The organism is Paenibacillus sp. J31R109, from assembly GCF_059692055.1.
The window spans coordinates 57,672-173,014 of record NZ_JCAUAR010000015.1; the positions used below are offsets into that span (position 1 = coordinate 57,672).

Consider the following 115,343-nt stretch of genomic DNA (forward strand, 5'->3'; position numbering starts at 1 on the left):
CATTCCGCTAATATTGGCTGCGTGGCTCTACGTGGACTATAACTATCAAGGAGATCCGATTCAGTACAAAGAACAGCTTGATTGGATCAAAGTCCCATTAAATCACGAGGGTATTCAGCAAATTACCCAATTCTTCTTCGAGTTTAAATATTCGTTGGCGGTCGATGGCATTTCGTTGCCACTCGTCTTTCTAACGGCGTTAATCTCGTCCATGGCCGCGTTAGCGTCCGTTTATATCAAGAAACGTTGGAAAACGTATTTCATTCTATTCCTTTTGCTTGAAGTAGGTATGTTCGGTGTATTCATGGCACAGGATCTCTTCTTGTTCTTCCTGTTCTTCGAAATTACACTCGTGCCGATGTTCTTCTTGATCGGAATTTGGGGGTACATGAACCGGGAGCAAGCAGCTAATCGCTTCTTGTTATATAACGGACTTGGCTCAGCCATCATGCTGATTGCCTTCCTTATCCTGGTTACGACAGCCGGATTTAGTCAAGATCCTTCGCAGACTGAGGCGATCATTTACTACAGTGGCGATATCCATACCATTGCACATAATTTGCTGCAAGATCCTGCCGCTTATGTGAATCAGGAAGGTACGCCATTCTTTATGAGTCAAGCCATGAAATGGACCGTGTTTATTATGCTATTGGTCGCATTCGGGATCAAGTTGCCGATCTTCCCGTTCCATACGTGGATGCTGAAAGTACATACAGAGGCTCCGCCTGCTGTTGTTATGATTCACTCCGGTATTTTGCTCAAAATGGGGGCCTACGGCCTTATCCGTTTCGGGATTCTGTTCTTCCCGGCGGAAGCCCAGCAATGGGCGTGGGTGCTCGCGCTCCTCGGTGTCATTAACATCGTGTACGGTGCGCTTCTCGCGATGGTTCAAAAAGATTTCAAACTCGTATTGGCCTACTCGAGTATTAGTCACATGGGCATCGTCCTGCTGGGACTTGCTGCTTTCAACATTGCAGGTCTGCAGGGTGCCGTGTTCCAACTGATCTCACACGGGTTGATCTCAGCCCTGATGTTCTTGCTCGTCGGCAGCATCTACGAGCGAACCGAAACTACGCAGCTCGATCGCTTGGGCGGTCTCGCTAAGAATATCCCTTTCATCAGCGGTATTTTGCTGATTGCAGGGATGGCCTCGCTCGGATTGCCAGGCTTATCCGGCTTTATCAGTGAGTTCCTCGCGTTCGTCGGACTCTTTGAAACACACCGCGTGTACGCGATTGTCGGTACACTGGGTATCATCTTCGCAGCGGTTTACGTGCTGCGCGGGGTACTGAACATCACGTTCGGCCCTCAGCAGCCGAGCTTACTGCAACAAGGGATGCGTGATGCGCGTCTCATCGAGGCTGTGCCGATGATTACGTTGGTCGCGTTCATTCTCTTGTTGGGCGTGTACCCAAGCGTGCTAAGTCAGCCGCTTCAACAAACCATTGGCAGCTTGGATCAGTTGATCCATAGCGTAGCCGGGAAGATAGGAGGTTAGTCCAGTGGAACAGATTAGACTCCATGCTGCTGATTTGATGCATCTGCTCCCTGAGCTTGCGCTGGTTGCTACCGCGATCATCCTATCTCTCTTGGATTTGGTTCTGCCGAACCGATTCAGCCGTTCCATTATTGGATGGTTAACCTTGGTTGGACTTGCGGTTTCTGCGGTTTTCGTCGTATTGCAGCTGAATCCGGAAGAAGCGATTCAACTCTTGAATCAAAGTTATCGTGTCGACGACTTCTCGAACTTACTTAAATTATGTACGCTTGTCGGTACGGGATTGATCGTCTTCATGAGTCTAGGCTATGTGAAAGAGGATAGCATCCCACATGTCGGGGAGTATTATTACTTTTATTTACCTGCTGCGTTAGGCGCTATGATTATGTCATCTTCGGGTGATTTAATTACGCTATACGTTGGCTTGGAGCTGCTCAGCATCACTTCTTACATCATGGTTGCCATGAAGAAGAAAGATAACAAATCCAATGAAGGATCGTTCAAGTACTTGGTGATGGGCGGTATCTCGTCCGCAATCATTCTGTATGGAATGTCTTTCCTATATGGAATGGTAGGCTCAGCGAATCTGCAAGAGATTGGCACAGCCCTTCCGACACTAATAACTTCTTACGAGCCACTACTTTATGTAGCCTTCTTCCTACTACTAGCAGGCTTCGGTTTCAAGATTGCTGCTGCACCTTTCCACAGTTGGGCACCCGATGTGTATGAAGGAGCGCCAACACCAGTTACAGCCTTTCTGGCTGTCGTGTCCAAAGCTGCTGGTTTTGCGATTTTGTTCCGTGTCTTCTATGTCTTGTTCGGATTTACAGCCTTTGAAGGCAGCCAACTGCAGTCCGATGTGTTCTTAGCGATATCCGTGATGGCGGCTATTGCGATGGTTGTGGGGAATTTCATTGCACTGAAGCAGACGAATATGAAAAGGCTACTCGCCTACTCGGGGATAGCGAATGCTGGTTATCTGCTCGTTCCGATTGGAACGTACTTTTCGGCCACGCATTATGCCAATTTCTCGGAATTCATTTTCTACTTAATTGCTTACATGTTTATGAACATCGGTGCATTCGCCGTGTTGATGATTATTGAACAGGCAGAGGGACATACAGAGGGTAAGGGGTTTGCGGGACTGTACTACCGTGCTCCTTTAACAGCTGTTGCCATGGTGTTGCTCGTATTGTCTTTAGCAGGTATTCCTATATCTGGCGGATTCTTCGGTAAGCTCTATATCATCTTAGGAACGATGCAGACACAGCAATACTGGTTAGGTGCTTTAATGATCGCAACCAGCGTAGTCTCACTCTACTATTATTTCAGCATCGTACGTCAAATGTTCATGCGTAGTGACTATGAGCCGGCAGCTATTCGAGTGTCCGTACCATTAGGCATAACGGTATGGTTATGTGCTCTAGTTAGCGTGGCACTAGGCGCTGTACCGCATCTGGTTCTGAAAGCTATTGAGAGCATCTTTACGTTGACGAAGGATTTCATCATTATGTAAAATACAAAAAAAGATAAAGCTCTTCCTACTCCAAATGTAGGAAGGGCTTTTCTACATTTCGCAAACGAACTTACATCCCCATTCCCCCTATTTCCCCGGAAATAAAGGACCTCAGGCAGGACAACCCCCAGTAACATTTTCAAAAAAATATTTCCCGAGATCTGAACTTTTTGCGAAGATAAACCGTTATAGGTATCGAGAAGATGTTTAATATGGTATAGATAGATGAGAAAACTTTTATTGAGGCCCCTCGAAGATGAGCGACGGCTATAGCTTAATCGGAAAATAAGAAAGTAAATGACTAATGAGATTCAATTTTGGGTAAAGGACCTGGTGTGATGATATATTTTCGACACGTAGGGCTCACGGTACTTATGCTGCTCGTCCTAGGACTAACAGGGTTTGTGAGCAACGTAGAGGCAGCTTATGCACTGTCTTCGGATCCCATGAGAGTGAAACAAACCTATCTGGATATGATTCGCGTTGATCAGGCGTGGGCGGCAGCGGAAGATGCTCGTACGCCGATCGTAGTCGCCGTAGTCGATACAGGCGTAGACCTTGGACATCCAGATTTAATTGGCAATTTAGTCAATGGTGTGAACTTACTTCAGGCTTCGAAGAAGCCTTTTGATGATAATGGACATGGAACGAACGTAGCCGGCTTGATTGCCGCTGCGATTAATAATGATAAAGGTATTGCGGGTATCGCCCCTAATGCCAAGATTATGCCGATTAAGGCGTTGGAAGCTGATGGAACAGGCGGTGAAGCCAAGCTGGGTGAAGGCATTAAATACGCAGTCGATCACGGGGCGAAAATCGTTGTCCTTTCTTTGGGATTGAACAAATACTCGGACTATCTCGCAGGTATTGTTCAATACGCTGAGGATCATAACGTGTTGCTTGTCGCTGCAGTTGGGAATGAGAGCACGAGTGTCAAATACCCTGCGGCTTATCCAACCGTGCTTTCTGTTGGTGGTGTTAGTCCCGATAAACAGGCAGATCCACGTTCGAATTACGGTCCAGAGCTAGATATCATGGCGCCATGGGATGTATATACGACTGCTCTAGGCGGGGGTTATCAGTACCAAGATGGCAGCTCGATGGCAGCGCCTCAAGTGGCGGCCGCTGCCGCATTGGTCTGGGGCAAATACCCGGCGATGACGGCCTATCAAGTGCGATCACAGATTGAACAAACGGCACAGGATCTGATGACCAAAGGGTGGGACGCTAAGACGGGTTACGGCTTATTGAATATCGAGAAAGCACTGACGGAGCCTTATAAACAAGATCGTTTCGAGCCGAATGATCTAGCCAGTCAGGCCGCTTCGCTGCCTAATCATACAGTGGTTAAAGCGAATCTTAGCTCGGGGCAGGATCAGGACTGGTATGTCATTGATGCTGCATATGACGGGTATATTCAAATCGGTGTGCAACCGGAAGATGGTGCAGGTATCCGGGTGAATTTTGATTCGGGACAAAGTTTTGTGGCTGGTAATGGCGCTGCGGATGGCAATCAGCCTTTTAAGGTAGCTGTGACGAAAGGTCGTACCTATGTCCAGCTAGAAAATGTGGATCGTGCCCGGAAGACCACACTAAACTATACGTTACAGACAGATTATGTGATATATACAGATCCTTTTGAAGATAATGATAAGCAATATAAAGCATTTACGCTGCCAGAACGCAGCCAAACCTTGAAGGGGACTTTTCATGACAAAGGAGATCTGGATTGGTTTGCGCTAACACTTGAACACTCCGGTACCATGCGTTTACGGCTATCGACCGATACGGGTCGTATTGATCCGATGCTTCTTTTTCAGAAAGAAGGAGAGAAGGCAACGACGGTTGATCAAGCTGGTGATGGTGGCTTAGAGGTTAGTTCCCTGATGGAAGTGCTTCCTGGGCAATATTACATTCGTGTTAGCAACGTGAAGGATTATGCTGGCCCTATTACAGGGGAGTATACGTTAGAGATCGAGTACACGCCGCAATTAATTGACGCGAACGAGCCGAATGACAGATCTTATCAAGCAACGTTTGCTGCGATGAATGCCGGATATGAAGGTGTTTTTAATCGAAATGACGACGTCGATTGGTTCGAATTCCGATTGACTTCCGATAGCTTGGCCCAAGTGAGATTAACGAATATTCCGACTTCACGGACGTTATTTGCGACTCTATATAATAGTTCCCTGAAGGAGCAAGGCACCTACCGCAGTGAGTCAGGTTCAAGTCAGCTCAATTTCGAGAAGCCGCTGCCTGAAGGTACGTATTATATTAAGCTGCAGGCCAATCAGTGGTTCATGAGTCAAATGTATCGCTTGCAGTTGAATAGTTATGGGCTTGTTAGCGGGTATGTTGATATTGCGGGACATTGGGCACAAGATGCGATTACTCAGCTTACGCAGCAAGGCATGATTAGTGGCTACGGGAACTATCGTTTTGCTCCTAATCAATCGATTACCAGAGCAGAAGCGGCTACCGTGCTGTCTCGTGCTTTGCGTTTAACGAAACGTAAGGATTTACGGTTTAGTGATTTAGCAACATCACATTGGGCTTACGCAGATATAGCCAAAACCGTTCAGGCATCTATCGTAGACGGTTACCCGAATGGTACCTTTGATCCTGATGGCAAATTGACTCGTATGGAAATGACACAGATGCTTGCACGCAGTATGAATATGACAGGGAAATTAAGAGGGAATATCCCTTTTACCGATGTGAATGAATCTTACTGGGGTGTGGGTATTCTCAAACAGATGGCGGCGGATGGTTGGATCAGCGGATTTCCCGACGGCACCTTCCACCCGGAAGATCAAGCAACACGGGCTGAATTTGTGACTTTGCTGGCCAAAGTCGTTAATCGGTAAAATCGAAAAGGAGTGACCTATGGGCGAGACGGACAAATGGAGTGAAGTGGCGCAATATGCGTCGTGGATGAATGTGGCTAGTATAACAGTCTATATTCTTTGCATTGGTTTAGCTTGGTGGTCGCTGCAGGCGTTCCGCTTTGATGTTTTGTTGAGAAGGCCCAAAGGTGCGCAAGCCATCATGCTGCAAATATTACTTTCGATCGGACTTGGACAGCTGGTTGCGGGCTTTTTCATACAGTATTTAGGTCTCTCCATGAGCTTCAGTCGGATGTTTTAATGCGATTTTCCGAATAATGAACAACTTTGTTGTCAACAATGGATAATAGAACGGAATGAAAATCACATTAAGCTTCGAACTCTATGTAGGGCATCTCTGACTGCCAAAAGAACACAGTTGTATCTATGCGGCTCCAAATGATAAACTTAGGAAATGTGCGAAACCTGTCTTATAAAATAAGTGCGCGGAGGGACCATGATGAGCAAAATTATCGTCCGCGGTGGCCGAAAGCTAGCTGGCAATGTAAAAATCAACGGAGCAAAGAATGCGGTACTGCCGATTATTGCGGCTTCCATTTTGGGATCGGAAGGTGAAAGCGTCATCCATGATGCGCCTCCCCTTGACGATGTACTAGTCATTAATAAAGTATTACAAAGCTTAGGAATTGAAGTCGAATATAACCGTCAGGTGATTCGAGTCCGAGCTGGGCAGATTAATACCTGTGAAGCTTCCTATGATCTAGTCCGTAAAATGAGAGCCTCTTTCCTCGTTATGGGTCCTTTGTTAGCTAGGTTGGGTCAAGCGAGAATTTCGCTTCCAGGCGGTTGTGCGATTGGCACAAGACCGATTGACCAGCATCTCAAAGGCTTTGAAGCGATGGGTGCCGATATTGAACTGGGTCAAGGCTATATCGAAGCGAAAGTGAAAGGGCGCCTGAAGGGTGCCAAAATTTATTTGGATGTCGCCAGTGTAGGCGCAACCGAGAACATTATGATGGCCGCAACGCTTGCGGAAGGTACAACAACGATTGAAAATGCGGCAAAAGAGCCGGAAATTGTTGATTTGGCCAATTATCTGAATGCAATGGGCGCTGTGATCCGCGGTGCGGGAACAGGTGTTATCCGCATTGAGGGTGTAGAGAAGCTTCGCGGCGTCGTACATACGGTGATTCCAGATCGCGTAGAAGCCGGAACGTACATGATTGCTGCTGCTATTACGGGCAGTGAGCTGTACATGGAGGGCGCGATTGGTGACCACCTTCGTCCTGTCATTTCCAAATTGCAGGAAATGGGTGTGTCAGTCGAAGAAGATGAGAATGGTATTCGTGTACGGTCTACAGGTCCGCTGCGCGCGGTTGACGTGAAAACGTTACCGTATCCGGGCTTTCCAACCGATATGCAGTCGCAAATGATGGCGCTGCTGATGGTGGCTGACGGAACTAGTCTTGTCACAGAGACTGTGTTCGAGAACCGTTTTATGCACGTGGATGAATTCGCAAATATGAACGCTAACATTAAAGTAGACGGACGGACAGCAATCGTCAGTGGTAACTCGAAGCTTCGCGGTGCCAAGGTTTGTGCAACAGACCTGCGTGCAGGCGCGGCACTTATCCTCGCGGCATTAGCAGCTGAGGGCGAGACTGAGATTACTGGTGTTCACCACATTGATCGTGGCTATGTCGACATCACGGACGTTTTGCGTGAACTTGGTGCTGATATTTATCGCTCAGTTCCACAAGAAATCGAGCAGGAAGTTGCGGAGCTTGGATTCTTTAATATCCAGCCAACGCTAGCGTAAGAGAAAGGGACCATCAGGAATTATCCTGGTGGTTCTTTTTTGTTGTCTTGGTTCCGGCCCGACCCAAACTATTAGCTCAGACTTAGTAGCCTTCCCATGCATTTATCCGCACATTCGTGCAAGGCCAAGTGGCCTACTACGCACCTATTTTTCATCTACCTCGACTTCTCTCAAACTCCAAATCCCCTCAGTCTCTTTCGAGTTCTATTCTAGCAACCCCTCTCATAAGCTAAGACATACTAAACTTGCTGCTAGTAAACGCGCTTATGGAGGCTGCTCAGACATATGTTCAAAAAGAAACGCGTGATCAGAAAAGGAGTCATCCTGTGGATGGCTGTTTGCTTATCTTCTATGTTGTGTGTCACTATCATCGTGCCTGGATTGCTAGTCAAGAAGATTCCGAATGGTGAAGTTTGGCCCCCTGCCCCTATCGAAGGCACAGAAACACAAGTAACAAACGCTGATCAAGGGTTGATGATTCCTGTGTATTTAACGAAACAGGCGACCGTGCAAACCGTTCCACTAGAGCAATATGTAAGAGGAGTGCTAGCGGCCGAAATGCCAGTTGATTTCGAGCTGGAGGCACTTAAGGCGCAAGCGATGGCAGCGAGAACCTATGTCGTGCGCAGAGTCATAGAGAAGGACTATAGTAATATGCCAGTCGATGATGCACTTGTGACGGATACGGTTGCCCATCAAGCCTATCTGACAGATCAAGAGCTTCGAGAGAAGTGGGACAAGTCTAAGTATGAAGCGAATATAGCCAAAATTGATAGAGCAGTCAGCGAAACGAAGGATAAAATACTGACATATGGACATGAACCGATCAACGCGACGTTTTTCTCAACAAGTAATGGATATACCGAGAATTCGGAGGAATATTGGCCTTTCAAAACTCCCTATCTACGCAGTGTGCCTAGCCCATGGGATATCAATCTCTCTTCACGCTATAAAGAGAGTGTTACGATTAACTACAAGACTATGCTTCAGAAGTTAGGTGTGCCTAGTATTTCCACCACAGATACGAGCGCGAAGGGTATGAAGGTGCTAGCTTGGTCTACTGGTCATCGGATAAAAAGTATAACGATAGGCGGCAAGGTTTTCACAGGACGCGAGGTGAGAGAGAAGCTAGGTCTAGCATCCTCTCAATTTGCTTGGAAATGGGCAGGCTCTCAAATTACCTTCACCACGTACGGATATGGCCACGGTGTAGGCCTCAGTCAGTGGGGGGCCAACGGGATGGCCAAGGAAGGGAAGACGGCGGAAGAGATCGTAACCTACTATTACACGGGCATCTCTATCGAAAATGCGGCTACGATTCTCCATAAATCTTAAACTTTTATCGTTTCTATAAAAATATCTTTCTGGAAGTATAAAACCTTGGAATGTGTCAAGAATGGTTGATGAGGTGATAACCATGAGTGATAATAACAAAGGTTTTCAGAAAGAAGAAGCTCCTAAAACTGTTCAAGGAGCACAAGGTTCAACATCTGCATGGAAGAAATTGCTTGCTAAAAAATGGGTATTCCCAGCGACGTATGTGGCAGCAGCAGCAATTATCTTAACCTTAATGTGGGTGTACCAGGGAGCAGGAACGAAAACAGTCAGCCAAGATGAACTGGGTATTGAGGTTAGCAGCAATGAACAAACCGATAATCCAAAAGCACCACATGATGGGGCTGTCGCGGTTAACGGGACTACGGAAGCGATGCAATGGCCTGTAAAAGACAGAGCAGCTGTCGAAGTAGCAATTCCTTACTACGACACGAATGCATCCAATGAAGTGAAAACAGCGGCTATGATCGAATACCTCGATCAACTTACACCGCACACGGCAATTGACTTGAAAGCGAAAGATGGCGCAGCATTTGATGTGCTAGCGGCACTTGGCGGTAAAGTTACGGCTGTTGAGCAAAGCCCTGTTGTAGGTAAGCTGGTTGAAATCACACACAGCAACGGTTTGATCAGTATTTACCAAAGTTTATCCGATGTGAAGGTAACGAAGGGTGCAGAAGTGAAAAAAGGCGATATCATCGCCAAAGCTGGCAGCAACGATTTCGAGAAGGAAGATGGCGTACACTTACACTTTGAAGTGCGTCAAGTTAGCGACAATGCAGCCGTTAACCCAGAAACCCTCTTGAACGTAAAACAGTAAGCCGAACTTCGAGCATATCGATAAAGAGGCTAAGGCCTACATAAGTGAAAGGCAGCGGGAAATTCCTGCTGCTTTTTCATATTTTTCTTGGACATTTGGCCTATTTGGGCACCTAAAGCTGATTTTCTTTAATTATTTTGAAAATAAATATGGGAAATGAGCTTGTCAGGCTTGGTTACGTAGAATATCTAGTCATGCCCCTCATATACTTTACCAAACTATCTCGAGTAGGGAGGCGAGGGGAGTGCACGATTACATCAAAGAGCGAACCATTAAGATTGGTACCTGTATCGTCGAGACCAAGAATACGGTTCGCACCATTGCTAAGGAATTCGGTGTTTCCAAAAGCACGGTGCATAAGGATTTGACGGAAAGATTACCGGAAATCAACCCAGACCTGGCCAATCAGGTGAAACACATCTTGGAGTATCATAAGTCCATCCGGCACCTTAGGGGAGGAGAAGCGACGAAAATTAAGTATCGGAAGACCCGTAATCCTAAACTTTCCGAAGTCCTTGTTACGGTTAAGTCCTAAGATACCCTTCATCCCGAGATGTTTCCTGTGTTTCCTTTAACTGGGCGTGTCGAAATTTCACGGAAAAAGAGGAAAACATGCATTTATAGCGAATTTAGCTTATAATTAGAACTGTATATCAGAGCGCCGATTCTTCACGGGATGGACGGTAGGTTTAGGGAGGATTAATTAGAAATGTTCAGCAAGGATATTGGAATAGATCTCGGCACGGCAAATGTGCTTATTCATGTCAAAGGTCGCGGAGTTGTGCTTGATGAGCCATCCGTAGTTGCGATTGAAAGCGATACGAAACGCGTGTTGGCTGTTGGAGAAGAAGCCTTCCGCATGGTAGGTAGAACACCTGGTAACATTATTGCGATTCGTCCTCTTAAGGATGGTGTTATCGCGGATTTTGATATTACGGAAATGATGTTGAAGCACTTTATTGCAAAAATCGGGGGCAAGAATTGGTATTCTCATCCGAGAATACTGATCTGCGCCCCTACCAACATTACCTCAGTTGAGCAGAAAGCAATTCGCGAAGCGGCTGAGCGCAGCGGTGCCCGAGAGGTATTCATGGAAGAAGAACCGAAGGCAGCAGCAATTGGTGCCGGCATGGACATCTTCCAGCCTAGCGGTAACATGGTTGTTGATATTGGTGGAGGGACGACGGATGTTGCCGTATTATCCATGGGTGACATCGTCACCTCCTCTTCTATTAAGATCGCTGGCGACAAGTTCGATATCGCGATCATGAAGTATATCAAAAATAAGTACAAGCTGTTGATCGGTGAACGGACAAGCGAAGACATTAAGCTGAAAATTGGAACGGTATATCCACATGGGCGAGATCAAGAGATGGATATTCGCGGAAGAGATATGGTTTCTGGACTTCCATTGACGATTACGATCCACTCCAGCGAGGTACAGGAAGCACTATGGGATCCGGTTTCCTCGATTGTCACAGCAGCGAAGAGCGTTCTTGAGCGGACACCGCCAGAGTTATCTGCCGATATTATTGACCGTGGCGTTATTCTGACAGGTGGCGGTGCCTTGTTGCATGGACTTGATCAATTGCTTGCAGATGAATTGAAAGTGCCTGTACTTATCGCAGAGGATCCAATGTCTTGTGTTGTTAAAGGCACGGGGATTATGCTCGATAATTTAGATAAAGTAACGAAACGAAAATTTTAATCAATTACACTACCCAAGAGGTGACTAAATGTTAAGAGGACTTTATACCGCGGCGGCAGGAATGATTTCTGAACAACGCAGACATGATACAGTAACGAACAATATTGCGAACTTGAACTCCCCAGGCTTTAAGCAGGGGAATGCTTTGTCGCGTTCGTTTCCAGAAATGCTTATTTCTACGATTCGCGGTGGACAAGGTGCCTCTCCAGCGCCGCTTGGAAAGATGAGTTTAGGTGTGTTTTCTGAGGAGAGTATCTCCGTTCATACGCAAGGTGATCTACAGGAAACACGCAATCCGTACGACTTTGCGCTTGTATCGAACATTCAATTGCCTGGCGTGACCTTTGATGCCACAGGGAAGTACGTGAATGAGGATGGGGAGCGTACGTTTCAACCTCAAGCCTTATTTACGGTGCTGAACGGGAATGGTGAACAACGTTACTCGTTAAATGGGAAGTTCACTGTCGATACAGCAGGTCAACTTATTAATGCCAATGGTGAACAAGTGCTGGGCAGAGATGGACAACCCTTAGTCTTGTTGGATGGCACTGGGCAACCGATTGTCAATTTCAAGGTAACAGCTAAGGGTGAGTTCATGGACAGCGACGGTCGTCCAATACTGGATGCCGCCGGCGCACCGGTTGGTTTAATGCTTTCACGTGCAGAGAATCCGAATCTCTTGCTCCGCGAGGGGAACGGGTTGCTACGTATTAATCCAGGGGATGAAGCGACGATCACACAAGTTGCCTTAGGCGACCAAGTTGAAGTGCGTCAAGGTTATATCGAGCGTTCGAACGTGGATTCTGCGCAATCGATGGTGGATATGATGGCAGCGTTGCGCGCTTATGAAGCAAATCAGAAGGTTATCCAATCGTATGACAAAAGTATGGACAAAGCTGCAAACGAAGTAGGACGTGTCTAAATCTAGCTTGAGAAGGGGCCAACCATGAACAATTCCATGATCAACTCATCGGTATCCATGCATAGCTTACAACAAAAGCTGGATATTCTCTCCAATAACATAGCGAATGTAAATACGAATGGCTTTAAGAAGAAAGAAGCTTCCTTTGAGGATGTGTTGACGAACGTTCAAGCTCAGCCTGAGGGGTTCCGCCAACAAGGCCGCTTCTCACCCCTTGGTTTTAACCAAGGATGGGGATCAAGGCTCGTGCAAATTCAGACGAATTTGGCACAAGGACCGATCCAGTCGACGAGTCTTCCAACGGATTTCGCCATTCAAGGCGATGGCTTGTTTGAAATTGCTGTTAGTAAAGTGGACGAGAACGGCAATCAAGTGTTTCAACCGGCTTGGACACGTAACGGGGCATTCAGCTTAACGCCAGATGGTCAGGGTGGGACGGTCCTTACGACGAAAGAGGGCCATTATGTCGCAGATACCAATGGCAACCCGATTAATGTACCATCAGGTATACGACCTGTTGTTGACAAAGATGGCACAATTCAAGGCTACAATGAACAGGATCCAACAGCAGCTCCTGTGACAATAGGTCAAATCAAGCTTGTACGTGTTGTAAGACCGCAGCTCCTTCAAGATGTAGGAGATAATCTATACACGCTTCCAGCAGGTATTACAGCGGCTGAGAAGGCTAATATCCTGCAAGATGTGAATGGCGTGGCAGCAACAGAGGCGACTCGTGTTAGCTTGTTGCAGGGCTTCCTAGAGCAATCCAATGTGACACTCTCGGATGAAATGACAGACTTGGTTGTCGTACAACGCGCGTTGCAGCTGAATTCCCGGGCCATCACATCCTCTGATCAGATGATGAACATGGCTAACAATTTACGCGCTTGATCGTAGAAAGGAAGGGATAGGCTCGATGACAGATAAGCCTGCTCCAGTTAAGAAGAAGCCAAGGCCGAAATGGCAGAAGATCCTATGGCTTATTTTCAAAATCATACGCGTTCCCGTTCTGGCTCTTCTAGCGATCTATATTGGTTTATGGGTCGGCTACACGAAGCTGGGACAACAACCTTCATCAGAAATTTTACATATCAGCACTTGGCGGCATTTATACGATCTCGTTTTTGCTAATTAATCGAACTCCCGCTTGGGAGTTTTCTTTTCACTTATGTTGAAATAAACCCATCCGTCCAAGAAGGGCGGGTTATGGTTTATTTTGTGTGCGAGCAGCGGTATAATGAGTACAGACTTCATCAGACTTGATCTGCCAAATATTGAAAATTCGGATCGGATACTTAGCGCAGGAGGAGTACCTTGAATATACCGAACATGCTCACGATCAGCAGGTTTGTACTAATCCCCGTGTACCTCATGCTTTTTTTTAATGACTACATCCGAACCTCCTTCATCATTCTACTTGTAGCTGGATTAACGGATATTCTAGATGGTTACATAGCTAGAACACGCAAGATGATCACTCCGATGGGTGTCATGTTAGACCCGTTAGCAGATAAGTGCATGATGATTGCAGTCATCCTCTCACTCCTCATCTCCGAGATGATTCCTTGGCAGGCAGCCCTGGCCATGTTCATCCGTGACGCAGGTATGATTATAGGCTCCGCCTTCTTTCATTTCAGAGGCAAACTGACCGTTCCAGCGAACGTTATGGGGAAGCTGACGACGGTGCTCTACTATTTCGCCATCCTCTTTATTGTGTTCGAATTCACCTTCGCCATCACGTATTTATGGTATGTCATTGGGGTCTCTTTTTTAACATCCTTTATCTATATTTTCCAGTTCCTTCTATTGAATCGAGGCGAACGAGCGAAATAACGTACGGTTAAATGAAAAAAGAGCCTATGTAGGGGTCTGTTATACAGACCGTTACATAAGCTCCCCTTATATGAACCTTCACTTCTGCAGGATATGAAGGGACCTCCCTATTGTAAGTAATTCCCTTGTATTTTATACAAGAATTTGAAAGGAGCACGAACGCAAGATGCTAGATATTAATCAAATTCAAGAGATCATACCCCACCGTCCGCCTTTTCTACTGGTTGACCGTATTTTGGAAGTAGAAGAAGGAGTTAGAGCTGTAGGTATCAAGAATGTGACAATTAATGAACCTTTTTTCGCAGGACACTTTCCTGGTTATCCGGTGATGCCTGGGGTTTTGATTGTTGAGGCTTTAGCACAAGTTGGTGCTGTAGCGGTATTGTCCATGCCTGAATACAAAGGGAAAATCGGCCTGTTCGCAGGTGCAGACGGGATTCGTTGGCGTCAACAGGTTGTCCCAGGCGATACACTAACATTAGAAATGACAATCACTCGAGTAAAAGGAACCATTGTAAAAGGTCAAGCTGTGGCTAAAGTTGGTGACAAAGTGGTAGTCGAAGGTGAGCTTATGTTCGCCCTTGCTAATAAATAGCCCATACATATAAAGGAGATGAACCTACTACGATGACGCGTGTACAAACAGAGTATCAATTATGGCTCCAAGACCCTGCTGTTGATGAGCAAACGAAGAAAGAACTTCAAGCTATCCAAGATGATGAGAGAGAAATTGAGGATCGCTTTTATAAAGATCTTGAATTTGGGACAGGCGGTCTGCGTGGGGTCATTGGCGCTGGTACGAATCGTATCAACGTATACACCGTGGGTCGTGCTAGTCAAGGCCTCGCGCAATATGTAAACGGAACAGGCACGGCTAATCCGGCTATCGTTCTAGCGTATGATTCTCGCCATATGTCACCTGAGTTTGCATTGGAATCCGCACTTGTTTTTGCAGGTAACGGGATCAAGGCTTATTTGTTCCAGACGTTGCACGCGACACCGCAGCTATCTTTTGCTGTTAGATACTTAGGTGCGACAGCGGGTGTTGTGGTCACAGCGAGTCACAATCCGCCTGAATACAATGGGTATAAAGTATACGGTGCAGACGGCGGGCAGTTGGTGCCTGAATTTGCTGAGCAAGTTATTGCTCACGTACAGAGCATTGATTCCTTTGATAAAGTAAAGAAATTAACTCAACAAGAAGCCGAAGCGCAAGGGTTGCTAGCTTGGTTAGGTGAAGATGTTGATCAAGCCTATATCCAGGCTGTAACAGCTGTTAGTCAAAATCCGGACGTCATTAAGGAAATCAGCGATGATTTCCGTGTCATTTTCACACCACTGCACGGAGCAGGAAATGTACCTGTTCGTGAGGTCTTGAAAGCTGTAGGATTCGAGCAAGTGCGTGTAGTTGCTGAGCAAGAACTACCAGATGCACAGTTCTCTACGGTAAAATCGCCGAATCCAGAAGAGCGCGAAGCATTCACGTTAGCGATTGCTCAAGCGAAGGATTGGAATGCTGATATCATCATCGGAACCGATCCAGATGCTGACCGTATGGGGGCAGTTGTGAAGGATACCAACGGTGAATATGTCGTCCTAACAGGTAATCAATCTGGTGCGATTATTGTGAACTATCTTTTGGGAAGCATGAAAGAGCGTGGAACACTCCCTGCGAACGGCGTTGTGATCAAGACGATTGTAACTAGCGAAATGGGTGCGGTTATTGCTAACCATTACGGCATTCCAACCCTAAATACCTTAACAGGCTTTAAATATATTGGTGAAAAAATGTCGCAATTCGAACAAACGGGGGAGTATACGTACCTGTTTGGCTATGAAGAGAGCTACGGCTACCTAGCTGGCAGCTACGCAAGAGACAAGGATGCGGTCATCGCAGCCATGTTAATCGCGGAAGCAGCGGCTTATTATAAGAAGCAAGGCAAGACCCTTTATGAGGTGCTGCAAGAGCTATACGAATCCTTTGGTTTCTTTTTGGAAAAACTGGAATCAAGAACACTCAAAGGCAAAGACGGCGTGGAACAAATTGGACGTATGGTGGAAGCTTGGAGAACCAATCCGCCGTCTGAGATCAGCGGCACACGTGTCATTGCTGTAGAGGACTATGCACAAGGAATTCAGGGCTTACCTCGCGAGAATGTACTGAAGTTCAAACTAGAAGATGGTTCGTGGTTCTGTTTGCGTCCGTCCGGTACAGAGCCGAAGATTAAATTCTATTTCGCAGTTCAAGGAGCAACAGGGCCTGAGGCTGCACAGCAGCTAGAGGGTATTATTCAATACGTACTTAATCGTGTAGACGGTTAGTGCAATAGGTGTACAAAACCTCTTCAGAACCTAAATGAGGGATAGATCGTCTAATGGATGGCTGGATGTGAATTCTACCATGTATTGGGCGGTTTTCCCGTGCTTGGGGGCGGAGAGGTTTTCGAATGTATACGGGATTGGAAAGTAACTAAAAAAGTACATGCTCTAAGGAGTGGACGAACTGGTGAACTTGTATCAAACCTGGAATAACCCGTTAAGAAATATTTTGTGGTGGATTGTGATTTTGGGCATGCTGTGTTCTTTGCCGTTAGCTTATACACGTCACCAAACGGAAACGTCGGCGAATCAAGTGGAATTCGTTTTTGACTATCGTGATTTATTGGATATCTCCGATGTTCAGACGAACCCGCAGAACTTTGTGAACACGGAATTGAAGAATATGAAAGCCGCGGGCATAAGCTCGATGGCTGTTTACGAAAGTACATTAGGTGAATTCAAGGAGAGCCGTCGCATTGAGATGTACAGCTCCCGTGACGCGGCCATGCTGACTCAAACACTAGGCAACCCTAGTGAGAACTATACGTATGTGTTATTTGCGGATAGCCAGACGCAGCAGAAGCTTGAGCCGCTAATTCAAAAAACATTCGCAGACCTTAAGGTAGGTGTGAAGCCGTGGAGCTTCAAAAACCGTAATGGTCTCATCATTCAGATGAGCTTAGATGATGCCTCCATCAAGGCGATGGATCCAGACCCGATCACGCTGCAAATGCTGAAGGATCAAGGGTTCCAAATCGTCGTACGGTTAGCGAATCGTAGACCATTCAACACGAATGAAATGGATGTCATGTTGAAGAATTTTCATGATTTTGGTGTGAAGCGAATCATCGTAGACGGGAATGAAGTCCCTGGATACACGGAAGAGAATACGGAAGTGAATCTGAATAAAATGGCGGATTTGCTCAATAAGAACGGGATTGGACTCGCAGCGATTGAGTTGTTGAAGGAGCCTCAAAAAGGTTTCAGTACGCTGGCTAAACAAACGAATTATAATGTTGTGCGCCTACACTCCTTTACAGAGAAAGATGGCGAGAAACTGACAGAACCATTAAAGAAATCCGAGCTTGCTGATCGTGTGCAAGGGGTTTCAGATCGACTTGTTTTGGCTGTAAAAGACCGAAATATCCGCATGGTGTTTCTGAATGCCAAACCAGTGAAAAGTTTAGATAAAGGGAAGCTAGTTGACCCGCTTTCTTCCTATTATGCAGCTTTGCAGGGGCCAGATGGCGCGATCCCTCGTATCCAAGAGGTAGGTTTTACTTTAGGACAAGCTGAGGCATTCGATGTACATACAACAGGTTGGCAGAAAATTGCTCGTTTCTTCTTGCTACTAGGTGGACTAAGCTTGATTGTATGGATGATTTCATTCTTTTTACCTGAATTGACGATTGTTTTCTTCGTTCTTGGTTTGCTTGGTCTTGTAGCTCTACATACGCTTTCGGCGAATTTATATGCACAAGGACTCGCGTTAGCGACAGCTATTAGTGCGCCTAGTGTTGCTGTCATGTTGGCGATCAGGTCGGTACGATCAGGAGCTGCTGCAAAGTGGAAATCAGGATTAGTCTATGGATTATGGCAACTGCTGCGAACTTCGCTCGTTTCCTGTATCGGTATTGTTTATGTTGTAGCATTGCTTAATCATGTCACATACTCCTTGGTGCTGCAGCAGTTCAGAGGGGTTGGGATGCTGCATTTGCTACCAATTGCCATAGTTGGTCTGTATCTCTTATTCTTTAGTGAGAATAATACGTATAAGGAAAAGGTCGCGAATATTCGCAAATTACTTTCTTCCTATATAAGTGTATTGTGGATTGTTATTGCAGGCGTAGGCCTTGCTGCTGTTTTCTATTACCTATCTCGTACGGGGAATGAAGGACAAGCTTCTTCTATCGAGAAGTTATTCCGTTCTTTCTTGGAAAATACATTAGGCGTACGCCCGCGGACGAAAGAATTCTTAGTGGCTCATCCGATCTTCGTATTGGGTGCTTACTTGTCCGTTCGGTATCGTCATGCGGTGTACTTACTCTTCATCGGTGTCGTTGGTCAGCTTTCCTTGGTGGATACCTTTGCTCACTTGCACACACCGCTGCACATTTCCTTGATCCGTATCTTTTACGGACTTGTGCTAGGTGCAATCATCGGGCTAGTACTCATTGCAGTTTGGGAAATTCTATCAAGGAGTTGGAAACGATGGGCACAGCCCCAATTGTCAAAATAGCGTTATCCGGCTACTACGGTTTCGATAATAGCGGGGATGAGGCTGTGCTGCAATCGATTTTGTTCGCTTTGCAGGAGCAAGGTCAGGCGCAGGGCATTCAGATTGAGCCTATCGTGCTTTCGGCTAATCCAGAGAAAACTTCGCAAATGTACGGAGTAAAAGCATATCATCGAATGAAGCCAGGTTCATTACTGAAGGCACTGCGCGAATCAGACGGCTTAATCAGCGGGGGCGGTAGTCTCCTGCAGGATGCAACAAGCTCGAAGACGATTCCGTATTATTTAGCGGTATTGAAAATAGCGCAGTGGCTCGGGAAGCCAACGTTTGTTTATTCGCAAGGCATCGGGCCGGTGAGCCGGCCGATGTTCTTCGGCTGGATCCGCAGCGTGTTCAAGCGCTGCGCGTTGGTGACGGTCCGCGACACGGAGTCCGCGGACCTGTTGGGCCGGATGCGCCTCCCGCGGGAGGGCATCACGGTTGTGCCTGACCCGGTGATGGGCTTGCCACTCCGGGATGGTGGGGGCGCGCCGGATGCTGACGCACTCGGCGGCCCTAGTGCGGTGCGGACGATCGGCGTGTCCGTCCGCTTCTGGAACGAGGACCGCTCCGAGCTGGAAGCTCTCGCGCGGTCCCTGCAAGAGCTGCTCGCAGCCCGCACGGATGTGCAGCTGCGGTTCTTGCCCTTCCACCTTCCTTCGGATGAGGTGGCGTCGCAGTTCGTGATCGATCGCTTGGGCGATCACGGTGGTCGTGCGGAGATGGTGCGTGGCATCACGCATCCGCAGGACATGCTTGCGCAGGTCGCGGCGTGCGACCTACTGATTGGGATGAGGCTGCATTCTTTGATTTATGCAGCCTCGCAGTTCGTGCCTATGGTGGGGATCTCGTACGATCCGAAGATCGACCAGTTCCTCCATAGGCTTGGTATGAAAGCTGCCGCATCGACAACTCGTTTCGATGCGCAGGGGTTTACGGAGGAGGCGCTTGGCCTCCTCGATGGTCGAGAGCAGTGGGCGGCTGCTTCGCGTGCCGCCATTGAGCAGCTGAAGGCGCAAGCGCAGCTGCCCGCGCAGCGGATTATTTCCTTTTACAAAAGGAAATAACTAGCTTTCTACATACGGTTCATCAGCCACATTCCACCAACTAGCAACCAAATTGCAACCTATAACGTCAATAATAAGGAAGAGATATCATGAGCTCGACTTCTGTTACAAATCAGCCAGCAGCGCTGGCTTCATTACAGGCCGTACCGAAAGTGCGAATCTACGGTGTGCCTATTTCTAAAATGAGCATGAAACAAACCGTAGATTACTTATCGAAGGTTATAGAGGTAAAGCAGCCGCATCAGGTCATTACCGCTAATCCAATTATGGTTATGGCCGCACAGGATGACCCTTCCTATTTGAAGATGATGCAACAAGCAGAGCTAATCGTTCCGGATGGAACGGGTGTCGTGTGGGCTGCCGCTCGCGTCGGCCAACCTGTTGCGGAAAGAGTGCCCGGCTATGATCTGATTCATGAACTCATGAAGGTTGGAGAAAAGAAGGATTGGAAGGTTTACCTTCTTGGTGCTTCTAATGAAGTGATTCAAGCAGCTGCGGACAAAATTCGCTCGACATACCCGAAGGTCAACCTTGTTGGCGTCCGTGATGGGTACTTCGGTGATGCCGAGGATGCTCAAGTGATCCAAGCTATTAAAGATGCTGCGCCAGATCTGCTTTTGGTAGGTAGAGCTGCTGCTAATCAAGAGCCATGGATCGGGAAATACAAACAACAACTGGGTGTGCCGGTGATGATGGGAGTCGGCGGAAGTTTCGATGTGCTTTCGGGCAAGCTAAAACGAGCACCCGTAATTTTTCAAAAATTACGTTTAGAATGGTTCTACCGCCTGCTACAGGAGCCTTGGCGCTATAAGAGAATGCTTCTACTCCCGAAATTCGCAGTGAAAGTGATGCGCGACAAAGAGAACGTCACAAAATGATGAAAATATCTTTGAAAATTGGCTGAAAACGGTCATTTCAGATGAATTTAGCAGTAGTATTTGTGACGGAATGGGAGTATAATTCATTTCGGCGGACACCAGCCTGCCACCCATGACAAGAGGAGCTGTGAAGAAGACATGTATGGATTATATGCGATAGGGTTTATTGCTGCGTGCGTTATGGCGTTGTTGCTGACACCCCTGGTCAAAAAATTTGCCTTCTGGGTAGGAGCTGTTGATGCCCCCAACCATCGGAAGGTTCATACGCGAATTATGCCGCGTCTAGGAGGATTAGCGATATTCCTTGCGTTCGTCGGAGCTTATTTCGTCGTCTCTCCAGCACTTGATGCCGTGAACTCGGATGCTGCTTTTGGACTTTTGCTCGGAGGCTTTGTGATTGTTGTCACAGGTGCTCTCGATGATCGCTTTCAACTATCACCGAAATGGAAGCTTTTAGGACAGCTTATCGCTGCCTGTATCGTTGTTTCCTTTGGTCTTAAGATAGATTTGGTTAACATTCCTTTCGGAGAAACGAATTTGCCTATCGGCTGGTTGAGTATCCCGATTACAATATTATGGATTGTCGGTGTATCGAACGCGATTAACTTGATCGATGGTCTTGATGGCTTATCAGCAGGTGTTTCTGGTATCGCCACAACAACGATTCTCATTCTTGCCCTTATGATGGGTAATGTGACTGTAATTTTGCTTTGTGTGATTTTGCTAGGAAGTATTTCAGGCTTCATGTTCTTTAACTTCCATCCGGCCAAAATTTTTATGGGCGACTCCGGCGCCTTATTCCTGGGCTTCGCCCTTGCAACACTTTCAATTCTCGGCTTTAAGCAAGCGGCTGTTGTTTCACTATTAATTCCGATTATGATTCTAGGTGTGCCCTTATCTGATACATTCTTCGCGATGCTTCGTCGTTATGTGAATAAACTGCCGATATCGGCGCCAGACAAAAGCCACTTGCATCACTGCTTATTGCAAATGGGCTTCAGCCATCGTACAAGCGTTCTGATCATCTATGGAATTGCTGCTATATTCGGTGGTAGTGCGGTTGTATGCTCGGTATTCATTTCCCAAGATTCCACGTGGGGATTGATCATGATTATTGTAGCGCTTTTCCTCGTAATGCTTGTAGGAGCAGAAGCAATCGGTATCATTAGCAAAAGCCGTAAGCCTGTGATCAACTTCCTGCAAAAGTTAGTTGGTAAACAAGTGCAGAGTGATCGCGTAGGTAAATAAGTACTATCGGATATTATAAAACCCAGTCCTAGCGACTGGGTTTTTCTTGTTATTCAGGAAAAATTTATCAGTTGTTATTCTTACTCTAAACATTTGGGCTAAATCTACCGATAAGTAATGTACAGTAACTTTTGTCGGTCAGCCGCGTCTATTTTTGTGGAATGATAGAAGAATATGGGAGGGATTGTCGAAAGCTAGTAGTACATAGAGTTATAAGGATAGGCCTAACTGATGATAACAACATTTTTATAACATAAGGAGGAACTTGTTTTGAAAAAAATGTATACCAAAATGGCAAGCATTTTGCTAATAATGACGTTAATGATTAGTTTGATGCCTGTAATGGCGGCAAGCGCAGCATCTACGCTTGTTATTAAGGAGTTGTATAATGATACGACGAATGCTGGCCAATCGACGGCACGGCCAACGGATACCAATTTAGTCACACGGATTACGCAATTACCTTTTAAACTTAAAGTAGAGACAACGAATGTAACAGATTCACAAATCTCTTCCATTTATTTTGAAATTACGAATATCAATTCCGGTGCCGTGGTTACGGAGAAGAACAACAAAGCTGTAACCATTGGACCGAATCTTGTGCAATTCGATAATATTCAATTAACTGAAGGTTTGAATAAAGTTGTTGTTTATTTAGGAGAGAGCAATACACTTGCTTCTGCACCAGGTTGGTTATATTACGCTCCTACAACGAATTTATCTGACATTACGGTCAATAATGCTCCATTCGAAGAAGGAAAGATCTATCCGATTGACCGTGGTTCCCTGAAAGCAGGATCAACTGGGATTCAAATTAAAACGAAAGCATCAAATGCCCAGAGTGTTACGGCTACATTAACTGGAGATAGCTTGCCTAAGCTAGGTTTCAAAAGTAATGATGGCTATTTCTATTTCACCGGGGATGACAAGAACAAAGCATCATCGACATGTGCTTCACCTACTAGCTTCTGTTTTAATCCAGGAGATAACATTATTACCTTCTTAGCAGGCAATGATACGAATAAATATCAAGTTGTTAAAAAGCTTTGGTATGATAACGGACAGCCATTTGCTTTTAACGGGAAGATTCAAGAGACAGATGATCCCTTGGATACAATCACCCCTGCACCTCCAAAAGACTTAATTACAATCCCTTCATTTGAAACGGATAAATTAACCTTTACGGCAAGTGTGAAAAGTGATTTAAGTACATCGAACTCTTTGCGTTTCACTTATGTAGATATCGCTATAAACGACAACTCGATCGGTACTATTGATTTAAGATTAGCCAGTATGAGCGGAACTTCACCTTCAGTGTCGAATGCTACGTATTCATCAACTGCTTCTAACTTATCTCGCAGTAATGAGTACATAGTTAAGGATATCAAATTAACGGTTCCTTCTATTCCTAATACTGCCGCTAATGAGCAAAGGCTTACTTTTACATTCCATGATGGTCTTTCCTCGACTGGGATTGTTCCTGTAAGTACAGAATACAAATTTAAATATGTGAATCCTTCTCAGCCATTTATTTATAAAACAACACTAAGCAATGGATCTATTGAAAATGATCTTAGTTTATTGGATGCTAATTATGTAAATGAACTGCCTGCAAATATTCATGTTTATGCAAATGTTAAAACAGTGGCTATTAAAACGAAACTAGATGGTGCCTATTTTCCTGATAGCAATCCAATCTTAGGTACTCAGGTTGGAACTACGGGTGAGTATAAATTTGACCTTGCACTGCAAGGGATTACGGATGGTAATAAAAAGTTAAGTGTGGAGTTGTATAACGCTGCAAGTACAACGATTCCTTATAGTACAACAGATTACAATTTAGTTATTAGCAATGCACCATATGCTCTAGTTAATAATATCTCCAATAGTATGACGATCAAGAATATTACGAATTTAAAGTGTGGGGCTATAGACGCTTGTATTTCGGGTAGACTTGTTAATTTCTATCAAGATATAGCAGCAGTCCCTGTTAATAAAGTAGAAGTATCCATGAACGATAGTATCTTTATTTTAGATTCTCGTACACCAGAGGTAGCTTCAGGTCCAAATGAACCAACATTGGGTAAATCTCTTGGAGATATGACAACGACACCTCCAACACCAGCAACATTGAACAACTTCACCATTCCACTTGCCAAATTTGGAAGTACGCCTATGGTTGAAGGAAAGAACACGTTGAAATTTAAGATTTACGTAAATAATGTCTTTATTACAGAGCAATCCTATGATATTTATTTATTCTCAACAGATGCACCGCAATTTACTTCGATTAAACCAATCGAAAGTGGTACACAAGGAACGCAATACTTGCCAGGTGCAAACCCTGACCAGTACACAACGACAAAACGTACCGTCTCTTTTGATGGCATATTCTCAAGCCTCGATGCGGCAGGGTACCCCGCTGCAATAAAGGCACTTACCCTCCTTGTACACACCAAGGATGCTAAGGGAGATGCACTTATTTATCAGCAAACGATTCAAAATTCAGTTACTCCAGTAGACTCAACAGTTGGTTCGGAGGTTGTAACTGCTTTAGGTACGGCTGGTACGACATATTTTAGTTCTCTTGTTGGTCAAACGTTTAAAACGACTGAGTTTAAGTTGCTCGAGGATTCAGACGTAATCTTTGAATTTAGAATTACCAATAATTCAAATATTACAGCTACTCGTTCTATTACAATTACAAGACAAAATGTTCCGTACACAGTTGTGCAACCCTTATTAGTTAAGAATACAAAAGGTGAAATGCAATCAAACATCAATAGTGATTTCTATAACATCATTATTGAAGCTGAGAATGCGGATAGTGTTTTCTTCGACAAGAAAGAAGCAACGAAACGTACTGTTGCATCAGTGGATCAATACTTATATCAAGTGACGGGGCTGAAGCCAGGTGCTAACCAGATTAAATTTACGATTAATCGTAATGGCGCCAAGGTGAATGGCAGCTTTATTCTATTCAATACGAATACGAACGTGCAGGGCGCACAGACATTACAGGATATGGAATCAAAGTATAAGCTATTTAACGGAGGTTTGCAGCTATCTTTCCCGCGTGATACCAAGCTGATGAGAAATGTACCGGATAGTAAGAATAATCAGTTCATTACTTCTGAACGCAAAATATTATTTGGTATTGCAGATTCTGAAGATGGCCGAGTAGATAAAACACTCTTCCCTGCTGTTGGTTACTACAAAGCAAAAATCAGTGTAAAAGTTCCTGAAGATACCTTCCATCCTGCAAGTAATCTGTACTATATGGATGCTGGTTACATTCCAGAGCCAACATTTACAGAAACAACAGAGGAGAATTTAGCTAGAGGTCTTAGAGGAACAGGAACGGATCCTTACGATACAACCAATGTAGGAAGTAGACCATACTTTAACCGATTAAATACGGAACTCGTTGTGCCTACACAAGAGGGTTCACTGACCATGCAGTTTGATCCTGCAATTCGTCAAGACTCTGGAAGATACATTACAGTGTTCTTCTACGATATCTATGCCAACTACGCAAACACGACAGACTATGGCTGGAAGAACCTTGGCGGCGTTGTAGACACCAAAAATAACACCATAACCGTACCATTCCGTAAGTTTGGTTACTATCAAGTTATGTACATGGATCGTACCTTTGACGATATGACAGGGCACTCATTCGCAAGAAATGAGCTCGAAACATTGTACTCTAAAGGTTTAATGAAAGCGAAAACTACGTTCTCATTTGGCCCAAATGATTACATTACACGCGGCGAATTTGCTCAAATATTGGTTAAGATCTTTAAGCTTCCATTGAACTACGCGGGTAGCTCGACATTCTCGGATGTTCTCAAGATTGATAACGCTATAGGCATGCTTTACGACTATAAATATGTAGAGACAGCCGCGAGAGCGGGTATCATTCGTGGACAAGCGAGCAACAGGTTTAACCCAGGCGGATCTATTACGCGTCAAGACGCTGCTGTCATGATTGCTAGGGCTGCCGAAATGAAAATGAGCACAGATCTCAATAAATCCCTACTCACATTGCAAAAAGCATTTACAGATGGCGATAGAATCGAGTCCTATTCCAGACCTGCTGTTGAGGCTGTGTCTAAAGCGGGACTGATCGAGGGTATCCCGAATGCCTTGCTCCCTGGAGAAAAGAAAGAAACAGTACGTTTCGATCCAACTGAGTTGCTTACACGTGCACAAGCGTCCATAATCGGATACCGTGTGATGAAGCAGCAGAAGATGGTTCCTTAAATAAGTAGTTTCGCTATGCTCTTAATTCTCAGAGTTTAATGTGTAGATTAATGAAAAAGAGACTTAGTGCCGATAAGGTAATGAGTCTCTTTTTCACTTTAAGGAGCTTCAACGGCTTAATTCAGCAACCTTTAAGCTGATCTTAAGTTTCAAAATGGTTATAGCACATATATTTTTTACAAATATAAATTAATCTTGATAGGTATCACCTACAACAAGTAAGATACAGAGCTAGTTACACATCTGGAAAATACTTAACAATGAAATGTTGTATAGAGTATCGTATACTAAGTTTGTAGCCGAGGTGATAGACGCGAAGCTACACAAGAGATGAAGAGTTATAAGTCTTAAATGGTTTTTACAACAGAATACTTTGAACTAGGAGGAATCATTGTTGTAAAAGTAAAAAAATGATGAATTTAAATTTTTTTAAAAGTATATCGCAACTTTTTTGAAACTTCTGCGTTTAATACTTTGAAACACCCAATGAAAGAAAAGTTATACATTGGATAATTCATCGAAAATAGTTCTTTACGATCCAGAGTGATCAATGTATAATGTAAATTGGTCTAGGTTCCTATTTATTTCATTACAGTTTACTAGTTTCAAATGCAGTCTGAGAGCTGCAAGCGAACCTTAGTTATATTATGCTCTAACTCTGGAGAGGGGGTGAACAATAAGATGAGTAAATCGAGCTGGAATAAAGAACAAACAAACTTAAAAAATAAAACTCACGATATTCAAGGAGGAGAAAAAAAGGTTATGAAAAAAAGTTTAAAAGTAATCGCAACAGCAACACTAGCATTCTCCATGTTTGCATCGGTAGCAATGGCTGCTGAAACAACTCCAACGGCTGTAACTACACAAGCAGCAGTTAAAACTTCCAAAGACTTTAAAGACCTTGAAGGTAAAGATGCAGCGTTGCTTGCTAAAATCGATGCATTGCTTGCAAAAGGTTTCATGGATGGTAAATCCGATACTGCATTCGACATCGAAGGTAACATGACTCGTGCAGAAGCTGCTAAGCTTGTTGCAAAAATCTTCAACCTAACAGTTGGTACTGAAACAACTTCTTCTTTCAAAGATGTTGACGGAACTGATGCTTCCCAAGCATGGGCAATTCCTTTTATCGAAGCAGCTAAAAAAGCTGGTATCATCGATGGTATGACAGATACAACTTTCGCACCAAAAGATAACGTAACATTGGGTCAACTTGCTACATTGCTTGTTAAAGGCTTTGGTAAAGCAGCTGATGTTAAAACTACAACTCCTTGGTACCAAGGTTACCTAGATACTGCTAAAGCTAACGGTGTTGACTTGGGTACTGATGGTGCTAAAGCTGCAACTCGTGCTGATCTTGTTGTAGGTTCATACGCAGCTGACCAAGCTGTTCAATCACAAACTAAAGCTTCTGTAACAGAAGCTAAAGCTACTGGTGCTCAAAAAGTAACTGTAAACTTTAACAAAGCGGTTGACACTACTAAAGCTACATTGAGCTTGAAAAAGGGTTCAGTTGATGTAGGCGTTACTACAGTATTTGCTGATGATAAAAAGTCCGCAGTGTTGACGTTAAAAGATAATGCAAAAATTGGTGACGCTGAATACACAGTAACATTAGCAGGTTTGGACGCTGCTTCCGTTGGTACTGCGACAGCTAAATTTACGGGTACAGCTGAAGTTGTAAAAACAATTGGCTTTGGCGATGCTAATGATACAATTGCTCAATCCAAAAAAGCTAGAGTGAAAGTTACTGCTAAAAACCAATACGATGAGATTGTTACGCTTTCAGCTAGTAACTTCACAGTTACAACATCTGGTTTTGACAGCAGTATTACAAAAGACAACACTGGAGCATTGGTTGTAACTATTGACACTACAACTACTACTGGCGTAGGCGCTGTAGCAACTACTCCAGGTTTAACTATGATTCCTATTTACGTATACGAAAACGATTCCCGTGTATCTGCACAAAAAACATTTAAATTAGGTACACAACCTTTCGTATCTAAAGTTGAATTTGGAACTATTAAATATGCTGATGGTAAAACAGCAATTGCTTCCACAGGTGATGTAGCTACAATTCCTGTAACGCAATTCGACCAATACGGCAATCCTGTTGCAGAAGATTCAGCTGCAATCTCGAATGTAAACTTGATCGTTTCTCCATATTCTGACAAAATTAAAGCAGAGTATGACGATTTTGATAATGATAACTTTGGTGAGGTTCGTGTATCGTTGGCTGGTCGTGTTGAGAAATCAGACGATTACAACATCACAATCTATGCTGGTTCTTCAACTGCTACAACAAAAGTAGCTGTTAAATCGTCTAAACTTGCAGTAAAAGTTGGATTTGCTGACTTCGCTAAAACATTAGCTGAAGGCGATCTAATCGATCAATACGTACCAATTGAAGCATTTGATGCTGATGGCAACAAATTGACAGCAGATGAAATCGTTGATGCACAAAACAGTCAACAAATCAAAGTATCAGGAACTAACGTATCCCTAGTTAAAGGTGGCGTTGAAGGACCTGTTGAAATTCAAACAACTGGTGAACACAAAGGTAAAATTCACCTAAACAAAGTAATCGGTAATGCTGGTAGCCAAGCGTACTTCACTGCTTACATTGCAACTGCTGGTGCTAATAGCTATGCTAATAAATCAATTAAAATTGAGAAGGTTCGTACTCCGGACGGTTTCAAAGTTGATACAGCAGCAAACACTAAAGGTGTGTTGAATACTGGTGATGATTTCAAAATTTTCATTATCGACCAATATGGCGAAAAAATGACTACTAACCCAACTTATACAGAAAATGGAGTTCCAGTAACTTACTCTGTATATGTTCAAGCTACAGAATCTCTAACGCTTAACACAAGTGTAGGTGCGGCTCCTAATAGTTACTGGCCATCTAACCTAAAAATTACTGGTCAAACAGGTAATACAGGTGTCCTTGGTCTTGCTGGAATTGCTGGAGGAGCAAATGTAACTTATAATCAATCACAGTTTGGTCAATTTAACTCCGGATTTAACTTTGCAACAACTGTAGTAGATACTCACGGTGGTCACGGTGGTAAAATTGAATTTAAAGCAGTTCTTCAAAAGAATGTAAATGGTGAAACTTATGTTCCATCAGTTGGTGCAGCACCAGTTACTAAATGGAGAGATGTTAACTCAATTAGCAGATCTTACATCAATGCTGATGCATCTACAGAAGAATTGACTTATTCCTTGAATACAATTGGCGATCTTTTCGCAGCTAAAGATAGCGGCATTCTGGATGCTAGTCAAAAAGTAACTGAAACTGGCGGAGTAGCTAAGAAAGTTGCTGTTACAGCGAAAGATGCTTCTGGCGCTGTTGTTTCCTTGCCGAATGATCGTATCGTGTCTGTAACTAGCTCTAGCTATGATGTTGCAGTAGCTAACGTTGGATCTGGTACAAACCCAGCAACAACTGGTTGGGTACTTGGTAACAAAGCAGGAACAGCTAAAATCAATGTTATCTACAAAACGGTTAAAGATGAGCAAAAACAAGCAACACTTGACGTAAATGTTAAAACTGATGCTGTAACTGTGGCTACTTTGACTGCTGATGCAAACAAAACAAGTACAGTTGCTGGTGCTACAAGCCTTCAAGCTGCTACTTTAATGAATCTTAAAGCAGTTGACAACTATGGCATTGAGTACAAAGATGCTAAAGTTGGAAACTACTACAACTTGATTGGTGTTGCGTTTATTCTTGAAGATCCAAGCGCTGCAGGAATTTCTGTTGACACAAAAACAGGCGTAGTTACTGGTGCTGTAGCTGGTAATACTTTCACTTTGAAAGCATACGCTGCTAATGGCAAAACCGTAACAACTTTCGTAACATTGAACTAATTTATCAGTTACAAAAAGATGACCCGAAAGGGTCTCTTTTTGTTTTATAAAAACTTAAAATGAGGTGAATAAATTGAAATATAAAATGTTTGCAGTACTAATAGCAATAATAACAATTTTCATAAATATATTTCCTACATCCCAAGCCGAAGCACCAACTGCAGGCGGTACCGACCCACTCATCACCCAAAGCTACTTCGAACAAAACACCTTAAGTGAAACAAAGGTGAAAGAGATCGTTGCAGCTGCGCTAGCGGCCAATGGCCAAACGAGCGCTGGTGGTACTACCCCGGCGGCAGCAGCGAACATGAAGGTTGTCCAATTGGAAAATGGACAAACATTGTACGCAGGCGCTGGCGCGGAGTTTATCGTGCGAACCGGCAGAGTGCTAGCGGTGAGCAACGATGAGAACGGCATCCCGGATGTAACGGGAGGCAAAGACCTTATAGCGGGGACGGAAGTCGCGCTGAATCATCTTTTGATTTTCCCGACAGAGGGCCGAGGTATAAAGTCATCGCCGAAGAATACGGCGGACATTTTTGTCATGGTGCGCGGGAGCTATTTGATTTTGAATGCAGATGGTAGTAAGGTTTCGCAATAAATGTCTACTCCATAATTTTACCCAAAATGACAACTTCTTATGCGTGTTGGCTTTGGGATTCTAGCCATACTAATCATTGTACTCAGTTGAGAAAAGCGACGACTTACCGCGTGCATGATCACACTTAAACTCTGAGGAGGCGTTTGGTTATGGCTAGAAGTAAAGTGGTACCTGAATCGAAAAAGGCATTAGATATTCTAAAGTATGAGATTGCAGCTGAACTAGGCTTGCCAGTAGGCAACCATATGTCATCGCTTAATGCAGATACGGAGTTTGCGTCAGAATTAGGCTCTATTCAAGCAGCTCCCATGAGAAAAGAATCCTGGGGACATATCACATCTCGAGATAACGGAGCCGTAGGCGGACGGATTACGCAGCGTCTGATCCAACGAGCCGAAGAAACGTTGTTCACTCTCTAGAGAAATACGCATTTATTTCCTTTATAAAGATTGCTGTGATGAATTGACACTAGACGACAAATGAAGTAAGATAATTTATTGAAGGTCAATCTTTCATTTAACCTTTTCCAATCGGAAAAGGTTCATTTTTTTTGCGGAATTCAATTATCTTTACAGCGCATGAGCGCAAAAGAGGGATTCCGTTTGGCGTGAAAAGCTGCCGCTAAAGCCGGGCCCGATTTTTTTATTATAGAGGCATCGAGTAGAAGCTTTTCAAACATACTAAATGTACTGTAGGAGGATGAATAATATGGCTCAAGTTCGTGGACGTCGTTTATTTACATCCGAATCCGTAACAGAAGGTCATCCAGATAAAATTTGTGACCAAATTTCTGACTCGGTTTTGGATGCATTTCTTGCTAATGATCCGAATGCTCGTGTAGCATGTGAGGTTTCTGTAGCAACTGGTTTGGTTTTGGTAATTGGTGAAATCACTTCAAAGTCTGAATATGTAGATATTCAAGCAATTGCTAGACAAACAATCAAAGAGATTGGTTACACACGTGCGAAGTACGGCTTCGACTCCCAAACATGTGCGGTTCTCGTTTCTTTGAACGAGCAATCTCCTGATATTGCACAAGGTGTAGATAGAGCCCTTGAAGCAAGAGAAGGTTCCATGTCCGATGAAGAAATCGAAGCAATTGGTGCTGGTGACCAAGGTTTGATGTTCGGTTTTGCAGTAAATGAAACACCTGAACTTATGCCTCTTCCGATATCGATTTCTCACCAACTAGCTCGTCGTTTGACTGAAGTTCGTAAGAATGGTACTCTTCCATACCTGCGTCCAGATGGTAAAACACAAGTTACTGTTGAGTACATCGACGATAAACCTGTTCGTGTTGATGCGATCGTTGTATCCACACAGCACGATGAGAATACTACTTTGGAGCAAATCCAAAAAGATATTAAAGAGCACGTTATCCTTCCAATCGTTCCAGCGCACTTGTTGGATGAGAAGACAAACTACTTCATTAACCCAACTGGCCGTTTCGTAATCGGTGGACCTCAAGGGGATGCTGGTTTGACTGGTCGTAAAATTATTGTTGATACGTACGGTGGTTACGCTCGTCATGGTGGCGGCGCATTCTCCGGTAAAGATCCAACGAAAGTTGACCGTTCCGGTGCGTACGCGGCGCGTTATGTTGCGAAAAACATCGTAGCTGCTGGCCTTGCTGAGAAATGTGAAGTTCAATTGGCTTACGCAATTGGTGTTGCTCGTCCGGTTTCCATCGCGGTGGATACGTTCGGTACAGCTAAAGTAAGTGAAGAGAAGCTTGTTGAGCTAATTCACGCTAACTTTGACCTTCGCCCAGCGGGTATCATTAAAGAGCTTGATCTTCGTCGTCCGATCTATCGTCAAACGGCGGCTTACGGCCACTTTGGTCGTAACGATCTAGACGTTCCTTGGGAGCGTACAGATAAAGCAGAGACTTTGAAAGCACAAGCGTTAGAGCTTAAGCATTAATATACGGAAGCCGTCCTTCGGGGCGGTTTTTAATTTATATATTTATTTACAAAAGTAAATAATAAATTTACACATGTGATCATGTGTGGTAGTATATGTATATGTCATCTGATGCTAATTCATAGGGAATTATGTTATGATAACTAGTAGATAAGTTCTGTTTTACGAGAAGAAGGGAGAGCGATATGTTAGATAACGATTTGAAAGACGCACTTACCGCTATACTTAGGGCAGAATTATCACCAGTTCTTGTGAGGTTAGATGGAATTGACACTCGTCTTGATAAACTCGAATTCGAACAATCTCAAATCAAACAAGCTGTCCTAGAAACCAATGAGATCGTGAAACGATTGGAAAATGTTCAAGAACAACAACATAGAATTATTGAACTACTCTCGGCGCGTTCGATTGAACAAGAGGCTAAGCTTAAAAAGATTATATAAAAATTATTATATAGCATCTCAAGCAGAGAGCAGACCCGAAAGGGTGGTGCTCTTTTTTAGTCATTATTTCCTTATATTGGCTTATTTGAGTGCGTTTCCTGACATATGAATACAACATGGAGAATATCGTAACTTTTTCCATAGTTTAAGAGTCTATATAGGTATCGTTTAATTGATAGACATGGAAGAAATAGATTGAAAGAGGAGTGGAATGGCAACGTGAAGGTACAGAGGCAAGTAGGAATAGCTGCATTGGCTTGCGCTATGATGTGGCAGCTGGTTGCGGGAACTACGGTGAACGCGGCGGGCACGAAGCTGACATTGAGCTCGCAGGACACGATTACATCAGGCGCAATTATGAAGAATTACGTATGGACGACAACACGAAGTAATAAAGAAGTATCGGTGAATGCTAATGTGATTGAGGTTGATTTGACGAACCCGAACGTAAAGATAGACGCAATGGCAGGCACGAAAAATCAGTTCACAAAAAATCAGAGTGTTCTTGGCATGGTAAAGGATACGGGAGCAGTAGCTGGGGTAAATGGTGATTTCTACAATACACAAGCAGAGGGAGTACCGGAAGGCGCGCAGATTACAAATGGACAAGTCATGGCGACGCCAGCGAAGATTTCGGGACTGTATTCTTTTGCTATTACGAAGACGAATCAGCCAATTATTGATATTTTTGATTTTCAGGGTAAGGTTACGGCAAAGGATGGTACATCCTTCGAACTTGGTGGCGTGAATAAGACGTTCTACTGGGATGATAACGATGTACCGTTGATTGCAGATGGCCTATTCCTTTATACCAGCGCTTGGGCGATGACACAGCGTGCTGTGGACGGTACACATGTACCTACCGAAGCCCTGATCCAGAATGATATCGTCAAGGAGATTCAGATTGATACGAATGTGAAAATGGTTGCGCCTGTGGATGGTTATATCCTAAGAGGCTCGGGATTGGCTAGAGAGTTTATTGTGAATCATCTCAAAGTTGGAGATAAAGTTACGACGAAATATGACATGGTTCCACACGATGCGTCCAAGACGTATGATTGGAAAAACTTTAAAATGCTCATCGGCGGCAGTACATTGCTAGTAGATGAGGCGAAACCGAGTTATTTTACGAGGAATATCAATGATTTTAACGGATATAGTCCAGTTTCACGTACAGCTGTGGGTTACTCAAAGGATTTGAAGAAGGCCTATATTATAACGGCGGATCGTAGCGGTAATAGTGCGGGAATGACACTTCCAGAATTACAGCAATTCATGATTGATGCAGGTGTTTGGAGGGGGATGGTGCTTGACGGCGGAGGTTCGACACAGATGGTATCTAGGCCGTTAGGCGACGTGGATCCGAAGCTAGTGAACAAAACGCAAAATGGCAATCAACGTGCTGTAGCCAATGGGTTAGGTGTGTACTCGACAGCACCGAAGGGTGAGTTGAAAGGTCTTATTTTACAAGGGCAATCGCTATTATTCATGAATGAATCCAGCACTTATCAATTTAAAGCTTATGATGATTATTATAATCCAATTGCCGTTACGGGCATCATTCCTCAGTGGAGCAGTACGGTTGCGAATGGTTCTTTTAAAGATAATGTCTATACACCAACAGTACCAGGGAAAACGCAAATTGTCGCTAAATCGGGAAAAGGATCGGCGACCATGGATGTCGAGGTTGTCGGGCGTGACCAGATCACATCAATGGCGTTCAGCTCAGGGGCGTTCTCTTTGACAGAGGGGGGCGATTTCAAGCTGCCGATAACCGTTACAACACGAAGTGGAGCAACACGAGACTTACCCGCGGCATCAGCTACTTGGGAGCTTAGCGGAGTCAAGGGTACGATTACCAACGGTATTTTGCATGTAGATAGTACAGCTGGGGCACAAACGGCTCAAGTTATCGCGAAATACGATGGGTATAGCACAATGGTTACTTTGCCAGTCGGGCAGGAGAAGGTTTGGTATGACCTAGATAAGTTCGCGGTAATGACGACAGGTGATAAATATCCGGCAGAGGTTGTTTCTACGGTGAATATTACACAAAACAATGGGAACAAGAACTTGGAAATCGCTTATGATTTCTCAAAAGGACAAGGTACAAAAGCAGCCTACGCGAAGTTTAATAACGGAAATGGTGCGCCTATCGAGGGTCAACCAGAATTTATTACGGCGAAAGTCCTGGGTGATGGCAGTTTCAATTGGGTTCGTGCTGAAGTCATAGATGCGGACGGTAAATTGAACTATGTGAGTTTTACGGAGAACATGAACTGGACAGGCTGGCGTAAGGTGACAGCAGATGTGTCAGATCTTAAAGCTCCCCTATCCGTTAAAAGTATTTATGTGGCAAATCCAGCCAATGGGCAGGATGAAAGAGCTGCTAAAGGGAAAATTAATATTGATGATATTTCTTTTATTTATAAAGGACAACTACCAGCTCTTCCGAAGAATGCAATTAAACTTACAGTAAACAAAAAGCAAGCAACACTAAATAGTAAACCAATGACGTTGGAGCAAGCGCCGACAATTGTAAAAGATAATACCTTGGTTCCCCTTCGTTTCGTTACTGAGGCTTTGGGTGGTACGGTGAAGTGGGATGACAAGGAACGTAAGGTAACCGTCATACGTGGAGATAAACTAATTGACCTATGGATTGATCAAGCTGATCTCATTGTCAATGGCGGTCGAATCACGGCTGAGGTGGCACCGGCAATCATGAATAACGTGACTATGGTCCCATTACGACTGATTTCGGAGCGATTAGGCTTCAAAGTAGGCTGGGATCCCCAGAATTATGGAATTTCTATTGAATAAATAGTACTAGAAGTACACGGCAAAAAGGAAAAACTATGCTACAATATGGGGTAGACAACTTACTACTATATCGTTTTTTAAAAGGAGCTCGTTTCATGTGCAACCAGACGCTATAGACCAGGTCATAACCAACGCCATTAACGTCATGGAAAGCAGCAAGTATCAATTATTTGAAATTGCTGAGTCATCACGCTTAGAGAAAGAGTCGCTTGCTCGTGAGCTGAATGACATAAAGCATGAGACGGGTGTCACGATTGATCTCGTGGATATGTTAGAAAAAGAATACAAGAGGTCGCGGATCCGGCTCACGGAAGTTAGCCGTGATTTCAACAAGTATCGAGAAGAAGATATCAAGATTGCTTATGAGGCCGCTATCGCTTTTCAATTACAGTTAACTGTTGCACGGGAAAAAGAGAATAATCTTAAGGACCGACGCAATGACCTGCAGGTTCGCATGAAGAATGTGGACAAGCAGGTAGAACGCGCTGAGACAATCGTCTCACAGATGAATGTGGCATTAGAATATTTATCAGGAGATCTCAATCAGTTAACACGAATAATTGAGTCTGCTAAGAATCGACAACTACTTGGGCTGAAGATTATTTTGGCTCAGGAGGAAGAACGCAAACGAATTGCACGAGAAATTCATGATGGCATGGCCCAAACGTTGGCGAATGTCGTGCTTAGGACTGAAATTGCCCATCGCATGCTTTTGAAAGAAGATATGTCGGCAGTTAAGGACGAGTTAGTCGATTTGAAGGGACAAGTCAGAAATGGCCTTGAGGAGGTTCGGAAGATTATTTTCAACCTCCGGCCAATGGCGCTCGATGATTTAGGGATTGTACCTACATTACGGAAATATGTGCAGGATTTCGAGGATAAATACCGAATCCACACACAATTCAACTTGGTTGGGAAAGAGGCACGTATACCATCAGGGTTAGAAGTTGCTATTTTCCGATTGGTGCAGGAAGCTTTATCGAATGTATATAAACATGCCAAAGCAACCTTCTTGTCTGTTGAACTCACATTAGAGCCAGATCAAGTACAAATCTACGTTGTTGATAACGGGGTTGGTTTTGATGTGAAGCTAACAGAAATAAGAATAGCCAAGGGAAATAACTTCGGGTTACTGGGAATGCGAGAGCGTGTAGAGCTACTTGAAGGTACGATGGTGCTTGAGTCTGAGAAAGATTCAGGAACAAAAATTACGATGCTCATCCCTATCGGCGGCGTTGGAGAGAACAAGGAGGATAATCAGAATGGACAACACGGGGAGTCATAAACGCAATGTGCATATTGTCATTGCAGACGATCATCAGCTATTTCGTGAAGGTGTAAAAAGAATTATTAATATGGAAGATGATATGGAAGTTATCGGTGAGTGTGGCGACGGCATCCAGGTCATTGAACTGTGTAATCAAATCACGCCAGATATTGTGCTCATGGACATTAATATGCCCCTTGAGAACGGTGTGATCGCTACAGAACGCTTGAAACTGATTTTTCCTGATATTAAGGTTATTATTCTCTCTATTCATGATGATGAGAGTTATGTGTTTGAAACGCTGCGCAAAGGGGCTTCAGGTTACTTACTCAAGGATATGGAAGCGGAGTCACTCATCAACGCGATTCGTTCGGTTGTTGCAGGGCATGCCTACATTCATCCTAAGGTAACAGGCAAGCTTATTAATCAACTTAGACGCATGACATACTTGGATGACGCTGGTGTGGTAGGAACAGGCACTGGAGTGAAGGATTCCGCACTGAAATACATACATAATACGAATAGCCCATTAACCAAAAGGGAAGCAGAAGTGCTTCGTCTAATGGCTGAAGGTAAAAGTAATAAATTGATTGGCGAGTTTTTGTACATTAGTGAGAAAACAGTGAAAAACCACGTAAGTAGTATTCTTCAGAAAATGGAAGTAGATGACCGTACGCAAGCGGTAATTATTGCTATTAAAAACGGTTGGGTAACGCTGTAATTTCCCGGCAGTTTCATTTCTGTGCCTACAGGAACCCCCCTTTGCTCTGCCGCATACACTGCAGGTAAGGGAGGGACCCGCTATGTGGATTGGATTGCTTTGTATCTTCGGTTGCTATGGCTTCAGCATTTTGGTACTTCATCTCTTATTGGGTACCCGTAAAGGGACGAAGAAGAAACCGGCTACTATTTTACTTGTTACCAAAAATAATCAGAATCAGATTGAGTGGGTAATACGCTCGTTATTTTTCTTTTCGCGTGTAAAAGGCAACCAAGTCAAAGCAACGATTATTGACGAAGGTTCGTCGGATGATACGAGAGAGATCGTTGAGCGTTTATCCCAAACGTATGCGTTAGATCTGCGTTTTCAGACTGAGTATGATGCGGTTGATCGTTTTTTAAGTCAGCATGACGAAGATCCAGTTGTACTCGTTCATCTCAGTAATAGGGAGGAACTTATTAAAATACCTGTGGTCTAAGGGTAAACGCTTTCAAATTTAGATGCTAAGAAGAGAGTGCGGTGAGGTATGAAGGTTCAGCTCTATGCCGTTCGCAAAGATCAGGTATGGGAATGGCAATGTACGATACACGCCCAAACAGATATTCAATATTGGTTCGAGCATTACGCAGCCGACGCCGGCCTCGTATTGTTCGAACCTTTTGTTTCGTTAGGGCAAGGTGTGCGGCTGCTCGAAGGATTGAGGAAGAGGTCAATTGGAGTGGCTTCTAAGACTGTTAGTGAGGATCAGTTACTCGCCATGGTTAGGCGGGAAGCAGCGACGATTGGCATAGATAACAGGAAGTACATTTTGAAAATGATAGACTACGCGTCATGGCGTGAGGGACATATGCCGAGAGTTAAATTGCTTCCAGATGTTTATGTAACACTCGTTGAAGCTTGCAGAGGGCGTTCTCTGCTAGTTGATGAAGTTCAGCAGTTAATTGAGGCATCTGGTTCTGAGTTAACAGGGTTAGACACGACATGGCCAGCCTATTTGCAACTCGCTTACCTCAACGGGGATGCGGCGCTCACGAATGGTTTACTTAATCAAGAAAAACGTGATTGGCGAAGGTGGCTTAAGAAAGCTTCGCATTACACCTGTAAGCGCTGTGGTAGCGGTGAATCACGGATGTTCTGGTCGTCTTGCTTAGAGTGCGGGCAAGCTTGTCCCTATTGTGAGGAGTGTCTCACGATGGGCAGGGTTCGTCATTGCTCTCTGCTTGTTCTTGGAGGCTCAGGTGATGCAGCAGCTATTGCCAAGGCTGGCGAAGATCTACAAACCTACATAACGCCTTGGGGACTCAGCGATGCCCAAACCCATGCTTCCCTTGAGGGATTGAGCTACATCCAAGGGAAGCAACCTGATGGCCCAGGTAAGTTCCTCATCTGGGCCGTTACGGGAGCCGGGAAGACCGAAATGATCTTCCCGTTCATACACTACACCGCCGCACGTGGCGGGCGAGTGCTTATTGCTACACCACGCAAAGACGTGGTGTTAGAGCTACAACCGCGCATCCAGCGGGCGTTCGCCGATTACAGCGTGGTCACGCTGTATGGTGGCAGCGAGCAGCGCTGGGAGCAAGGGCAAATCACGATCGCAACCACGCATCAGTTGTTGCGGTTTCATCAAGCTTTTGACCTCGTTATCATCGATGAAATTGATGCTTTCCCCTACCACAATAACCCCATGCTTAGTTATGCAGCTGACAAAGTATGTAAGCCTAGCGGAACCAATATCCTGCTATCAGCAACACCGCCGACCAGTGTTCGGCAAGCGGCCGAACGGGGATGTCTCCCTCATGTACGGGTGCCTGTCCGTTTTCATAAACATCCTCTGCCAGTACCGCTGTTAATAACGACCCCTCCCCTTAGAAAGTCCATTGCTGCACAAACCATTCCACTATCCATTCAATCCCGATTAGAAAGTTCTATTGAACGTGGTGCGCAGGTTTTTGTCTTCGTCCCAAATATTCAGCTCGTAGAGCCGATGGTTGCGTTATTAAGAACGAAGTTAAAAGGTGATGTAGCTGTTCGCGTGGAGGGCACTTCCTCCAAAGATCTATCGCGTACGGAGAAGGTACAGCTTTTCCGCAATCGGGAGATTCGTATACTGGTCACGACAACCATTCTTGAACGAGGGGTGACCGTGCCCAAGTCTGACGTTTTCATTTTAGATGCAGACTCGAAGTTGTTCGATGAAGCAGCTCTTGTTCAAATGGCAGGTCGCGCAGGAAGGTCGAAGGACGACCCGCATGGCAAGGTGTATTTGGCAGCTGCAGAAATAACCGCATCACAGAAGGAAGCAGTGAGGCAGATTAAAACGATGAATCGAATTGCACGCAAACAGGGTTTTCTACAAGGAGGCAAAGGATGAACCTAAGGTGGAGCCGGCTAGGTAGCGTGTTATTTTCGCTATTAGGCCCTAAGCGGGAAGAGTGTTTATTATGCAAACAGAAGACCAATCTAGAAAGAGATGAGTTAGGGTTGTGTCACGCTTGTTACGCCCGAATCCCGTGGATTCGAAAGGTTGTTTGTTCAACTTGTGGCAGGGGAGAGTTCTGTCCGGATTGTCGTCGGGGCCCGCACACGCAATTTAAAAGAAGCCGAAGTGCAGTTAGATATGATGAAACAATGAAAGAGCTTCTGGCTAGATATAAGTACCGAGGAGACGAGCGTTTGAAGTCTGTTTTTGGTCATATGTTGGTCCATTCGTTTCAGTTGATTCAGCTGGAAAGAGGAGAAGTTGGACAGGTGCGGGAATTCATTACCTATGTTCCAGTTAGTGAACGCCGAATGCAAGAACGTGGTTTCAATCAGGCGGAGCAGATGGCAAGCGAGTTAGGGCGACGAGTAGGAATCCCAGTCATTAGCTTACTCAATCGTTCTAAGCATACGGATAAGCAAAGCTTTAAGAACCGCAGTGAGCGAATTGACGATCTTGCGGATGTTTTTGAAGTGGATGCCAAGGGGCACTGTGAAATTGGAGAACAGGGCGAGGCCATAATCATATATATCGTGGACGATGTGTATACGACAGGAAGTACGATGAATCAGTGCGCGAAGACGTTGAGGGAGGTTGTGACGATCCCTGTCGAAATTTATGGAATTACTTGGGCAAGGTGATGCGGGAAGGTATTGTTTATTATGAAAATAGTATTAGGCAAAAGCTGTCGAATTGCGGTAAACTGGAATTAAAAAGTGGGAATTGGGAATACTAAAGGAGGGCGCACGATGGGTATGAATGTGGTGAATTGTTCGCGTTGTGGAAAGATATTTGTGAAAGGCTTTGCAGAGCTTTGTCCGAACTGCATGAAAGACTTGGAACAGCAATATGAGAAATGCGTGAAATACCTGAGGGAGTCTAAGGGTGTCAATATAAATGATTTAAGCGAAGCAACAGGTGTAAGTGTTAAACAAATTACTAAGTTTATTCGTGAAGGTCGCATTTCTATTGTGAATGCACCTAATATGTCTTACCCATGTGAAGTGTGCGGAACGTTAATCCGTGAAAATACGATCTGTGAACCTTGCCGTATGAAGCTCGTTAAGGACGTACGCAATAATTCGGAAGATGAGTTGCGCAGGGTTGCTAACGAAAAGAAGGAGAATCAATTGAGTTTTAACATCAAGGATCGCCTTCGTGATCGACATAAATAAAGATACATAGATAATCTAAAGTTTTATATACGAAATGCCGATAATATGTTTAACGATTATCGGCTTTTTATTTTTTAGGTCAGAGAACATAGGAGTGTTATAGTATGAAAATTAATGATAATGGGCGCATCGGAGCAGTTAATTCTTATAAGAAAACAGGGGACGCCAGTTACGCTCAATCGGTTGGCAAGAAAGGTAAAGCCAAGGATCAAGTGGAAATTTCCGCTGAAGCGAAGGAACTTCTTGGCGCTCAAGGAATTCGTACGGAAGAGCAGTCTGTTCGAATCGAACAATTGAAATCTTCTGTTGCATCGGGCACGTATCATGTAGATGCGGGGAAGATTGCTGCAAAACTCCTGCCATATTTGAAGTAATCAACATGAGAAAGAAGCGGTGAACGAACATGTCGTCGATACAGTCGTTGTTAGAAACGATGGATAAGCTTAGTGAAGCTCATGAAGCGCTGTTTGAGCTTGCGCAAGAGAAAACACAACCTCTCGTTCGCAACGATGTTGATAAACTAAACATGATAGTTAATAAAGAAAACAAATGGATTAGGTTAATAACTGAGGCGAATCAACAGCGCATTCAACTCATAAGCGCATACCTAATTTCCAGAGGATACAACCCGAATCCTAAGATAACAGTTAGTGACCTGACTAAGGTGATTTTTAAAGCTGAGGAAAAAACTGCGTTAATAGAAGCGCAGCGAAAGCTTCTTGAAATCATTAAACGGCTGAAGGAGCGCAATGTGATCAATCAGCAATTGATTGAACAGTCTCTTGCATTTATCGATTATACGGTCGATCTCGTTTTAGGCGGACCTGAGGATAACATGGTGTATCAGCATCCAAATCAGCAAGCTTACGGAACAAAAAGAATGGGGATTTTTGATACAAAAGCTTAGAATCTGTTAACACGAGAGGAGATTCGGTATCATGCGTTCAACCTTCACGGGTATAGAAATATCGAGACGTTCATTGTTTACACACCAAGCGGCAATTCAAACCACTGGTCATAATATTGCGAATGCAAATACAAAAGGCTATTCAAGACAAACTGTCAACATGGTCGCAGCGGCCCCACTCGAGTATCCTGGCTTACAGCGGAGCAACGTTCCTGGGCAGATGGGTCAAGGTGTAGAGTTTGATTCTATCACTAGAATTCGAGAGAAATTTCTGGATGATCAGTTCCATAATGAAAATAAAAACCTTGGTGATTGGTCTATTCGTAAAGATACATTGGAAAAACTCGAAGCGATTATTAATGAGCCTTCTGACACTGGGATTCGTAAAACAGTCGAGAATTTCTGGAATGCGTGGCAAGAACTGAGTAAGTCGCCAGAGAATACGACGGCTCGTGTACTTGTTAAAGAGCGCGCGTTGGCCATGACAGATGCATTTAATCAGTCTTCTAAGCAGTTACAAGATTTATCCGGAGATTTGACGACGAATATCGGCATTAAAGCAACAGAGGCCAATACTGCAATTAAACAAATTGCCAAATTAAACGAAGAAATTTTCCGAATTGAAGGTCTCGGTGACAATGCTAATGACTTGAGAGATCAACGTGATCTACTCCTAGACAACTTGTCGAAGATTGTAAACATTACTCATACAGAAGTAAGTAGTGGATATAACGTAAGAATGGGCTCTGTCAATTTAATCACAGGTAAAGAAGTAAACACCACATTCACAACGGAGTCACTTGAAGCTTCTGCGACTACTGGTGACTTAAATAGTGGCGAAGTTTACGGGATGATTCAATCTCGCGACAATTATGTGGGTAACTATCAATTTCAATTAGATTCTATGCTGAAAGCAATCGTTGAAGGTGATATCCAAGTTTCTCTTCCAAGTGGAATGGTGGTCCCGGCTGGAACGACGTTGAATGTCGTGAACCCGGATGGCACGCTTACACCAAGGACTTTTGGCACCACGATTCAGGACAGAACTTTGCCCAATGATTTGAATGTAAGTGTAAAGGGATTTAATGGCCTACATCAGTTAGGATACTCTGCGTCGAGTCCGTTACAGTCTGGCATTTCATTCTTCGCATTAAAACCAGGAGCTACGGAATATAATGCAAGTAGTGTTACTATCAATTCGGAAATTCTGAAGAACCCATCGAATATTTCATCATCTGTTAGAAGTTATATGGATACGGATGGCGTGGAAAAAGTAGTTAAAGGTAATAACGATATGGCTTTGCTGCTTTCAAATTTAAAAGATAAGAAAATTAATTTCGATGCCTCATCAACAGGTGGTACCGTTCTTCAAGATGGTACTTTCGATGAATTTTACCGCTCTATCGTTGGTCAACTGGGTGTTCAGAGTCAAGAAGCATCTAGACAAGCTGAGAATCAACAAATCTTAGTGGATCAAGTTGATTCCAATCGACTAGGAGTTAGCGGGGTTTCGTTAGACGAAGAAATGTCCAATTTGATTAAGTTCCAGAAAGCTTACGCCGCGGCAGCCCGTGTTATGACGACATGTGATGAAATGCTAGATAAGGTTATTAACGGCATGGGTCTCGTTGGACGATAGAAGGTAATAAATAGATATGATCGGGAGGTCTGAGCCTTGGGCACACGAATTACGCAGGGTATGATGAATAATCAATTACTTCGGAATATTTCGGCTAACTTATCAAGAATGAATGAAAGCCAGAATCAATTATCTACGGGTAGAAAGATTAATGCCCCTTCGGACGATCCTGTAGGTATTAGCTTTTCGCTTCGCTATCGAAGTGAAGTTTCTGTCAACGATCAGTATCAAAGCAATGCGGATTCGGCGGTTTCTTGGGTCGACTTTTCAGATGGGATGCTTGGACAAGCTGGCGATGTGTTGCAGCGTGCCCGTGAGCTGGCAGTACAGGGATCTACTGGCTCTAACCCGCAACTAGCTCTGGATGCAATTAACGTAGAGGTAAAGCAGCTCTTCTCACATATGGTTAACATCGGAAATAGCCAATTTAATGGGAAATATGTATTTAATGGTCAATTAACAGATAAACCTCCATATAGTGAGGCGACTGCAGATGCTGACACAGGAACAGTCGACGATGGCGAAATCAAGTTTGACATGGGCGTAGGCGTAAGAATGCCAGTGAACGTACTTGGCAAGCAAGCATTCGGCGTACCTTATGATGCTACTGATCCTGCGAAAGACAATGTATTCAAAGCGCTTCAAGATTTGAGTACAGCTTTATCTTCAGGTGATATAAAAGAAGTAAGTGATAATATTATTGGAAGATTAGATATACTGCATGATAAGCTACTAGAAGCAAGATCGGATATTGGCGCAAGAGCAAATCGTATTGGTCTTTCCCAATCCCGGTTACAGGATATTGGTCTGAACCTTCAAACGTTGCAATCCAAAACAGAAGATGCAGATATGTCCGCAGTCATCACCAACCTTAAAACGGATGAAAATGTGTACCAAGCCTCATTATCTGTAGGATCAAAAATCATTAGTACGAGCCTGATTGATTTCCTAAGATAGGAAGGGGATAATAAAATGGGCATTCTTCCCCTTCCTCAAATACAAATTCACCAGCAGTATGGACGAATTGGTATCGATGCTGATATGGGGCAACTGGAGATTCAGCAGCCTCGAGCAACGCTAGAGATAAGGACAACTCCATCCAGACTAGAGATTGATGCAGAACCAGGTAAGTTGCAAATTAATAATACGAGATGGCACGACGCACTGGGATTTGGCCCTTCTCTTGATGTGATGAGTCGAATCTATTCAAAAGCGAGCAATATTGGTCTACAGGCAATTTCGAAAATTGTTGAAGAAGGCAATCGAATGGCTGCTATACAGACTGGAGAAAATGTCATTAAATCTCTGGCAAAGGAAAGCATGAATGAGGAGATTGAGATCTTTAAGGGCACAGTTGTAGGCGAAGCCTCACTGGACAATATAGATATCAATTATGAGTCGGGGAAGTTTGACATGCATTTTGAAGCTGCGAAAGTTGAAACCAACGTGACTGTTCATGTTCCTATTATTGAATATCAGCGAGGAAAGTTGGATATTTATATGCTTCAACAGCCTAAGATTGAGATTACACCGCCGCAAATTGATTTGAAATTCTAAAATATGCAACAATAAGGCTATAGCTGCTTTTAGCACTATAGCTTATTTTATTACAAAGCAGAGAGGAATGTTAATATGATTCTCGATACACTGTCACTTGGACAAATAAAATACGAAGAAGAAGACATTATTACTTTTAATCAGGGAATTCCAGGATTTGAGGATCTTCATAAATACTTAATCATTGAGTCAAATGATCATGAGGCGATCGTCTACCTGCAATCCATTGAAGACAGTCTATTGCATTTTGCGATGATAAATCCATTCTATGTGTATATGCAATATGAATTTGTGCTTGAGGAAGCTGATCGAGAAGAGCTTGGGATTCAGGCGGAGGAAGATGTGGCAGTGTGGTCACTTGTTACGATGAATGAAGATGTCGGACAGACAACGATTAATCTGCTGGCACCAATCATCCTTAATAAAAAGGGCAAGAAAGCAAAGCAGGTCGTATTGCATAAATCGGAATATCGTACAAAGCATAAGCTAATTGAATTAATGCAGGTATCAACTTAGAACAAAAAGGAGGGAATAGCATGCTTGTTCTTTCAAGAAAAGTTGGAGAATCGGTTATGATTGGTGATCAAATTGAGCTTATCGTGTTAGGAACCGAGGGTGATACAGTAAAACTTGGTATTATTGCTCCGCAAGAGCAAAGAATATTACGAAAAGAAATTCATTTAGCGATCAGGGAAGCGAATAAAGAAGCATCTGACTCTGTTGCGAAGATTGGTGATTTATCGAGATTTATGAAAAAGAATATTTAATTTATTCGTTTGCTATAAACTATTTGTCGAATCCCTCCGATATACATATTATAGCGGGGGAGAGTAGTTGGGCGGCCGACCACTTTCGAACTCGCCATCAAGAAAATAAAAAATCAAACCACCACACGGATGTGGGGTATGAACTTCAGGAGGAAGTAAATCATGAGAATTAATCACAATATCGGAGCACTAAACACACACCGTCAATTGATGGGTAACACTGAAGCACAAAGCAAAAACATCGAGAAATTGTCTTCTGGTCTTCGTATCAACCGTGCGGGCGACGATGCTGCAGGTTTGGCAATTTCCGAAAAAATGCGCGGTCAAATCCGTGGTTTGGATCAAGCTACTCGTAATGCTCAAGACAGCATCTCTTTGATTCAAACAGCTGAAGGTGCATTGAACGAAACTCACAGCATCCTTCAACGTATGCGTGAACTAGCTGTTCAATCAGCGAACGACACTAACGTTACAGCTGACCGCAAAGCATTACAAGATGAAGTGAATGAGCTTGGTAAAGAAATTACACGTATTGCTAATAACACAGAATTCAATACTCAAAAATTATTGAATGGTAGCTTCTCTGCTAAAACATTCCATATCGGAGCTAATGCATCTCAAAGTGTTCAATTAACAATTGGATCCATGAGTGCAGGGAAGCTTGCTGTAAGTGGTGCAAATGGTGGTATTTCGATTAGCTCCCAATCTAATGCTAACTCAGCTATTACTACAATTAATACTGCGCTTTCGACTGTATCTACAGAGCGTTCAAAGCTGGGTGCTATGCAAAATCGTTTAGAGCACACAATCAACAACCTGGGAACATCTTCAGAGAACTTAACTGCTGCTGAATCCCGTGTTCGCGATGTGGACATGGCGAAAGAAATGATGTCACAAACGAAGAACTCCATCTTGGCGCAAGCTGCTCAAGCGATGTTGGCTCAAGCAAATCAACAACCACAAGGCGTACTTCAATTGCTTAGATAATTTTGAAATATTGAATACGGCTATGAAAAAGCAACCGAAATGGTTGCTTTTTCACTATATGAGATTTAAACGATCATAGTTTACGGGGGATTGAAAATGTCGCACGAGAATAAAGTTCAGTTGATAGCGACGAAAGCGAATGATGGTTTCACGATCAAATACAATAATTATTTCTTACATAGTATGTATAACCCACAATCCGAGGCATTGAAAATCGCTGAAAAGCATCATCGGGAAGGTTATTTACATATTCTTTACGGGATAGGTATGGGTTATATTGCACAAGAAATGGTAAAGAAAATGTCGGATAGCGATTATTTATTAATCCTAGAGCCGGAGCAAGAAATATTAGAACAATGTTTGCAAGAAGCACAAAATAAAAATTTGTTGGACTTGGAAAATGTTTGTATTATCCACTCAAAAAATCGAGATCTTCTAGGCCAATATTTTTCTGATTTATTTGAAAACTATAAAAACAAATTCACCTTAATTACTTCACTTAATTATGAGAAAGCATTCCCGGAAGACTATGTAGGAATTACTAAGTTAATTAAGGAGCTTATTGAGTATGGGATCATTTCTCTAAACACAGGAAATAGGTTTGCAGAAGATTGGCAAGTGAATTTTATTCACAATCTTTATACGGGGTTCGAAGCCCATTCTACGTCCCAGTTGGCGGATCAATTAAACTGCCCTGTTGTAGTTGCATCGGGAGGGCCTTCATTAATGAAACAAATACCCCTTTTGAGAAGTCACAGAGATAAATTCTTCTTGATCTGTGCAGGTTCAACGATAGGAACTTTGATAAGGGAACAAATTTCTCCGGATTTAGTAGTCTCGATCGATGGTGGGATTCATAATTATAATCATTTCGAAAATATAGAAACAGATGCGCCTTTAGCATTTCCGTTTCATATTCATGCAAAAATCCCTAAAGAATACAAGGGAAGGAAGTTTGTCTTCCATCTTCAGCATCACAGAACATATAATGATTTAGTTGCAAAAATATACGGTTCTGACATCGCAGTTTTCCCGGGTGGGGCTTCTGTTGCGAATGTGAGCCTTGCGATTGCAGCCTATATTTCAAAGGGACCTATCTGCCTAATTGGACAAGATTTGGCTTATACAGATAATCAAACACATGCAGAAGGTAATCGACACAAAAGTAATATTAGCGAAAATTATAAAAGAGAAAGAAACATGTTTTATACACAAGGTTACAATGGGGACGAAGTATTGACAGATGGTGCATTTGTAAGCATGAAAAGATGGTTTGAGGACTTTGTCAAGCTTTCGAATAGAGCGCAAAATATTTATAATTGTACTGAAGGTGGAGCGAAAATTGAAGGTATGAACCAAGTGCCTTTTGAATTATATATTAACAATTATTGCAACAGTGGTAAGGGAATTCCTCAATTCATTCAAGGTATTGAAAGAAATGTAAGAACGAAAGAAGAATGGTTAAACTTCCAACAAATTATAAATGAGATTTACTTAAATATAGAAAAAGCACAAAAAATAGCAAACAAGGCTTATATGGAATTAAGAAACAACAAGGAATTTACGATAAAGCTTTTAAGAAAACTAGATCGATTTGATAAAGGTTTGGCTGAATGTATGGAGGACAACTTTCTATATTTTATTTTGACTCCTTTAATAAACAATATTACATATGGAAGTGACAATGTAGAAACTAGCGACGAAAATGAGAACCGGCAGGTTATTTATGATAAGTCTTTGCGTATGTATAACACAATTGAACAATGCGTAAGAGTAATTTTACCTCATGTTGAAGAGGTTTTGCTTAAAATAAATGAGCGAGTTCAGGATATAGAGAAAGGAAACATCGACTATGAACAATGATCTTGTTAATGAAACCCTAGAGACAATGACTGAATATTTGCCTAGACTAATTCAGGCCAACCAACACTTAATTGAAGATTTTAGAGAAGATAGAGAATTTGATGCGCTGCAATTATTGAATGGCTTTATTGAAGGGGTAGAGTGGGTCTTAACTGCAAGTCAAATGATTAACAATCATGAAAATGTTTTCACTCCTGTAGGTAGTACATTCAATCAACATTTAAATGCGATCAACGAGGGACTTGCACAAGGAGATTTTCTAGTGGTTGCTGATATTTTAGAATATGAGGTTGACCCAATTTTAGCAGAAATATTTAATGAATCTAAGAGGGATTCCGAGTGATCATAGAGATCGTTGCGACAAGAACAGTCCCAACAATTAAATTAACTATTGACGGAACAGACACCTTTCTTCATAGCAAGTATGATCCAATTAAGGAAGTTGCAAGTTGGGTTCATAAGTATGAGCAAAACTTGATAAGTTCAGAAAAAGTTGTTGTCATTGGACTTGGCGCTGGTCATCACATTAAACATCTAATTGAGAAGTTAAATCCATCACGAGTACAAGTAGTTGAATTTAATCCACACTTTTATAAGTGGTTTCAAAGAAGTGCTTTTCATGCAGATATGAAAGCTCTAAAAAATGTAACTATTCAGTCATTTGAAGAATTAAGTTCGAAAGAAAAAACAAACTTATTTGAAGGATGTCCTCCAGAAAATGTTTTAATTTTAGAATCTTCCATTAGGTTAATGCCTGAACAATACAAAGATATTGAGTTCGTACTAAAAGTTCTTCTTCTCAAGAAGAAATCAATTCAAAGCCAAGAAGAGCAGATGCAGATCAATTTCACTGACAATCTACTACTACATGACAAAGGTATATTGCAGTGGAAGCAGTACTATAACAATCGAATGATGCTATTAGTATCAGCAGGTCCTTCACTTAACAAACAACTTCCACTGTTGAAACATATTTCAGATAACAGAATAGCTATTATTGGCGTAGTTGGGACAGGAGTAATTCCCTTGGTTAGAGCAGGCATTACTCCTGATTTCATCATGATATCAGATGCCAAGGTTGGAATAACTCAACAATTGATGGGCATTGAATTGCCTGATACGCCATTATTCTATTTGAGCACGGCGAATCATCTTGCCATCAAGCAGTATAGAGGACCAAGACATATCGTGTGGCAGGAGGGTTATAAGGAAGCAGAAGAATTGGCTATGTTAAAGCGAGAGCCATTAATAAATACGGGTGGATCAGTTGCGACTTGCCTCTTGGATTTAATGGTTTATATGGGTCCTGCGAAAATAGGATTAGTCGGGCAAGATTTAGCTTACACAGATGGCCTGTCTCATGCTTCTAGCACTCATGCCCAAAGAAAGATTACAGACGGGTTTAATCTTGAAATTGTTCCTAATTACGATCAGAGTGGACATGTGCAAACATCAAGGAATTTACTCAGCTATAAAAAATGGTTCGAGCGGTATGTGATAAGCAAGGAGAATATGGGGTTTTACAATTGCACGGAGGGCGGCGCTTATCTTGATGGTTGGAATCATCAGCCGTTGCGCATGTTTATCGATAAGAATGTATAACGTTTGGAAATAATATGAAGGCATATAGATCTTTGAGGTGAAGGCAACATGACATATAATGAAAGTATCAATAACATGTTTTTTCAAAAGTCTATATTAATCATAGGTGGAACGGGCACGATTGGCCAATCCTTAATTAAACATCTAATAAAATGTTCACCTAAAGTTATACGAATACTCAGTCGAGATGAATATAAGCAATTCCAACTGCAACAAGAATACCAGAACCATAATCAGATGCGATATCTTATTGGTGATGTTAGGGATGGTTCGCGGCTTGTTCGGGCTATGGAAGGCATTGATTTTGTGTTTGATTGTGCGGCAATGAAACATGTTCCATCTTGTGAGTACAATCCGTTTGAAGCGGTTCAAACCAATATTATTGGAACGCAAAATGTCATTCAGGCAGCGATGGCTAACGGCGTTTCAAAAGTCATATTAACAAGTACGGATAAAGCTATTTCTCCCACAAATACGTATGGAGCTTCTAAATTAATGGCGGAACGTTTAATTACTGCAGCAAACTATCATAAAGGTTCTAATAAAACTGTTTTCGCTGCTGTACGTTTTGGAAATGTATTGGGTTCTCGTGGCTCTGTAGTCCCTTTAATCAAGCAGCAGGTTCTAGAAGGTAAGGAAGTCACCTTAACTGACGGAGAAATGACTAGGTTTATGATGAGCCTAACAGAAGCAACTGACTTACTGTTAAAAGCTATGGAAGTAGCCACAGGCGGCGAAGTGTTTGTTTTAAAAATGCCGGTGTTAAAAATCGGTGATTTAATTGATAGTATCATTGAACTTGTAGTGGACAAGTATGGAGTTAATCCTTCGAAAATTAAGATTAAAACGACTGGAGCCCGCATAGGCGAAAAAATGTATGAGGAACTTATGACTTTGGAAGAGTCAAAGAGTGCACTTGAACTTCAAGATATGTTCCTTATCCCTTCTCCATTTAAAGAATATCATTTGGAAAATGCAAGGCCTGCAAAATGTATGACATACAGTTCAATTGACCAACCAGTGCTGTCAAAAAGGGAAATCAAGCAATTAATTGATTCAATCATTTAGGAGATGGAATGACATGAATGTATTACTAACGGGTGGCGCAGGATTTATAGGGCGATGGGTTGCCAAAAGATTGCTCGACGATGGTCACAAATTGTGGATACTTGATAATCTCTCCAATGGAAGCGCGGACAACCTAAAGGAATTTGAAGGTAACGATGGTTTGGTCAAGGTTATAATCGGTGATATTAAAGATGAATCGTTACTAGAACAACTTTTTTCGGAGTGCCAATTTGACATTTGTTATCATTTGGGTGCTTCAATCAACGTTCAAGACTCTATCGATGATCCTCGAACAACGTTTAATAATGATACACTTGGAACTTTCTTTGTCCTAGAACAATGCCGTAAGCATCAGGTGAAAATGGTATTTATGAGTACCTGTATGGTGTATGCAGCTTGTACGGATGAAGCCGGAATCACAGAAGGACATCCAATTAGCCCGGCGTCCCCTTATGCTGGTTCAAAAATTGCTGCTGAAAATATGGTCATTTCCTACTACCATGCCTATAAACTACCTACTGTTGTCATTCGTCCGTTCAACACCTTTGGGCCATTTCAGAAGACGGGCGGTGAAGGTGGTGTAGTTGCCATCTTCCTTAAAAGAAAGCTTTCAGGTGAAGATTTGAATATTTATGGGGATGGCCTACAAACACGCGATCTGCTATATGTTGAAGATTGTGCAAGATTTGTTGTGGAAGCTGGTTACTCTGATCAAGTGAATGGTCAAATCGTAAATGCTGGACTTGGTCGTGATATATCGATTAATGATTTAGCGCTTCTAATTATACAAGATCCATCTAAAATTAAGCACGTGACGCACATTCATCCACAAAGTGAAATTCAAAAATTGCTATGTAACTACGAAAAAGCGCAAAAGCTATTGAACTGGGCACCTGAAATCACTTTAGAAGAAGGAATCAGGAGAACAGAAGAATGGATTAAAACGAGTCACCTTATATAAGGTGACTCGATTTGTACCGGAGGGAAAGACATGGAGCTAGCAATCAATGGTGGTACTTCAGTGAGAAGTAAAATGCTACCTTATGGACAGCAATGGTTGAATGACGATGATATTAACGAGGTCATCCAAGTTTTACGTTCTGATTTTCTAACACAAGGGCCGAAGATAGCAGATTTTGAAGCTGTGGTTGCTAATTACGTAGGCGCAAAATATGCAGTTGCATTTTCTAATGGTACCGCTGCACTTCATGCGGCTTGTTTTGCTTGTGGGATTGAACAGGGAGATGAAGTCATTACCACGCCAATTACTTTCGCTGCCAGTTCTAATTGTGCACTGTATATGGGGGCTAAACCTGTTTTTGTGGATATTGATGACCAAACCTATAATATTAATCCTGATTTAATAGAAGCTGCAGTCACCCCAAAGACTAAAGCGATCGTGGCCGTAGATTTTACTGGACAACCTGTAAATATGGACAAAATCAAGCAAATTGCGGATAAATATAATCTTACAATTATCCAGGACAGCGCGCATTCACTAGGTGCTACTTATAAAGGTCAGAAAGTCGGATCATTAGCGGATATGACCATGTTTAGCTTTCACCCAGTGAAGCACATTACAACAGGTGAAGGCGGCATGATTGTTACAGACGATGCTGATTATGCGAAGAAACTGAAGTTATTTCGTTCACATGGGATTACGCGGGAAGATATCGCCGAAGATAAAGGACCTTGGTACTACGAAATGACTGCTCTGGGTTATAACTACCGAATGACCGACATTCAGGCTGCTTTGGGCATATCTCAATTAAAAAGGCTCGATGAGTTCGTAGATAGCAGAAAAGCATTGATCCAAATGTACAATGAAGAATTCCAACACTTGGACGGTGCAATAACACCGTTTCAGCTCGCGGATACGGATTCCAGTTGGCATCTTTATATTTTGCGTCTAAATCTCGAGAAATTAAGTGCGGACCGTAAACAAATTTTTAAAGCATTGCAAGCAGAGAATATTGGTGTGAACATTCACTACATTCCTGTATATTTTCATCCCTATTATCAAGGTTTAGGTTACGAAAAAGGCCTTTGTCCAATTGCTGAGAAATGGTATGAGGAAGTTATTACATTGCCACTATTCCCTAAAATGACTGAAGAAGATGCCTACTCTGTTATTGAGGCGGTTAAAAAGGTATTAAACTATTACATAACGGCATGAAATTACCGATGAAATAATACGATGATCATCAAATGGTGAGGGAGGATACTAATGAAAGCGGTCATTCTGGCTGGAGGGCTAGGCACACGAATCAGTGAAGAGACACATTTGAAACCAAAGCCGATGATTGAGATTGGTGGAAAGCCAATATTATGGCACATCATGAAAATGTATTCACACTACGGAATCAATGAATTCATTATCTGTCTAGGGTACAAAGGATACGTAATTAAGGAGTACTTCGCTAACTACTTTCTCCATACGTCGGATGTAACCTTTGATTTGCTTAAAAATAGCATGGAAGTTCACCAGAACAATGCGGAGAACTGGAAAGTAACGTTAGTTGATACAGGTGAACATACAATGACCGGTGGTCGATTAAAAAGAGTTCAACAATATATCGGTGACGAGACGTTTTGTTTTACCTATGGTGACGGTGTAAGTAACGTTAACATTGCGGAAGTTATTCAATTACACAAAGAGCAAAAAAGAAAAGCTACTGTTACAGCAGTTCAACCTGCGGGGCGATTCGGAGCGTTAGATATGGATCACAATATGGTCACCTCATTTGAGGAAAAGCCTATGGGCGATGGAGCTTGGGTGAATGGTGGGTTTTTTGTTCTTGAGCCCGCAGCTCTCCAGTATATATCGGATGATGAAACATCATGGGAACAACAACCGATTGAGAATCTGGCTAAAGATTCACAGTTATCTGCTTATCGCCATCATCACTTTTGGCAGCCTATGGATACGTTAAGAGATAAAGTAAAGTTAGAGGAACTGTGGGAATCTGGGAAAGCACCCTGGAAGGTATGGTCATGAAGCAAACGTTCTGGTACGGAAAGAAAGTGCTTATTACCGGAAATACTGGCTTTAAAGGAAGTTGGTTATCGCTGTGGTTAACGAAATTAGGGGCTGAGGTTACGGGATACTCCTTGATACCAAATACTCAACCCAACCTATTTGAAACTGTTGGTTTAGCTAACAGATACCTTACGATTAATGGCGATATTAGAGATGTAGAACGTTTAAGATCAGTAATGAATGAACAAAAGCCTGACATCGTACTGCATTTAGCGGCGCAATCCTTGGTTCGACCTTCCTATGTAGATCCTGTTACCACATTTTCAACTAATATTATGGGGACTGTATCGGTCCTAGAAGCTGTTAGGCAGCAAGAAAGTGTTAAAGTATTTATAAACGTGACTAGCGATAAATGCTACGACAACAAAGAGTGGATATGGCCTTATAGAGAAACTGATCCAATGGGTGGATACGATCCATACAGTGCGAGTAAAGGCTGTTCTGAATTAGTAACATCCGCCTATTATAATTCGTTTTTCGGAACTAGAGAGATTGCCATTGCTTCTGCACGAGCGGGGAATGTTGTTGGCGGTGGTGACTGGGCAGCAGATCGTTTAGTCCCAGATATCCTACATGCATTATCTGAGAGTAGAAATATTATTCTGCGTAGTCCGAATGCTGTTCGACCATGGCAGCATGTGCTTGAGCCAGTAAGTGGTTATATACTGTTGGCTGAAAAGTTGTGGGATTTTAAGTATTTATCTGGTGGATGGAATTTCGGGCCTTCTCACGCTGGGGAAATGACAGTGAATGACCTAGCCTGTAAAATGATAGAGTTTTGGGGCGGGAATAACACGCAGGTGGTTCATAATACGAGCGAAACGCTCCATGAAGCCGCTACGCTAAGATTGGATAGCACAAAAGCGCGCAGCCTACTGAATTGGAAATCGCTTCTTTCAAGTGATGAAACCATAGAGTGGATTATAGATTGGACTCGACAGTTCCAATGTAAAGAAAACATGCTCCAAGTAACTCTAGGACAAATTGAGAAGTATGAGAAACTAAGTGCTCAAAGCTAAGGAGCAAATCTTATGAATAATAAAAAATGTCGTTTTTGTGATACAGAATTAACCGAGACTTGTGTCAATTTAGGAATGACGCCGATGTCTAACTCTTATTTGCACAAGGATGCGTTAAATAAAAAAGAAAATTACTACCCACTACATGCATACGTTTGCGGTGAATGTTATTTAGTCCAATTAGAGAAATTTGAATCTGCTGAGCATATTTTTAGTGATTATGCCTATTTCAGTTCATATTCAGATAGTTGGCTTGAGCATGCGAGACATTATGTGAATGAGATAACATCTGCCTTCACTTTAACAAGGGACTCTCTAGTCGTTGAAATCGCTAGTAACGATGGGTATCTACTGCAATATTTTAAGGAAAAGGACATTCCCGTTCTAGGAGTTGAACCAGCAGCGAATGTAGCCAAAGTTGCTCAAGAGAAGGGGATTTCTACGCAGGTTGATTTTTTTGGCAGGAGGACAGCAACTGAGCTTGCATTAAAAGGTAAAAAAGCTGACTTGTTGATTGGTAATAATGTTTTAGCCCATGTACCGGATCTTCACGATTTTGTAGAAGGTATGGCAATTGCACTAAAACCTAATGGCATTATAACGATGGAGTTCCCGCATCTTCTTCGTCTGATGTCGGAAAACCAATTTGATACTATTTATCACGAGCACTTTTCCTACTTATCACTTATGACTGTGAAGAAGATTTTTGCCTCAAAGAAATTAACCGTGTTTGATGTTCAAGAGCTCCCTACACATGGAGGTTCTATTCGCATTTATGCGCAACATGAGGAAACGGGAAGACATCCGGTTAGTAGCCGGATAAGCGATTTATTAAAAAAAGAAGTGGATTACGGAATCTTGGATATATCCACATATACAGAATTTGCGGAAAACGTAAAGCGGACGAAGCGCGCAATTCTTGAATTTTTCATTAAAGCTAAGAATGAGGGTAAAACCATCGTCGGATACGGTGCTCCCGCGAAAGGAAACACGCTTTTAAATTATTGCGGAGTAGGTGTTGATTTTATTGACTACACCGTAGATCGCAGTCCTCATAAGCAAGGATTGTTTTTGCCGGGTACACATATTCCAATTTATGACCCGAATCAAATCGCAGAAACAAAGCCTGATTATGTCTTTATTCTGCCTTGGAATCTTAAAGATGAAATTATTATTCAGATGAGCCACATCCACAGTTGGGGAGGGAAATTTGTCGTTCCTATTCCTGAAGTGGCGGTGTTATAGATGATATTCCTGGAAACAATTCTTAAGGGTGCATATGTCATTGAGTTACAGAAGCTAGAGGATGAACGTGGTTTTTTTGCAAGGTCATGGTGCCAAGATGAGTTTAGAGTACGAGGAATGAATCCTAATTTGGTTCAGTGTAATATTTCTTATAACAGGAAAAAAGGGACATTAAGAGGTATGCATTATCAATGTGCACCTCACGAGGAAGCCAAGCTAGTCAGATGTACTAGAGGGGCTATCTACGATGTTATCGTTGATTTGCGTCCTTATTCAGAGACATATAAGAAGTGGATCTCAGTCGAGTTAACTGCGGATAATAGAACGATGCTATACGTTCCAGAGGGCGTTGCTCATGGATTTCAAACATTAGAGGATGATACGGAAGTATTTTACCAGATGAGTGAGGTTTATTATCCTGAATGTTCGAGAGGTGTACGGTGGGACGATCCGGTTTTTGGGATTGAGTGGCCTGAGATGGGAAATAGTATTATTTCAGAAAAAGATAGAAGTTATCTGGGGTACCCATTATGAAAAGAGTACTAGTAACTGGAGCAAATGGTTTTATTGGAAGAAACGTAATACTTCAGTTAGCAAATACAGAATATGAAGTTCACGGGACTACTAGAGATTTACTACGGCAAATCGATGAATCTAATGTGCAATATCATCATATTGATCTAATGGATCGCAAACAAGTAGTTTCATTGCTGGATAAAGTTAGGCCTACACATTTACTGCATTTAGCATGGTATACAAAGCCCAAAGAGTATTGGTCCTCTTTAGAGAATTTTGAGTGGTTGCAAGCCAGTATTTATTTGGTTCAAGAATTCTATAGGTCTGGCGGACAACGAGTTGTTGTTGCAGGGAGTTGTGCTGAATATGATTGGAACTATGGCTATTTACAAGAGACAATAACACCACTGAGTTATTCAACTCCTTATGCGGCCTGTAAAAATCATCTTCAGGGTATTCTAGAATCATATGCCAAACAAGTAAGCTTAAGCTATGCTTGGGGAAGAGTCTTTTTCTTATATGGACCTTATGAGCATGTGGATAAGCTAGTTTCCTCTGTAGTAACCTCATTATTAAAGAATGAGGAAGCGCATTGTACACATGGGAATCAACTCAGGGATTTTCTACACGTTAGCGACGTGGCGAAAGCCTTCATATCTTTACTTAATAGTAAAGTCCACGGGGCAGTAAATATATCCTCTGGTCTGCCTATAAAATTAAGTGAGATCGTTCTGGGAGTTGCTACGCAACTAAAAAGGAAAGAGCTAGTTAAGCTTGGAACTATTAAATCCTCTTTAAATGAACCATCTCTTATAGTTGGAAGTAATGAAAGACTTACTCGTGAAACGGGATGGAGTCCTTCGATTTCACTGCCAGCCGGTTTGGAAAATACAATTAATTGGTGGAAAAATCAGTTGTCTTAGGAGGAAGCATGCGCTCTATCCCTCAATGTCCAATTTGTGAATCTATAGAAACTAAATGTTTTTTAGAAAGAGAAGGAGTGCCTGTACACCAAAATTTACTAATGAAGAGTAAAGTGAGTGCGCGAAACATAAACCGTGGAGACCTTTCTTTACATGTTTGTCATTCATGTGGATTTGTGTTTAATCGAGATTTCGACCTTGCGAAAATGAACTATAGCTCCGAATATAACAATTCTCAAACATGTTCCCCTTTTTTCAATCAATATGTCAATGACCTTGTACAGCGTATATCCGAATTAGTTGGAAATAAGAGCTGTACTGTAATCGAAATTGGTTGTGGCAAGGGGGATTTCATTAAACGTATAGTGCAATCTAACCCCAATGTTAAGGGTTTTGGTTTTGACCCTAGCTACGAGGGGGATAATGATTGCGAGGGTGGAAGACTGACCTTCATAAAAGAATTTTATGATGGAAAATATGCTCAGATTAATGCCGATATAGTGATATGTAGGCATGTAATTGAACACATAGAAACTCCTGTACAGTTATTGAGTACTGTTCGGCGAACATTACTTTCTAGTACAAATACTAAATTGTTTTTTGAAACTCCATGTGTGGATTGGATATTGGAAAATCAAGTTTACTGGGATTTTTTCTATGAACATTGTTCCTATTTTACGAAAAGCTCTCTAACAACCGCTTTTGAAAGAGCTGGTTTTCAAGCTGAACGAGTTACTCATATATTCAAAGGACAGTATTTATGGATGGAAGCGACATTAGGTGATGTTAAGGAGTCGGTTTCGGAAATTGATTCAAGAAAAACTAATCAGATAGCTGAAAGATTTACTCAGAATGAATTAGTTGTAACTAGCAAATGGAAAGATACGCTTCAATCATTGAAATTACTTGGAGATATCGCGGTTTGGGGAGCAGGTGCCAAAGGTGTGACCATCGCAAATCTGTTAGATCCAGAGTGTACACTAATCAGTTGTATCGTGGATATTAATCCAGCCAAGCAAGGAAGGTATTTGCCTGGAACGGGCCATCCAATTGTAGGTATTACTCAGTTAGAATACTTTAATGTTTCCAATGTAGTTGTAATGAATCTGAATTACAAAGGTGAAATAGAACGCTTAGTACAGCAGCATAATATAAAAGTAAATTTGATTGAATTGGAGACCTATAATGAGAATAACCATTGATACTGAGAAAAGATTACTCATTGAGCAATCAGAACACCAATTAATTGAACGTCCACTCTATTCTAAAGAAGCTTTCGAAGTTATTTCGGATCTATGGGTAAAAGTGGGTTGGAATGAGAAATATAGCTACACCTTTTCATGGATGGGAAGGCCTGTTATTCAACTTCCTGAGGATATGATACGTATTCAGGAGGTTATTTATGAGTTAAAGCCGGACGTTATCATTGAAACGGGAGTTGCACATGGCGGGTCTCTGATTTTTTACGCAACCTTAAGTAGGGCAATGAATCACGGAAGAATCATTGGTGTTGATATTGAAATACGCCAGAACAATCGTAAAGAAATTGAAAATCATGAATTATCTTCATTTATTTCATTGGTAGAGGGCGATTCTGTACAAGAAACAACACTAAGCAAAGTTAAGTCCTTAATTAAAAATGGTGAAAAAGTGCTGGTTTTACTAGATTCTAATCACTCGAAGGAGCATGTAGCCAAAGAGCTAGAAGCTTATCATGAGTTGGTTTCAGAAGGATCATATATTGTTGTTACAGATGGAATTATGAAGGATTTGTATGATACTCCACGCGGAGAAGTAAATTGGAAACAGGATAACCCTGTTAGCGCAGTCGAGGAATTTCTCGAAAAACACCCTGAATATCAACTATTTCAACCGAATTGGCCTTTTAATGAGAGTGAATTGACGGAGAATATTACTCATTGGCCTGCTGCATGGTTGAAAAGGGTGAGAAAATAACTTGAAGCAAGGATGAAGGAGGTCATTTATTATGGAAACGCCATTAATTGAATTATATAAAAACAATGGTTTTATTTTAGTTAAGAACTGCATTCCAGATGTATCTGTGGACACATTTTTAACCAATTACCTCCAATTTGTTTATGAGATTACTGGCATTAGATTTATTGATCCTCATGGGAGAGAGATTGTCGATTTCTTTAAAGAAAATAAACATATTGAGTCTTACATATATGACAAAATCAGAGAAAAACCATGGTCACATGAGATTTCGACTCATTTTTCAGTAGTCAATACTGTTAAAACACTTCTTGGGGGGAAAGTCACGATTTTTGAAAAAATCCCTTTTAGAATTGATATGCCATTAAATACGTTGGAAATGGCACACTGGCACCAAGATTATTTTTATGTAAAAGGAAACACAGATATTATTACAGCTTGGATTCCACTTCAGAATGTTGGTTTTAACAATGGTTGCTTAAGTGTCATGCCTAAATCCGCCAAGTTAGGTATCCTAGATCATGACATGAAAATTGGATTAAAAAAATGGGTGCCAAGCAATATATTTAGCAATGAAATTCGTATGATTGAGATGAATAAAGGTGACGTGCTTTTCTTTAATTCTTTACTCCTCCATTCATCCAATCTAAATTTGTCAGATTCTATAAGATATTCGATTCAAGCAAGGTACACAGACCCTTCAAAACCAGTAAATACAGCAATGGGACAACTTTATGAGCTCTAGATAAAATAAACATATGAAATGGAAGTGCTAGTAATGATTAGAGAACCTAAAAATCAGTCAATAAAAGATATTGATCAATTTAAGCTTATGGAAGATGTTTTCATGCAGGCTGAAGGAAGTATCGCGGATAAAGTGGACGCATTTCCAAAATTCTCCTCAAGACAAGCCATGGCAAAATTTCTAGCAAGATATGAAATTTTTAAAAAAATCATACCAATAAATGGTTCTATTATCGAGTGTGGAGTCTTACACGGTGGTGGACTTTTGACTTATGCAAAGTTATCATCCATTTTTGAACCAACAAATCATACTAGAAAAGTTATTGGTTTTGATACCTTCGATGGATTTCCAAGTATTCACGAGAAAGATAGCCAAAAAGGGAATTCCTCACACTTAAATGTTGGTGGTCTAAAGGGTTCTGCTATTGATGATGTAAAAAGAGCTATAGATTTGTATGACACGAATCGCCCACTTTCACATATACCAAAAGTCGAGTTAATTCAAGGAGATTTGTGTAAGACAGCCCCTGCTTATTTAGCCGATAATCCTCAACTTGTTGTGAGCATGTTGTATCTGGATGTTGACTTGTATGAGCCCACGAAGGCTGCTCTAGAGACTTTTGTGCCCCGCATGCCTAAGGGTGCTATCATTGTCTTTGACGAATTGAATGCAAAGATGTTTCCTGGAGAGACACTTGCAGTAGATGAAATATTAGGCATTCGTAATATAAGTATTGAAAGATTTTCGTTTGATTCCTATATCTCATATTGTGTGATTTGAAGACTTATAAAAACAAATTTCTTTAAGTACTAAAAAAGATTGTGCACTGAGAGTTCATCAAACAGTAATAATAATGTCAATGGAAGTGTTGCCAATTTCAGTGTATTAAATAAAAGCACACAATTTCTCATGCTGTTCTGTATTCTAAGTTTTTGAATTAAAATTAAATAAAAGTATAAGTAATCCCTTGGTAGTAACTTTTATAGGTCATGGGATTTATATATTAATGTAAGACTAATATTCTTTTAAGTTTAAATAAAAAAGTCTTAATAGTGATAAATTATCAGCCATTCCTGTAATGGAGTAAGTCATTGAGCTTTTGAATGAATAAAAGAGCCCCTAGTAGACTGGAAAATGTTCTGGTTGAACAAAAACCCACATACAGAAAGGGGCTCTTTTATTTGAAGCGTAAAATGAGGGTAGAACATAAGGCGGGCTTTAGTCTCGTAGGGAATATTTCAAGTAAGCGCAAAAGCAGACGGGGATAAGTAAACGAGAACGTTCTCGTTTAAGGGCAGCATTGGTGTTTCATTGTATTTTACAGCTGAGTAAGGCATACAATGCAATGGTGTTGATTGCTCATCAAACCAGCATGTATCAGAGAGCCGCTTAAATCAACAGCTATTAACCTGATTCTTCCACTAATTTATTTGTGTATTACAATGGCAAACGAAGTACCGGAGATGCCAAAAAACTACACACTATAATGGAGATATAAGCCGCATAAATGGGCATTCACACGACCAAAGGAATGTAAGTGCAAAGACCGTGTGTGACATAGGAGTGAGTGAGTAGATCAAACCATGCAACTTATCCAATTTTCACAGTTTTGAATCTAAACGATTACAAGCTCTGTTCCTGCTTACGTCAATGCATTAAATAAGGTGTATGCTAATTTCTATAACAATACCACATAAGATGTCAATGTTGAAATATTGAGAATTAATGAGAAAGTAAACTTTATAGTGGGAGTGGTGTAAAATGAGTAAAGCACCTTTATTATCAATTGTTTTGCCGACTCGAAATAGAAGCACGATTGTTGAAAAAGCAATAAAAAGCGTGTTGGATCAATCTTTTTCAGATTGGGAACTTATTATTGTTGATAATGATACAACGTCCGATACGTACGATGTTGTACAACCTTATTTAAATGAGAAAGTTAGATATATTCGAACTGGCGAATTAGCAATGCATGATAATTGGCAAAAAGGAATCGAATACGCACTTGGTACTTACATTACGATACTTGAAGATAAAGCTTCTTATGTATCTAATGCTTTTGAGCAAGTATATCGAGTTACACAAACTATAAGTGATGCACAAATAATAGTTATGGGATATGAAGTGAACGAAAGCAGCCAATCGCTCATTGAATGTGAAAATCCAAAGGTATATTCGTTTTCAAGCACTGAAGTGATTCAAATGTTTCTCCACGAATCGCAAAATCACATAGATCCAATATTACCTAAGATGATTTTCTCTTGGTGTCATCGATCTGTAATTGACTGGTGTAAGGAACAAAATGTATCATTTTGTCAAGCATACACGCCGGACTATTCGTCGATGTATGTACAGTTAGCTTATTTCGATCGTCTTTATTATATTGAAGCCCCGTTAGTAAACTTTAATATGAGCTATAGCAATGGCGTGAAGTTTTCACAAAAAAAGTATAACGATCCTGTATTGAAAGATTTTCTTGAATTATCAGCAGGTGGTTCACTTGATCCTTTTTATAAATTTTCCAGTGTTCGTTTGAAAACATGGTACAACGCTGTGATGAGCGACTATGAATCAATCAGGAAAAAATTCTCTGCAAAGCTTACTCATCATCCAATGAGCAGCACTCAGGTTTATAAAGAAGCAATTAATCAGATATTATATTGTGAGCAACTAGGGGTTGATATGAGTGAAGAACGGATTGATCTATCTATAGAGCTTCAAAAAGTACCTAAGTTTATACAAAAAATGATCAAGGATTATGAGGGAGTAGCTATAGCATCTGTATTTAAGGCGTCATATGAGTATTCTGCTCAATTTTTGATAGAAATTGTTAAGTTCTATTTAAGTGCTCAGAAAAAAATTGCAATTTGGGGCGCTGGTGATATAACAAAGCTTCTATTTCTTCAACTTGGGGATGCAGCTAAGCTTATTGATTGCGTCGTGGATGGGAGTACAAGTAAGCACGGGGAGCTTATGCACCCTTATTCGTGTACGATTTATCCGCCTACAGAATTATTGAATCGAGAGATTGATATCATTTTTATCTCAACACAAAAATGGCAACAAGAGGTTGAGGCCCAGATTCGCTTAATGGGACTTCAGGCTAGAATACTCTCACCCTCAAATATTAAAGAGTTTCTTGATCAGCAGTTACTATAAAAGAAGTAAGGCGTATTTTGATATAAAATCGACTATTTGCTTCATGAGTTTAAGAAGTCGCTCTGCTAGTAAAGCTAAAATCTCTAAAACTATGCATCCTAGATGAATCGAGTGATAATATGGCAAAAGTAAGCGTTAGTATGACTGTGTATAATGGAGAAAAGGATATTAGAGAAGCAATTGACAGCATTTTAAATCAAACGTTTCGTGATTTTGAGTTGATCATTGTAGATGATGCTTCTATAGATTCTACTTGGGATATTATTCAAAGTTATACAGATCCACGTATTCACAAGTATAGATTGAAATCTAATAGAGGAGTAGGCTATGCTAACAATTTTGCTTTGGAAAAGGCAAAAGGAGAATACTTTGCGAAGTTAGATGCAGACGATATTAGCGAACTAGATCGCTTGGCTAAGCAGGTTAGCTACCTCGACACGCATCAAAATGTGTCCTTGGTTTCATCAAATATTAATTATTTCCCGGACAACGAAAATGTAGAAAGTTCGCAGAGATACAAGGATCTAAAAGCAGCATATGAAACACAACTGAATGCGCAGAAAACAATGGAAGATATTGAAAAAGAATTATACTGGTACTGTTCTCTTGTGCATACTACGATTATGGTACGGAAAAAAGATATAGAAAAGATCGGGTATCCCACTGAGATGAGGGTTGGGGAAGACTATTTTGTTTTCTATAGTTTGAACAAACAATGCCACAAACTTGCAAAAATGGATGATGTGCTCGTTCATGTTAGAATTTCGGATAGCTCTGTAACATCAAATAAAGTTGAATCGATATTGAGTAGTGTTATAAAAATTAAAAAAGATGATATCAATACCTTCATTAACAAAGATACGCGTAAGATAGCCATTTGGGGAACAGGTAACTTAGGTCGTGAAACTCACAATATATTACTAGATATTTTCGGTGTTGAAGCTAACTATTTTATTGACTCAAACTTGTCAGTAGTCGGGAATAGTCTTTTGGGTAAAGAGGTTATCTCACCCAATGAAATAACTTCTAATAAAGTGATTATCGCATCATCATACGGGAAGTTTGAAATAGCAAAGATTTTGGAGGATAGAGAGTTCAAGCATTTAAATGATTATTTTGTAATTTATTAGTCAATAAGGAGTGCTAGTATGAAATACATGGAATTAATGGAAGTTCTAATAAGACGTAAAGTAATCTTATTTGGGGCTAGTACTGCTGCAGAAAATTTCTTGAGTGCGTTACCTAACTTCAAATTTTCACATTTCCTAGATAATGATGTTAATAAAAATGGTAAAAATTTTCTGGAAAAGAACATCTTATTGCCCGATTCCTTAGCACTTGAGAATAAAGAAGATACCTTTATTGTTATAACAAGTATGTATAAAAAAGAGATTGTGCTTCAACTGGATAAACTAGGGTTTAAATATAAAGAAAATGTATTATCTTTAGATGATATTCTAAAGATTATTCATCACGGTCAAGCTTTTGAACCTGGACATTTCTATTCTCCTATTCCAGATTTAAAAATTGTGAAAGAGAAAGATGAGTTTTTATTTAATAAGAGTAAGGATATAGAGCTTTTAGGAATTCAGTTAAATACCGAAGCACAGATTAAATTACTTTCAAAAATTGCATCATATCTGAATGAATTTTTTCAATTATATGGAGAAAAGAAGTTCACAAGATTCCATCTAGGTACGGACAATACCTACTTTGAATCAGTAGATGCAGCTGTCTTATACTCGCTAATTAGAAAGAATGCTCCAAATAGAATTGTCGAAGTTGGTTCTGGATTTTCTTCTGCTTTAATGCTTGATACAAATGATTTGAATAGTGATTTAAATATTCAAATGACCTTTATTGATCCGAATCCACAACGCTTACATTCACTTTTAACAGAGTCTGATAAAGAAAGAGTAACGGTTCTAGAAAAGGAAGTTCAAGATGTGCCTTTATCGGTTTTTAGAGAATTGGAAGAGAATGATATTTTATTTATCGACAGTTCACATATTACTAGAATTGGAAGCGATGTAAATCATGTTATATTTAATATCTTACCCGTACTGAAGTCAGGTGTGAAAATACATTTCCATGATATCTATTATCCTTTTGAGTATCCATCTGTTTGGGTTTATGAAGGTAGGTATTGGAATGAAGCATATCTCTTAAGAGCATTCTTACAATATAACGAGCAGTTCAGTATAGAGTTTTGGAATGATTTTATTTTCTCACTCCATAAAGATAACGTATACCAGATTTTATCTACTCCTATTGAATCAGGGGGAAGTATTTGGTTAACTAAGAGGTGAAAGAATGGAAAAAATCCACATTGTTTCTACAATAGATTCTAATTATATTCAGCACTTTTGCACGATGTTGGCATCGATCGAGAAAAATACGAATGAAAAAGAGCGACTTGTTGTTCACTTAATTCACGATGGTCTGAGCGAGTTTAATACGAATCAAATATTGCAATGCACGAGTGATTTAGGTTTACAAATTTGTTTTCTTAAAATAGATAAAGATAATTTTAAAGACTTTAATGTGACTGAGCACTTTAGTCTAGCCACCTATTATCGCCTTCTGATTCCAACTATTTTCGATGAGAAGATAGAGAAATTACTTTACTTGGATGTTGATATTATTGTTCGTAAAGATATTGTCGAACTGTGGGATATTGATTTGGGAGACTATTCGGTTGGTGCAGTTGAAGACAAACATGGGTATCTGCGTTTAAAAGAGTTAGGGATTCCTGAAGAACATAATTATTTTAATGCAGGAATAGTCTTAATAAATTTAAAGAAATGGCGAAGAGAATGCATCGCTAATAAAGTCGCTGCTTTTATTACTAATAATCGTGAGAAGCTTAAATATCATGATCAGGATGCCTTAAATGCAGTTTTGTATAGTGACTGGATCCAAATTCCTACGACATGGAACGTACAAACGAGCATGTATGAGGAATCTGATGAGAATCAGGATTTTGAAAAAGTTGAGTTAGCTTTAGCAAAGAAAAACCCTTCTATTATTCATTACACAACAGCCTCAAAGCCATGGCATGTATCAAGTACTCATCCATATAAGGAAGAATATTACCATTATCTTCAATATACGCCTTTTAAGGACTTTCCGATTGTTCATACTGAACTAAAAAATTTGCTGCAGCGAAAGCAGAGGTTGTTTGTTTTTGGGGCAGGTGTTTTAGGGGAGAAGTTTGTAACAGCCTTGGAGTTGCAAATAATTGGGTTTGTTGATAATAGCAAAGACAAATGGGGACATAAGCTGTTGCAGAAAGAAATATATTCTCCTGATAAACTACTAGATTACCCAAAAGAAGAATTAGGTATTATTATTGTAAGTGTTCATCATAGGGCAATTGAAAAACAACTTGCCTCTTTAGGGTTTCAAGTAAATGTTGATTATGTGAGTCAATTGTAAGGAGAAATCATGTATAAAATTACTGCAATAATTCCTGCCTATAACGCGTCTTTTTATATTAAGGAAGCATTGAAGAGTGTTATTCAGCAAACCTATCATGTTCATGAAATTATCGTTGTTGATGATTGTAGTCAAGATGATACATCGAAAATTGTTAATGAGATGTCGTCACAATATGAGCAAATCAACTTCTTTAAGTTGAATGAGAACAAAGGAGTCTCTCATGCTCGTAATGTCGGACTCGAAAAGGCAACAAACAACTGGGTGCTGTTTTTAGACGCTGACGATATTTTGGAGCCGAATATTGTGGAGAAGCATGTTCAATATTTAGAAAGGTTAAAAGATCCTAATGAATTTGCTTTAATTTACCCTGCCTATCAACAAATTGATATATCAGGGAAGACTCTTGATGGTACTATTAGAGGGAAAGCGTTAAAGCAAAAGGAAGCATTTGGCGAACTTCTTGTTCGCAATCTAATCATTACTCCATCAGGTTTACTCTTAAATCGGCGGTTTGTGCAAAAGCATGGAAATTTCAACGAATCATTAAGCTCGAAAAATGAAGATTGGGATTTATGGCTACGCCTCGCCCAATTCGGGGCTATTGGATATATTGATGATCCATTAGTTAAAATTAGAAGACACGCTAGCAATGCAACGAGTACGTTAAGTGTAGCCAGCTCGATAGAAAAGATAGTCTTGGGTCAATATGACATTAATGTAATCAGAATTGCAGTTCTGAATCGCGACTATTCTGAAGTGAGAAATATACTAGATTATGTATCGATGTTATTTCGCTTTCAAAAATGGAATGAAGGATTTGCAGAAGTAGAGTTTTTGGCGTCCAGTGATGCAGGAGAACAGGGATCTATTTTATTTTTGAAAGCAATGTTTTACGTAAATGAGGAAAAGTTTAAGCAAAGTAAACTTTTATTCAAAGAAATACTTGAAATCATTCCGAATCACGGAGCCGCTTTAAATAATTTAGCTGTACTATATGCAATGAAATCCAATTTCGTTCAAGGGCAGAAGTTGATAAAAAATGCTTTAGAACTTTATCCTAACTATGTGGATGCTACAATAAATTTAAATGCATGTAATGCAAATAAACACGACCATCAGAGCTACCGTTTCACATTTAGGGAATTAAGGCCAGTACTATTAAGTTATCAAGGGTAAAAAAGATGATAAATTCCTATTTATCGTGTAATGAGTAGCTAATTCGTCAAGGAGGAACTCACATGAACGAACAAAAGCTTAAAACCATTTTTGCAGAAGCATTAGACATTCCAGAGGATATGATTGTAAATGACCTAGCCTACAACAGTATTGAACAGTGGGATTCAATCGCCCATATGTCTCTTATTGCTGCGATTGATGAAGGTTATGATATTATGTTGGATACCGATGATGTTATTGATATGAGCTCATTTGCTAAAGCGAAAGAGATATTAGTCAAATATGGAGTGACGTTCTAAATGTTGCTTGAGGGTAAAGTAGCATTGATTACAGGAGCTTCAAAAGGAATAGGCAGAGCGACGGCTCTTATTCTTGCACAGCAGGGTGCTACCGTTATTTTGAACGGACGTAATGAAGAGGAGCTGCAAGCTTTAGCGATCGAGATCAAGGAATTCTCGGTACATGCACCATTAGTATTGCGTTATGACGTAACAGATGAAGGTGAGATTAAGCAGGCATTCCAACGCATCAATGCCCAGTATAATCAGCTTGATGTTCTTGTTAATAACGCTGGAGTTTTACACGATGGGTTGCTTGGTTTTACGAAAAAGGAAAAGCTAGACGAGATGTATCAAGTTAACGTTATGGCTACCATTTCACATATGCAGTACACGACACGTTTAATGATGCGCAAAAAGAGCGGATCAATTATTAATCTTAGCTCCATTCTCGGACGCTATGGGGATGTTGGGCAAGTTGGCTACGCTGCGAGTAAAGCGGCTGTAATTGGAGCCACAAGAGCGGCGGCCAAAGAATTTGCCTCTTCCAACATACGGGTGAACGCAGTAGCGCCCGGTTTTATTGAAACGGATATGACGGCAAAGCTATCTGCAGATAAATATAAGGATCGCTTATCTAACATTCATATGGGGCGAGCGGGGAAACCGGAAGAAGTAGCGAACACGATTCTTTTTTTAGCATCCGATTTGGCTACGTATGTTACCGGTCAAGTGCTTGGTGTTGATGGTGGAATGGTTGTTTGAGGAATACTTAAAGTAAATATTAAGATAAGGTTGTCCAAAGGTGCAATACTGTACTTTTTGATACAACTTTATCTTTTTTATTTATACTTTTGTTTGAAAAAACCGATAATATAATATGAGAGTCTAGGTAAAGGTTAAAGGAAGTGTTTAATCGTGACATCATTTTGGAGTCTTAATCATAATACAGAGAACATCGCAGTTGTCTCGATGGATCATAAGAATGTCTCATATCGTACATTACAACAGCGTGTAGAGGACTTTAAAAAAGCATTACCTAAATCATCTAAGAAACAGTTAGGTCTTCTGCTTAGTTCCAATGATACAGCTACACTAGTTGCTTATATTGCGAGTTTACAGGCGGGTTATGGGGTTATGCTGATTGATGAACAATTAGATAAACAGTTAATTAAAAATATACTAGCTACATACAAACCAAATTGGATTTTTTCTTCGTCAACTATACAAACATTTGAGAATTATGAGAAAGCTTCTTCTACATTATGGATTGAAGAAGAAGTGTCTGCTGCAGACGTTCACCCCGATCTGGCCGTCCTACTTAGCACATCAGGAACGACGGGCAGCGCCAAATTTGTGCGTCTCTCCTATGATAATTTGCAAGCCAATGCATTGTCGATTTCGACGTATTTGCAATTAGATGCGACAGAACGGGCGATTACAACATTGCCTTTCCAATATTCATATGGTTTATCGGTCATTAACAGCCATCTTCTTGTTGGCGGCACTTTAATTATGACCCAAGCTTCAATCTTATCCAAGGAATTTTGGAGTTTATTTAAAGAACAAGAGGCAACATCGTTAGCGGGCGTTCCATATACGTACCAAATGCTTCATCGTCTTCGATTTGGATCCATGGAGCTGCCTTCATTACGTTATTTTACACAGGCTGGTGGACGCTTAGCGACCAATCTCGTACAATCCTTCCATGAAGTTGCAAGGGAAACGGGGAGACGGTTTTACGTGATGTACGGCCAAACAGAAGCGACGGCGCGAATGAGCTACGTTCCCTCAGAACAACTTTCAAAAAAAGTAGATTCTGTTGGGATTGCTATTCCAAACGGAGAATTTCATATTGATGAAGAAACATCAGAGCTTATCTACGAAGGACCAAATGTGATGCTTGGTTATGCCGAAGCTCGAGAGGATTTAGCAAAAGGAGACGAGTTGAAGGGGAAACTTCATACGGGTGATATAGCTGATATGGATGATGAAGGTTTCGTGTATATTAAAGGGCGAATGAAGCGGTTTATAAAACTGTTTGGCTTACGAATGAATTTAGATGAGATTGAAAAGCAATTAGAAGCGGCCATGTCAGTGACTGTTGCATGTACTGGAAATGATGATAAACTAATTATTCTGACAGAAGATGAGACGAATATTGATCGAATTAAAGAGTTTCTACGTGATTTGTACAAACTACATGCATCATCTTTCTCTGTGAAAGCTGTGCCGATGTTGCCTCGATTGGAAAATGGAAAAATGAATTACACCAAATTAAAGGAAATGATGTTATGAATGAAACCATTTTTCAATCTCCTTTTGAGATGAAACTTGCTGATAAACAGGCTTTTTTGGTGGAAGAGTTAAAGAAATTAACAGTTTTTCATAAGAATCATTGTAAACCTTATGAGCAAATTTTAACGAAAGTTCCATTTGACGAAGAAATTGCTAGCATGGAACAAATGCCATATTTGCCGGTCCAACTTTTTAAGATGCTTGATTTATGTTCTGTCCCGAAAGAAGAAGTAATGAAAACATTAACCTCAAGTGGGACAACTTCGCAGCAAGTGTCCAAAATCTACATTAACCGTGAGACGTCAGAGTTGCAGTCGAAAGCGCTTGTATCCATCGTGAGAGATTTCATTGGGAAACAAAGGCTACCGATGATCATCATTGATACGAAAAATGTGATAAAGGATCGTAAATCCTTCAGTGCAAGAGGAGCTGGAATAGTCGGTTTTTCTAACTTTGGACGTAACCACTTGTATTTGCTGGATGACAACATGGAGATAGATTGGGAGGGCTTATACGCTTTTCTGGAAAAGCATAAAGGCGAGCGCATCTTATTATTTGGATTTACATTTATGATTTGGCAATACTTCTATAAAATCTGTCGTGATAAAAACATTCAACTTCCACTTGATAATAGTATTTTAATTCACGGTGGAGGATGGAAAAAATTAAGCGATGAATCTGTCAGTAACGAAATTTTCAAACAATCCTTACTCGAGCAATTTCATATTCCTCTGGTTCACAACTATTATGGTATGGTTGAACAAGTGGGTTCGATTTTTATGGAGTGTGAGCATGGACATTTTCATACTCCTAACTTTGCAGATGTGTTGATTAGAGATTTTGACACGTTGGAGCCAGTTACGATTGAAAAGAAGGGCATTGTTCAAGTCATTAGTATTCTTCCGAAAAGTTATCCTGGACATAGCTTGCTGACGGAGGATGTAGGAACCTTACATGGGGAGGATAATTGCCCCTGTGGTCGAATGGGGAGACACTTCACTATTGAAGGTCGAGTTCCTAAGGCAGAAATAAGGGGTTGCAGTGATACGCACACTTATGACCAACAGAATGGAGTGAATGTGTAATGGAATCTCTATTGCCAAAGAGGTTGGTCATCGAGGGATGGCAAGAACATGCTACGAAAATGGCGAAGATGAGACCTTTGCATCCTTTCTCTCCCGTTGTTGTGCAGTTTCTGAATGAAGTGTCTGCCATCATTTTAAAGAATAAACAAATGCGCGCTTACCCAGAACTGATGGCTACGGGCTATTGGCTCAGAAAAGCAAATATTGTTCGAATTCAACAAGATTTTATGAAGCGTAACGAGAACTTAATATCACTAGCTAGAGGAACAGTTTTACATTTCGCACCTTCCAATGTGGATACAATTTTTTTGTATTCATGGGTGCTATCTATGCTAGCGGGAAACCTAAATATTGTTCGCCTATCTCAAAAAAGAAATGAGCAGCTCGAGGTTTTACTTGAAATAATCGGCAGTGTAATGGATCAAGACAAGTATGAAGATATTAAACAGCGGACGCTGTTTGTAACATATGCACATAACCAGCAAATCTCGCAGTTCCTCTCAGGCATATGCCACGTTCGGGTCATTTGGGGGGGAGATCAAACGATTCGAACGATTAGGGATATTCCTTTGCCGCCATTAGCAACGGAGCTCGTATTTGCAGATCGTTTTTCGACGGTCGTACTCTCGGCAGATCAACTTATCCATTTAGAAGATGAACAATTTTCTAAACTTGTACATGATTTTTATAATGATGCGTTCTGGTTTCAGCAGATGGCATGTTCTTCACCAAGGCTTGTTTGCTGGGTCGGAAATGATAGAGAGATTGAAGAAGCGAAAACAAGGTTTTGGGGCGCGGTTACAGCAAAGCTTCAAAGTGAGCAGTACGAGTTACCAACAGCCTTGCAATTATCTCGATTGACGACTGCCTTTTTCTATGGTGCACATACGTATACAGATGCTGTATCTACGGCATTGCTACATACCCCAACACGTGTTGAAGTGACTGAAATCAATGAACAAATCAGAGAAACACATTGTGGTGGAGGGTTATTTTTAGAACTATCATGTGTGTCGTTGTTACAACTTGCGACATTTGTCGCAGATAAAGACCAGACATTATCTTATTTTGGGTTTACAAAAGAAGAGTTGAAGGAATTCATTTACTCCTTACAAGGACGAGGAATAGATAGAATCATACCGGTTGGGAAAGCGTTAGATTTTGCGGAGATATGGGATGGGTACAATTTATTAACTTACTTTACTAGGGAAGTTGATTTGCGTTAAGGAGGAGAAATAGGTGGAGTTTTTGAAAGTGAAGGAGGAGCATTTAGAACAGATTTTGAAATGGCGCACAAGTGATCATGTCACCAAGTATATGTTTACAGATATCGCATACAACTTGGATAATCAAAAGTTATGGTTCGAGAGTATTTCGCGAGATGCAACGAGTAAGTACTGGGTAATTGCCACTAAGGGGCAGTTGATAGGCTTAGTTTCATTAACGAATATAGACTGGAATAATTTTAGAGCCTATTGGGCCTATTATATCGGTGATACACAGTTTAATATAGTAGGTGCGATGATCGGGCCGTACTTATATAATTACGTTTTTCAAAAGCTGGGTTTTCATAAATTGCTTGGTGAGGTTATGGCTCATAACGAAAATGTAAGAAAGATTCACTTGAAACATGGCTGTACGGAAGTGGGGCATTATCGGGATCATATATATAAAAATGGTTCATTTCATGACGTGTATATGTACGAAATGCTTGCAGATGAATGGAACAGGAACGGCGATAAATTTAAACGATATATTGGTAGTTTTGAAGAATAGGTGGTAAACATCATGAAAACATTGATCATTATTCAAGCGAGAATGGGTTCTTCTCGTCTACCTGGGAAAGTATTGTTGCCTCTCGGTGAGACTGTTGTATTGGATTATGTTGTAAAGCGTTGTCGCAAAGTAGTGGGAGTAGCGGAAGTTATTGTTGCTACGTCTATTTTATCGCAAGACAATGCTATTGCAGATTGGTGTGAGCAAAACGGAGTCGCCTGTTTCAGAGGTTCGGAGGACGATGTATTGTCGAGGTACTACAAGTGCGCGGCCCAATATTCGCCGGATTATGTTATTCGTGTAACATCTGATTGTCCATTCGTTGATTATGAAATGGCGAGTGATCTCGTTAAGATGATGGAGCGTGAGCAGGTAGATATCTTAGATGTAGAGGGAGAACTTCCTCGCGGCCTTGTAGTTGAAATTGTTTCCTTCTCAGCTTTAGAAAGAATGAATCGAATAGGTAAAGAGCCGCGTCACCGCGAACATGTAACTTATTATGCCTATGAACATCGGGAACAATTTACGCGGAAATTATATAGAATAAAGCCTGTGCTTAACCAACCGCATCTCAGAATTACACTAGATACAGAAGAGGATTACGCAGTGTGTGAAAGTATCGGAGCTCATTTCCGAGATAATTTGTTTGTTGCTTCTGCGAAAGTAGTGGAGTTCCTGCTTAAGAACCCTGATATAGCAGCATTAAATGCACATATTGAGCAGAAACTAGTCGTTTAGCTTTAGGGAAATAGAGGGTGGGGTATCATCATGCATGTATTCATACGCGTCGACGGCTCAACATCAATAGGGACAGGCCATGTCATGAGATGCGTTCTACTGGCGGAAATGCTCGTAAAAGCAGGAGCAACCGTCTCCTTCATGATGAGAGCCCAACAAGGTCATCTATGTGATTGGGTTGCAGATAAAGGATTTCATGTGTTCCCTATGCTTGGTGGACTATTTACGCAAAGTGAAGATGCGGAAGAAGTCATTGAGATCCTGAAAGAGCAAGATCCCGTTGACTGGTTGATTGTAGATCATTATGGGTTAGATGCACATTGGGAGAAGAACATCCGAAGCTATGCTCAACATATAGCAGTAATTGACGATTTAGCCAATCGTAAGCATGACTGTGACCTTCTTCTTGATCAAAATTATGTACCAAACTTGGAGCAACGCTACGACTCACTTGTGCCTACTTCCTGTCGGCTGTTGTTGGGACCACCTTATATTTTACTGCGGCCAGAATTTTTACACGAACGTAAGAATATTCGTACACGCAAAGGCGATATAAAGAGGATTCTTGTTTTCTATGGTGGAAGCGATCCGACAAATGAAACGATGAAAGTTTTAAAAGCGTTCGAGGTTAGCGAGGCTAGTGGGATCAAGGTGGATGTGGTTGTAGGAAACGCAAATCCTTTTCGGGCAGAGATAAAGGATACATGTACACGTCTTGGTTATGAGTATCATTGTCAGATTGATTACTTAAGTTCATTGATGAGTGCGGCTGACTTTTCATTTGGTGCAGGTGGAGTTACGATGTGGGAACGCTGTTTTCTCGGTCTTCCAACTGCGGTCACCATTGTAGCTGATAATCAAAGAGAAACCACAGAGGCAACGGCACAGTTTGGAGCTATTTGGAATGTTGGGTTTCATCAGAAAGTACAAGTTCAAGATTATAGGGATGTTTTACATAAAGCATTAATAAGTTCGGTAGATTTGGAAATGATGAGTGAGAATGCGCTGAGTTTATTAAGTAAATCAGTAAAGACTGGTGTGCATCCAGTTGTTCAGACGATATTGGAGGGATAATTGATGATTCGAGATATTCAAATTGGCCATCGTTTAATTGGTCCAACACATAAGCCATTTGTTATTGCTGAAATGTCTGGCAATCATAATCAGTCGTTAGAGCGAGCTTTAAAGATTGTAGAACTTGCAGCGGAATCGGGTGTTGATGCGTTAAAACTTCAAACGTATACAGCTGAAACAATGACATTGAACATTAATGAAGGTGATTTTTTTATCGATGATCCTAATAATTTGTGGCAAGGAAATTCTTTGTACAATTTATATGAACAGGCTTATACGCCTTGGGAGTGGCATGAGCCTATTTTCAAGCGTTGCGCGGAGCTAGGGTTGTTGGCATTCAGCACGCCATTTGATGAAACGGCAGTTGATTTTCTAGAAGGACTGAATGTTCCAGCGTACAAAATCGCTTCTTTCGAAAATACAGATCTACCGTTAATCCGTAAAGTTGCAGCAACAGGGAAGCCAGTTATTATTTCCACAGGGATGGCTACTATTGCAGAACTCGATGAAACGGTTCGCTCAGCTAGGGAAGCCGGTTGCCGTGACTTGATTTTATTAAAATGTACGAGTACCTATCCGGCTACACCAGAAAACTCTAACTTAAATACAATTCCACACTTATGTAATCTCTTTAATTGCCAAGTTGGGCTATCGGACCATACAATGGGGGTTGGCGTGGGAGTAGCATCAGTTGTACTTGGTGGTACAGTCATTGAGAAGCACTTCACAACAGCGCGCGAAGATGGTGGAGTCGATTCCGCTTTTTCGATGGAGCCGCATGAAATGAAAGCACTCGTTACGGAGGCTGAACGTGCATGGCAGGCCCTTGGAAATATTCGATATGGTGCATCGGATGTCGAAAAACCAAGCTTGAAACATCGGCGCTCGTTATATATTGCGAAAGATTTGCAGGCAGGGGACGTATTGACAAAAGAAAATGTCCGTGCGATTCGTCCAGGCAATGGCCTTGCTCCGAAATATATGGAAGTTGTGCTTGGAAAAAAAGTGAGCCAAGATGTGAAAAAGGGAACGCCTTTATCTTTGGATTTATTGCTTTCATAGAAAAACTTAAATTAATATTTGTTATTTGTCTATCCGAAACCCTGCATAAATTATGCTAGGGTTTCTTTAACTTGAAAATACCTCTAAAATACTCTCATATTTTTTCCGATATAATAGTAATCAGTCTAAAAGGAGCGGGTTATTGTGGAGAATATATCAAAAGTTGCGATAGGTACATTTCCTCAACAAAGTTATGATCGTCCTAAACTAGAGATTCAAGGGTCGGCAACATCTAGTAAATCTGACTTGCCAGAGCAAGTGGACTACATTTCTAAACAAGCAGACGATAATCTCAAGAAAGAATATTCAGAACAAGAGTTAGATAAATCAATTGATGTTTTGAATAAATTAATGCAATTGAACTACACGCACGTTAGCTTCCAAAAGCATGAAAAAACGAATGAATATTATATTCAAGTCATTAATGACGAGACGCAGGAAGTTATCCGTGAGATTCCTTCTAAGAAGGTATTAGATAGAGTTGCAGAGATGAATAAGATGGTTGGATTGTTAATTGATCAGAAAAGGTAGGTGCAGATAATATGGCAGGTCCAATTCGTATGGGTGGTATCGTTTCAGGCCTTGATACAGATACAATTATTAAGAATTTAATGAAAGCTGAGAAAGCGCCTTTAAACAAGATGCTCCAATTGAAGCAATCCGAAGAGTGGAAACGTGATCAGTATAGGGAAATGAATAACCTATTACTTGATTTTAGAAAAGTTTCAGAAGGCTTAAGATTACAGTCTAATTTCCTGAAAAAAGCAATTACTTCAGACAATGATGGCGTTGTTACTGCTACACAAAAAGGTAATCCGACCTTGTCATCTTATGATATCAATGTGACAGGTCTTGCAACGCCAGCTAAGGCAGCATCGGTTAAGTTTACAACTAAAGTAGATAGTACTACACCGATCGGTGAGACTTTCTCATTTACAGTAGGATCTAAAAGCATAGATGTAGCGGCAACGGACACAATGAGCAATGTGATTAGTAAGATTAATGCACAATCTTCAACAACCGGAGTAACTGCCAGCTATGTTGAGGGAGACAAATCCATTACTTTTACATCTAAAGCAACTGGCAGTGCTGCGTATGTTACTATTGGGGGAGCATTTGGGGCTTCAAATAACCTTGGATTATCTGCGGGCACGGTTGATAAAAATAGTGTCTCATTTACAGGAGCAAATGCTTTTCAAGCATCGAAGGATGCTACTCTAGGGAATGTAAAAATTAACGGCATCGACTATGCTTTCAATGGTTCTTCAATAACTTTTGATGGTTTGGAATTTAATCTGAAAAGTGTTGGTTCAACAAGAGTTAATATGAAGACGGATGAAGATGCCATATTCAATTCAATTAAAGGATTTGCTGATAAGTATAATGAGCTGATTAGCAAAATTAATACAAAATTGACCGAGTCAAAATATAACGATTATAAGCCTCTATTAGATGAAGAAAAAGAAGCTATGAATGAAACGCAAATTGAAAAGTGGGAAGCGAAAGCGCAAAGCGGTTTATTGAGAAGAGATTCCATACTTTCGGGTGCATTAACCGATATCCGTAAAGTTTTTACGGATAGGGTTGAAGCACCGGGAATTGATACTAAGTTTGATACACTAAGTGAAATTGGTATTACGACTGGTGGGTATCAAGAGAATGGGAAGCTTTATATTGATGAAGCGAAACTTCGTCAAGCCATCAGTCAAAATGGTACGCAAGTGATGGATCTTTTTACGAAAAGTAGCATGAGCACAGATCGTCCGACCAACTTTAAAGAGAGTGGTATCGCTCAACGACTTTATGCACAAATTAACAATTCAATTAAAGATTTAACAGATAAAGCTGGTAGTAGTTTGAATTTGAGTGATAAGAGTGTTTTGGGCAAGGAGTTAAGGGAACTTGATACAAATATAAGTTCATGGAAAGAACGTTTGGAAAAAAAGGAAGACAGTTATTGGAGAAAGTTCACTGCTATGGAGAAGGCTATGAGTCAGGCTAACTCGCAAAGTGCCTGGTTATCTCAACAAACTGGCTAAAACAAGAGGAGTGATGGGATAATGTATACTGCAGCTCAGAAATATCAAAATAATCAAGTGAATACAGCACTACCCGAAGAACTGACCCTTATGCTTTATAATGGTGCAATTAAGTTTATTAAACAGGCAAAATTAGCCGTTCAAGAAAAAAATCAAACAATGGCAAATGAATTTAGCAAAAAGGTGCAAGATATCATCAGTGAACTAATTATAACTGTGGATAGATCATACCCCGTTTCGGAGCAATTATTGATCATGTACGATTACATGAATTGGCGGATGATTCAGGCTAACATCCAGAAGGATGTTGCCATGTTAGACGAGGTAGAGGATTTATTGGTACAGTTCCGAGACACTTGGAAGGCAGCTATGAGTTTGTCTAAACAGCATGCATAGAGGGAGAGTATGTTATGAAAAGTGTTGTTCTTGATGAACTGCTGAACCAATTACTTCAGCTGACACTTTCCCTAGAGCAAGTTGTATCGGAGAAAGAAAGCGATCCAGAACTGTGGGTTGAACTTGTTTCTCAACGGCAAGTTATTATGGACGAGCTTACGAACTTATTTAGAGAAGGCGTCACGTTAACGGAGACTCAAAAGCAAACAATTATGCAGCCTGCGTATGAAATGAATATCAAAATTGTAGCGCTGATGAGTCAGGAAAAGGACAAGATGGCAGCACAGATAGCTAACCTGCAAAGAAGCAAAGCTGTTAATGACCAGTATGGAGGACTAGGTAATGCCTCTCCATACGGTGCATTTTTTGATAAAAAGAAATAACTCTAAATTTTTATAAGACACCTCCAGATGATCAGTGGATTTTCGAGACGAATCCGTTGATCATCTGGAGGTGTTTTTTGATTGTGAGTTAATAACACAACCTGTGGATAATGTGCATAAACCTGTGAATAACTTTGTTAATAACATGTAAACAAGCCCGTCACGACAGGAATCTACAAATTCTGCAGTTATCCACGGATTGTATATACACGAATTTTCAGAAATATTAAATTTATATAAAGTTAGAAATTGACAGGTCAAGCAAATCGGTGTTATAGTCAAAATGTAAGGGTTTACATTTTATTGAAATTCATTTTATATTTTTCAAAACGAAAGGATTGTGTACGTTATGCAAGGTAAAGTGAAATGGTTTAACGCAGAAAAAGGCTATGGTTTCATCGAGCGCGAAGATGGTGGAGATGTTTTCGTACATTTCTCAGCGATTCAGTCCGAAGGCTTCAAAACGCTGGACGAAGGTCAAGCTGTTGAGTTTGACATCGTTGAAGGCGCGCGCGGACCACAAGCTGCAAACGTAAGCAGACTATAATTATTTGGCATGTGTAGTGCCATTGCATACACCAACGAACAAGATCACCCTGGGAACCATTCTGGGGTGTTTTTTATATTTTGCCTAGAAAGATTGGCTCGGAATTTAAAGGAATTATGAAGTTGGAGTGGAATGTAGTATAATGTAAGTAGGAAGGGAGATGTTTAACTATGGAAATTAGCATTCGCGGAGAACACCTTGAAGTTACTGAAGCCCTCGGAGACTACGTCGACAAGAAGTTGAATAGACTTGAGAGGTATTTTGAAGCTCCCCTTACATCCGATGTACAAGTAAAGCTAAGTGTGGTTAAAGGTCTTCAAGCCATCGAAGTAAGCATTCCGCTAACAGGCGTGCTACTACGTGCAGAAGAACGCAACACGGACATGTACGCATCCATTGATTTGGTTGTGGACAAATTAGAACGTCAAATTCGTAAGCACAAGACGAAAACGAACCGTAAAATTCGCCAAGATGGCGGCAAACGTGATCTGTTCAAAGCAGAAGTCGCGGCAGCTTCCTACATGGAGGAAGAAGAGGATTACGAGCTTGTACGTAACAAACGCTTCAATCTGAAGCCGATGGACGTAGAAGAAGCGATTCTTCAAATGAATATGGTGGGCCATAACTTCTTTGTTTTTTCCAATATGGAAACAGACACGGTTAATGTAGTCTACAAACGAGACGACGGTAAGTACGGTTTAATCGAACCGGCGATGTAATGCATAAACAAATTGCCTAATACATTCAATTAACATTCCTATACAAAAATGATCAAGTGAGCTTAATTCGATGTCATCGGATTAAGCTCTTTCCTTTAAAGCTAGAAGTCATCATCTCGGCCATGCATGTTAGTAGCGTCTCCATTTCATACTATGAAATACGAAAAGTATGGTTTTGAAGTCCTATTTCTATAGGTTTTCTGTGGAAGAGAGTGCACGTTTGTTGCGACGAGACTGTCATAAGTGGTACAATTTAAGGATACGAACGCAATGGAAAGGGGTTCACCGATGCTAGGACTAGTGAAGAAAATTTTTGGTGATTCCAATGAACGGGAGATTAAACGGATGCTTAAGGCCGTTGACTACATCAACGAGCTTGAAGCCAGCATTAAACCGCTGACCGATGAAGAGTTAAAAGGGAAAACAGTCGAGTTTAGAGAACGTCTTGAGAAAGGCGAAGAACTCGATGATTTGTTGCCGGAGGCTTTTGCTGTCGTTAGAGAAGCAGCTTGGCGTGTATTAGGGAAACGTCACTATGACGTTCAACTTATCGGGGGTATGGTACTGCACGAAGGCCGTATCGCGGAGATGAGAACAGGGGAAGGGAAAACACTCGTTGGAACACTTCCTGTTTATTTGAATGCGTTGCTTAGTAAAGGCGTACACGTCGTTACCGTCAATGACTATTTGGCTCAGCGGGATAGCGGCGAAATGGGGCAAATTTATCAGTTCCTCGGCATGACAGTTGGGGTTAACTTGCATGACTTGTCACACGAAGAGAAGCAAGCAGCTTATGCTTGTGATATTACGTATGGAACGAATAATGAATACGGATTTGATTACCTGCGTGACAATATGGTGTTGTACAAAGAGCAAATGGTTCAACGTCCGTTGTACTATGCGGTTATCGATGAGGTGGATTCCATCCTAGTTGATGAAGCGAGAACGCCTTTGATTATTTCGGGACAAGCCGCGAAATCGACAGATATGTATTTTACGGCTGATCGCTTTGTATCGACGCTAAAAGAAGAAGAAGATTACACCATCGATATTAAAGTGCGTGCCGTTGCGCTGACAGAAGAAGGCGTAGCGAAAGCGGAGCGAGCATTTGGTATTGAGAACTTATTTGATCATCAAAACGTAAATATTAACCACCATACGACACAAGCGCTCAAAGCGCGTTTCATTATGAAACGTGACGTGGACTATGTCGTTCAAGAAGAAGTTATGATTGTTGATGAATTTACCGGCCGTATCATGACAGGCCGTCGCTATAGTGATGGGTTGCACCAAGCCATTGAGGCCAAAGAGCAACTGAAAGTTCAGAATGAGAGCATGACACTCGCTACAATTACGTTCCAGAACTATTTCCGTATGTACCGCAAGCTAGCGGGGATGACGGGGACGGCGAAGACGGAAGAAGAAGAGTTGAAGAAAATTTACGGGCTTGAAGTTATTATCGTACCGACGAACCGCCCAATGATTCGGAAGGATCTTCCGGACGTGGTGTATAAGTCAGAGAACGGTAAGTTCAGAGCTGTCGTAGAACAAATCCTAGAGCGCCATAAGCTAAATCAACCAGTACTAGTTGGTACTGTATCCATTGAGAACTCTGAGCGACTTTCCGAGATGCTGAAGAAGAAAGGCGTTCAACACAAAGTATTGAATGCCAAGTATCACGCTGAGGAAGCGGAAATCGTTTCACGTGCAGGTCAACCAGGTTCCGTAACGATTGCTACGAACATGGCAGGCCGTGGTACAGACATTATGCTAGGTCAAGGCGTACACGATGCTGGCGGCTTGCATATCATAGGTACTGAACGTCACGAGAGCAGACGGATCGATAATCAGCTGCGTGGACGTGCAGGACGTCAAGGTGATCCAGGTTCTTCGCAGTTCTACCTCTCCTTAGAGGACGAATTGATGAAACGTTTTGGTGCTGAAAATATTATGGCTATGATGGACCGCCTCGGAATGGAAGAGGACCAGCCAATTGAGAGCAAATTGATCTCCCGTGCGGTAGAATCCGCGCAAAAACGCGTTGAGGGTAACAACTTCGATGTGCGTAAAGTCGTCCTACAGTATGATGATGTTATGAATCAACAACGTGAGATTATATATAAACAACGCCGCGAGCTGCTGGAATCCGAGAACATCCGCGAGGTTATTGAAGGCATGATCAGTGCTGTAATCGAGCGTATCGTAAAAGCACATTGTCCGGAAGAAACGATCCCGGAAGAGTGGGAACTGCAAGAAGTTGCGAACTTTGTAAATAACAATTTGCTGCATGACGATGCTCAGATTACAGAGCAAGATTTATGGGGCAAAGAGCAAGAAGAGGTCGTTGAGCAAATCAAAGGGCTTGTAAGCAAACGTTACGATGAGCGTGAAACGGAAATTGGCGCAGAGTTCATGCGTGAATTTGAAAAAGTTGTAGCACTGCGTGCGGTAGATAGCAAATGGATGGATCACATCGATGCGATGGATCAGTTGCGCCAAGGTATCCACTTACGTGCATACGGCGGTACAGATCCACTGCGTGAGTACCAATTCGAAGGCTTCGAGATGTTCCAAGAGATGATTGATAACATTCGTGAAGAAGTCGCTATGTACATCATGAAAGCACATGTACAGAGCAACCTGGAGCGCCAAGCGGTAGCAGAAGGTCAGGCTGTCGACACGAAGAATGAAGCTGGCGGCAAAAAACCGCTTGTACGCGATGAAGAACAGCGTATTGGACGCAACGACCCATGCCCATGCGGCAGTGGTAAGAAGTTCAAGCAGTGCCACGGGCAAGGCATGTAGTAAGCGACGCAACAACTTGCCTAGGTACATGCAAGCAGAATAAACGAGGTGTACGACATGCTAGAACCAGAAGTGAAGCAAGACTTAAGAGAAACAGCGAAGCGACTAACTGAATTACGGGGGTCTCTTTGACTTAGATCATAAGCTAGAAGCAATCGGTGATTTTGAGGAAAAAATGGGCGCGCCAGACTTCTGGGACGATAATGAACGTGCCCAGAAGACCATCGCTGAGCTCAACGTGATCAAGAGTGTCGTTGATGAGTTTCAAGGATTCACGAACACGTTCGAGGACATTCAGGTCATGGTGGAACTCGAGGAAGAAGAGAGCGATGAAGGTCTTGTCAAAGACATCGAAACCGGCATCGCGGCGCTAATCAAAAAGCTCGAAACTTTCGAGCTTGGTTTGCTGCTCAATCAGCCGTACGATCGGCTGAACGCGATCCTAGAGCTGCATCCAGGCGCCGGCGGCACCGAGTCGCAGGACTGGGCAGAGATGCTGCTGCGGATGTACCGCCGCTGGGCGGAGAAGCGGGGCTACAAAGTCGAGGTACTCGACTATTTGCCCGGCGACGAAGCCGGCGTGAAGAGTGTCACGCTGCAGATCACAGGCTTCAACGCCTACGGCTACTTGAAGGCTGAGAAGGGCGTGCATCGTCTCGTTCGGATCTCGCCGTTCGACGCATCTGGCCGTCGTCACACCTCTTTTGCATCGTGTGACGTCATGCCAGAGATCGAAGACGACACCGACGTAGGCGAGATCCGCTCTGAGGATCTCAAGATCGATACGTACCGCGCGAGCGGCGCGGGCGGTCAGCACATTAACACCACGGACTCGGCTGTGCGGATTACGCACATTCCGACCGGCGTTGTGGTGAGCTGTCAGCAAGAGCGCTCGCAGATTAAGAACCGCGAGAAAGCGATGAAGATGCTTCGTTCCAAACTCTACGAGCGTAAGATCGAAGAGCAAATGAAGCACCTTGCCGAGATTCGCGGCGAGCAGTCGGATATTGCGTGGGGCAGCCAAATTCGTTCGTATGTTTTCCATCCGTATAGCATGGTGAAGGATCATCGAACATCAGCAGAGACAGGGAACATTGGAGCGGTCATGGACGGTGACCTTGATGCCTTTATCGATGCCTATCTGCGTCATCAAATTCGTAAGCCGGAGTAACACGCACAACAAATGTGCAGCTCATAAGATCTGATTTGAAGATCGTATGCATGCATCGAGACATAAACGTTGATCCTACACCTGATGGGTGTAGGATTTTTCATGTAAACGAACGAAGGAGGACCATTCGTGTCCAGAAGAGAACCGCGCTTACAGATCGGAAGTCCGAGTCATACTGCTTTTGAATACATATTACTTATTGTCGGATCGCTGATTATGGCGGCGAGTTTTAATAGTTTTTTGAACCCTAATCAAATCGCAACAGGTGGGGTCTCAGGGATCTCCACGATTTTACAAGAAGTCACGAGCGTAAATCCTGCGTACACACAGTGGGCGCTGAATATTCCTATTTTGTTATTAGCATTGTGGTTGCTCGGCAAGAAATTCGGAATTAAAGCGATTGTAGGTTCGGTCATTTTCCCGTTCTGCGTACTCGTTACCAGTCATTTAGGCGTGCCGACGCATAATCCATTGCTTGCTGCTGTATACGGCGGTATTGGCGTAGGTTTGGGCTTAGGGATCGTCTTCAAAGGCCGCGGATCCACAGGTGGACTAGGTTTAGCTGCTCAAATGTTGCATAAATACTCCGGCTTAAGCTTAGGCTTCTCCGTTGCGATATTCGATGGTCTCGTTATCATCAGCTCTGCCCTGGTGTTCACGCCAGAAAATGCGCTGTACGGCATGATCGGCTTATTCGTTACCACCAAGACCATTGATATCGTGCAACTCGGCTTCAACTATGCCAAAGTGGCCTTTATCATTTCAGATCATACGGATGCTATTCGGAAGGCGATTTTGTATGATTTAGATCGCGGTTTAACGGAACTCAATGGATCCGGTGGATTTACAGGGGAGTCGCGAACGGTGATGATGGTCGTGGTGAAACAGAATGAAGTCAGTCGCCTCAAAACACTGGTTCAATCGGTGGATCCACAGGCTTTTGTGATTTTGAGTGAAACGAATGAAGTATTGGGTGAAGGCTTTAAGCGCCATGCATAAAAATGGTGGATAAAGATGAGGACTGTCAGGAGAAATTTAGCCTGATGGTCTTTTTTTGTGGATAACTTGTTGGCAAACTGTGTGCAATACCCCCACTTATACACAATGCCTGTGCACAGATGTGCATAACTTGAGGAATACTAACATTATTTGCCTTCTAACCGTAGAGTTTGTGATAATGGATATTGGCGAAGGAATAGGCTTTTGGCAGCTAGTAAAAAGGGATTCGACAATCTTTATGCACGACATGCGTAATTTTGATGCATAATGTGCATATAACCTTATATAGTCAGACTATTCTGTCATTATAAAAATCGCAAATTAAAGTCTGCCAAAGCCTTGAAATTACTTGCTGGAGAGCGATTTTTAGCAATCGCGGCACGCAAAAAAATTCATTGTATTATTATGTATACGAATGTATAATGATACATATATTTTCGGAACATCGGGAGGGCGTAGAGATGAGTCAGAGCATTAGAGCGGCTATTATTGGAGCAACAGGGTATGGTGGTGCGGAATTAATTCGTCTTTTGCAAGCACATCCATTTGTACATATTACATCGGTAATTTCAACTTCGAATGCAGGAGCACCTTTGGCGGAGCATTTTCCACACTTGCAAGAAGTGATTGTGGATATCCTCGACGTCCTGGACGTTGATCTGATCGCAGGGAAAGCGGACGTTGTGTTCTTAGCTACACCAGCTGGTGTGAGCGCAGGACTTTCGCCTAAACTGATCGCGGCAGGTCTGAAGGTTATCGATATTTCAGGGGATTTGAGATTAAAGTCAGCTAGCGACTATGAAAAATGGTACAAAAAACCGGCCGCTTCTGAAGAGGCACTTGCTCGTTCGATTTATGGTCTATCCGAAGTGTTCGGGGACGAAGTGAAGGGCAGCGATCTGATCGCCAACCCAGGCTGTTATCCAACAGCGACATTGCTAGGTCTTATTCCTGCCGTTGAAGCGGGGTGGATTGACCCATCGACAATTATTATTGATGCCAAGTCGGGTGTCTCTGGTGCAGGTCGCGGTGTTAGTCTAGGTGTGCACTATGCAGAAGTGAATGAGAACTTATCGGCTTACAAAATAAATAAACATCAGCACATCCCGGAAATCGAGCAAGCGTTAAGCCGCATTGCAGGCAAACCGGTTGTGACGACGTTCACGACACATCTCGTACCGATGACTCGTGGGATTATGGCGACGATGTATGCAACGCTAACGGGTGAGCATACAGCTGAGGAGTTCGTCGAGAAGTACCGTCAGTACTATGAAGGACGGAAGTTCGTACGGATTCGCCCGCTTGGGAAATATCCGTCAACGAAAGAAGTAACGGGCTCGAACTTCTGTGATATCGGCTTCGCTGTGGACGAACGTACAGGTCGGGTAACGATTGTGTCGGTCATCGACAATGTCGTGAAGGGCGCTGCTGGTCAAGCGATTCAGAATTTAAATCTTATGCAAGGCTGGGACGAAACGACAGGGTTGTTGTTCGCACCGGTATATCCATAACTAGAAGATGAGGATAGGTGAGTAGACGACCATGTCGGAACAAGTTAGCTTCACTATCGTGCCAGAGGGCACTGTAACAACACCGAAAGGCTTTCGTGCAGGCGGCCTGCACTGTGGCTTAAAGAAGACGGAGCGCTATGATCTAGGCGCGATCCTTTGTGATGTGCCAGCGTCAGCGGCAGGCGTGTACACGCTGAACGCGTTCCAAGCGGCTCCGCTGCGCGTGACGCAAGAGAGCATCGCCCACAGCGGCAAGCTGCAGGCGATGATCGTGAACAGCGGTAACGCGAACGCGTGTACCGGCCAGCAAGGCGAAGACGATGCTCGCGCTATGCGCGCCGCAAGTGCGAAGGCACTTGGCGTGGAAGAGCACCACGTCGGCGTGACGAGCACAGGCGTGATCGGCGAGCTGCTGCCGATGGGCAAAGTGCTGAGCGGCATCGAGCAGCTGCCTGCGAAGTTGAAGCTGGACGGTGGCGAAGATTTCTGCCAGTCGATCCTAACGACGGATCTCGTGCAGAAGATGACGTGCGTCCGTGTGGTTGTTGGCGGCAAAGAGGTTCACATTGCCGGAGCAGCTAAAGGTTCGGGGATGATTCACCCGAACATGGCGACAATGCTCGGTTTCATGACAACCGACGTAGCGATTGAGAGCGAATACCTGCAGCTGTTGCTGAGCAGGATTACAGATAATACGTTCAACATGATCACCGTTGACGGAGACACAAGCACCAACGACATGGTCGTGGTGATGGCAAGCGGGCTTGCCGGCGGCGACTCCCTTCATCCGGGTCACCCGGATTGGGAAGCTTTCGCGGCAGGGTTCCAATACGTTGGCGAATACCTTGCCAAAGCGATTGCGCGCGACGGCGAAGGCGCGACGAAGCTGATCGAGACGACAGTCATCGGCGCGGAGAGCGACGATGCGGCACGTAAGATCGTGAAGTCGATCATCGGATCGAGCCTTGTGAAGTCTGCTGTATACGGCGCAGACGCAAACTGGGGCCGGATCATTGCAGCTGTTGGTTACTCCGGTCAGCCAGTGAACGTGAACACGGTCGATATTCGTCTGGGCGATATCGCGGTGTTGGAACAATCGCGTCCCGTGAAGTTCGACGAGGAAGCGGCATTGGTATATTTGAAAACAGATACAATACAAATTCATGTGAATTTACATATGGGCGAAGGCAAAGCAACGGGTTGGGGCTGCGATTTGACCTATGATTATGTCCGCATTAATGCGGCATATCGGACGTAAGGGGGAAAAGCAGTGAAGAACAATTGCTTTGTCATGAAATGTGGAGGTAGCACGCTTGCGGCGCTGCCAACTAGTTTTTTTGAAGATATGCAACGGCTTCAAGCTGAGGGAATCGTTACCGTCATCGTGCATGGCGGCGGTCCGGCTATCTCCGACACACTTGGGAAGCTCGGCATTGAGTCTGGCTTTGTGAACGGCTTGCGCGTTACGAGCGAAGCGGTGCTTGACGTTGTAGAAATGGTGCTATCCGGTCAGATCAACAAAGAAATCGTACGCCGTATTCAACTGACAGGTGCGAAAGCGCTTGGTTTGTCCGGTGTGGATGGACATTTGATCGAAGCGAAGCCCGTAGCGAACAGCCATGAAGTTGGCCTAGTAGGCGATGTAACGAAAGTGAATGCGGAGCTGATTCAAGGCATCGTAGGCATGGGCTACATTCCTGTTATCGCCCCGGTTGGCTTAGGCGCAGATGGCGGCCAACGCTACAACATCAACGCCGATACGGCGGCTGGCGCTGTGGCTTCTCATCTTGGTGTGGAACAAATGGTTGTTGTGACCGATGTGCCCGGCATTATGAAGGTCGTAGATGGCGAGAAGCAAGTGCTCCCTGTCGTCAGTGTAGCGCAGATTGAAGAAATGATCACAAGTGGCGACATCTATGGCGGCATGATCCCTAAGGTTCGTGCAGCAATTGCTTGTATACAAGGGCAAGTACAAGAAGTGGTTATCGTGAACGGTTCCGAACCGAACGTGTTAAGTAAAGTGCTGAAAGGCGAAGGCATCGGCACACGCATTGTACGTTAATTTGATTTTAGGAGGGAATGGACATGACAGAACAAGGGAAAAGCTCGCTATTTCCAACGTACGCCAGATATCCAATTACGCTAGTGAAAGGTGAAGGCAGTCGTCTGTGGGATGACACGGGCAAGGAATACATCGATATGATGAGCGGGATTGCGGTTGCGGCTCTCGGGCATGCCCCACAAGTGGTAAAAGAGAAGTTGATTGAGCAATTGGATCAACTTTGGCACGTGGGTAACCTGTTTCATATTCCGAATCAGGAAAAGTTGGCTGGTTTATTGACCGACAACAGCTGTGCGGATGCTGTGTTTTTCTGTTCCACGGGAGCAGAAGCGAACGAGGCTGCGATCAAAATCGCACGTCGCTACTCGCAAAAGGTACTGAACAACGGCCGCTACGAGATTATCACGTTCAACATGTCCTTCCATGGGCGTACAATTGCTACATTAACAGCGACAGGTCAGGACAAAGTAAAGGAAGGCTTTTTGCCGCTTCCAGAAGGTTTTGTCTATGCCGATTATAACGATATCGAGTCTGTTCGCAGTCTCATAAACGAGCATACGTGCGCGGTTATGTTGGAGTTCGTGCAAGGGGAAGGCGGCGTATTGCCAGCTGATCCAGAGTTCGTGAAACAATTGGCTGCGCTATGCAAAGAGCACAATCTGCTCTTGATCGCGGATGAAATCCAGACGGGCGTAGGACGTACTGGTAAGCTTTTTGCCTATGAGCATTATGGCGTAGAGCCTGATATTTTCTCATTAGCTAAAGGTCTTGGCGGTGGCTTCCCAATCGGGGCGATGCTAGCGAAAGGTTACTTGGCAGAAGCGTTCAGCGCAGGCAGTCACGGATCCACGTTCGGTGGTACACCGATTGCAACGGCAGCGGCTCACGCTACGTTAAGTACGATTCTGGATAACCAATTGTCGGAGCGTGCAGCTCAGTTAGGTGAATACACGGTGAAGAAGTTGGAGAGCAAGCTGGCAGGTAATCCGCTAGTGAAAAGCATCCGTGGCATCGGCCTTCTCATCGGTATCGAATGTGCACAGCCAAGTGCCGAAATTATTAGCGAAATTCACAAGCAAGGCGTGTTGGTCATTCCAGCAGGACCTAACGTAATTCGTTTGGTGCCGGCCTTAACAATACCGCAAGCAGATTTAGATCAAGCGTTAGATGTCGTGTGCGGTGTCCTCTCCCAGAAGGCATCCACCATTAGCAGCGTCTAACCGAAGTTCATTGTAGAGAGGTTGGATGATATGAATAGCACGGTCCAAGAAGAAATGGCTGCCCAATTAAAGGGCAAGGACTTTCTAGCTTTGGTTGACTATACACCGGAAGAAATCGAGTATTTGATCCACTATGCGATTGAGTTGAAGCGTAAGCAGAAGGCAAGAGAGCCTCATGCTGTACTGGCGGGTAAAACGCTGGGTATGATTTTTGAGAAATCCTCCACGCGTACGCGTGTTTCCTTTGAAGTGGGCATGTACCAACTTGGAGGTCAAGCGCTTTTCTTGAGCAAAAATGACCTGCAACTGGGTCGCGGAGAGACGGTATGGGATACCGCTCAAACCCTGTCCCGTTATTTGGACGGGATCATGATTCGTACCTACGAGCACCGTAAGGTGATCGATTTGGCACGCGGAGCGACGGTCCCTGTTATCAACGGATTAACCGATCATGCACATCCTTGCCAAGTGATGGCTGATTATCAGACGGTTTTGGAGAAGAAAGGCCGCTTGAAAGGCATTAAAGTCGCCTATATCGGGGATGGCAACAACATGGTGCACTCCCTGATGATGGGTGCTAGTAAGCTAGGAATGGATTTCGCGGTTGCTTCCCCAGAGGGCTATGAGTCCGATAAAGAAGTGATTCGTCAATCCAAGGAAAATGCGGCGCAAACTGGCGGCAGCCTGTTGGTGACGAACGATCCACGCGAAGCGATTGAAAATGCTGATATCATCTACACCGATGTATGGGCGAGCATGGGCCAAGAAGCGGAGCAAAAAGAGCGGGAAATCGCGTTCAAAAACTATCAAGTGAACGAAGCTTTGGTGAAATATGCGAAGCAGGATTACTTGTTCATGCACTGCTTACCTGCCCACCGCGGGGAAGAAGTGAGTGAAGGCGTCATTGATGGCGCGCATTCCATTATTTTTGATCAAGCAGAGAATCGTCTTCATGCGCAAAAGGCCATTATGGCCGCGACAATGATATAAATTTCATCCTAATTAGTGAGAGTAGAAACGGAGCGAAGCGTAGACATGGCTAAGGAAAAAATCGTACTCGCCTATTCAGGCGGGTTGGATACATCAGTTATCCTCAAATGGTTAAAAGAAACATACGACGCAGAAATCATTGCATTCACAGCGGATATTGGGCAAAAAGATGAGCTAGACGGTTTGGAAGAAAAAGCACTCGCAACTGGTGCATCCAAAATCTACATCGACGATCTTCGCGCTGAGTTCGCGAAAGATTTCATCAACCCGATGTTCCAAGCGGCTGCTTTGTATGAAGGGCAATACTTGCTCGGCACGAGCATCGCGCGTCCTTTGATCGCGAAGCGTATGGTTGAGATCGCTCGCGCAGAAGGCGCAACAGCAATTGCTCACGGCGCTACGGGTAAAGGGAATGACCAAGTGCGTTTTGAACTAACGGCAGCAGCGCTTGCGCCTGAGATTTCCGTGATCGCGCCTTGGCGTTTGGAAGAGTTCCGCGAGCAGTTCCCAGGCCGCGCAGAAATGATCGCTTATGCTGAGAAGCATAACATTCCAGTAACGGCATCTGCTGCGAAGCCTTACTCCACAGACCGCAACTTGCTGCACATCTCCTTTGAGAGCGGCATGTTGGAAGATCCCTGGTTCGATCCATCAGCAACATCCAACAAAGATATGTTCGTATTAAGCGTTGACCCAGAAGATGCACCAGATCAAGCAGAGTACATCGAGCTTGAGTTCGCAGCAGGTGATTGCGTAGCGATCAATGGTACACAACTTTCCCCACTTGAAGTGATGGAAACGTTGAACGAACTTGGCGGCAAACACGGAATTGGCCGTGTGGACATGGTTGAGAACCGTTTCGTTGGCATGAAGAGCCGTGGCGTGTACGAAACACCAGGTGGTACGATTCTGTTCACCGCTCACCGCAAAATGGAATCCCTCACGATGGACCGCGACGTTATGCACCTTCGTGATTCCCTAATCTCGAAATATGCATCTCTTGTATATAATGGCTTCTGGTTCGCACCGGAGCGTTTGGCGATTCAAGCGCTTGTGTCCGAGAGCCAAAAGAACGTATCCGGTACAGTTCGTTTGAAATTGTACAAAGGTAACGTAATCGGCGCCGGCGTGAAAAGCCCAGTATCCCTTTACAACCCGGATATCGCGACAATGGAAGCTGATCCAACGAAGGCTTACGATCAAGGCGACGCAACAGGCTTTATCCGCTTGAATGCGCTGCGCTTGAAAGTAGGTTCCGGCGTGGAACAAAACGCGAAGAAATAAGAGCTTAACCACTGGCTTTCCCTCGAGGAAAGCCTTTGGGCTATTAAGAGCGGCGCAGAGGTGTGCCGCAAGAAATCAAGGCAATTGAGAGGGGTCATACACAGTGTCAAAGCTTTGGGGTGGACGTTTCACGAAACAAACCGACCAATTGGTTGAAGAATATACAGCTTCCATTACTTTCGACAAAGAGCTTGCCGAAGAAGATATCGAAGGCAGCTTGGCGCACGTGACGATGCTAGGCAAATGCGGGATTTTGCCTGCTGACGATGTGGAAAAAATCAAAGACGGCTTGCTGCAAGTGCAGGGCATGATTCGCCGCGGCGAGTTGGAGTACACGATTCAGAATGAAGATATTCACATGAATATCGAGAAAACCTTGATCGACCTGATCGGTCCTGTCGGCGGCAAGCTGCACACGGGCCGCAGCCGTAACGATCAAGTGGCGACAGACATGCATCTCTACCTGCGCAAGCGCGTGGTGGAGTTCGTGGGCTTGCTCATCAAGCTGCAGGAAGCCCTGCTTGAGAAAGCAAAGGCTAATCTCGATACGATTATCCCTGGTTACACGCATCTGCAGCGTGCGCAGCCGATCTTGTTCGCGCACCATCTGATGGCTTACGTCAGCATGTTCCAGCGTGACCTTGAGCGCTTGCAGGACAGCTACAAGCGCGTAGACATGCTCCCGCTCGGCGCTGGCGCGCTCGCGGGCACGACCTTCCCGATCGACCGCCATTTCGTGGCGGAGCAGCTCGGGTTCGGACGCGTGTACGAGAACTCCTTGGATGCGGTCAGCGACCGCGATTTCATCCTGGAGTTCCTCTCTAACGCGTCCATGATTATGATGCACCTTTCTCGCTTCAGCGAGGAAATGGTGCTCTGGTCTTCGACCGAGTTCGCGTTCATCGAACTCGATGATGCGTTCTGCACCGGCAGCTCGATCATGCCGCAGAAGAAGAACCCGGACGTAGCGGAGCTTGTCCGCGGCAAAACAGGCCGCGTCTATGGCAACTTGTTCGGTCTGATGACCGTACTCAAGTCGCTGCCGCTGGCGTACAACAAAGACATGCAGGAAGACAAAGAAGGCATGTTTGATACGGTTCGTACCCTGCAAGGTGCGCTGCAATTGTTTGCACCGATGGTGTCCACGATGAAAGTGAACACGGAGCGCATGCGCCAAGCTGTGAACCAAGACTTCTCCAACGCTACGGATATTGCGGATTACCTAGTGAATAAAGGTCTTCCTTTCCGTCAAGCGCATGAAGTCATCGGTAAAACCGTCCTGTATTGCATCCAGAACAAAAAATACTTGCTCGATATGAGCATCGAGGAGTTCAAAACGTTCTCCGAGCTATTCGAGTCCGATATTTATGCTGTGCTTCAACCCGAGCAAGTCGTCAATGCACGTAACGTGTTCGGCGGAACAGCGAGCAATCAAGTGAGCGAGGCGATTGGCCGAGCGGAGCAAGTGCTGGCAGCGTCGCAAGCGTGGTTGCATGACTTTTTAGAGAAAAGCAAATAGTCTTTTCCACAGAAAAAAGCTCTTCCCGACATCCCATGATGGATGCGCGAGAAGAGCTCTTTCTTTTTATCTGCCTTTAACCTCAACATAGCCTGTGTCAGCACGAACCGTTACTTTTTTACTGCCGTTTCCGATTGAGCCTTTCACATTGTTGCGACTTGATCGTTGTTCGCTCACACCAGGCACATCTAGATTGGCACTGCCAGTATCCGTAGTCAGATCGAAGGAAGCATCCGTAGGTACAGGATTTAACTGTAGGCGCACAGAACCCGTGTCTGACTGCATGGAAACAGTATCTCCAAGCTCGCGAAGAGACGCGGTGATACTGCCAGTATCCGTTCTGAGTTTCATATTGCCCTGCCCATCATTGAGATGGATACTGCCTGTGTCGGTTTGAAGACTCAATGTTTTTCCTTCGTAGCGGTCAACCGTTATGCTCCCGGTATCTGCACTAGCTGTTAACTTCTCTGCTTTCACTTCCTTGAAGATGATGCTGCCTGTATCTGTGCTAACGGTGATGGCTTTGTACAACTTATCGGGTAGACTGACCTCTGTACGTAGACGAAGGCGTTGACCGCCGAATAGACTCTTTAATTCGTTAATGTCGAAGCCGAAGTTAATATGTGCTTTTTTATTCGTACACACATCCACCCGCCATGTGTTTGTGCCTTCTGTCGTGGCCTCGACGGTACAGTTCTGTGCGGTTTCCGATCGCGCAGCACCGACAAGATGAACACTAATTTCATCGGAGTTGCTAGGGACGAAGGTTACGCCTGTTATATCATTTTCAATAATGAGGGTATCAATATTTGCTGCGGCTATTTTCTTCTCGATATCTATGTTGGCAACGCCTGACTCTAAATCTAAAGACTGAAATGACACAGCTGCTCCAATCAGGCCTATCGCAAGGCAGATAAAGCCAGTTACTAAGAAAAATTTCACTTTCGTTTGCATGGCTTAAACCCCCTTAATCAATTTGGCGTTGAATTGAATGTACTTCCAGCTAATTTTGAAGAACTGCTTAAGCAGCCAGGAGCTGAGCGTCGTAATAATAATCCCTAAGCCGAAGCAGGCAAGGAGTGAAAATGAGATGAATTGGAAATCACTTCCCGATGTTCCTGCTAAGCTAGTTAGTACACCGATAACCGGGGCGACCAGTAAGGCGAAGCCGGATACAAAGAAAGCGATCAACGCACAGCAAACCCCAAGCCAAGGACCTACTACGAACACGAGATTAAAGAAGCCGAGCATAATTGAAATGATAATCGCTTTAAACCCTGTTTCTGGCCTAGCTGCTGCATAAGGGGGCGGGTAAGGGGTGCTGCTGTACATAGGCGGATAATTCGACTGTGGCGTCTGTGTCTGTGTGTAGGCAGAGGCAGGCGGCTCCCATGCTTCAGGAGCTTGTACAGGACGTTTAGGTTCGATGACAGGGTCGGGTTGTTTGATAAACGGTATCTCTCTATCTTGATGATTTTCCTCGCCGAGTTCAGGTGCTTCCTCTGTTCTCAATTCTTCAGTCTCGAAGGCAGGCATTGGTCGCTTATGGGTTTCTTCTTTTACAGGAGAGGTCTCTTTGTGAGCATCCCAGTTTGGAACCCGCGGGTAGCCAAGAGACTGTGAAACCTCATCTTCATGCTTGCCATTTTCAACGGCCTTTTGGAATAATTCTTCGTACACTTTAAGTATATTTTGGCGCTCTTTCTCAGGAAGTCCGCGCAGTCGATAGTTCAATTCTTTGAAATAATCTATTTTGCTCATCGTTATGCCTCCTTCAATCCTCTTTCGATAGTCTTATCATAAAAGAAAAAAGTCATGATGACGTAGTAACTACAGTCACATGACCTTCATGATTTCATCACATTTATTCGTTATCATTGTACAGCAAGCGTACTTACGCCATCTTCCACCATGGGTTGCTTCGGCGCAGGGTCCTCTGTTTGAAGATCTTTACGGTTGGCTGCGATGACGGTAGGCACAGGTGAATACTGATCCTTGGAGATTAACTCTCTACTCACAACAGTTCCATTTTCTCGTTTCGTTCGATAAGTCTCTACCTTGTATCCGACTTTTCCTGTGCTGATGGGACGTTCTAAGCCAGGGCTCAAGCTTGGATTGTTCACATATTTGATCGGGGGTTGGATCGTTTCCACGATTTTGGAATCGATGTCGTAGGTCACAGTTGGCGTTTGGTGGCCAAAAAGCTTCACAGTCACAGCCGAATCCGTCGTTATCGTACGAATCCAAACATAGCTGTTGGTATTATTACGGAATTTAAAATTGATATAACCACTTGCGAATGTCGCATCCTGCCCAAGCGGAACGTAGCTGACGGGGAGAGAGTGATTGCGTCGTTCTACGATTTCAAGGCCGCTGCGCAAAACAGCATTATAAAGCGTAGTCGATACTTGGCAAATGCCGCCGCCGATGCCAGGCACAAGACTGCCATTGAGAATAACAGGCGCTTCCTTGTAGCCGAATTTCGTTTCTGTCTGTTGAATGATTTTACTGTAATCAAACGTATCTCCTGGTGCCATTAAGTAATCCTGAATGGAAGTGGCCGTAACGCGTATATTGTGGACCCGTCCTTCACCGGATGAAGGGAACGAGGTCGTGAATTCAGCTATTTTGCCATCGATGCCTTGCTGCTTCAAGGTTGCCATTGTGACCGTCGGACTCAACTCGTACACAGGTAAAGTGAGGCCAAGCGGTGCAGTATGCGTGAGTGTACCAAGACTAGGGGCGATGATTTGCAGTTGCTCCTGCAGATGCGCGGTATCAACTCGCAGTACATTTCGCTCGGGTTCGTAGCCGACTTGATCACGAGATTGAAGGAGTCGCTTGGCGGCAACAGGCTGCTTCGCATATAGATCTTTCCACGTTCCCTTAACAGTGGCCGTAAGTTGCGTGGGATCTACCGAGACGGCCAATGGAATATTCGCGTTTCGCAGGGTCCAGCGCGCTTTGATCCGCTCCAAAAGAGATCCGCCAAATAATTGCTGTAGGGATTGGGTGAGGAGGCTCTTGTCATAGCGGATGCCTAGTTGGCCAAGAGAAAGCTCTTTGGCGGGAATCTCAGGATAGGATGAATGCAGGAGGACCGGGAAAGCGGACAATCGCTTCAGACGCTGCTCGGATTCAGACTGAAAGGTTTCATATGGCATGCCGCCTACGCGCCAACCGGCAATCGTGACGTTCGCAGGGAAGGTAGTTTGAGAACCATATAGATAGAGTGCTGTGCTGCACGTTATGAATAATCCAAGAGCGACCGAGAAATAGAGGATGGGGTTTCTGAATGATCGTAATGAGCGTGTCATGAAGAGCCACTCCTTTACATACGAATGTGATACGGCCTGTCTCTCTATATGTATCGATCTCGCTGCCAATTTAGTACAGAATCCTGTTTCGGCTAAAAGTTGTACAATACATGGTATACTGACGGTATTCCCCATGAATTTCCGAGAGGATTTAGAAGGATTTTCAGCTTTTGTGTCGAATGGATATAGGCTATCTATATAATTAGGATGTGATATTGTGATCGAAATGCAGGACGTATGGAAAACATACGCCAACGGGACGCATGCATTAAGAGGTATTAATGTAAAAGTGGACCGCAATGAGTTTGTCTATGTCGTTGGACCTTCAGGCGCAGGTAAATCTACTTTCATGAAGTTGATGTATAGAGAAGAAAGACCAACGAAAGGTCAGATTTTCGTGAATGGTTTTAACTTAGAAAAACTTAAACAACGCAAAATTCCCTATGTTCGTCGAAATATCGGCGTCATTTTCCAAGATTATCGCTTACTTCCGAAATTATCGATATTTGAAAATATAGCTTTCGCCATGGAAGTAATTGAGGCACCTAAGAAGCAAATCAAGAAACGTACCATGGAAGTTCTTGAGCTCGTTAAGCTGAAGGACAAAGCCAACTCCCTCCCATCGCAGTTATCCGGCGGCGAACAACAGCGTGTCGCCATTGCCCGGGCAATAATAAACAGTCCTTCCGTCATTATCGCCGATGAACCGACAGGAAATTTGGACCCTGAAACATCATGGGGGATTATGAAATTGATGGAGGAAATTAATTTCCGAGGTACGACCATCGTCATGGCTACGCATAACAAAGAAATCGTAAATACGATGCGTAAGCGCGTAATTGCAATTGAGAATGGCCTTATTGCTCGCGATCAACTACGGGGGGAATATGGTTATGAAGATTAGTACTGTTTCTCGACATCTCCGAGAAGGTACGAAAAATGTCGTGCGAAATGGTTGGATGACGTTCGCGTCGATCAGCTCCATTGCGATTTCCTTATTTATTCTTGGTATTTTCGTACTGATCACTTTAAATGTGAATGATGTAGCTACACAAATTGAGCAACAGGTTGAGATTAACGTATACCTGGAGGTTAACACGCCTCAGGATCAAATCACTGCGCTTCAAACGCAAATCCAAGCGATTTCGGAAGTGAAAACGATTAAATTCGTTTCGAAGGAAGAAGGGCTTGTCTATTTGCGCGAAAAGCTAGGAGATAGCGGGAAGGCACTCTTAGATGGTTTCGAGGGGGATAACAATCCGCTGAACGATGCGTTCACGATTGAAGTGGATGATCCACGGAATGTGGCGAGTGTAGCTGACCAGATCTCAGCACTTAACGTTGGCAAGGATCCTAAGCCTATTTACAAGGTCAATTATGGTAAAGGAACCGTTGAGGCACTGTTTAAAGTGACTAAGATTGCTCGTTGGATTGGTATTGGTATCGTTGTATTGCTGTCCTTTACAGCGGTATTCCTGATTGCGAACACGATCAAAATTACGATTTTGGCCAGAAAACGCGAGATTTCAATTATGAAACTCGTGGGTGCGACGAATTCTTTTATTCGTTGGCCATTTTTCATTGAGGGTGCCTTGCTTGGATTCATTGGTTCGGCTATTCCAACTGCCATTATTCTCGCAGGTTATTGGAAATTGTTGAATTTGAGCTCATTGAATTTGAACTTATTGATGATTAAATTAACACCATTTGAAAATATTGCACCAACGATGACTGTACTTCTACTAGGACTAGGCATCGTGATAGGAGTTTGGGGTTCCCTCATCTCCGTCCGCAAATTCCTTCGCGTATAGTGGAAACCTTGAATGAAACTGGGGTGGAGCGTTTCTCTGCCTCCTTTTTCATCTTTTCTTTCGGTTTTTTCATTTTCAAAGATTCATAGATTCCTAGACTCAGAACGTAAGAGATTCAAACCATACATGGGGCATTAAACGCTTGAAAATGGGGAGGTTACGTGCTTGAAGAAGAAGATTCTACCTGTCGTTTTAACATTAGGTATGGCGGTATCGCTTGCTATACCTCATGCCGCGAGCTATGCCGCTTCGGCAACGGACAAGATCGACCAGCAGTTGACACAGCTTAAGAAACAGAAGGCGGAAGCGCAGCAGAAGGCTAACAACGCCGAAAGTCAAATTACCAAAGTGCAATCTGAGAAGGCTCAGACAACGAAGGATATGAATGCCCTCGTTTCCCAAGTTAACGAAGCTAGCAAGAAGTTGACACAATTGAACGAACAAATCGATCAAGTTTCAGATGCTCTGGAAGCAAGTGCTAAGCAATTGGATGAAGCCGAGGCACGTGTAGAAAGCCGCGACAATATGCTGAAATCCCGTGTTCGCTTGATGTATATGAACGGCTTCGTTTCCTATATGGACGTGGTGTTGAGTGCAACGAGTTTTTCTGATTTTTTGAATCGGGTCGAAGCTTTGAAATCTATTGTTAATCAAGATAAAGAAATACTAGAGTCCAATATGAAAGATAAAGAAACCGTCATGCTTAAGAAGGCAGACACCGAGAAGCAACTTGAGAATGTGAAAGGGCTTTATGCGGAGGCTGACGCGCTGAGAGATGATCTGCAAGCGAAGGAGAAGGCGAAGGAAGTGAAGATTGCTTCCCTATCCAAGCAAGAGAGAGAACTCGAGGAAATTTCGGAAGAAAGCGATAAAATGATTACGCAGCTAGCGAAGCAAGAGGCGGATTTACAAGCGAAGAAGCGGGCAGCGCAGAATGCGAAGTCACCGTTTACTTATGCGGGTGGCAAGCTGGGCTATCCCTTGACTGTACAGGCACCAATGACCTCTGATTTCATCGCGCGGATTAATCCCGTTACAGGGCGGGCAGAGAATCATAAAGGCATCGATTTGGGTACGGCGAAAGGCACGCCAATCCTTGCAGCGGAGAATGGGTCTGTTATTTATGCATCATGGATGAACGGTTATGGAAATTGTGTTATCGTGGATCACGGGAATGGCCTATGGACGCTATACGGTCATATTATGAACGATGGGATTTATGTGAAAGTAGGCGACGTCGTGAAGCGCGGCCAGAAAATTGCTGGCGTGGGCTCCACAGGACAGTCTACGGGCAATCATTTGCATTTTGAAGTTAGGAAAAATGAAGTGCCTGTCGATCCTAAACCGTACCTACGTTAAGAGGTTTTTTCATAAAAGTGGAAGGGCTTGTCATATACTAGTAACAGGCCAGTCCAAAAAAGGGTTTTAGGAAAAAAGGTGGTGAACCGGTTTGCAGTTTAAAGGTCGTACGGTCATTGTATTTGTTCTGTTAGCAATGTTCGCAAGCAGTATTGTTACGTTAACCATTGTAGATCCATCCTTCACTTGGGGGCGGGAGGAGAAACCAACGGGAAGTGCAGCAACCTCCATATCGGCTTCGTCCGGTCTCTCGAGCAAGGATTTAAGCAAAATCGCAACAACATTTCAGCTTATTGAAAGTAAGTACTTGAAACAACCTGATCATGATCAACTGGTTAACGGTGCGATTAATGGGATGTTGGAATCATTGGAGGATCCTTTTTCCGTTTATATGGATCAGAAGGAAGCGAAACAGTTCGATGAGAGCATAACGTCCTCTTTCCAAGGCATCGGGGCAGAGGTATCGCTTGAGGATGGCAAATTCGTCATCGTATCACCAATCAAGGGTTCACCTGCAGAAAAGGCAGGCATTCAATCCAAAGACGTCGTCCTTTCTGTTAACGGGGATAAATTGGACGGGCTTACCTTGAATCAAGCGGTTATGAAAATCCGCGGACCGAAGGGGACGCAAGCTAAGCTGGATTTACTCCGCCAAGGAACAGGAGATCCCGTTCAGGTTATTGTGGTCCGCGACAACATTGATGTTGAAACGGTCTACGGCGAAATGATGCAGGATCAGATCGGTAAAATTGAGATTCGTCAGTTCTCCTCGAACACAGCGGTTCGTTTTGCAGAAGAATTGAAGAATCTAGAGGCTAAAGGGATGAAGGGCCTTGTCATCGATGTTCGTAACGATCCAGGCGGTCTGTTGAATGTCGTTGTTGATATCGTGAACCCCTTCGTGAAGAGCGGAGCATCTATCCTCCAAGTGGAGAACAGGGACGGCAAGCGTGAGCCTACACCTTCCACTGGTAAAGGGAAGAATTATCCGGTTACGGTGTTAATCAATAAAGGAAGCGCCAGTGCATCGGAGATCTTAGCAGGTGCGTTCCAGGAAGCAGTAGGCAGTAAAATTGTTGGTGAAACGTCCTACGGTAAAGGAACGGTTCAAGTCACGTTCGAGAAGGAAATGGGCGATGGCAGCAACATTAAGATGACCGTCTACAAATGGCTAACACCAAATGGTAATTGGATTCACAAAAAAGGGATTACGCCGGATATTCCGATTGAACAACCAGCATATTTCAAAGCAGCACCGCTGACGAAGAAAGATGTGCTGAAACAAGACAACAACAGCGATGATGTGAAGAATTTGCAGTTGATGCTTGCAGGTATTGGTTTCAACCCGGAGCGGACAGATGGTTATTTTAGCGAAAAAACAGTTCTTGCAGTCAAAGCATTCCAACGGACGAATGGCTTGCCGGTAACGGGTGAAGTTGATGCGGACACAGCGGGCAAAATCGAAAAAGCGATTTTAGAGCAAATTCGCGATCCGAAGAATGACTCGCAATTGAAAGCGGCTGTCTTTCAAATTCAGAAGCAGCTTGGGAAATAAGCACCGTTAGTTAATGGAAATTGTTCGGAGCGGCAGGAAATAAGCATTATCAGTCGAAATAGTGTAGGAAGGTTGCTTAGGCGGCCTTCCTATTTCTTTATCAAGGAGCCTAGATTCGTATGGATGTGTGGTTTCAATTATTGGACAGAATGCTGCTGGCTATGGGGCAGTTGTTTACGAATCCTTTCTACTATATAGGTATTTTTTTCATTGTTCTGCATTACAGAAAACAAATTCAATTAGAGCGAAAACTATTTCACACACGTCTTCACTCGTTATTAAGCGAAACATGGCGCGTGGTGCTTTGGGGCTGGTTAGGCGGCCTTGGAGCCTCGATACTGCTTCTTTTCGTAGGTGTGAACCTGCAATTGGATGTAGTCTTCCTACTTTGGATCATCACGGTTGTGCTGCTGATATTCCGGATTCGCTTCTTGTGTTTAGCTTATGCAGTAGGGATACTAGGGATTGCTCAAGTGATCTTCTCTTGGTTTCCTAATACTGAGCACCTACGCGAATCGTATACGCTTCTCGATACGATAGCTAGTGCGGACATCCCGTCCCTGCTGGTCATAGTAGGTGTGCTGCATCTCTTGGAAGGAGTACTGGTTGGTTTCCAAGGTGCGCGTATGGCGACACCGCTGTTCCTTGAAGGGAAGCGTGGGCAAATGATTGGCGGGCAGCAGCTGCAAGGCTTCTGGCCAGTTCCTCTTTTTCTCCTCGTGCCAATGGCAGGCGGGAGCGAGCTGAGCTTCCCTTGGCAAACGTTGTTTGCCTCTAATCTGAGCGCAGGTTGGACGATGCTCGCATTCCCTGCGATGATCGGCTTCACGGAGTTGACAATCTCCAAGCTGCCACAGCGACAAGCGCGTTCTAGCGCTAACTTGCTGTACCTGTATGGGCTCATCCTGCTAGGGGCAGCAGTTGCTACGCACTATTGGACGCCGTTGGTGCTGCTAGGAGCAATCCTTAGTATTGCTCTACATGAAGGATTGTTGCTCTATAATCAGTGGTTAGAAACGATGCAGACGCCTTTTTACATCCACTCCGAGCGAGGACTTATGGTGCTATCGGTTGTGCCGAACAGTCCTGCTCAGGAATTAGGAATTAGGGTCGGTGAGATCATTCACAAAGTCAACGGATACAAAATAAAGACGAAGACAGATTTGCATGCGGCTATGGGGCTTAACTCTGCCTTCTGCCGATTGGAAGTCTTGAACGATCAAGGGGAAGTTCGCTTTCTGAAACGTGGTATATTCGCAGGTGATCATCACCAGCTGGGTATTCTTCTGGCGCCAGACCAGGATGTGCTGTACTTCTTGGAGCAGCGTCCCATGCATCTGTTCAGCTATTTGCGGTATAAGTTAACGGGCTTATTGCCGAATAAATCGACGAAGTCCATGTAAGAAGAGCTGTCCTCCGAGTAGAGTCATCTACGGTGAGGGCGGCTCTTTTTTTAAGAGAAATGGAGCCGAGCTGGAAGTGAACACACAATGAAGCCCTATCTCCACTTAGAAGTGAAAATAGGGCTTCATTGTCTCTACGTAACGAGGTCTTAATGTGTTGGCGTAGTTGGAGCGATATCATTCCGTAACACGATGATTTCTACGCGGCGATTTTTGCTGCGATTCGCATCCGAAGAGTTGGCCACTTGGGGCATTGTATCTGCATAGGCAGTAGCAATAAATTTGTTGTCGTCTAGATTTGCCGTGTCGCTAAAATAGCGAAGCACAGAGAGGGAGCGGGCAAACGATAACCCCCAATTATCACGATAAGGAGAACCTGGAGCAAGAGGTAAATCATCCGTATGACCTTCGATGCTGACCTTACTCTTTAAGGTAGGGAACAACGAAGCTAACTTTTGCAGAATTGGGAAAGAGGGTGTTTTTAGATCGGCTTTTCCCAAATCGAATAGGAACAAGTCATTGAGTGTAATGGCCACTCCGCGTTCCGTATCGCTCGCAGATACTTGCGCTTCTAAATTTTGATCCTTAATATATGCCTGAATTTGCTTCAGAAGATCCTGTAGCTCTTTCTCGCGCTTTTCCTTCTCACTGTCCTCTGTCTTCGTCTTGTCGTGCTCTTCTTTCTCGTCATCCTGATTCCGATTTGTAAAATCCTTATCTTTGCTGTCTGCATCACCTTGTTTAGGGGTCATTTGACCACTGATGCCATGGTTTTTATCTAAAACGGAGTCAGCTTTTTGAAATTGGAGGTTTAAGGCTTGCGCCAAAACGGCATACTTTTGAACATCCACTTTACTCATCGCATACATAATAATGAAAAAGACGAGCAACAGCGTAATTAAGTCAGCATAAGTAATGAGCCATCTTTCATGATTAACATGCTCTTCGTGCCTCTTACTGCGCCTCGCCATTCTGGTCATCCTCCTCTACGGCTTTTTTTGATTTATCATGGAGGAAGGAGTTCAGTTTTTTCTTAATCAATTGCGGGTTTTCGCCAGCTTGCAGGGCAAGAATACCCTCAAGCATCAATTCCATTTCATTAACCATTTCTTTGCCGCGGACTTTAATTTTGTTAGCAATTGGCAAGTAAACTAAGTTGGCGCTCATAACACCATAGAGAGTAGCTGTAAATGCAACGGCAATGGCAGGGCCAAGGGATGAAGGTTCTTCTAGATTACCGAGAACGTGGATGAGTCCCATAACCGTACCGATAATCCCCATTGTAGGCGCATAGCCGCCGCCTGCTTCGAATACTTTGGACATATTATTAACTTGATGTTCTATGGCGTCCATTTCGAGCTCAAGAATTTGTCTAGTCAGTTCGGGGTCTGTTCCGTCTACGACCATGAGCAATCCGTCCTTGAGGAACGGGTTCTCGTGCTCCTGCGCACGTTGCTCTAGTGCGAGTACACCTTCTCTACGTGCGACCGTAGCCATATCGACAAGTTCATTAATGGTTGCTGCAGGATCTCTTTTGACTTGCTTAAAGGCAATACCGAGTGCTTTGGGGATTTTGGCTAAAATAGAGCCAGGGAAGCTGACGGCAACTGCACCAAAGGTTCCGCCGAAAACGATTAACATCGCGCTGGGGATGATCAATGAGTTAATATGACCGCCATCCCACATATACCCGCCGATTAAACCTACAAGACCTAATAGTAAACCTAATACTGTTGTCAAATCCATGACTGTACCACTCCTAATTAGCATAAAAAGAATAGGTTCCAAAACACGCGAAAGCCGCCTTGTGAAAGGCTAGAACAGATAAAGCTGTTTGCATCCATGATGTAAAAATAGTATAATGAAAAAACGAGAACAAACATTCTTATGTTGGATAGTTATTGCAATCCTTCATATATGTAAGAGAAAGTTCCATAGACTTCTATATCGGAATGTCGATTGGGAAAGTTTATAGGATAAAAGTTCGATTTATTTCGACAATGAGGGTGATAATGGATGAGTGAACTCGTCATGAGCTCTAAGAAATTTGAGCTTGTATCAGATTTTCTGCCGCAAGGAGACCAACCTCAAGCTATTGAGGAGATCGTCCAGAGCATACAAGCAGGCAACAAGCATCAGACGCTGCTCGGTGCAACGGGAACAGGGAAAACGTTCACAGCTGCACAAGTCATAGCGAAACTTAACCGACCAACGTTGATTATTGCTCACAATAAAACCTTAGCCGCACAGTTGTGCAGCGAATTCAAAGAGTTTTTTCCTCATAATGCCGTATCCTACTTCGTCAGTTACTATGACTACTATCAGCCCGAAGCCTACATTGCCTCCTCCGACACTTACATCGAGAAAGATTCCAGCATCAATGAAGAGATTGATAAGCTTCGTCACTCGGCGACAAGCTCCTTATTCGAACGTCGCGACGTTATCGTTGTTGCCAGCGTATCGTGTATTTATGGCTTAGGGTCACCAATGGAATATGGCAATTTATTGCTGTCTTTACGTGTTGGGATGGAGAAGTCGCGTACTGAAATTTTGCACCGGCTTGTAGATATTCAATATCAACGCAATGATCTGAACTTTGTTCGCGGTACGTTCCGTGTGCGTGGAGATGTTGTGGAGATATTCCCGGCCTCACACAGTGAACATGCGGTACGTGTAGAGTTATTTGGCGATGAAATTGAGCGGATTACGGAAATTAATGTTCTTACTGGTGAAATTATTGGCCAGCGCGATCATATCGCCATTTTCCCAGCATCTCACTTCGTGACGCACGAGGATACGATGAAACGTGCGCTCGTGAACATTGGCCGCGAGTTGGAAGAGCGTCTTGCTGAGCTGAGAGACCAAGGGAAGCTTTTGGAAGCACAGCGCTTGGAACAGCGTACGCGCTACGACATGGAAATGATGGAAGAGATGGGCTTCTGCTCAGGGATTGAGAATTACTCAGGACCGCTGACATTCCGTGAGCGAGGAGCAACACCCTATACGTTAATAGATTATTTCCCAGACGACATGCTGTTCATGGTGGATGAGTCTCATGTGACGTTGCCGCAAATTCGCGCGATGTTTAATGGGGATAAAGCACGGAAAGATGTCTTAGTTGATCACGGTTTCAGGCTGCCTTCCGCTTTAGATAACCGTCCGCTGCGTTTTGAGGAATTTGAAGAGAAAGTCAGTCAGATTTTATATATATCAGCAACGCCAGGGCCCTATGAATTGGAGCATACTCCGAACATGATTCAACAAATTATCCGGCCAACAGGGCTGTTGGATCCGATTATTGAGGTTCGACCAACCAAAGGTCAAATCGATGATCTCATCGCAGAAATTCAGGACCGGGTTCGCAAAGACGAGCGCGTTCTTGTGACCACGTTAACGAAGAAGATGTCGGAGGATTTGACGGATTACTTTAAGGAAATCGGCATTAAAGTGCGTTATTTGCACTCGGATATTAAGACCTTTGAGCGGATGCAGATTCTTCGGGACTTGCGCTTGGGGACTTTCCATGTATTGATTGGGATCAACCTTCTCAGAGAGGGTCTCGATTTACCAGAGGTTTCACTGGTTGCTATTCTAGATGCGGATAAGGAAGGCTTTTTGCGTTCTGAGCGTTCGTTGATTCAAACGATTGGACGTGCGGCACGGAACTCCGATGGTCGAGTCATCATGTACGGGGATAAAATCACGGATTCCATGGAGAAAGCGATCTCGGAGACGAATCGCCGCCGCGCCCTGCAGGAAGCTAACAATGAGAGATTGGGCATCACACCGCAGACAATTGCTAAGAAAATTCGCGACGTAATTGAAGCAACCAAGGTTGCCGAGCAGAAGTCAGATTACTTGGCTGATGTGAAGGGTGCTAAGATGTCGAAGAAAGATCGTGCATCCCTTATTGAGCGCTTAGAAGTCGAGATGAAAGAAGCGGCGAAGAACCTGCAATTTGAACGTGCGGCACAGCTGCGTGATGCGATTATGGAAATGAAAGCTGATGCCTAGTAGGGGTAGCAGCTTCACATAGGAGAGGAAGGGTTTCTGTGTCTAGAGATCAGATCGTTATTAAAGGAGCGAGAGCTCACAATCTTAAAAATATTGATGTCACCATTCCACGGGATAAGTTCGTTGTACTTACGGGCTTAAGTGGATCGGGGAAATCATCGCTGGCCTTTGATACGATTTATGCGGAAGGGCAACGTAGATACGTTGAGTCCCTTTCTGCCTATGCGCGTCAATTCCTCGGGAATATGGATAAACCAGATGTCGATTCCATCGATGGGTTATCACCTGCTATATCTATCGACCAGAAAACCACTAGCCGTAACCCACGTTCCACGGTAGGAACCGTAACGGAGATTTACGATTATTTAAGATTGTTGTTTGCTCGCATTGGGCGGCCACACTGTCCTACCCATGGTATCGAGATTACTTCGCAAACCGTGGAACAAATGGTGGACCGCATTATGGAGTACCCGGAGCGCACGAAGATTCAAATTCTAGCACCACTTATTTCTGGGCGCAAAGGTGAGCATACGAAGCTATTCGTGGATGTTCAGAAGCAAGGGTTTGTGAGGGTTCGTGTAAACGGGGAGACAGTAGAACTTTCCGAGAAAATTGAGCTCGACAAAAATAAAAAGCACACCATCGATGTGGTCGTTGACCGTATCGTGGTTAAAGATGATGTACAGACACGTTTGGCAGATTCTTTAGAAACTGCGCTGAAGTTGGCGAATGGTCGTGTCATCGTCGATGTCATGGAGAAAGAAGAACTCTTGTTCAGTCAGAACTTGGCATGTCCGGAGTGTGGATTTAGCGTCGAAGAGCTTGCGCCAAGAATGTTTTCATTTAACAGCCCCTTCGGTGCTTGCCCTGATTGTGATGGATTAGGCAGTCAGATGATTGTGGATCCAGACTTGCTCGTGCCTGATAACAAGCTCACGATTGAAGAAGGTGCATTTGAAGCCTGGGCAGGAAGTACTTCCAATTACTATCCGCAGTTTCTTGCGGCAGTTTGTGAACACTACAAGATCCCGCGCAATGTACCCGTATCCGAGATTAGCAACGACCAAATGAAGGTGATTCTGTATGGAACGGGTGGCGAGAAAATCCGTTTTCGTTACGAGAATGATATGGGCGCATCCAAGGAAGCGCTAGTGCCATTTGAAGGGATTATTCGCAACTTGGAGCGCAGATTCAAGGATACTTTCTCAGAGGGGATTCGCGAACATATCCAGACCTACATGAGCACTAAGCCTTGTCCGAAATGTAAAGGTCACCGTTTGAAGCCGGAAACACTTGCTGTAACGATTAACGGTAAGAACATCTCCCACGCCACTTCTCTTTCCATCGGGGAAGCGGAAGAGTGGTTTAAAGGTCTGCAACTGAATGAGCGTGAGTTGACGATTTCGAATTTGATCCTGAAAGAGATTAGAGCGCGTCTAGGCTTTCTGGTGAATGTCGGACTTGATTATTTGACGATGCACCGTGCGGCTGGCACTTTGTCTGGTGGAGAGGCGCAGCGGATTCGTTTGGCGACACAGATTGGTTCAAGTCTGATGGGTGTCTTGTACATCCTCGATGAGCCGAGTATTGGATTGCATCAACGGGATAACACACGTTTGATTCAGACGCTGGAGCATATGCGCGATCTAGGGAACACACTCATCGTCGTTGAGCATGATGAAGACACGATGATGGCGGCCGATTATATCATTGATATCGGTCCTGGTGCCGGAATCCACGGTGGACAGGTTATTGCTCAAGGAACGCCAGAAGAGCTGATGAAGGATGACAATTCCTTAACGGGTCAGTATTTGAGCGGCAAGCGGTTCATTCCGATTCCTGCGGTTCGACGCAAACCGAATGGCAAGTGGATTGAAGTAAAAGGCGCCAAAGAGAATAATTTGCGCAACGTATCCGCCAAAGTACCTTTAGGGGTATTTACTTGCGTAACTGGCGTATCCGGTTCAGGCAAGAGTACGTTGATTAATGAAATCTTGTTCAAAACGTTATCCCGTGATTTGAACGGTGCAAAAGTTCGTCCAGGGGAGCATAAAGAAATTGTTGGTTTAGAGCATATCGATAAAGTCATCGACATTGATCAGTCCCCAATCGGCCGGACACCGCGTTCCAACCCAGCGACTTACACGGGTGTATTCGATGATATTCGTGATGTATACGCGAATACGAACGAAGCTAAGGTGCGGGGTTATAAGAAAGGCCGCTTTAGCTTTAACGTGAAGGGCGGTCGTTGTGAGGCTTGTCGCGGAGATGGCATCATCAAGATTGAGATGCATTTCCTACCTGATGTTTACGTACCGTGTGAGATTTGCAAAGGCAAACGCTACAATCGTGAGACGATGGAAGTGAAGTACAAAGGCAAAAGCATTTCGGAAGTGTTGGAGATGACGATTGAGGACGGCTGCGAGTTCTTCAAGAACTTGCCGCGCATTCATCGTAAGCTGAATACACTTCTCGATGTTGGCCTAGGCTACATGACGCTCGGCCAACCAGCAACCACGCTGTCAGGCGGCGAAGCCCAGCGTGTGAAGCTCGCGGCGGAGTTGTACCGCCGCAGTACAGGCAAGACGATCTATATTCTGGATGAGCCCACGACGGGGCTTCACATTCATGATATCGATCGTCTCCTGAAAGTTCTTCACCGCCTTGTTGAGAGCGGTGAAACGGTTCTCGTCATCGAGCATAACCTCGATGTCATCAAGACGGCGGACCACCTTATCGATCTAGGACCCGAAGGTGGTAACCGCGGGGGCTTGATCGTGGCGGCGGGAACGCCAGAGGATGTCGTGAAGGTGGCCGGGTCGTATACCGGCCAATACTTGAAGCCGATCCTGGAGCGGGATCGCGTGCGTTCGGAAGACTATGCGAAGCGCATGGATGTACTCGAAGGCTCCGTGAGCTGATAACGGATAGTAAGCTTGGAATGTGGTGTTTTTTAACCAATTCCAAGCTTTTTTATTTTTACAAGTGTAATTTTGCCTAAAGTTTGCTAAGACTTAACTGAATGATACAGGCTTCGACAATTTAACCCTCTATCCATAAATAAGGATGTAAGCCTATAATAATAGTAAGAAACAGTGAACATCTCCCTCTACCTAACCTAACGATAAACATGATGATTGAGAGATATAGCAGTTCTAATATAAATTCACGTTGTGGAGGCTAGTAATGATGAAACCGACGTTAGAGCTTCAGGAAATTGTATCTGCTTTAGGAATTGATCCTTTCCGGTTTCTAGCATGGCAGGAAAAAGAGCTAGCCGACACCGAAATCACTAAAATTCCCGCGGATGATGATCACCGTGATGCCTTAGCCGTATAAGAATAGCTCAAGGTTCTAAGTTAACGAAGCCTGTACGGAATTCCGTACAGGCTTTGTTGTTCAGAGTAATAAATAGTCGTACAGATGGACAATTTATACGTACAAGGGATATAAAAGAAATCTGCCTGAAGATCTTCGTCAAATCGGCCAATTCCCAAACAAAAGGTGACAAACTTGTTACACATCGATGCAACTACTTGCATCTCGTGTCCAATCAAGCTAACATAGTATTAAAATAGCAGGACGTGTGCCTTGCACCGAGCACTATAAGGAGGTTTCACCATGTTATTCGCAGAAGCAGCTGAAGCATCAACGAGCACGTATACAAGCTTTGATATCTATGTGTTGATCTTCACAGTCATTATTGCAATTGCAGTTATTCGACAATTGATCAGCCCTAAGAGAAATCTATTTGCACTTGGTTTTGGAACCGTTGCTCTACTCGTATTCCTTTTCATGGATGTTATCATGATCAAAGGCTGGTAGTACATACAGGTAACCAAAGAAAAGCCCACAGGACGTTAGATCGTTAGATCTGCAGCCTGTGGGCTTTTTTTGCTTCAGATTACACCCACCACATTTCACCAAGAGGTTCCTTGATGAGTACTTGTTGTAGGTTTTGAACGGCTTTGGAGAAACCTTCGTCTACAGACATTAAGCCGTCTTCATGCTCGATACTAACAACATAATCATAACCAACTAGACGCAATGCGGAGATGATGTCAGCCCATACTTTCATATCATGACCGAAACCAACGGAACGGAACTGCCATGAACGGTCAAGCATGTTTGTGTAGGACTGCATATCCGTCACACCGAAACGGTTCGTGTTGTTGTAATCATGCGATGTATCTTTCGCATGGAAGTGGTGAATTGCGTTAGCGCGTCCAAGGATTTGCACCGCTTGAACAGGATCGATCCCTTGCCACCACATGTGACTTGGATCCAAGTTGGCGCCGATTGCTTCACCTGCAGCTTCGCGAAGGCGAAGAAGCGTAGCTGGCGTATGTACGGAGAAACCACCGTGCAGCTCAAGTCCGATTTTGATATTGCGATCAGCGGCAAATTTACCAGTTTCTTTCCAGTAAGGAATGACCTTATTCGTCCACTGCCAGTCCAAAATCTCTTGGAAATCGTTCGGCCAAGGCGCTACTGGCCAGTTCGGATATTTCGCATCCTCGTGGTCGCCAGGGCAGCCTGAGAACGTATTGACTACAGGAACTTCAAGGCGCTCAGCCAGTTCAATCGTTTGTATAATAGCATCGTGAAACTCTTTTGCGATGTGTTTTTGCGGGTGAAGAGGGTTACCATGTGCACTTAGTGCACTAATTGTCAAACCGCGGGACTCTACCGCATGTTTAAATGCTTTGAGCTTGCCTGCATCAGCAAGTAATTCTGCTGGGTTGCAATGCGCAGTGCCTGGGTAGCCGCCGGTACCAATCTCAACAGCGTCCAAGCCTTTCGCAGCAATATAATCTAACGCTTCCTCGAAAGGTTTTCCACCGAAAAGAACCATAAAAACGCCTAACTTCATTCGATTACACCTCCATAATTGATAAAACAATCAGTTCAAATTATATCACTATCATCCAGTAAAATGAAGCAAGCCTTTGTAGATACGAAGCACGGTATCGTAGTTGGAACTGTAAATAATGACCGAAAACGTAACCAGTGTCTGCGTAACGAAGCAGCGGAAGTAGAAGTATGCTTTAGATACCTTTTTCTTATTCACAGTCGTGAGTTTGAAGATATTCTCAATGGCTATAATGACGCCATGGTACAGACCGTAGAGAAAGTACAACCACGTAAAGCCATGCCATAGACCCATTAGCACCATGATTAAGATGGATAAGCTGGCTGTGAGCCCTGTAGAGGGCGTTTTACGCGAGAAGAACATAAAGATATGATCCCGGAAAAAATCACCCAGCGTGGCATGCCAATTGCGCCAAAACTGCGTCATAGAAGGCGAGAAGAGAGGCTTCTTGAAGTTCTCAGGCATTGTATACCCCATTAAGCGGCCAAATCCAATCGCCATATCGGAGTAGCCCGAGAAGTCGAAGTAGATGAGGGCGTAGAACCAGATCAGCAGGAACAACGATTGCCAAGTATGAAGCTCTTGCTTCAAGACTTGATCGAACACCCCGGTCATCCAGGTGACGACGACAATCTTTTTAAATAAACCGAGAATGATTCGCTTCACACTATCTTCAAAAAGCCTAGCATCTACCGTGTAGGGCTTTTTACTATCGGCCATGAAATCCCGGAATTTCAGAATCGGTCCTGAAGTGAAGGTCGGAATGAACAATAAATAATTAGCATAATCAATGGCTGGCACTTCGCCATCTTTTCCAAAGAAATAAGCGAAATAGTACGAATCAATCACTTTGAGAACATTGTAAATGAGTCCTAAATAAATGATGGCGTCGAACAAGGGTGAGCTGAAAACACCCATAACGAAAAAACGAACACCGAGAAACACACCTATGATATTGGCGGCGATGCCGAAAATAAAGGTCGCTTTCCGCCAAATCGTCGTTCGGCACAGATACACAAACCCGAAATAATTAATTATCGTAAAAGCCGCATAGAAAACCATGAGCTTCTTACTAAACAACAGTAGAAAGCACAAGCTGAATATGATCATCAAAATGCGCTTATTATCCGCCCACTTGCGGGTGAGCATCAGAACGGCAATCATGCCACTCATCGCGACCATCGCGTTCATGTGCATATAAAACATAGCTAAAGAACTCCTCGCTTGCTAGATCTTAGAACTTCTCGTAGATGAACAATCCCTTGCCGGTAAAATAAATGAAAACCAAGTAAAGCATCACGAGGTAGATGAGGATTTCGACGGTTTTCCTAAGGAATTTAACCATGTGTCAACCTCCTTCGTAAATAGCGGCGCACCATTTTCTCGGTTTAGGTGAACGAGGTCATGGAAATAACGCGGATCGTAGGTGTGCATCAAATCCAATGTGGGTATGTTCGCAGCCTTTAGCTGGGCGTTAACCGCATCCTTCAGTGAAGCGACATAGGGAGGATCGGCATAGCCTTTGTTCCACGGCATCCAAATCACACGCAGTGCGAGCTTATGCTCGTCTGCATACTGGATTACCCACTGCAGGGCATCCAGATTATCTTGAAAATCCTTCAAGGTCATGGCGCCGAACCGTTTGTCGTAGTCGTCCCATTTAAGCTTTAACGCTGCGTCGTCCTTGCGGCCTGGGTACAATTCCTTATCAATCCAGCGCGGCTCGTAAGCCAGACTGCCTTTGCTTAAATTGCGAGCAAACTCCACACCGGAATCAC

Annotated in this window: 102 protein-coding genes (2 of these 102 cut by a window edge); 94 read left to right on the forward strand and 8 right to left on the reverse strand. The window is 43.2% G+C overall.

Features of this window, described 5'->3' with window-relative positions; translation table 11 throughout:
- The 85 genes from AC58QT_RS27565 to argH form a co-directional block, all read left to right on the forward strand.
- On the forward strand, positions 1 to 1,498 hold the 3' portion of the coding sequence (locus AC58QT_RS27565; protein WP_497411804.1) for a complex I subunit 4 family protein. 125 nt of this gene lie to the left of the window's left edge; 1,498 of the gene's 1,623 nt are visible here — the last part of the coding sequence; its start codon lies off the left edge, out of view; it ends in the stop codon at positions 1,496 to 1,498.
- A 37-nt stretch (positions 1,499 to 1,535) separates the two neighbouring features.
- Positions 1,536 to 3,014, forward strand: a complete 1,479-nt coding sequence (locus AC58QT_RS27570) for an NADH-quinone oxidoreductase subunit N (RefSeq protein ID WP_497411875.1) — start codon at positions 1,536 to 1,538, stop codon at positions 3,012 to 3,014.
- Positions 3,015 to 3,331: 317 nt separating this feature from the next.
- A complete protein-coding gene (locus AC58QT_RS27575) occupies positions 3,332 to 5,884 on the forward strand; it encodes a S8 family serine peptidase (RefSeq protein ID WP_497411805.1) in 2,553 nt (850 codons plus the stop codon).
- Between the two features lie 19 nt (positions 5,885 to 5,903).
- Complete coding sequence (locus tag AC58QT_RS27580; protein ID WP_310501100.1) at positions 5,904 to 6,164, forward strand: DUF1146 domain-containing protein; 261 nt, start codon at positions 5,904 to 5,906, stop codon at positions 6,162 to 6,164.
- Positions 6,165 to 6,362: 198 nt separating this feature from the next.
- Positions 6,363 to 7,682 carry a UDP-N-acetylglucosamine 1-carboxyvinyltransferase gene (gene murA / locus AC58QT_RS27585; protein WP_310501160.1) on the forward strand — a complete coding sequence of 440 codons (1,320 nt, stop codon included), beginning with the start codon at positions 6,363 to 6,365 and terminating at the stop codon, positions 7,680 to 7,682.
- A 285-nt stretch (positions 7,683 to 7,967) separates the two neighbouring features.
- Positions 7,968 to 9,017 carry a stage II sporulation protein D gene (gene spoIID, locus AC58QT_RS27590; protein WP_497411806.1) on the forward strand — a complete coding sequence of 350 codons (1,050 nt, stop codon included), beginning with the start codon at positions 7,968 to 7,970 and terminating at the stop codon, positions 9,015 to 9,017.
- 82 nt (positions 9,018 to 9,099) lie between these two features.
- Positions 9,100 to 9,837: a peptidoglycan DD-metalloendopeptidase family protein gene (locus AC58QT_RS27595; protein ID WP_497411807.1), complete on the forward strand. Its 738-nt coding sequence runs from the start codon at positions 9,100 to 9,102 to the stop codon at positions 9,835 to 9,837.
- A 244-nt stretch (positions 9,838 to 10,081) separates the two neighbouring features.
- Positions 10,082 to 10,372 carry a sporulation transcriptional regulator SpoIIID gene (gene spoIIID, locus AC58QT_RS27600; protein ID WP_057313422.1) on the forward strand — a complete coding sequence of 97 codons (291 nt, stop codon included), beginning with the start codon at positions 10,082 to 10,084 and terminating at the stop codon, positions 10,370 to 10,372.
- A 174-nt stretch (positions 10,373 to 10,546) separates the two neighbouring features.
- Positions 10,547 to 11,545 carry a rod shape-determining protein gene (locus tag AC58QT_RS27605; RefSeq protein WP_310501097.1) on the forward strand — a complete coding sequence of 333 codons (999 nt, stop codon included), beginning with the start codon at positions 10,547 to 10,549 and terminating at the stop codon, positions 11,543 to 11,545.
- Positions 11,546 to 11,573: 28 nt separating this feature from the next.
- The gene (locus tag AC58QT_RS27610; RefSeq protein WP_310501096.1) at positions 11,574 to 12,467 is read left to right on the forward strand and encodes a flagellar hook-basal body protein; all 894 of its coding nucleotides are present in this window, start codon (positions 11,574 to 11,576) and stop codon (positions 12,465 to 12,467) included.
- A 24-nt stretch (positions 12,468 to 12,491) separates the two neighbouring features.
- Positions 12,492 to 13,358, forward strand: coding sequence for a flagellar hook-basal body protein (locus tag AC58QT_RS27615; protein WP_497411808.1), 867 nt, complete (start codon positions 12,492 to 12,494; stop codon positions 13,356 to 13,358).
- A gap of 25 nt (positions 13,359 to 13,383) precedes the next feature.
- The gene (locus tag AC58QT_RS27620; protein ID WP_310501094.1) at positions 13,384 to 13,602 is read left to right on the forward strand and encodes a DNA-directed RNA polymerase subunit beta; all 219 of its coding nucleotides are present in this window, start codon (positions 13,384 to 13,386) and stop codon (positions 13,600 to 13,602) included.
- Between the two features lie 179 nt (positions 13,603 to 13,781).
- Entirely contained in the window at positions 13,782 to 14,300 is a 519-nt protein-coding gene (locus AC58QT_RS27625) for a CDP-alcohol phosphatidyltransferase family protein (RefSeq protein ID WP_310501093.1), read from the forward strand.
- Positions 14,301 to 14,466: 166 nt separating this feature from the next.
- Complete coding sequence (gene fabZ / locus AC58QT_RS27630) at positions 14,467 to 14,895, forward strand: 3-hydroxyacyl-ACP dehydratase FabZ (protein WP_029195635.1); 429 nt, start codon at positions 14,467 to 14,469, stop codon at positions 14,893 to 14,895.
- A 32-nt stretch (positions 14,896 to 14,927) separates the two neighbouring features.
- Positions 14,928 to 16,622, forward strand: coding sequence for a phospho-sugar mutase (locus tag AC58QT_RS27635; RefSeq protein ID WP_497411809.1), 1,695 nt, complete (start codon positions 14,928 to 14,930; stop codon positions 16,620 to 16,622).
- A gap of 184 nt (positions 16,623 to 16,806) precedes the next feature.
- On the forward strand, positions 16,807 to 18,858 hold the full coding sequence (locus AC58QT_RS27640; RefSeq protein ID WP_497411810.1) for a DUF5693 family protein: 2,052 nt from the start codon (positions 16,807 to 16,809) through the stop codon (positions 18,856 to 18,858).
- On the forward strand, positions 18,831 to 19,961 hold the full coding sequence (gene csaB, locus AC58QT_RS27645) for a polysaccharide pyruvyl transferase CsaB (RefSeq protein ID WP_497411811.1): 1,131 nt from the start codon (positions 18,831 to 18,833) through the stop codon (positions 19,959 to 19,961). Before AC58QT_RS27640 ends, csaB begins: the two co-directional genes overlap by 28 nt.
- 89 nt (positions 19,962 to 20,050) lie before the next feature.
- On the forward strand, positions 20,051 to 20,839 hold the full coding sequence (locus AC58QT_RS27650) for a WecB/TagA/CpsF family glycosyltransferase (protein WP_497411812.1): 789 nt from the start codon (positions 20,051 to 20,053) through the stop codon (positions 20,837 to 20,839).
- Positions 20,840 to 20,977: 138 nt separating this feature from the next.
- A complete protein-coding gene (locus AC58QT_RS27655; RefSeq protein ID WP_173117249.1) occupies positions 20,978 to 22,087 on the forward strand; it encodes a glycosyltransferase family 4 protein in 1,110 nt (369 codons plus the stop codon).
- Between the two features lie 279 nt (positions 22,088 to 22,366).
- Positions 22,367 to 26,353, forward strand: a complete 3,987-nt coding sequence (locus tag AC58QT_RS27660) for an S-layer homology domain-containing protein (protein WP_497411876.1) — start codon at positions 22,367 to 22,369, stop codon at positions 26,351 to 26,353.
- Positions 26,354 to 27,034: 681 nt separating this feature from the next.
- Positions 27,035 to 30,232 carry an S-layer homology domain-containing protein gene (locus AC58QT_RS27665; RefSeq protein WP_497411813.1) on the forward strand — a complete coding sequence of 1,066 codons (3,198 nt, stop codon included), beginning with the start codon at positions 27,035 to 27,037 and terminating at the stop codon, positions 30,230 to 30,232.
- A 64-nt stretch (positions 30,233 to 30,296) separates the two neighbouring features.
- On the forward strand, positions 30,297 to 30,833 hold the full coding sequence (locus tag AC58QT_RS27670; protein ID WP_497411814.1) for a hypothetical protein: 537 nt from the start codon (positions 30,297 to 30,299) through the stop codon (positions 30,831 to 30,833).
- A gap of 149 nt (positions 30,834 to 30,982) precedes the next feature.
- The gene (locus AC58QT_RS27675; protein WP_310501084.1) at positions 30,983 to 31,252 is read left to right on the forward strand and encodes an alpha/beta-type small acid-soluble spore protein; all 270 of its coding nucleotides are present in this window, start codon (positions 30,983 to 30,985) and stop codon (positions 31,250 to 31,252) included.
- Positions 31,253 to 31,541: 289 nt separating this feature from the next.
- Complete coding sequence (gene metK / locus AC58QT_RS27680) at positions 31,542 to 32,756, forward strand: methionine adenosyltransferase (protein WP_497411815.1); 1,215 nt, start codon at positions 31,542 to 31,544, stop codon at positions 32,754 to 32,756.
- Between the two features lie 185 nt (positions 32,757 to 32,941).
- On the forward strand, positions 32,942 to 33,199 hold the full coding sequence (locus AC58QT_RS27685) for a hypothetical protein (protein WP_497288510.1): 258 nt from the start codon (positions 32,942 to 32,944) through the stop codon (positions 33,197 to 33,199).
- 195 nt (positions 33,200 to 33,394) lie between these two features.
- Positions 33,395 to 36,022 (forward strand): stalk domain-containing protein, encoded by a 2,628-nt coding sequence (locus AC58QT_RS27690; protein WP_497411816.1) that lies wholly within the window; start codon positions 33,395 to 33,397, stop codon positions 36,020 to 36,022.
- 97 nt (positions 36,023 to 36,119) lie between these two features.
- A complete protein-coding gene (locus AC58QT_RS27695; protein WP_310501080.1) occupies positions 36,120 to 37,307 on the forward strand; it encodes a sensor histidine kinase in 1,188 nt (395 codons plus the stop codon).
- Entirely contained in the window at positions 37,285 to 38,010 is a 726-nt protein-coding gene (locus tag AC58QT_RS27700; RefSeq protein ID WP_310501079.1) for a response regulator, read from the forward strand. Before AC58QT_RS27695 ends, AC58QT_RS27700 begins: the two co-directional genes overlap by 23 nt.
- Positions 38,011 to 38,092: 82 nt before the next feature.
- A complete protein-coding gene (locus tag AC58QT_RS27705; protein WP_497411817.1) occupies positions 38,093 to 38,488 on the forward strand; it encodes a hypothetical protein in 396 nt (131 codons plus the stop codon).
- Between the two features lie 48 nt (positions 38,489 to 38,536).
- The gene (locus tag AC58QT_RS27710; protein WP_497411818.1) at positions 38,537 to 40,384 is read left to right on the forward strand and encodes an ATP-dependent helicase ComFA; all 1,848 of its coding nucleotides are present in this window, start codon (positions 38,537 to 38,539) and stop codon (positions 40,382 to 40,384) included.
- A 302-nt stretch (positions 40,385 to 40,686) separates the two neighbouring features.
- Complete coding sequence (locus AC58QT_RS27715) at positions 40,687 to 41,133, forward strand: ComF family protein (protein ID WP_497411819.1); 447 nt, start codon at positions 40,687 to 40,689, stop codon at positions 41,131 to 41,133.
- 108 nt (positions 41,134 to 41,241) lie between these two features.
- Positions 41,242 to 41,667, forward strand: a complete 426-nt coding sequence (locus tag AC58QT_RS27720) for a flagellar protein (protein ID WP_310501075.1) — start codon at positions 41,242 to 41,244, stop codon at positions 41,665 to 41,667.
- A gap of 104 nt (positions 41,668 to 41,771) precedes the next feature.
- Positions 41,772 to 42,041, forward strand: a complete 270-nt coding sequence (gene flgM / locus AC58QT_RS27725; protein WP_497411820.1) for a flagellar biosynthesis anti-sigma factor FlgM — start codon at positions 41,772 to 41,774, stop codon at positions 42,039 to 42,041.
- Positions 42,042 to 42,070: 29 nt separating this feature from the next.
- On the forward strand, positions 42,071 to 42,574 hold the full coding sequence (locus AC58QT_RS27730) for a flagellar protein FlgN (protein WP_310501073.1): 504 nt from the start codon (positions 42,071 to 42,073) through the stop codon (positions 42,572 to 42,574).
- Between the two features lie 31 nt (positions 42,575 to 42,605).
- Entirely contained in the window at positions 42,606 to 44,213 is a 1,608-nt protein-coding gene (gene flgK / locus AC58QT_RS27735; protein ID WP_497411821.1) for a flagellar hook-associated protein FlgK, read from the forward strand.
- 36 nt (positions 44,214 to 44,249) lie between these two features.
- Positions 44,250 to 45,170, forward strand: coding sequence for a flagellar hook-associated protein FlgL (gene flgL / locus AC58QT_RS27740; RefSeq protein WP_497411822.1), 921 nt, complete (start codon positions 44,250 to 44,252; stop codon positions 45,168 to 45,170).
- A 15-nt stretch (positions 45,171 to 45,185) separates the two neighbouring features.
- The gene (locus AC58QT_RS27745; RefSeq protein ID WP_497411823.1) at positions 45,186 to 45,770 is read left to right on the forward strand and encodes a DUF6470 family protein; all 585 of its coding nucleotides are present in this window, start codon (positions 45,186 to 45,188) and stop codon (positions 45,768 to 45,770) included.
- 75 nt (positions 45,771 to 45,845) lie between these two features.
- Positions 45,846 to 46,286 carry a flagellar assembly protein FliW gene (gene fliW / locus AC58QT_RS27750; RefSeq protein ID WP_497411824.1) on the forward strand — a complete coding sequence of 147 codons (441 nt, stop codon included), beginning with the start codon at positions 45,846 to 45,848 and terminating at the stop codon, positions 46,284 to 46,286.
- Positions 46,287 to 46,306: 20 nt separating this feature from the next.
- Complete coding sequence (gene csrA, locus AC58QT_RS27755) at positions 46,307 to 46,537, forward strand: carbon storage regulator CsrA (protein WP_497411825.1); 231 nt, start codon at positions 46,307 to 46,309, stop codon at positions 46,535 to 46,537.
- Between the two features lie 162 nt (positions 46,538 to 46,699).
- Positions 46,700 to 47,524, forward strand: coding sequence for a flagellin Hag (hag, locus tag AC58QT_RS27760; protein ID WP_497411826.1), 825 nt, complete (start codon positions 46,700 to 46,702; stop codon positions 47,522 to 47,524).
- 96 nt (positions 47,525 to 47,620) lie between these two features.
- Complete coding sequence (locus tag AC58QT_RS27765) at positions 47,621 to 49,387, forward strand: motility associated factor glycosyltransferase family protein (protein WP_497411827.1); 1,767 nt, start codon at positions 47,621 to 47,623, stop codon at positions 49,385 to 49,387.
- On the forward strand, positions 49,377 to 49,730 hold the full coding sequence (locus AC58QT_RS27770; RefSeq protein WP_497411828.1) for a DUF8042 domain-containing protein: 354 nt from the start codon (positions 49,377 to 49,379) through the stop codon (positions 49,728 to 49,730). The genes AC58QT_RS27765 and AC58QT_RS27770 overlap by 11 nt, the downstream gene beginning before the upstream one ends.
- Positions 49,727 to 50,989, forward strand: coding sequence for a motility associated factor glycosyltransferase family protein (locus tag AC58QT_RS27775; RefSeq protein WP_497411829.1), 1,263 nt, complete (start codon positions 49,727 to 49,729; stop codon positions 50,987 to 50,989). The genes AC58QT_RS27770 and AC58QT_RS27775 overlap by 4 nt, the downstream gene beginning before the upstream one ends.
- 75 nt (positions 50,990 to 51,064) lie before the next feature.
- Complete coding sequence (locus tag AC58QT_RS27780) at positions 51,065 to 52,057, forward strand: SDR family NAD(P)-dependent oxidoreductase (RefSeq protein ID WP_497411877.1); 993 nt, start codon at positions 51,065 to 51,067, stop codon at positions 52,055 to 52,057.
- A 13-nt stretch (positions 52,058 to 52,070) separates the two neighbouring features.
- On the forward strand, positions 52,071 to 53,018 hold the full coding sequence (locus tag AC58QT_RS27785) for a dTDP-glucose 4,6-dehydratase (RefSeq protein ID WP_497411830.1): 948 nt from the start codon (positions 52,071 to 52,073) through the stop codon (positions 53,016 to 53,018).
- A 30-nt stretch (positions 53,019 to 53,048) separates the two neighbouring features.
- Positions 53,049 to 54,233, forward strand: coding sequence for a UDP-4-amino-4,6-dideoxy-N-acetyl-beta-L-altrosamine transaminase (pseC, locus tag AC58QT_RS27790; RefSeq protein ID WP_497411831.1), 1,185 nt, complete (start codon positions 53,049 to 53,051; stop codon positions 54,231 to 54,233).
- Positions 54,234 to 54,284: 51 nt separating this feature from the next.
- On the forward strand, positions 54,285 to 55,055 hold the full coding sequence (rfbF, locus tag AC58QT_RS27795; RefSeq protein WP_497411832.1) for a glucose-1-phosphate cytidylyltransferase: 771 nt from the start codon (positions 54,285 to 54,287) through the stop codon (positions 55,053 to 55,055).
- Positions 55,052 to 56,116, forward strand: a complete 1,065-nt coding sequence (gene rfbG / locus AC58QT_RS27800; RefSeq protein ID WP_497411833.1) for a CDP-glucose 4,6-dehydratase — start codon at positions 55,052 to 55,054, stop codon at positions 56,114 to 56,116. The genes rfbF and rfbG overlap by 4 nt, the downstream gene beginning before the upstream one ends.
- Positions 56,117 to 56,128: 12 nt before the next feature.
- A complete protein-coding gene (locus tag AC58QT_RS27805) occupies positions 56,129 to 57,361 on the forward strand; it encodes a methyltransferase domain-containing protein (RefSeq protein WP_497411834.1) in 1,233 nt (410 codons plus the stop codon).
- The gene (rfbC, locus tag AC58QT_RS27810) at positions 57,362 to 57,895 is read left to right on the forward strand and encodes a dTDP-4-dehydrorhamnose 3,5-epimerase (protein ID WP_497411835.1); all 534 of its coding nucleotides are present in this window, start codon (positions 57,362 to 57,364) and stop codon (positions 57,893 to 57,895) included.
- A complete protein-coding gene (locus AC58QT_RS27815; RefSeq protein WP_497411836.1) occupies positions 57,892 to 58,800 on the forward strand; it encodes an NAD-dependent epimerase/dehydratase family protein in 909 nt (302 codons plus the stop codon). The genes rfbC and AC58QT_RS27815 overlap by 4 nt, the downstream gene beginning before the upstream one ends.
- 8 nt (positions 58,801 to 58,808) lie before the next feature.
- Positions 58,809 to 60,002, forward strand: coding sequence for a class I SAM-dependent methyltransferase (locus AC58QT_RS27820; protein WP_497411837.1), 1,194 nt, complete (start codon positions 58,809 to 58,811; stop codon positions 60,000 to 60,002).
- Complete coding sequence (locus tag AC58QT_RS27825) at positions 59,986 to 60,756, forward strand: cephalosporin hydroxylase family protein (protein ID WP_497411838.1); 771 nt, start codon at positions 59,986 to 59,988, stop codon at positions 60,754 to 60,756. The genes AC58QT_RS27820 and AC58QT_RS27825 overlap by 17 nt, the downstream gene beginning before the upstream one ends.
- 31 nt (positions 60,757 to 60,787) lie before the next feature.
- Complete coding sequence (locus AC58QT_RS27830; RefSeq protein WP_497411839.1) at positions 60,788 to 61,501, forward strand: phytanoyl-CoA dioxygenase family protein; 714 nt, start codon at positions 60,788 to 60,790, stop codon at positions 61,499 to 61,501.
- Between the two features lie 33 nt (positions 61,502 to 61,534).
- Positions 61,535 to 62,281 (forward strand): TylF/MycF/NovP-related O-methyltransferase, encoded by a 747-nt coding sequence (locus tag AC58QT_RS27835; protein ID WP_497411840.1) that lies wholly within the window; start codon positions 61,535 to 61,537, stop codon positions 62,279 to 62,281.
- 981 nt (positions 62,282 to 63,262) lie between these two features.
- The gene (locus AC58QT_RS27840) at positions 63,263 to 64,660 is read left to right on the forward strand and encodes a glycosyltransferase family 2 protein (protein ID WP_497411841.1); all 1,398 of its coding nucleotides are present in this window, start codon (positions 63,263 to 63,265) and stop codon (positions 64,658 to 64,660) included.
- Between the two features lie 119 nt (positions 64,661 to 64,779).
- Positions 64,780 to 65,790 carry a glycosyltransferase family 2 protein gene (locus tag AC58QT_RS27845; protein WP_497411842.1) on the forward strand — a complete coding sequence of 337 codons (1,011 nt, stop codon included), beginning with the start codon at positions 64,780 to 64,782 and terminating at the stop codon, positions 65,788 to 65,790.
- 18 nt (positions 65,791 to 65,808) lie between these two features.
- Positions 65,809 to 66,969: a class I SAM-dependent methyltransferase gene (locus AC58QT_RS27850; protein WP_497411843.1), complete on the forward strand. Its 1,161-nt coding sequence runs from the start codon at positions 65,809 to 65,811 to the stop codon at positions 66,967 to 66,969.
- A gap of 4 nt (positions 66,970 to 66,973) precedes the next feature.
- Positions 66,974 to 68,098 (forward strand): glycosyltransferase, encoded by a 1,125-nt coding sequence (locus tag AC58QT_RS27855; RefSeq protein ID WP_497411844.1) that lies wholly within the window; start codon positions 66,974 to 66,976, stop codon positions 68,096 to 68,098.
- 9 nt (positions 68,099 to 68,107) lie between these two features.
- Positions 68,108 to 69,277: a glycosyltransferase gene (locus tag AC58QT_RS27860; RefSeq protein ID WP_497411845.1), complete on the forward strand. Its 1,170-nt coding sequence runs from the start codon at positions 68,108 to 68,110 to the stop codon at positions 69,275 to 69,277.
- 62 nt (positions 69,278 to 69,339) lie between these two features.
- On the forward strand, positions 69,340 to 69,576 hold the full coding sequence (locus AC58QT_RS27865; RefSeq protein WP_497411846.1) for an acyl carrier protein: 237 nt from the start codon (positions 69,340 to 69,342) through the stop codon (positions 69,574 to 69,576).
- Complete coding sequence (locus AC58QT_RS27870; RefSeq protein ID WP_497411847.1) at positions 69,577 to 70,320, forward strand: SDR family oxidoreductase; 744 nt, start codon at positions 69,577 to 69,579, stop codon at positions 70,318 to 70,320.
- Positions 70,321 to 70,473: 153 nt separating this feature from the next.
- Complete coding sequence (locus AC58QT_RS27875) at positions 70,474 to 71,853, forward strand: AMP-binding protein (protein WP_497411848.1); 1,380 nt, start codon at positions 70,474 to 70,476, stop codon at positions 71,851 to 71,853.
- Positions 71,850 to 72,938, forward strand: a complete 1,089-nt coding sequence (locus tag AC58QT_RS27880; protein WP_497411849.1) for a LuxE/PaaK family acyltransferase — start codon at positions 71,850 to 71,852, stop codon at positions 72,936 to 72,938. Before AC58QT_RS27875 ends, AC58QT_RS27880 begins: the two co-directional genes overlap by 4 nt.
- Entirely contained in the window at positions 72,938 to 74,164 is a 1,227-nt protein-coding gene (locus AC58QT_RS27885) for an acyl-CoA reductase (protein ID WP_497411850.1), read from the forward strand. The genes AC58QT_RS27880 and AC58QT_RS27885 overlap by 1 nt, the downstream gene beginning before the upstream one ends.
- 13 nt (positions 74,165 to 74,177) lie before the next feature.
- A complete protein-coding gene (gene pseH / locus AC58QT_RS27890) occupies positions 74,178 to 74,714 on the forward strand; it encodes a UDP-4-amino-4,6-dideoxy-N-acetyl-beta-L-altrosamine N-acetyltransferase (protein ID WP_497411851.1) in 537 nt (178 codons plus the stop codon).
- Positions 74,715 to 74,726: 12 nt separating this feature from the next.
- Complete coding sequence (locus AC58QT_RS27895) at positions 74,727 to 75,452, forward strand: cytidylyltransferase domain-containing protein (protein WP_310501043.1); 726 nt, start codon at positions 74,727 to 74,729, stop codon at positions 75,450 to 75,452.
- A 30-nt stretch (positions 75,453 to 75,482) separates the two neighbouring features.
- Positions 75,483 to 76,526: a UDP-2,4-diacetamido-2,4,6-trideoxy-beta-L-altropyranose hydrolase gene (gene pseG, locus AC58QT_RS27900; RefSeq protein WP_497411852.1), complete on the forward strand. Its 1,044-nt coding sequence runs from the start codon at positions 75,483 to 75,485 to the stop codon at positions 76,524 to 76,526.
- Between the two features lie 3 nt (positions 76,527 to 76,529).
- Positions 76,530 to 77,588 (forward strand): pseudaminic acid synthase, encoded by a 1,059-nt coding sequence (gene pseI, locus AC58QT_RS27905; protein WP_497411853.1) that lies wholly within the window; start codon positions 76,530 to 76,532, stop codon positions 77,586 to 77,588.
- A gap of 144 nt (positions 77,589 to 77,732) precedes the next feature.
- Entirely contained in the window at positions 77,733 to 78,119 is a 387-nt protein-coding gene (locus tag AC58QT_RS27910) for a flagellar protein FlaG (RefSeq protein WP_497411854.1), read from the forward strand.
- An 11-nt stretch (positions 78,120 to 78,130) separates the two neighbouring features.
- Positions 78,131 to 79,627 (forward strand): flagellar filament capping protein FliD, encoded by a 1,497-nt coding sequence (gene fliD, locus AC58QT_RS27915; RefSeq protein WP_497411855.1) that lies wholly within the window; start codon positions 78,131 to 78,133, stop codon positions 79,625 to 79,627.
- Between the two features lie 18 nt (positions 79,628 to 79,645).
- On the forward strand, positions 79,646 to 80,023 hold the full coding sequence (fliS, locus tag AC58QT_RS27920) for a flagellar export chaperone FliS (RefSeq protein ID WP_497411878.1): 378 nt from the start codon (positions 79,646 to 79,648) through the stop codon (positions 80,021 to 80,023).
- A gap of 14 nt (positions 80,024 to 80,037) precedes the next feature.
- Positions 80,038 to 80,406: a flagellar protein FliT gene (fliT, locus tag AC58QT_RS27925; protein ID WP_497411856.1), complete on the forward strand. Its 369-nt coding sequence runs from the start codon at positions 80,038 to 80,040 to the stop codon at positions 80,404 to 80,406.
- A 349-nt stretch (positions 80,407 to 80,755) separates the two neighbouring features.
- Positions 80,756 to 80,953 carry a cold shock domain-containing protein gene (locus AC58QT_RS27930; protein ID WP_028556842.1) on the forward strand — a complete coding sequence of 66 codons (198 nt, stop codon included), beginning with the start codon at positions 80,756 to 80,758 and terminating at the stop codon, positions 80,951 to 80,953.
- Between the two features lie 170 nt (positions 80,954 to 81,123).
- Positions 81,124 to 81,672 (forward strand): ribosome hibernation-promoting factor, HPF/YfiA family, encoded by a 549-nt coding sequence (gene hpf / locus AC58QT_RS27935; RefSeq protein WP_310501036.1) that lies wholly within the window; start codon positions 81,124 to 81,126, stop codon positions 81,670 to 81,672.
- Between the two features lie 288 nt (positions 81,673 to 81,960).
- Complete coding sequence (secA, locus tag AC58QT_RS27940) at positions 81,961 to 84,477, forward strand: preprotein translocase subunit SecA (RefSeq protein WP_497411857.1); 2,517 nt, start codon at positions 81,961 to 81,963, stop codon at positions 84,475 to 84,477.
- Positions 84,478 to 84,534: 57 nt separating this feature from the next.
- Positions 84,535 to 85,648, forward strand: a protein-coding gene (prfB, locus tag AC58QT_RS27945; RefSeq protein ID WP_497411858.1) for a peptide chain release factor 2 whose coding sequence is annotated in 2 segments (ribosomal slippage) — positions 84,535 to 84,606 and positions 84,608 to 85,648 — 1,113 coding nt in all. Because the reading frame shifts where the segments join, the coding sequence is not laid out codon by codon here.
- 129 nt (positions 85,649 to 85,777) lie between these two features.
- Entirely contained in the window at positions 85,778 to 86,647 is an 870-nt protein-coding gene (locus tag AC58QT_RS27950; protein WP_497411859.1) for a YitT family protein, read from the forward strand.
- Positions 86,648 to 87,108: 461 nt separating this feature from the next.
- Complete coding sequence (gene argC, locus AC58QT_RS27955; RefSeq protein ID WP_497288552.1) at positions 87,109 to 88,158, forward strand: N-acetyl-gamma-glutamyl-phosphate reductase; 1,050 nt, start codon at positions 87,109 to 87,111, stop codon at positions 88,156 to 88,158.
- 31 nt (positions 88,159 to 88,189) lie between these two features.
- Complete coding sequence (gene argJ / locus AC58QT_RS27960) at positions 88,190 to 89,416, forward strand: bifunctional glutamate N-acetyltransferase/amino-acid acetyltransferase ArgJ (RefSeq protein WP_497411860.1); 1,227 nt, start codon at positions 88,190 to 88,192, stop codon at positions 89,414 to 89,416.
- 33 nt (positions 89,417 to 89,449) lie between these two features.
- Positions 89,450 to 90,220 carry an acetylglutamate kinase gene (gene argB / locus AC58QT_RS27965; protein ID WP_057312827.1) on the forward strand — a complete coding sequence of 257 codons (771 nt, stop codon included), beginning with the start codon at positions 89,450 to 89,452 and terminating at the stop codon, positions 90,218 to 90,220.
- Positions 90,221 to 90,243: 23 nt separating this feature from the next.
- Positions 90,244 to 91,440 carry an acetylornithine transaminase gene (gene argD / locus AC58QT_RS27970; protein WP_497411861.1) on the forward strand — a complete coding sequence of 399 codons (1,197 nt, stop codon included), beginning with the start codon at positions 90,244 to 90,246 and terminating at the stop codon, positions 91,438 to 91,440.
- 30 nt (positions 91,441 to 91,470) lie between these two features.
- The gene (argF, locus tag AC58QT_RS27975; protein WP_028556851.1) at positions 91,471 to 92,430 is read left to right on the forward strand and encodes an ornithine carbamoyltransferase; all 960 of its coding nucleotides are present in this window, start codon (positions 91,471 to 91,473) and stop codon (positions 92,428 to 92,430) included.
- A 45-nt stretch (positions 92,431 to 92,475) separates the two neighbouring features.
- The gene (locus tag AC58QT_RS27980; RefSeq protein ID WP_057312757.1) at positions 92,476 to 93,714 is read left to right on the forward strand and encodes an argininosuccinate synthase; all 1,239 of its coding nucleotides are present in this window, start codon (positions 92,476 to 92,478) and stop codon (positions 93,712 to 93,714) included.
- 103 nt (positions 93,715 to 93,817) lie between these two features.
- Positions 93,818 to 95,233 (forward strand): argininosuccinate lyase, encoded by a 1,416-nt coding sequence (gene argH, locus AC58QT_RS27985; RefSeq protein ID WP_497411862.1) that lies wholly within the window; start codon positions 93,818 to 93,820, stop codon positions 95,231 to 95,233.
- A gap of 66 nt (positions 95,234 to 95,299) precedes the next feature.
- Here argH and AC58QT_RS27990 read toward each other — a convergent pair whose 3' ends face one another.
- The 3 genes from AC58QT_RS27990 to AC58QT_RS28000 form a co-directional block, all read right to left on the reverse strand.
- On the reverse strand, positions 95,300 to 96,187 hold the full coding sequence (locus AC58QT_RS27990; protein ID WP_497411863.1) for a DUF4097 family beta strand repeat-containing protein: 888 nt from the start codon (positions 96,185 to 96,187) through the stop codon (positions 95,300 to 95,302).
- Positions 96,188 to 96,190: 3 nt separating this feature from the next.
- On the reverse strand, positions 96,191 to 96,994 hold the full coding sequence (locus AC58QT_RS27995) for a DUF1700 domain-containing protein (protein WP_497411864.1): 804 nt from the start codon (positions 96,992 to 96,994) through the stop codon (positions 96,191 to 96,193).
- Positions 96,995 to 97,107: 113 nt separating this feature from the next.
- Positions 97,108 to 98,550, reverse strand: coding sequence for a VanW family protein (locus AC58QT_RS28000; RefSeq protein ID WP_497411865.1), 1,443 nt, complete (start codon positions 98,548 to 98,550; stop codon positions 97,108 to 97,110).
- 217 nt (positions 98,551 to 98,767) lie between these two features.
- Between AC58QT_RS28000 and ftsE the strand changes: the two genes are divergently transcribed.
- From ftsE to AC58QT_RS28025, 5 genes are all read left to right on the forward strand, one after another.
- Positions 98,768 to 99,454, forward strand: coding sequence for a cell division ATP-binding protein FtsE (gene ftsE / locus AC58QT_RS28005; RefSeq protein WP_310501025.1), 687 nt, complete (start codon positions 98,768 to 98,770; stop codon positions 99,452 to 99,454).
- A complete protein-coding gene (ftsX, locus tag AC58QT_RS28010; protein ID WP_310501024.1) occupies positions 99,444 to 100,361 on the forward strand; it encodes a permease-like cell division protein FtsX in 918 nt (305 codons plus the stop codon). Before ftsE ends, ftsX begins: the two co-directional genes overlap by 11 nt.
- Positions 100,362 to 100,526: 165 nt before the next feature.
- Positions 100,527 to 101,720, forward strand: a complete 1,194-nt coding sequence (locus AC58QT_RS28015) for a murein hydrolase activator EnvC family protein (protein WP_497411866.1) — start codon at positions 100,527 to 100,529, stop codon at positions 101,718 to 101,720.
- A gap of 91 nt (positions 101,721 to 101,811) precedes the next feature.
- Positions 101,812 to 103,275 carry a S41 family peptidase gene (locus AC58QT_RS28020; RefSeq protein WP_497411867.1) on the forward strand — a complete coding sequence of 488 codons (1,464 nt, stop codon included), beginning with the start codon at positions 101,812 to 101,814 and terminating at the stop codon, positions 103,273 to 103,275.
- A 119-nt stretch (positions 103,276 to 103,394) separates the two neighbouring features.
- Positions 103,395 to 104,678, forward strand: a complete 1,284-nt coding sequence (locus tag AC58QT_RS28025; RefSeq protein WP_497411868.1) for a PDZ domain-containing protein — start codon at positions 103,395 to 103,397, stop codon at positions 104,676 to 104,678.
- A 149-nt stretch (positions 104,679 to 104,827) separates the two neighbouring features.
- On the opposite strand, the gene AC58QT_RS28030 is transcribed toward AC58QT_RS28025, so the two are convergent.
- Positions 104,828 to 105,649: a flagellar motor protein MotB gene (locus AC58QT_RS28030; protein WP_310501020.1), complete on the reverse strand. Its 822-nt coding sequence runs from the start codon at positions 105,647 to 105,649 to the stop codon at positions 104,828 to 104,830.
- Complete coding sequence (locus tag AC58QT_RS28035; RefSeq protein WP_310501019.1) at positions 105,633 to 106,424, reverse strand: flagellar motor protein; 792 nt, start codon at positions 106,422 to 106,424, stop codon at positions 105,633 to 105,635. Before AC58QT_RS28035 ends, AC58QT_RS28030 begins: the two co-directional genes overlap by 17 nt.
- Positions 106,425 to 106,694: 270 nt before the next feature.
- Between AC58QT_RS28035 and uvrB the strand changes: the two genes are divergently transcribed.
- From uvrB to AC58QT_RS28055, 4 genes are all read left to right on the forward strand, one after another.
- On the forward strand, positions 106,695 to 108,692 hold the full coding sequence (gene uvrB / locus AC58QT_RS28040) for an excinuclease ABC subunit UvrB (RefSeq protein WP_497411869.1): 1,998 nt from the start codon (positions 106,695 to 106,697) through the stop codon (positions 108,690 to 108,692).
- 38 nt (positions 108,693 to 108,730) lie between these two features.
- Positions 108,731 to 111,613, forward strand: a complete 2,883-nt coding sequence (gene uvrA / locus AC58QT_RS28045) for an excinuclease ABC subunit UvrA (protein ID WP_497411870.1) — start codon at positions 108,731 to 108,733, stop codon at positions 111,611 to 111,613.
- A gap of 265 nt (positions 111,614 to 111,878) precedes the next feature.
- On the forward strand, positions 111,879 to 112,031 hold the full coding sequence (locus tag AC58QT_RS28050; RefSeq protein WP_310501016.1) for a hypothetical protein: 153 nt from the start codon (positions 111,879 to 111,881) through the stop codon (positions 112,029 to 112,031).
- A gap of 282 nt (positions 112,032 to 112,313) precedes the next feature.
- Positions 112,314 to 112,517 carry a hypothetical protein gene (locus AC58QT_RS28055; RefSeq protein ID WP_310501015.1) on the forward strand — a complete coding sequence of 68 codons (204 nt, stop codon included), beginning with the start codon at positions 112,314 to 112,316 and terminating at the stop codon, positions 112,515 to 112,517.
- 79 nt (positions 112,518 to 112,596) lie between these two features.
- On the opposite strand, the gene AC58QT_RS28060 is transcribed toward AC58QT_RS28055, so the two are convergent.
- The 3 genes from AC58QT_RS28060 to AC58QT_RS28070 form a co-directional block, all read right to left on the reverse strand.
- Complete coding sequence (locus AC58QT_RS28060; protein ID WP_310501014.1) at positions 112,597 to 113,565, reverse strand: sugar phosphate isomerase/epimerase family protein; 969 nt, start codon at positions 113,563 to 113,565, stop codon at positions 112,597 to 112,599.
- Positions 113,566 to 113,616: 51 nt separating this feature from the next.
- On the reverse strand, positions 113,617 to 114,771 hold the full coding sequence (locus AC58QT_RS28065) for an MBOAT family O-acyltransferase (RefSeq protein WP_310501013.1): 1,155 nt from the start codon (positions 114,769 to 114,771) through the stop codon (positions 113,617 to 113,619).
- A gap of 90 nt (positions 114,772 to 114,861) precedes the next feature.
- Positions 114,862 to 115,343, reverse strand: partial view of a hypothetical protein gene (locus tag AC58QT_RS28070; protein WP_497411871.1) — the 3' portion only. The gene runs 436 nt beyond the window's last position; the window shows 482 of its 918 coding nt (coding positions 437-918); its start codon lies off the right edge, out of view — the gene reads right to left on this strand; the stop codon is at positions 114,862 to 114,864.

What these genes read in the sequence shown, in the direction of transcription:
- AC58QT_RS27595 (WP_497411807.1), top strand. Translation starts at nt 9,100, where the DNA reads ATGAGTGATAATAACAAAGGTTTTCAGAAAGAAGAAGCTCCTAAAACT.
- AC58QT_RS28055 (WP_310501015.1), top strand. Translation starts at nt 112,314, where the DNA reads ATGTTATTCGCAGAAGCAGCTGAAGCATCAACGAGCACGTATACAAGC.
- AC58QT_RS27855 (WP_497411844.1), top strand. Translation starts at nt 66,974, where the DNA reads ATGGAAAAAATCCACATTGTTTCTACAATAGATTCTAATTATATTCAG.
- AC58QT_RS27805 (WP_497411834.1), top strand. Translation starts at nt 56,129, where the DNA reads ATGAATAATAAAAAATGTCGTTTTTGTGATACAGAATTAACCGAGACT.
- AC58QT_RS27885 (WP_497411850.1), top strand. Translation starts at nt 72,938, where the DNA reads ATGGAATCTCTATTGCCAAAGAGGTTGGTCATCGAGGGATGGCAAGAA.
- AC58QT_RS27685 (WP_497288510.1), top strand. Translation starts at nt 32,942, where the DNA reads ATGTTAGATAACGATTTGAAAGACGCACTTACCGCTATACTTAGGGCA.
- fliT (WP_497411856.1), top strand. Translation starts at nt 80,038, where the DNA reads ATGAAAAGTGTTGTTCTTGATGAACTGCTGAACCAATTACTTCAGCTG.
- argC (WP_497288552.1), top strand. Translation starts at nt 87,109, where the DNA reads ATGAGTCAGAGCATTAGAGCGGCTATTATTGGAGCAACAGGGTATGGT.
- AC58QT_RS28025 (WP_497411868.1), top strand. Translation starts at nt 103,395, where the DNA reads ATGGATGTGTGGTTTCAATTATTGGACAGAATGCTGCTGGCTATGGGG.
- AC58QT_RS27615 (WP_497411808.1), top strand. Translation starts at nt 12,492, where the DNA reads ATGAACAATTCCATGATCAACTCATCGGTATCCATGCATAGCTTACAA.
- AC58QT_RS27700 (WP_310501079.1), top strand. Translation starts at nt 37,285, where the DNA reads ATGGACAACACGGGGAGTCATAAACGCAATGTGCATATTGTCATTGCA.
- AC58QT_RS27745 (WP_497411823.1), top strand. Translation starts at nt 45,186, where the DNA reads ATGGGCATTCTTCCCCTTCCTCAAATACAAATTCACCAGCAGTATGGA.
- AC58QT_RS27705 (WP_497411817.1), top strand. Translation starts at nt 38,093, where the DNA reads ATGTGGATTGGATTGCTTTGTATCTTCGGTTGCTATGGCTTCAGCATT.
- AC58QT_RS27840 (WP_497411841.1), top strand. Translation starts at nt 63,263, where the DNA reads ATGAGTAAAGCACCTTTATTATCAATTGTTTTGCCGACTCGAAATAGA.
- AC58QT_RS27655 (WP_173117249.1), top strand. Translation starts at nt 20,978, where the DNA reads ATGTATGGATTATATGCGATAGGGTTTATTGCTGCGTGCGTTATGGCG.
- pseI (WP_497411853.1), top strand. Translation starts at nt 76,530, where the DNA reads ATGATTCGAGATATTCAAATTGGCCATCGTTTAATTGGTCCAACACAT.
- AC58QT_RS27650 (WP_497411812.1), top strand. Translation starts at nt 20,051, where the DNA reads ATGAGCTCGACTTCTGTTACAAATCAGCCAGCAGCGCTGGCTTCATTA.
- argJ (WP_497411860.1), top strand. Translation starts at nt 88,190, where the DNA reads ATGTCGGAACAAGTTAGCTTCACTATCGTGCCAGAGGGCACTGTAACA.
- AC58QT_RS28030 (WP_310501020.1), bottom strand. Translation starts at nt 105,649, where the DNA reads ATGGCGAGGCGCAGTAAGAGGCACGAAGAGCATGTTAATCATGAAAGA.
- secA (WP_497411857.1), top strand. Translation starts at nt 81,961, where the DNA reads ATGCTAGGACTAGTGAAGAAAATTTTTGGTGATTCCAATGAACGGGAG.
- AC58QT_RS27860 (WP_497411845.1), top strand. Translation starts at nt 68,108, where the DNA reads ATGTATAAAATTACTGCAATAATTCCTGCCTATAACGCGTCTTTTTAT.
- AC58QT_RS27610 (WP_310501096.1), top strand. Translation starts at nt 11,574, where the DNA reads ATGTTAAGAGGACTTTATACCGCGGCGGCAGGAATGATTTCTGAACAA.
- AC58QT_RS27825 (WP_497411838.1), top strand. Translation starts at nt 59,986, where the DNA reads ATGAGAATAACCATTGATACTGAGAAAAGATTACTCATTGAGCAATCA.
- fliW (WP_497411824.1), top strand. Translation starts at nt 45,846, where the DNA reads ATGATTCTCGATACACTGTCACTTGGACAAATAAAATACGAAGAAGAA.
- hag (WP_497411826.1), top strand. Translation starts at nt 46,700, where the DNA reads ATGAGAATTAATCACAATATCGGAGCACTAAACACACACCGTCAATTG.
- murA (WP_310501160.1), top strand. Translation starts at nt 6,363, where the DNA reads ATGAGCAAAATTATCGTCCGCGGTGGCCGAAAGCTAGCTGGCAATGTA.
- hpf (WP_310501036.1), top strand. Translation starts at nt 81,124, where the DNA reads ATGGAAATTAGCATTCGCGGAGAACACCTTGAAGTTACTGAAGCCCTC.
- AC58QT_RS27785 (WP_497411830.1), top strand. Translation starts at nt 52,071, where the DNA reads ATGAATGTATTACTAACGGGTGGCGCAGGATTTATAGGGCGATGGGTT.
- AC58QT_RS27845 (WP_497411842.1), top strand. Translation starts at nt 64,780, where the DNA reads ATGGCAAAAGTAAGCGTTAGTATGACTGTGTATAATGGAGAAAAGGAT.
- AC58QT_RS27870 (WP_497411847.1), top strand. Translation starts at nt 69,577, where the DNA reads ATGTTGCTTGAGGGTAAAGTAGCATTGATTACAGGAGCTTCAAAAGGA.
- AC58QT_RS27865 (WP_497411846.1), top strand. Translation starts at nt 69,340, where the DNA reads ATGAACGAACAAAAGCTTAAAACCATTTTTGCAGAAGCATTAGACATT.
- AC58QT_RS27710 (WP_497411818.1), top strand. Translation starts at nt 38,537, where the DNA reads ATGAAGGTTCAGCTCTATGCCGTTCGCAAAGATCAGGTATGGGAATGG.
- fliD (WP_497411855.1), top strand. Translation starts at nt 78,131, where the DNA reads ATGGCAGGTCCAATTCGTATGGGTGGTATCGTTTCAGGCCTTGATACA.
- AC58QT_RS27570 (WP_497411875.1), top strand. Translation starts at nt 1,536, where the DNA reads ATGCATCTGCTCCCTGAGCTTGCGCTGGTTGCTACCGCGATCATCCTA.
- AC58QT_RS27770 (WP_497411828.1), top strand. Translation starts at nt 49,377, where the DNA reads ATGAACAATGATCTTGTTAATGAAACCCTAGAGACAATGACTGAATAT.
- csaB (WP_497411811.1), top strand. Translation starts at nt 18,831, where the DNA reads ATGGGCACAGCCCCAATTGTCAAAATAGCGTTATCCGGCTACTACGGT.
- AC58QT_RS27895 (WP_310501043.1), top strand. Translation starts at nt 74,727, where the DNA reads ATGAAAACATTGATCATTATTCAAGCGAGAATGGGTTCTTCTCGTCTA.
- AC58QT_RS27820 (WP_497411837.1), top strand. Translation starts at nt 58,809, where the DNA reads ATGCGCTCTATCCCTCAATGTCCAATTTGTGAATCTATAGAAACTAAA.
- AC58QT_RS28000 (WP_497411865.1), bottom strand. Translation starts at nt 98,550, where the DNA reads ATGACACGCTCATTACGATCATTCAGAAACCCCATCCTCTATTTCTCG.
- AC58QT_RS28060 (WP_310501014.1), bottom strand. Translation starts at nt 113,565, where the DNA reads ATGAAGTTAGGCGTTTTTATGGTTCTTTTCGGTGGAAAACCTTTCGAG.
- AC58QT_RS28035 (WP_310501019.1), bottom strand. Translation starts at nt 106,424, where the DNA reads ATGGATTTGACAACAGTATTAGGTTTACTATTAGGTCTTGTAGGTTTA.
- metK (WP_497411815.1), top strand. Translation starts at nt 31,542, where the DNA reads ATGGCTCAAGTTCGTGGACGTCGTTTATTTACATCCGAATCCGTAACA.
- argB (WP_057312827.1), top strand. Translation starts at nt 89,450, where the DNA reads ATGAAATGTGGAGGTAGCACGCTTGCGGCGCTGCCAACTAGTTTTTTT.
- AC58QT_RS27580 (WP_310501100.1), top strand. Translation starts at nt 5,904, where the DNA reads ATGGGCGAGACGGACAAATGGAGTGAAGTGGCGCAATATGCGTCGTGG.
- spoIID (WP_497411806.1), top strand. Translation starts at nt 7,968, where the DNA reads ATGTTCAAAAAGAAACGCGTGATCAGAAAAGGAGTCATCCTGTGGATG.
- AC58QT_RS27665 (WP_497411813.1), top strand. Translation starts at nt 27,035, where the DNA reads ATGAGTAAATCGAGCTGGAATAAAGAACAAACAAACTTAAAAAATAAA.
- flgM (WP_497411820.1), top strand. Translation starts at nt 41,772, where the DNA reads ATGAAAATTAATGATAATGGGCGCATCGGAGCAGTTAATTCTTATAAG.
- AC58QT_RS27765 (WP_497411827.1), top strand. Translation starts at nt 47,621, where the DNA reads ATGTCGCACGAGAATAAAGTTCAGTTGATAGCGACGAAAGCGAATGAT.
- AC58QT_RS27980 (WP_057312757.1), top strand. Translation starts at nt 92,476, where the DNA reads ATGGCTAAGGAAAAAATCGTACTCGCCTATTCAGGCGGGTTGGATACA.
- AC58QT_RS27850 (WP_497411843.1), top strand. Translation starts at nt 65,809, where the DNA reads ATGAAATACATGGAATTAATGGAAGTTCTAATAAGACGTAAAGTAATC.
- flgK (WP_497411821.1), top strand. Translation starts at nt 42,606, where the DNA reads ATGCGTTCAACCTTCACGGGTATAGAAATATCGAGACGTTCATTGTTT.
- AC58QT_RS27635 (WP_497411809.1), top strand. Translation starts at nt 14,928, where the DNA reads ATGACGCGTGTACAAACAGAGTATCAATTATGGCTCCAAGACCCTGCT.
- rfbF (WP_497411832.1), top strand. Translation starts at nt 54,285, where the DNA reads ATGAAAGCGGTCATTCTGGCTGGAGGGCTAGGCACACGAATCAGTGAA.
- pseC (WP_497411831.1), top strand. Translation starts at nt 53,049, where the DNA reads ATGGAGCTAGCAATCAATGGTGGTACTTCAGTGAGAAGTAAAATGCTA.
- rfbG (WP_497411833.1), top strand. Translation starts at nt 55,052, where the DNA reads ATGAAGCAAACGTTCTGGTACGGAAAGAAAGTGCTTATTACCGGAAAT.
- AC58QT_RS27605 (WP_310501097.1), top strand. Translation starts at nt 10,547, where the DNA reads ATGTTCAGCAAGGATATTGGAATAGATCTCGGCACGGCAAATGTGCTT.
- csrA (WP_497411825.1), top strand. Translation starts at nt 46,307, where the DNA reads ATGCTTGTTCTTTCAAGAAAAGTTGGAGAATCGGTTATGATTGGTGAT.
- AC58QT_RS28065 (WP_310501013.1), bottom strand. Translation starts at nt 114,771, where the DNA reads ATGTTTTATATGCACATGAACGCGATGGTCGCGATGAGTGGCATGATT.
- AC58QT_RS27720 (WP_310501075.1), top strand. Translation starts at nt 41,242, where the DNA reads ATGGGTATGAATGTGGTGAATTGTTCGCGTTGTGGAAAGATATTTGTG.
- AC58QT_RS27675 (WP_310501084.1), top strand. Translation starts at nt 30,983, where the DNA reads ATGGCTAGAAGTAAAGTGGTACCTGAATCGAAAAAGGCATTAGATATT.
- AC58QT_RS27620 (WP_310501094.1), top strand. Translation starts at nt 13,384, where the DNA reads ATGACAGATAAGCCTGCTCCAGTTAAGAAGAAGCCAAGGCCGAAATGG.
- AC58QT_RS27730 (WP_310501073.1), top strand. Translation starts at nt 42,071, where the DNA reads ATGTCGTCGATACAGTCGTTGTTAGAAACGATGGATAAGCTTAGTGAA.
- rfbC (WP_497411835.1), top strand. Translation starts at nt 57,362, where the DNA reads ATGATATTCCTGGAAACAATTCTTAAGGGTGCATATGTCATTGAGTTA.
- AC58QT_RS28050 (WP_310501016.1), top strand. Translation starts at nt 111,879, where the DNA reads ATGATGAAACCGACGTTAGAGCTTCAGGAAATTGTATCTGCTTTAGGA.
- pseG (WP_497411852.1), top strand. Translation starts at nt 75,483, where the DNA reads ATGCATGTATTCATACGCGTCGACGGCTCAACATCAATAGGGACAGGC.
- AC58QT_RS27815 (WP_497411836.1), top strand. Translation starts at nt 57,892, where the DNA reads ATGAAAAGAGTACTAGTAACTGGAGCAAATGGTTTTATTGGAAGAAAC.
- fabZ (WP_029195635.1), top strand. Translation starts at nt 14,467, where the DNA reads ATGCTAGATATTAATCAAATTCAAGAGATCATACCCCACCGTCCGCCT.
- AC58QT_RS27930 (WP_028556842.1), top strand. Translation starts at nt 80,756, where the DNA reads ATGCAAGGTAAAGTGAAATGGTTTAACGCAGAAAAAGGCTATGGTTTC.
- AC58QT_RS27990 (WP_497411863.1), bottom strand. Translation starts at nt 96,187, where the DNA reads ATGCAAACGAAAGTGAAATTTTTCTTAGTAACTGGCTTTATCTGCCTT.
- AC58QT_RS27830 (WP_497411839.1), top strand. Translation starts at nt 60,788, where the DNA reads ATGGAAACGCCATTAATTGAATTATATAAAAACAATGGTTTTATTTTA.
- AC58QT_RS27660 (WP_497411876.1), top strand. Translation starts at nt 22,367, where the DNA reads ATGTATACCAAAATGGCAAGCATTTTGCTAATAATGACGTTAATGATT.
- argF (WP_028556851.1), top strand. Translation starts at nt 91,471, where the DNA reads ATGAATAGCACGGTCCAAGAAGAAATGGCTGCCCAATTAAAGGGCAAG.
- AC58QT_RS27880 (WP_497411849.1), top strand. Translation starts at nt 71,850, where the DNA reads ATGAATGAAACCATTTTTCAATCTCCTTTTGAGATGAAACTTGCTGAT.
- AC58QT_RS27995 (WP_497411864.1), bottom strand. Translation starts at nt 96,994, where the DNA reads ATGAGCAAAATAGATTATTTCAAAGAATTGAACTATCGACTGCGCGGA.
- AC58QT_RS27780 (WP_497411877.1), top strand. Translation starts at nt 51,065, where the DNA reads ATGTTTTTTCAAAAGTCTATATTAATCATAGGTGGAACGGGCACGATT.
- argD (WP_497411861.1), top strand. Translation starts at nt 90,244, where the DNA reads ATGACAGAACAAGGGAAAAGCTCGCTATTTCCAACGTACGCCAGATAT.
- uvrB (WP_497411869.1), top strand. Translation starts at nt 106,695, where the DNA reads ATGAGTGAACTCGTCATGAGCTCTAAGAAATTTGAGCTTGTATCAGAT.
- AC58QT_RS27835 (WP_497411840.1), top strand. Translation starts at nt 61,535, where the DNA reads ATGATTAGAGAACCTAAAAATCAGTCAATAAAAGATATTGATCAATTT.
- ftsX (WP_310501024.1), top strand. Translation starts at nt 99,444, where the DNA reads ATGAAGATTAGTACTGTTTCTCGACATCTCCGAGAAGGTACGAAAAAT.